Origin of the sequence: Paraburkholderia unamae (assembly GCF_003096875.1) — a bacterium.
Classification (GTDB): domain Bacteria; phylum Pseudomonadota; class Gammaproteobacteria; order Burkholderiales; family Burkholderiaceae; genus Paraburkholderia; species Paraburkholderia unamae.
In genome coordinates, this window is record NZ_QEOB01000017.1 from 1 (window position 1) to 112,518 (window position 112,518).

At 65.2% G+C, this 112,518-nt stretch carries 108 protein-coding genes (1 of these 108 only partly in view); 63 read left to right on the plus strand and 45 right to left on the minus strand.

Going from position 1 to position 112,518, the window contains the following annotated elements; genetic code table 11:
• The 9 genes from C7402_RS47155 to C7402_RS30655 form a co-directional block, all read left to right on the plus strand.
• On the plus strand, positions 1-602 hold a 602-nt coding region (locus C7402_RS47155; protein ID WP_208949029.1), incomplete at its 5' end, for a hypothetical protein.
• The gene (locus tag C7402_RS30620; RefSeq protein WP_116613308.1) at positions 599-859 is read left to right on the plus strand and encodes a hypothetical protein; all 261 of its coding nucleotides are present in this window, start codon (positions 599-601) and stop codon (positions 857-859) included. The genes C7402_RS47155 and C7402_RS30620, both read left to right, overlap by 4 nt.
• Positions 856-1,434 carry a hypothetical protein gene (locus C7402_RS30625; RefSeq protein ID WP_116613309.1) on the plus strand — a complete coding sequence of 193 codons (579 nt, stop codon included), beginning with the start codon at positions 856-858 and terminating at the stop codon, positions 1,432-1,434. Before C7402_RS30620 ends, C7402_RS30625 begins: the two co-directional genes overlap by 4 nt.
• 48 nt (positions 1,435-1,482) lie before the next feature.
• On the plus strand, positions 1,483-1,770 hold the full coding sequence (locus C7402_RS30630; RefSeq protein WP_116613310.1) for a hypothetical protein: 288 nt from the start codon (positions 1,483-1,485) through the stop codon (positions 1,768-1,770).
• Positions 1,767-2,177, plus strand: coding sequence for an ASCH domain-containing protein (locus C7402_RS30635; RefSeq protein WP_116613311.1), 411 nt, complete (start codon positions 1,767-1,769; stop codon positions 2,175-2,177). The genes C7402_RS30630 and C7402_RS30635 overlap by 4 nt, the downstream gene beginning before the upstream one ends.
• Positions 2,174-3,142 carry a phage Gp37/Gp68 family protein gene (locus tag C7402_RS30640; RefSeq protein WP_116613312.1) on the plus strand — a complete coding sequence of 323 codons (969 nt, stop codon included), beginning with the start codon at positions 2,174-2,176 and terminating at the stop codon, positions 3,140-3,142. Before C7402_RS30635 ends, C7402_RS30640 begins: the two co-directional genes overlap by 4 nt.
• Positions 3,139-3,732, plus strand: coding sequence for a hypothetical protein (locus tag C7402_RS30645; protein ID WP_116613313.1), 594 nt, complete (start codon positions 3,139-3,141; stop codon positions 3,730-3,732). The genes C7402_RS30640 and C7402_RS30645 overlap by 4 nt, the downstream gene beginning before the upstream one ends.
• Positions 3,729-3,968: a hypothetical protein gene (locus C7402_RS30650; RefSeq protein ID WP_116613314.1), complete on the plus strand. Its 240-nt coding sequence runs from the start codon at positions 3,729-3,731 to the stop codon at positions 3,966-3,968. Before C7402_RS30645 ends, C7402_RS30650 begins: the two co-directional genes overlap by 4 nt.
• A gap of 71 nt (positions 3,969-4,039) precedes the next feature.
• A complete protein-coding gene (locus C7402_RS30655; protein ID WP_116613315.1) occupies positions 4,040-4,243 on the plus strand; it encodes a helix-turn-helix transcriptional regulator in 204 nt (67 codons plus the stop codon).
• A gap of 125 nt (positions 4,244-4,368) precedes the next feature.
• On the opposite strand, the gene C7402_RS30660 is transcribed toward C7402_RS30655, so the two are convergent.
• The gene (locus tag C7402_RS30660) at positions 4,369-5,061 is read right to left on the minus strand and encodes a phosphatase PAP2 family protein (protein ID WP_112173664.1); all 693 of its coding nucleotides are present in this window, start codon (positions 5,059-5,061) and stop codon (positions 4,369-4,371) included.
• A gap of 329 nt (positions 5,062-5,390) precedes the next feature.
• On the opposite strand from C7402_RS30660, the gene C7402_RS30665 reads away from it, so the two are divergent.
• Together C7402_RS30665 and C7402_RS30670 are read left to right on the plus strand one after the other, a co-directional pair.
• Positions 5,391-5,726, plus strand: coding sequence for a BON domain-containing protein (locus C7402_RS30665; RefSeq protein WP_116613316.1), 336 nt, complete (start codon positions 5,391-5,393; stop codon positions 5,724-5,726).
• A gap of 85 nt (positions 5,727-5,811) precedes the next feature.
• Positions 5,812-7,776 (plus strand): enterotoxin, encoded by a 1,965-nt coding sequence (locus C7402_RS30670; RefSeq protein ID WP_116613317.1) that lies wholly within the window; start codon positions 5,812-5,814, stop codon positions 7,774-7,776.
• 18 nt (positions 7,777-7,794) lie between these two features.
• Here the strand turns inward: C7402_RS30670 and C7402_RS30675 are convergent, their stop codons facing one another.
• Positions 7,795-9,651 carry a beta-galactosidase gene (locus C7402_RS30675; RefSeq protein WP_165842028.1) on the minus strand — a complete coding sequence of 619 codons (1,857 nt, stop codon included), beginning with the start codon at positions 9,649-9,651 and terminating at the stop codon, positions 7,795-7,797.
• A gap of 222 nt (positions 9,652-9,873) precedes the next feature.
• Between C7402_RS30675 and C7402_RS30680 the strand changes: the two genes are divergently transcribed.
• Both C7402_RS30680 and C7402_RS30685 read left to right on the plus strand, forming a co-directional pair.
• Positions 9,874-10,392 carry a DUF308 domain-containing protein gene (locus tag C7402_RS30680; protein WP_116613318.1) on the plus strand — a complete coding sequence of 173 codons (519 nt, stop codon included), beginning with the start codon at positions 9,874-9,876 and terminating at the stop codon, positions 10,390-10,392.
• Between the two features lie 209 nt (positions 10,393-10,601).
• Complete coding sequence (locus tag C7402_RS30685) at positions 10,602-10,922, plus strand: PLD nuclease N-terminal domain-containing protein (protein WP_224041478.1); 321 nt, start codon at positions 10,602-10,604, stop codon at positions 10,920-10,922.
• 81 nt (positions 10,923-11,003) lie between these two features.
• Here the strand turns inward: C7402_RS30685 and C7402_RS30690 are convergent, their stop codons facing one another.
• Positions 11,004-11,330, minus strand: coding sequence for an RcnB family protein (locus tag C7402_RS30690; protein WP_112173669.1), 327 nt, complete (start codon positions 11,328-11,330; stop codon positions 11,004-11,006).
• 426 nt (positions 11,331-11,756) lie between these two features.
• Complete coding sequence (locus C7402_RS30695; RefSeq protein WP_116613319.1) at positions 11,757-13,286, minus strand: sensor domain-containing diguanylate cyclase; 1,530 nt, start codon at positions 13,284-13,286, stop codon at positions 11,757-11,759.
• A 321-nt stretch (positions 13,287-13,607) separates the two neighbouring features.
• Here C7402_RS30695 and C7402_RS30700 point away from each other — a divergent pair, with 321 nt between their 5' ends.
• A complete protein-coding gene (locus tag C7402_RS30700; protein WP_116613320.1) occupies positions 13,608-15,329 on the plus strand; it encodes a dihydroxyacetone kinase family protein in 1,722 nt (573 codons plus the stop codon).
• A 24-nt stretch (positions 15,330-15,353) separates the two neighbouring features.
• Here C7402_RS30700 and C7402_RS30705 read toward each other — a convergent pair whose 3' ends face one another.
• Positions 15,354-16,088, minus strand: a complete 735-nt coding sequence (locus C7402_RS30705) for a metallophosphoesterase family protein (RefSeq protein WP_116613321.1) — start codon at positions 16,086-16,088, stop codon at positions 15,354-15,356.
• A gap of 154 nt (positions 16,089-16,242) precedes the next feature.
• Here C7402_RS30705 and C7402_RS30710 point away from each other — a divergent pair, with 154 nt between their 5' ends.
• Both C7402_RS30710 and C7402_RS30715 read left to right on the plus strand, forming a co-directional pair.
• Complete coding sequence (locus C7402_RS30710; RefSeq protein ID WP_116613322.1) at positions 16,243-16,827, plus strand: TetR/AcrR family transcriptional regulator; 585 nt, start codon at positions 16,243-16,245, stop codon at positions 16,825-16,827.
• Positions 16,828-16,923: 96 nt separating this feature from the next.
• On the plus strand, positions 16,924-17,664 hold the full coding sequence (locus C7402_RS30715) for an SDR family oxidoreductase (RefSeq protein WP_116613323.1): 741 nt from the start codon (positions 16,924-16,926) through the stop codon (positions 17,662-17,664).
• Positions 17,665-17,684: 20 nt separating this feature from the next.
• On the opposite strand, the gene C7402_RS30720 is transcribed toward C7402_RS30715, so the two are convergent.
• The 3 genes from C7402_RS30720 to C7402_RS30730 all read right to left on the minus strand — a co-directional run bounded on the left by C7402_RS30720 (position 17,685) and on the right by C7402_RS30730 (position 21,096).
• Positions 17,685-17,999 carry a high-potential iron-sulfur protein gene (locus C7402_RS30720; RefSeq protein WP_112173675.1) on the minus strand — a complete coding sequence of 105 codons (315 nt, stop codon included), beginning with the start codon at positions 17,997-17,999 and terminating at the stop codon, positions 17,685-17,687.
• Positions 18,000-18,032: 33 nt separating this feature from the next.
• The gene (locus C7402_RS30725; RefSeq protein WP_116613324.1) at positions 18,033-19,292 is read right to left on the minus strand and encodes a c-type cytochrome; all 1,260 of its coding nucleotides are present in this window, start codon (positions 19,290-19,292) and stop codon (positions 18,033-18,035) included.
• A gap of 76 nt (positions 19,293-19,368) precedes the next feature.
• Positions 19,369-21,096 carry a methanol/ethanol family PQQ-dependent dehydrogenase gene (locus C7402_RS30730; protein WP_116613325.1) on the minus strand — a complete coding sequence of 576 codons (1,728 nt, stop codon included), beginning with the start codon at positions 21,094-21,096 and terminating at the stop codon, positions 19,369-19,371.
• 653 nt (positions 21,097-21,749) lie between these two features.
• Here C7402_RS30730 and C7402_RS30735 point away from each other — a divergent pair.
• From C7402_RS30735 to pqqD, 3 genes are all read left to right on the plus strand, one after another.
• Positions 21,750-23,771 carry a sigma-54-dependent Fis family transcriptional regulator gene (locus C7402_RS30735; protein ID WP_116613326.1) on the plus strand — a complete coding sequence of 674 codons (2,022 nt, stop codon included), beginning with the start codon at positions 21,750-21,752 and terminating at the stop codon, positions 23,769-23,771.
• Positions 23,772-24,073: 302 nt separating this feature from the next.
• Positions 24,074-24,148 carry a pyrroloquinoline quinone precursor peptide PqqA gene (pqqA, locus tag C7402_RS30740; protein WP_116613455.1) on the plus strand — a complete coding sequence of 25 codons (75 nt, stop codon included), beginning with the start codon at positions 24,074-24,076 and terminating at the stop codon, positions 24,146-24,148.
• 155 nt (positions 24,149-24,303) lie between these two features.
• Complete coding sequence (pqqD, locus tag C7402_RS30745; RefSeq protein ID WP_116613327.1) at positions 24,304-24,591, plus strand: pyrroloquinoline quinone biosynthesis peptide chaperone PqqD; 288 nt, start codon at positions 24,304-24,306, stop codon at positions 24,589-24,591.
• Between the two features lie 19 nt (positions 24,592-24,610).
• On the opposite strand, the gene C7402_RS30750 is transcribed toward pqqD, so the two are convergent.
• Together C7402_RS30750 and C7402_RS30755 are read right to left on the minus strand one after the other, a co-directional pair.
• Positions 24,611-25,138 (minus strand): cytochrome b, encoded by a 528-nt coding sequence (locus C7402_RS30750; protein ID WP_116613328.1) that lies wholly within the window; start codon positions 25,136-25,138, stop codon positions 24,611-24,613.
• A 100-nt stretch (positions 25,139-25,238) separates the two neighbouring features.
• Positions 25,239-26,456, minus strand: a complete 1,218-nt coding sequence (locus C7402_RS30755; protein ID WP_112173681.1) for an FAD-dependent monooxygenase — start codon at positions 26,454-26,456, stop codon at positions 25,239-25,241.
• 114 nt (positions 26,457-26,570) lie between these two features.
• On the opposite strand from C7402_RS30755, the gene C7402_RS30760 reads away from it, so the two are divergent.
• Positions 26,571-27,506 (plus strand): LysR family transcriptional regulator, encoded by a 936-nt coding sequence (locus C7402_RS30760; protein ID WP_116613329.1) that lies wholly within the window; start codon positions 26,571-26,573, stop codon positions 27,504-27,506.
• Positions 27,507-27,541: 35 nt separating this feature from the next.
• Here the strand turns inward: C7402_RS30760 and C7402_RS30765 are convergent, their stop codons facing one another.
• Complete coding sequence (locus C7402_RS30765) at positions 27,542-28,591, minus strand: GGDEF domain-containing protein (RefSeq protein WP_165842029.1); 1,050 nt, start codon at positions 28,589-28,591, stop codon at positions 27,542-27,544.
• 328 nt (positions 28,592-28,919) lie between these two features.
• On the opposite strand from C7402_RS30765, the gene C7402_RS30770 reads away from it, so the two are divergent.
• Both C7402_RS30770 and C7402_RS30775 read left to right on the plus strand, forming a co-directional pair.
• Complete coding sequence (locus C7402_RS30770; RefSeq protein WP_116613331.1) at positions 28,920-30,755, plus strand: chloride channel protein; 1,836 nt, start codon at positions 28,920-28,922, stop codon at positions 30,753-30,755.
• Between the two features lie 34 nt (positions 30,756-30,789).
• Complete coding sequence (locus C7402_RS30775) at positions 30,790-31,737, plus strand: SAM-dependent methyltransferase (protein WP_112173685.1); 948 nt, start codon at positions 30,790-30,792, stop codon at positions 31,735-31,737.
• Positions 31,738-31,780: 43 nt separating this feature from the next.
• Here C7402_RS30775 and C7402_RS30780 read toward each other — a convergent pair whose 3' ends face one another.
• Both C7402_RS30780 and zwf read right to left on the minus strand, forming a co-directional pair.
• A complete protein-coding gene (locus tag C7402_RS30780; protein ID WP_116613332.1) occupies positions 31,781-32,638 on the minus strand; it encodes an ROK family protein in 858 nt (285 codons plus the stop codon).
• Positions 32,639-32,660: 22 nt separating this feature from the next.
• On the minus strand, positions 32,661-34,310 hold the full coding sequence (zwf, locus tag C7402_RS30785) for a glucose-6-phosphate dehydrogenase (RefSeq protein ID WP_116613333.1): 1,650 nt from the start codon (positions 34,308-34,310) through the stop codon (positions 32,661-32,663).
• Between the two features lie 177 nt (positions 34,311-34,487).
• Here zwf and C7402_RS30790 point away from each other — a divergent pair, with 177 nt between their 5' ends.
• Complete coding sequence (locus C7402_RS30790; protein ID WP_116613334.1) at positions 34,488-36,200, plus strand: dihydroxy-acid dehydratase; 1,713 nt, start codon at positions 34,488-34,490, stop codon at positions 36,198-36,200.
• Positions 36,201-36,246: 46 nt separating this feature from the next.
• Here C7402_RS30790 and C7402_RS30795 read toward each other — a convergent pair whose 3' ends face one another.
• Positions 36,247-37,140, minus strand: a complete 894-nt coding sequence (locus C7402_RS30795) for an SDR family oxidoreductase (protein WP_116613335.1) — start codon at positions 37,138-37,140, stop codon at positions 36,247-36,249.
• An 83-nt stretch (positions 37,141-37,223) separates the two neighbouring features.
• Here C7402_RS30795 and C7402_RS30800 point away from each other — a divergent pair, with 83 nt between their 5' ends.
• Positions 37,224-38,084, plus strand: coding sequence for a helix-turn-helix transcriptional regulator (locus C7402_RS30800; RefSeq protein ID WP_112173690.1), 861 nt, complete (start codon positions 37,224-37,226; stop codon positions 38,082-38,084).
• Between the two features lie 48 nt (positions 38,085-38,132).
• On the opposite strand, the gene C7402_RS30805 is transcribed toward C7402_RS30800, so the two are convergent.
• On the minus strand, positions 38,133-38,441 hold the full coding sequence (locus C7402_RS30805) for a hypothetical protein (protein WP_116613336.1): 309 nt from the start codon (positions 38,439-38,441) through the stop codon (positions 38,133-38,135).
• 131 nt (positions 38,442-38,572) lie between these two features.
• On the opposite strand from C7402_RS30805, the gene C7402_RS30810 reads away from it, so the two are divergent.
• On the plus strand, positions 38,573-40,330 hold the full coding sequence (locus tag C7402_RS30810; protein WP_116613456.1) for a SulP family inorganic anion transporter: 1,758 nt from the start codon (positions 38,573-38,575) through the stop codon (positions 40,328-40,330).
• 94 nt (positions 40,331-40,424) lie between these two features.
• Positions 40,425-41,114: a VIT1/CCC1 transporter family protein gene (locus C7402_RS30815; protein ID WP_116613337.1), complete on the plus strand. Its 690-nt coding sequence runs from the start codon at positions 40,425-40,427 to the stop codon at positions 41,112-41,114.
• A gap of 18 nt (positions 41,115-41,132) precedes the next feature.
• Here the strand turns inward: C7402_RS30815 and C7402_RS30820 are convergent, their stop codons facing one another.
• Positions 41,133-41,894, minus strand: coding sequence for a YoaK family protein (locus C7402_RS30820; protein WP_112173694.1), 762 nt, complete (start codon positions 41,892-41,894; stop codon positions 41,133-41,135).
• A 353-nt stretch (positions 41,895-42,247) separates the two neighbouring features.
• Here C7402_RS30820 and C7402_RS30825 point away from each other — a divergent pair, with 353 nt between their 5' ends.
• The 5 genes from C7402_RS30825 to C7402_RS30845 all read left to right on the plus strand — a co-directional run bounded on the left by C7402_RS30825 (position 42,248) and on the right by C7402_RS30845 (position 49,192).
• On the plus strand, positions 42,248-43,408 hold the full coding sequence (locus C7402_RS30825) for a GGDEF domain-containing protein (protein WP_116613338.1): 1,161 nt from the start codon (positions 42,248-42,250) through the stop codon (positions 43,406-43,408).
• A gap of 107 nt (positions 43,409-43,515) precedes the next feature.
• Entirely contained in the window at positions 43,516-46,653 is a 3,138-nt protein-coding gene (locus C7402_RS47475; RefSeq protein ID WP_208949030.1) for an eCIS core domain-containing protein, read from the plus strand.
• A 10-nt stretch (positions 46,654-46,663) separates the two neighbouring features.
• Positions 46,664-47,584 carry a hypothetical protein gene (locus tag C7402_RS30835; RefSeq protein WP_133254591.1) on the plus strand — a complete coding sequence of 307 codons (921 nt, stop codon included), beginning with the start codon at positions 46,664-46,666 and terminating at the stop codon, positions 47,582-47,584.
• Between the two features lie 49 nt (positions 47,585-47,633).
• Positions 47,634-48,380, plus strand: a complete 747-nt coding sequence (locus C7402_RS30840) for an SDR family oxidoreductase (protein ID WP_116613340.1) — start codon at positions 47,634-47,636, stop codon at positions 48,378-48,380.
• 185 nt (positions 48,381-48,565) lie between these two features.
• Complete coding sequence (locus C7402_RS30845) at positions 48,566-49,192, plus strand: hypothetical protein (RefSeq protein WP_116613457.1); 627 nt, start codon at positions 48,566-48,568, stop codon at positions 49,190-49,192.
• 52 nt (positions 49,193-49,244) lie between these two features.
• On the opposite strand, the gene C7402_RS30850 is transcribed toward C7402_RS30845, so the two are convergent.
• Together C7402_RS30850 and C7402_RS30855 are read right to left on the minus strand one after the other, a co-directional pair.
• Positions 49,245-49,826, minus strand: coding sequence for a hemerythrin domain-containing protein (locus C7402_RS30850; RefSeq protein WP_116613341.1), 582 nt, complete (start codon positions 49,824-49,826; stop codon positions 49,245-49,247).
• A gap of 169 nt (positions 49,827-49,995) precedes the next feature.
• The gene (locus C7402_RS30855) at positions 49,996-50,652 is read right to left on the minus strand and encodes a TetR/AcrR family transcriptional regulator (RefSeq protein ID WP_112173699.1); all 657 of its coding nucleotides are present in this window, start codon (positions 50,650-50,652) and stop codon (positions 49,996-49,998) included.
• A 461-nt stretch (positions 50,653-51,113) separates the two neighbouring features.
• Between C7402_RS30855 and C7402_RS46495 the strand changes: the two genes are divergently transcribed.
• The 3 genes from C7402_RS46495 to C7402_RS30865 all read left to right on the plus strand — a co-directional run bounded on the left by C7402_RS46495 (position 51,114) and on the right by C7402_RS30865 (position 52,374).
• Positions 51,114-51,296: a hypothetical protein gene (locus C7402_RS46495; protein WP_133254592.1), complete on the plus strand. Its 183-nt coding sequence runs from the start codon at positions 51,114-51,116 to the stop codon at positions 51,294-51,296.
• Between the two features lie 117 nt (positions 51,297-51,413).
• On the plus strand, positions 51,414-51,659 hold the full coding sequence (locus tag C7402_RS30860) for a hypothetical protein (RefSeq protein WP_112173700.1): 246 nt from the start codon (positions 51,414-51,416) through the stop codon (positions 51,657-51,659).
• A gap of 118 nt (positions 51,660-51,777) precedes the next feature.
• Positions 51,778-52,374 (plus strand): nuclear transport factor 2 family protein, encoded by a 597-nt coding sequence (locus C7402_RS30865; protein WP_165842030.1) that lies wholly within the window; start codon positions 51,778-51,780, stop codon positions 52,372-52,374.
• A 73-nt stretch (positions 52,375-52,447) separates the two neighbouring features.
• Here the strand turns inward: C7402_RS30865 and C7402_RS30870 are convergent, their stop codons facing one another.
• Positions 52,448-52,732 (minus strand): hypothetical protein, encoded by a 285-nt coding sequence (locus tag C7402_RS30870; RefSeq protein WP_112173702.1) that lies wholly within the window; start codon positions 52,730-52,732, stop codon positions 52,448-52,450.
• 352 nt (positions 52,733-53,084) lie between these two features.
• On the opposite strand from C7402_RS30870, the gene C7402_RS30875 reads away from it, so the two are divergent.
• The 6 genes from C7402_RS30875 to C7402_RS30900 all read left to right on the plus strand — a co-directional run bounded on the left by C7402_RS30875 (position 53,085) and on the right by C7402_RS30900 (position 58,898).
• A complete protein-coding gene (locus tag C7402_RS30875; RefSeq protein WP_133254593.1) occupies positions 53,085-53,660 on the plus strand; it encodes a hypothetical protein in 576 nt (191 codons plus the stop codon).
• Positions 53,661-53,958: 298 nt separating this feature from the next.
• On the plus strand, positions 53,959-54,435 hold the full coding sequence (locus C7402_RS30880) for a MaoC family dehydratase (protein WP_341869261.1): 477 nt from the start codon (positions 53,959-53,961) through the stop codon (positions 54,433-54,435).
• A gap of 34 nt (positions 54,436-54,469) precedes the next feature.
• Positions 54,470-55,561 (plus strand): acyl-CoA dehydrogenase family protein, encoded by a 1,092-nt coding sequence (locus C7402_RS30885; RefSeq protein ID WP_116613343.1) that lies wholly within the window; start codon positions 54,470-54,472, stop codon positions 55,559-55,561.
• Complete coding sequence (locus C7402_RS30890) at positions 55,549-56,751, plus strand: acyl-CoA dehydrogenase family protein (RefSeq protein WP_116613344.1); 1,203 nt, start codon at positions 55,549-55,551, stop codon at positions 56,749-56,751. Before C7402_RS30885 ends, C7402_RS30890 begins: the two co-directional genes overlap by 13 nt.
• Before the next feature lie 29 nt (positions 56,752-56,780).
• Complete coding sequence (locus C7402_RS30895; RefSeq protein ID WP_116613345.1) at positions 56,781-57,947, plus strand: acyl-CoA dehydrogenase family protein; 1,167 nt, start codon at positions 56,781-56,783, stop codon at positions 57,945-57,947.
• Between the two features lie 15 nt (positions 57,948-57,962).
• A complete protein-coding gene (locus C7402_RS30900; RefSeq protein ID WP_244314979.1) occupies positions 57,963-58,898 on the plus strand; it encodes an HpcH/HpaI aldolase/citrate lyase family protein in 936 nt (311 codons plus the stop codon).
• Between the two features lie 146 nt (positions 58,899-59,044).
• On the opposite strand, the gene C7402_RS30905 is transcribed toward C7402_RS30900, so the two are convergent.
• The 6 genes from C7402_RS30905 to C7402_RS30930 form a co-directional block, all read right to left on the minus strand.
• Positions 59,045-59,944, minus strand: a complete 900-nt coding sequence (locus C7402_RS30905; RefSeq protein ID WP_116613346.1) for an SDR family NAD(P)-dependent oxidoreductase — start codon at positions 59,942-59,944, stop codon at positions 59,045-59,047.
• A 43-nt stretch (positions 59,945-59,987) separates the two neighbouring features.
• Positions 59,988-61,004: an NADP-dependent oxidoreductase gene (locus tag C7402_RS30910; RefSeq protein WP_208949031.1), complete on the minus strand. Its 1,017-nt coding sequence runs from the start codon at positions 61,002-61,004 to the stop codon at positions 59,988-59,990.
• 68 nt (positions 61,005-61,072) lie between these two features.
• Entirely contained in the window at positions 61,073-62,275 is a 1,203-nt protein-coding gene (locus C7402_RS30915) for an acetyl-CoA acetyltransferase (protein ID WP_112173709.1), read from the minus strand.
• Positions 62,276-62,288: 13 nt separating this feature from the next.
• Entirely contained in the window at positions 62,289-63,740 is a 1,452-nt protein-coding gene (locus C7402_RS30920; protein WP_116613347.1) for a hydroxymethylglutaryl-CoA synthase family protein, read from the minus strand.
• A 331-nt stretch (positions 63,741-64,071) separates the two neighbouring features.
• Positions 64,072-64,647, minus strand: coding sequence for a MarR family winged helix-turn-helix transcriptional regulator (locus C7402_RS30925; RefSeq protein ID WP_112173711.1), 576 nt, complete (start codon positions 64,645-64,647; stop codon positions 64,072-64,074).
• Positions 64,648-64,762: 115 nt separating this feature from the next.
• Positions 64,763-66,382, minus strand: a complete 1,620-nt coding sequence (locus tag C7402_RS30930) for a long-chain-fatty-acid--CoA ligase (RefSeq protein WP_116613348.1) — start codon at positions 66,380-66,382, stop codon at positions 64,763-64,765.
• Positions 66,383-66,738: 356 nt separating this feature from the next.
• Between C7402_RS30930 and C7402_RS30935 the strand changes: the two genes are divergently transcribed.
• From C7402_RS30935 to C7402_RS30945, 3 genes are read left to right on the plus strand one after another with little or no spacing between them, the layout of a single operon-like run.
• Positions 66,739-67,221 carry a bacteriohemerythrin gene (locus C7402_RS30935; RefSeq protein WP_116613459.1) on the plus strand — a complete coding sequence of 161 codons (483 nt, stop codon included), beginning with the start codon at positions 66,739-66,741 and terminating at the stop codon, positions 67,219-67,221.
• A gap of 34 nt (positions 67,222-67,255) precedes the next feature.
• The gene (locus tag C7402_RS30940; protein WP_116613349.1) at positions 67,256-68,752 is read left to right on the plus strand and encodes a phosphotransferase; all 1,497 of its coding nucleotides are present in this window, start codon (positions 67,256-67,258) and stop codon (positions 68,750-68,752) included.
• Positions 68,752-69,321, plus strand: a complete 570-nt coding sequence (locus tag C7402_RS30945) for a nuclear transport factor 2 family protein (RefSeq protein WP_165842032.1) — start codon at positions 68,752-68,754, stop codon at positions 69,319-69,321. The genes C7402_RS30940 and C7402_RS30945 overlap by 1 nt, the downstream gene beginning before the upstream one ends.
• A 53-nt stretch (positions 69,322-69,374) precedes the next feature.
• Here the strand turns inward: C7402_RS30945 and cysQ are convergent, their stop codons facing one another.
• Positions 69,375-70,142 (minus strand): 3'(2'),5'-bisphosphate nucleotidase CysQ, encoded by a 768-nt coding sequence (gene cysQ / locus C7402_RS30950; protein WP_116613351.1) that lies wholly within the window; start codon positions 70,140-70,142, stop codon positions 69,375-69,377.
• Between the two features lie 1,044 nt (positions 70,143-71,186).
• Here cysQ and cysD point away from each other — a divergent pair.
• The 4 genes from cysD to C7402_RS30970 are packed head-to-tail and all read left to right on the plus strand — an operon-like array spanning position 71,187 to position 76,622.
• Complete coding sequence (gene cysD, locus C7402_RS47480; RefSeq protein ID WP_425273816.1) at positions 71,187-72,113, plus strand: sulfate adenylyltransferase subunit CysD; 927 nt, start codon at positions 71,187-71,189, stop codon at positions 72,111-72,113.
• Positions 72,113-74,026 (plus strand): sulfate adenylyltransferase subunit CysN, encoded by a 1,914-nt coding sequence (cysN, locus tag C7402_RS30960; RefSeq protein WP_116613353.1) that lies wholly within the window; start codon positions 72,113-72,115, stop codon positions 74,024-74,026. The genes cysD and cysN overlap by 1 nt, the downstream gene beginning before the upstream one ends.
• Before the next feature lie 51 nt (positions 74,027-74,077).
• Positions 74,078-75,307 carry a DUF1214 domain-containing protein gene (locus C7402_RS30965; RefSeq protein ID WP_116613354.1) on the plus strand — a complete coding sequence of 410 codons (1,230 nt, stop codon included), beginning with the start codon at positions 74,078-74,080 and terminating at the stop codon, positions 75,305-75,307.
• Positions 75,308-75,350: 43 nt separating this feature from the next.
• Positions 75,351-76,622 (plus strand): sulfotransferase family protein, encoded by a 1,272-nt coding sequence (locus C7402_RS30970; RefSeq protein ID WP_116613355.1) that lies wholly within the window; start codon positions 75,351-75,353, stop codon positions 76,620-76,622.
• A gap of 61 nt (positions 76,623-76,683) precedes the next feature.
• On the opposite strand, the gene C7402_RS30975 is transcribed toward C7402_RS30970, so the two are convergent.
• From C7402_RS30975 to C7402_RS31015, 9 genes are all read right to left on the minus strand, one after another.
• Entirely contained in the window at positions 76,684-77,625 is a 942-nt protein-coding gene (locus tag C7402_RS30975; RefSeq protein WP_165842033.1) for an NAD-dependent epimerase/dehydratase family protein, read from the minus strand.
• A gap of 77 nt (positions 77,626-77,702) precedes the next feature.
• The gene (locus C7402_RS30980; protein ID WP_116613356.1) at positions 77,703-78,539 is read right to left on the minus strand and encodes an SDR family NAD(P)-dependent oxidoreductase; all 837 of its coding nucleotides are present in this window, start codon (positions 78,537-78,539) and stop codon (positions 77,703-77,705) included.
• A 39-nt stretch (positions 78,540-78,578) separates the two neighbouring features.
• Positions 78,579-79,316: a glucose 1-dehydrogenase gene (locus C7402_RS30985; protein ID WP_116613460.1), complete on the minus strand. Its 738-nt coding sequence runs from the start codon at positions 79,314-79,316 to the stop codon at positions 78,579-78,581.
• Positions 79,317-79,361: 45 nt separating this feature from the next.
• Positions 79,362-80,135 carry a glucose 1-dehydrogenase gene (locus tag C7402_RS30990; RefSeq protein ID WP_208949032.1) on the minus strand — a complete coding sequence of 258 codons (774 nt, stop codon included), beginning with the start codon at positions 80,133-80,135 and terminating at the stop codon, positions 79,362-79,364.
• 82 nt (positions 80,136-80,217) lie between these two features.
• The gene (locus tag C7402_RS30995) at positions 80,218-81,279 is read right to left on the minus strand and encodes a DUF7064 domain-containing protein (RefSeq protein WP_116613357.1); all 1,062 of its coding nucleotides are present in this window, start codon (positions 81,277-81,279) and stop codon (positions 80,218-80,220) included.
• A 17-nt stretch (positions 81,280-81,296) separates the two neighbouring features.
• Entirely contained in the window at positions 81,297-81,932 is a 636-nt protein-coding gene (locus C7402_RS31000) for a flavodoxin family protein (RefSeq protein WP_116613358.1), read from the minus strand.
• Positions 81,933-81,993: 61 nt separating this feature from the next.
• The gene (locus tag C7402_RS31005; RefSeq protein WP_116613359.1) at positions 81,994-82,830 is read right to left on the minus strand and encodes an SDR family NAD(P)-dependent oxidoreductase; all 837 of its coding nucleotides are present in this window, start codon (positions 82,828-82,830) and stop codon (positions 81,994-81,996) included.
• Positions 82,831-82,901: 71 nt separating this feature from the next.
• Complete coding sequence (locus C7402_RS31010; RefSeq protein ID WP_116613360.1) at positions 82,902-84,005, minus strand: Gfo/Idh/MocA family protein; 1,104 nt, start codon at positions 84,003-84,005, stop codon at positions 82,902-82,904.
• Between the two features lie 299 nt (positions 84,006-84,304).
• The gene (locus tag C7402_RS31015; protein WP_116613361.1) at positions 84,305-85,300 is read right to left on the minus strand and encodes a DUF7064 domain-containing protein; all 996 of its coding nucleotides are present in this window, start codon (positions 85,298-85,300) and stop codon (positions 84,305-84,307) included.
• 516 nt (positions 85,301-85,816) lie between these two features.
• On the opposite strand from C7402_RS31015, the gene C7402_RS31020 reads away from it, so the two are divergent.
• The 8 genes from C7402_RS31020 to C7402_RS31055 all read left to right on the plus strand — a co-directional run bounded on the left by C7402_RS31020 (position 85,817) and on the right by C7402_RS31055 (position 95,694).
• Positions 85,817-87,526: a DUF1302 domain-containing protein gene (locus C7402_RS31020; RefSeq protein ID WP_116613362.1), complete on the plus strand. Its 1,710-nt coding sequence runs from the start codon at positions 85,817-85,819 to the stop codon at positions 87,524-87,526.
• Positions 87,527-87,546: 20 nt separating this feature from the next.
• Entirely contained in the window at positions 87,547-88,923 is a 1,377-nt protein-coding gene (locus C7402_RS31025; RefSeq protein WP_112173728.1) for a DUF1329 domain-containing protein, read from the plus strand.
• A gap of 198 nt (positions 88,924-89,121) precedes the next feature.
• Positions 89,122-90,207: a WD40/YVTN/BNR-like repeat-containing protein gene (locus tag C7402_RS31030; protein ID WP_116613363.1), complete on the plus strand. Its 1,086-nt coding sequence runs from the start codon at positions 89,122-89,124 to the stop codon at positions 90,205-90,207.
• Between the two features lie 30 nt (positions 90,208-90,237).
• The gene (locus tag C7402_RS31035) at positions 90,238-92,691 is read left to right on the plus strand and encodes an efflux RND transporter permease subunit (protein WP_244314980.1); all 2,454 of its coding nucleotides are present in this window, start codon (positions 90,238-90,240) and stop codon (positions 92,689-92,691) included.
• Positions 92,692-92,744: 53 nt separating this feature from the next.
• Positions 92,745-93,677, plus strand: coding sequence for a thiamine pyrophosphate-dependent dehydrogenase E1 component subunit alpha (locus C7402_RS31040; RefSeq protein ID WP_208949033.1), 933 nt, complete (start codon positions 92,745-92,747; stop codon positions 93,675-93,677).
• On the plus strand, positions 93,674-94,666 hold the full coding sequence (locus C7402_RS31045) for an alpha-ketoacid dehydrogenase subunit beta (RefSeq protein WP_116613364.1): 993 nt from the start codon (positions 93,674-93,676) through the stop codon (positions 94,664-94,666). The genes C7402_RS31040 and C7402_RS31045 overlap by 4 nt, the downstream gene beginning before the upstream one ends.
• A gap of 26 nt (positions 94,667-94,692) precedes the next feature.
• Positions 94,693-94,923, plus strand: a complete 231-nt coding sequence (locus tag C7402_RS31050) for a biotin/lipoyl-containing protein (protein ID WP_112173731.1) — start codon at positions 94,693-94,695, stop codon at positions 94,921-94,923.
• 21 nt (positions 94,924-94,944) lie between these two features.
• Positions 94,945-95,694, plus strand: a complete 750-nt coding sequence (locus C7402_RS31055) for a 2-oxo acid dehydrogenase subunit E2 (RefSeq protein WP_112173732.1) — start codon at positions 94,945-94,947, stop codon at positions 95,692-95,694.
• Positions 95,695-95,953: 259 nt separating this feature from the next.
• Here the strand turns inward: C7402_RS31055 and C7402_RS31060 are convergent, their stop codons facing one another.
• The 3 genes from C7402_RS31060 to C7402_RS31070 are packed head-to-tail and all read right to left on the minus strand — an operon-like array spanning position 95,954 to position 98,447.
• Positions 95,954-96,745: an enoyl-CoA hydratase/isomerase family protein gene (locus C7402_RS31060; protein ID WP_112173733.1), complete on the minus strand. Its 792-nt coding sequence runs from the start codon at positions 96,743-96,745 to the stop codon at positions 95,954-95,956.
• A 30-nt stretch (positions 96,746-96,775) separates the two neighbouring features.
• A complete protein-coding gene (locus C7402_RS31065; protein ID WP_112173734.1) occupies positions 96,776-97,585 on the minus strand; it encodes an enoyl-CoA hydratase/isomerase family protein in 810 nt (269 codons plus the stop codon).
• A gap of 10 nt (positions 97,586-97,595) precedes the next feature.
• Positions 97,596-98,447 carry a MaoC/PaaZ C-terminal domain-containing protein gene (locus tag C7402_RS31070; RefSeq protein ID WP_112173735.1) on the minus strand — a complete coding sequence of 284 codons (852 nt, stop codon included), beginning with the start codon at positions 98,445-98,447 and terminating at the stop codon, positions 97,596-97,598.
• Between the two features lie 318 nt (positions 98,448-98,765).
• Between C7402_RS31070 and C7402_RS31075 the strand changes: the two genes are divergently transcribed.
• From C7402_RS31075 to C7402_RS31090, 4 genes are all read left to right on the plus strand, one after another.
• Positions 98,766-99,548, plus strand: coding sequence for a tyrosine-protein phosphatase (locus C7402_RS31075; protein ID WP_116613365.1), 783 nt, complete (start codon positions 98,766-98,768; stop codon positions 99,546-99,548).
• A gap of 108 nt (positions 99,549-99,656) precedes the next feature.
• On the plus strand, positions 99,657-101,066 hold the full coding sequence (locus C7402_RS31080) for an aromatic ring-hydroxylating oxygenase subunit alpha (RefSeq protein ID WP_116613366.1): 1,410 nt from the start codon (positions 99,657-99,659) through the stop codon (positions 101,064-101,066).
• Positions 101,067-101,092: 26 nt separating this feature from the next.
• The gene (locus tag C7402_RS31085; RefSeq protein ID WP_116613367.1) at positions 101,093-101,470 is read left to right on the plus strand and encodes a Rieske (2Fe-2S) protein; all 378 of its coding nucleotides are present in this window, start codon (positions 101,093-101,095) and stop codon (positions 101,468-101,470) included.
• Between the two features lie 7 nt (positions 101,471-101,477).
• Positions 101,478-101,810, plus strand: a complete 333-nt coding sequence (locus tag C7402_RS31090) for a DUF1488 family protein (RefSeq protein WP_244314981.1) — start codon at positions 101,478-101,480, stop codon at positions 101,808-101,810.
• Positions 101,811-101,862: 52 nt separating this feature from the next.
• Here the strand turns inward: C7402_RS31090 and C7402_RS31095 are convergent, their stop codons facing one another.
• The 3 genes from C7402_RS31095 to kce all read right to left on the minus strand — a co-directional run bounded on the left by C7402_RS31095 (position 101,863) and on the right by kce (position 105,285).
• Positions 101,863-102,732, minus strand: a complete 870-nt coding sequence (locus C7402_RS31095; protein WP_116613368.1) for an oxidoreductase — start codon at positions 102,730-102,732, stop codon at positions 101,863-101,865.
• Positions 102,733-102,747: 15 nt separating this feature from the next.
• Positions 102,748-104,283 carry an AMP-binding protein gene (locus tag C7402_RS31100; protein WP_116613369.1) on the minus strand — a complete coding sequence of 512 codons (1,536 nt, stop codon included), beginning with the start codon at positions 104,281-104,283 and terminating at the stop codon, positions 102,748-102,750.
• A gap of 66 nt (positions 104,284-104,349) precedes the next feature.
• On the minus strand, positions 104,350-105,285 hold the full coding sequence (gene kce, locus C7402_RS31105; protein WP_112173741.1) for a 3,5-dioxohexanoate:acetyl-CoA acetone transferase: 936 nt from the start codon (positions 105,283-105,285) through the stop codon (positions 104,350-104,352).
• Between the two features lie 279 nt (positions 105,286-105,564).
• Here kce and C7402_RS31110 point away from each other — a divergent pair, with 279 nt between their 5' ends.
• On the plus strand, positions 105,565-106,731 hold the full coding sequence (locus C7402_RS31110; RefSeq protein ID WP_116613370.1) for an acyl-CoA dehydrogenase family protein: 1,167 nt from the start codon (positions 105,565-105,567) through the stop codon (positions 106,729-106,731).
• Positions 106,732-106,812: 81 nt separating this feature from the next.
• On the opposite strand, the gene C7402_RS31115 is transcribed toward C7402_RS31110, so the two are convergent.
• The 3 genes from C7402_RS31115 to C7402_RS31125 form a co-directional block, all read right to left on the minus strand.
• Entirely contained in the window at positions 106,813-107,616 is an 804-nt protein-coding gene (locus tag C7402_RS31115) for an enoyl-CoA hydratase-related protein (RefSeq protein ID WP_112173743.1), read from the minus strand.
• Between the two features lie 125 nt (positions 107,617-107,741).
• Entirely contained in the window at positions 107,742-109,328 is a 1,587-nt protein-coding gene (locus tag C7402_RS31120; RefSeq protein ID WP_165842034.1) for a phytoene desaturase family protein, read from the minus strand.
• 51 nt (positions 109,329-109,379) lie between these two features.
• Positions 109,380-110,774: an aromatic ring-hydroxylating oxygenase subunit alpha gene (locus C7402_RS31125; RefSeq protein WP_116613372.1), complete on the minus strand. Its 1,395-nt coding sequence runs from the start codon at positions 110,772-110,774 to the stop codon at positions 109,380-109,382.
• 324 nt (positions 110,775-111,098) lie between these two features.
• Here C7402_RS31125 and C7402_RS31130 point away from each other — a divergent pair, with 324 nt between their 5' ends.
• The 3 genes from C7402_RS31130 to C7402_RS31140 are packed head-to-tail and all read left to right on the plus strand — an operon-like array spanning position 111,099 to position 112,230.
• Positions 111,099-111,530 (plus strand): PaaI family thioesterase, encoded by a 432-nt coding sequence (locus tag C7402_RS31130; RefSeq protein ID WP_112173746.1) that lies wholly within the window; start codon positions 111,099-111,101, stop codon positions 111,528-111,530.
• 42 nt (positions 111,531-111,572) lie between these two features.
• Positions 111,573-111,776: a hypothetical protein gene (locus C7402_RS31135; RefSeq protein ID WP_112173747.1), complete on the plus strand. Its 204-nt coding sequence runs from the start codon at positions 111,573-111,575 to the stop codon at positions 111,774-111,776.
• Between the two features lie 55 nt (positions 111,777-111,831).
• The gene (locus C7402_RS31140; RefSeq protein ID WP_112173748.1) at positions 111,832-112,230 is read left to right on the plus strand and encodes a putative quinol monooxygenase; all 399 of its coding nucleotides are present in this window, start codon (positions 111,832-111,834) and stop codon (positions 112,228-112,230) included.
• Between the two features lie 82 nt (positions 112,231-112,312).
• Here C7402_RS31140 and C7402_RS31145 read toward each other — a convergent pair whose 3' ends face one another.
• Positions 112,313-112,518 carry the final stretch of a hypothetical protein gene (locus C7402_RS31145; protein WP_116613373.1) on the minus strand. It continues 322 nt past the right edge of the window, so the window shows 206 of its 528 coding nt (coding positions 323-528); its start codon lies off the right edge, out of view; its stop codon occupies positions 112,313-112,315.

Below are 112,518 nucleotides of genomic sequence, written 5' to 3' on the forward strand. Positions count from 1 at the left end.
CTTGGGAGGAAACCAAGACCAACGCGGTAATTATTGGCGCCCCCGTTACGCTCGCCGCCCCTACGCCTACCGTCGCCGCAAATGCGGCAGCGCCGGAACAGGTGGGTAAGAACGCGCTCGTGCTGACTGGCGCGCAATTGCTCGAAGCACTCGATTTCATTGCGCCCGACCGCGCCACCGACCCTGAACAAATGGAAGCCACGGTCGCGATTGAGTTCGGCCACGGCCACGGCGGCGAGGCGACGTACATCTGGTGCGCGGAATACCCGGAGGAAGGCTCGTTCGTGCTCGACGGTACGTCAACCACTGTAGAACCTGCGGCAGCGCAGCTCGACGAGCGCGCGGCGCTGACGTATCCCGAGGAACTCAGCGACGACCTGCGCGAAGTCCTTGGCTGGCCGAACTTCCGGTGTGGGCCAGTGGCGCATGTTATGCGTGATTCTGGCGACGAGATCAAACGCAAAGCCGAGGACGAACAGGCGCATGTCCTGCACTGGCTCGTCAAGCTCGTACTTAAACATGGTGCCGATTGGCAGCCGCACGCCGCCGAGGCGCTCAAGGAGATCCGCTCCCGCGCTGCCTCGCAGGGCGCCAAGCAATGAGCAACGTCGAACAGTTGCCCGTCAATGCCACGAGCGACCGCCCTGCGCCGAAGCGCATCATGCGTCCGTGCGAATACGGCATGTGGAACGCCGTCAAAGACATGGAAACGCAGATGGGCACCGTCGAGGCATACAACCGCCTCTGCGATTGGGCGCAGTCGTTGAAGGCGAAGATCGATCGCGGCGACGCGCAAGTGCAAAACCGTCTGTTCGCAACTGATCCGAAGTGGATCTATCCGGCTGGAGACTCGCAATGAGCAATGAAACGATGAAGGGCGGCGAGCGCGCGGCAAGCGCGACAGGGGGCATGACTTTGGGCGAGCGTATCGCACATGTCGGCGGCCGGGAGAACGCGAACGGCTATATCGAATTCGGGAGCGTGATGGCCATCAACGCACTGATCCAGCACGCGCTGCGCGACGCCCGCGCCGCTTCTAAAGCCACGGTGAAGGGCGATGCCCCATTCGAGAACTGCTCGTTCCGTCATTGCGATCTTCCCGGTCAATGCAAGAGCGAGGGTGCATGCCATCATCCGGCGCGCGCGGCAGCACCGCAAGCATGGTCGCTCCAAGACTCGACACATAAATTCAAGAACTTCCACCGCTTGCTCTGTGAGCGCTTCGGCTACGTGCACGACGAGAAGGACTGGTGGCGCGATCAACTCTCGTTGATTGAGTGGATTGCAGCGGCACAACAGCCAACCATCCAATCCGTCATGGACGCCCTAGCCCCCATCGCAGCCCGGCAGACCAACTTGCTGGCGAGCGTGGCGGTCAACGACTGTCGCGCTGCAGTGGAGAAGTTGGCGCGTGCGCACGATGATGCGCAATGAGCTATGCCATTAACGAGATGCGCACAATTATGCTCAGAGGAGACGGCAATGCAAGTTGACATGTTCGGCGCCGGGCCCGAGTTGGCACCAGAGCCGGTCGATGAGCGCACTCCCATTGCCGCGAAGCACGCGGCCGCGATCGAAACTCTGCCGGAGGTGCTACGGCCCACGCCGATGCAACGTGGCGCCGAACTCGACGACTGGACGCGCACGTCTCAACGCGCATTCCTGCTTTGGATGATCGGCGCGATCGCGCGAGGCCTGTACACGGTTTCGAGCATGGCCGCGCTGCCTGGTGTGCTTCAGAAACTCAATGGGTTAGGAGGCGAGTGGTGAAAGCACTATCTATTCGTCAGCCATATGCATGGCTGATCGTCAACGGCATCAAGGACATCGAGAACCGGGATTGGCCGACGAGGTTTCGCGGCCGAGTGCTGATCCATGCCGGCGTGAACTACCCTAAGCGAGACTATGCGGACGATGCCGTTGCGTATACGCGCCATTACGGCATCCAGTACCCGCAACGCGACGACATGATCGGCGGCATTGTTGGCGTAGCGACGATCATCGATTGCGTCAGCGAAAGCGAATCGAAGTGGTTTCATGGGGCATATGGGTTTGTGCTTGCTGATGCCAGGCCGCTACCGTTTGTCCCGTGCAAGGGGAAACTCAGTTTCTTTGATGTGCCGCCCGATGTCGCTGCGAAGCTGAGGCAGTTGCATGATTCTGGAGCAATCGCATGAGCGAGAACAGCAAAATCGAGTGGACGGACCACACGTTCAATCCTTGGGAGGGTTGCCAGAAGGTCGGGCCCGGCTGTGATCACTGCTACGCTGAGACGCGCAACGCGCGCTTCGGGGGCGGTGTCGCGGTCAACTGGGGGCCCGGTGCGCCGCGGCGCCGTACGTCGGCCGCAAACTGGCGTAAGCCGCTTCAGTGGAATCGCGACGGCACTTTCTACGCGATCCACGGCCGCCGGCAGCGCGTATTCTGCGCGTCGCTCGCGGACGTGTTCGACAACGAAGTCGATCTGTTGTGGCGCCGCGACCTCTTTCAGCTGATCGCCGCAACGCCGAATCTCGACTGGCTGCTGCTTACGAAGCGGATCGGGAACGTACCGACGATGCTCCGCCATATCGGCATCGAGCAATTGCCGGAGAACGTCTGGCTCGGCGCAACGGTCGTCAACCAAGCCGAGGCGGACCGCGACATCCCGAAGCTGCTCGCGGTGCCCGCGCGGGTGCGCTTCCTGTCGATGGAGCCGCTGCTCGGGCCCGTGGATCTGGAGCGTCCGGCGCCGGGCCCAGATATCGACCAGGGCGCCGGCGAGCAGATCTGCCAGCCGTGGATGATACAGAGCGGCATTGACTGGGTGATAGTCGGCGGCGAGAGCGGCCCCGGCGCGCGGCCGATGAGCATTCAATGGGCTCGCGAACTGCGCGACCAGTGCGCCGCCGCTAGCGTGCCGTTTCTTTTCAAGCAGTGGGGTGAATGGGGCCCTGCATGGCCAAGGCCATCTGGCGAACCCGGGCGCTTTGCCTTCGGCGACTATGACTTCGATCGAACCCGCCATCACGAGGTGGACAGCTATCCCCGCCAGTTTGCGATGTTCGGCGCGCGCAGCGTGCTGGAACGCGTTGGTAAGAAGGCAGCCGGGCGCCAACTCGACGGCCGCACGCATGACGAATTCCCGGGGAGCGTGCGATGAGAGAGCGTCCGATTTTGTTTAGTGGCCCGATGGTCCGCGCGATCCTCGACGGTCGCAAGACGCAGACGCGGCGAGTCGTGAAAGGTATCGCGCTCGACTGGCTTAATGAAGTCAGGTTCACGCCAGAGTACGTAGCGCTGCCAGAGAGCTATCTCAGCCCTTACGGTTTCGCTGGCGATCGCCTGTGGGTGCGCGAGACCTGGGCGCAGCCGACGACGCTCGACCCCGGCCCGACGTTCTATCGCGCCGACTATCCGGCCAACGTCTTGGGTAAGTACGAGAACCTACCGGCCGCCGAGGCGATCACGTGGAAGCCATCGATCCATATGCCGCGCGACTGCTCGCGCATCACGCTCGAAATCACCGGCGTGCGCGTCGAGCGCCTGAAGCAGATCAGCTCCGATGACTGCTTCGCCGAAGGCATCGACGTGGAAGGCGCCGACTACAACGAGGGCGAGAGCTACGCGAATGCAGGCTCGCCGGTTCCGCCGGAGCGCTGGGCATTTTCCGGGCTGTGGAACTCGACGGGCGGCGATTGGGAAGCCAATCCGTGGGTGTGGGTAGTCGAATTCAGGAGGGCCGACGCGTGAGCATCCGTACCATCATCGAAATCAACCACGACCAGCTGCATTCCCTCAAGAAGGATCCGGAGTGGTGGATTAACCTGCTCGCGAACCTCGGCACCGCGCACTATGGCGCGGCGCTCAACGAAGCGAATGCCGACGGTTGCCCGATCCACCTAGGCCATGGCGTCCGTCTCGTGCTGCAACGGCACCATTCCGACGTGACAACCGTGAAGGCAGGATCCGTCGAAGTGAAGCTGTAGACCGAACCGAATGAAGCCGCCGCGCCTGTCGCATCCACGCAACACATGAAAGAAATCGAGGACCCAGCACAATGAGCACCGTTCTCCCGAAACTCCACACGATCAACGCCACGGCCGACGCACTGAAAGTGTCCCGAGCCACCATCTACCGGCTTGCCCGAGAGGGAAAGCTGGTTCGGATCCAGCTCGGGGAAAACTCCTCGCGGATCACCGATGACAGCATCCGTGCGTTTTTGGTAGCCAGCATGGTAGCTACGGCCAGTTCTGGACACTAAGACCGGGCTGAAAGCCTTATCCCATAAGCCCTTCCTAGGCGATTTGTCTTAGGGTTCTCATAAGCTAAATCGCCTAGGCCGCGAAAACCGCCGCGACGCGCAATCCATATTGCCGCCTTCACCCGTCACACTACCTTCAGCACCGAATGCGCGAGCCGCAGGAGATCGTCGAATTGCGTGATCAACTCGAAGCACACGAGAAACGCGATCATCGACGCGGGGCCGGGAAAGCGTAGCGTCCAGTCGAGAACCGGCGCTGCGGTTCGCTTGCGCACGGCGTCGCGCGTCATGATCCAGGTAATCGCCACGCCAATGGCGGCGCCGGCCAGCAAATCGGTCGGGTAGTGAAAGCCGAGATACGCGCGCGGCAAACAAATGAATAGCGCCGTGTAAAGCAGCGCGAGCGTGCCTATGCCGCGCCAGACCAGAAAGATCCCCGTCGCAATGGCCATCCACAGCATGGCGTGATCGCTGGGAAAGGAACTCCAGTTGCTTAGCGCGGCTTCGCGCAGCGCTTCCGAAGCGAAATGCAGATGCAGGTCCGGATTGAAAATCGGCCGCTCGCGAAATGGCAGAAAGTGCGCAAGCAGACGCCCTGCTGCAAGCGCGATCAGACCGCTCGCCACGGTGGCAATCACCATTTCGCGCTGCCAGTCGCGCCGCTTGTTCGGCTGGAACCAGATCCACAGCAATAGCGGGATCAGCAGGAAGCCCTTGAACGTATAAAGGCCCGCAATTACGCGAATCGCGTGATTGAGCAGAGGGCTGAGATGGATTTGTGTGAGGAATCCCAGAATGACTGTATCGAAGCGGGTCATTGATTGTGAGCCATTGCGCTGATTGAATTCGTGAGAAAAACGGCCGGGAACGGCAAGCCAGGCCGCCTTCGTGCGGGTTGCGCAGGGCGCTCCGCATCCTAGTTTTCAAATCACCGCGCATAGGTAAGGAATCGAAAGCAAGTGTAAATTTCACTCTGTCGCGCCGCCCTCCGGCGGGGAGCGCCAGGAAGCCGCCGTTGCGTGCAGGGCCCCGCGCGGCTGTAACTGATCGACACATATCGTTTCGTTTTCAGACGTTTCGAGGTGTCCGCATTGATTGGGGTCCGAGCACATTGGCATACGCGCGTATTTGGTCGAGGAAGGGAACAATGAAAATGACTCGTGCAGCACGGTGGATAGGGGGCGCGCTGATCGCGCTCATGGCGTTTGGCGCGCAGGCGCAACCCGGCAGCGGCGTGCTGGCGACGCCGGGCGGGGCGCGGGACATGAACCGGCAACTGGAGTACGCGGTGTCGCGCTCGCTGAGCCGCACGAGCGGTCTCGACGCGACCGGCATTGCGGTGCGCGCGCACGATGGCCGTGTGACGCTTCAAGGCCGGGTGCCGGATCAGTCGCAAGCGGCGCTGGCGCTGCGCACGGCGCAACGCGTGCAAGGGGTGAGGTCCGTGCAGAGCCAGCTGGTGGTGCGGGCGAGCGGTCGCTGAGTGCTTGCCGGCGCGCCTCGCTTGAATACGCCGGGCTGTTGCGGCTACCCTAGGCAAGCGGCACTCGCCCGAGACAGGTCCTCTCATGGAAGCCAACGATGCTTCGCCAACGCAAGCCGGCATGCCCGTGTTTCACCAGCGCGGCGATATCTGTTCGTTCGGCAACGACGCCATTGCGTTGCGCTGGACGCTGAAGGACGAACGCCTTGCCGACTTTTCGCTGATCGATGGCATACGGACGCACACGCTGCCCATCGTCGCGCCGTTCGCGTTATCGCGCGCGGACGCGAGCGTCGTGGGCGTCGACGAACTGAGGCTCCTCGCGCCGCTGAGCGAATCCACGCTCGAACCTGATTACCAGGCGTTGCGCCTGGTCGACCGTATCGCCGGCCGGCGCGTGAGCGCCACGCTCGGCGATAAGGAAGGATGCCTAAAGGTGTTGTGGAGCGTGGAACAGCGGGAGGGATCACGATACCTGCGCATGCAGCTTGCAGTGACCGCGCTGCTTCAGGACGAAGCCATTACCGTGGTGTCCTTGCTGGAAGCGCGCGGCGCCAATCCGCAAGTGAGCCTCGAAACAACAGGAACGCCAGTCGTCGCGGATAACTTCTATCTGGGCTTCGAACTGCCGCTGGCGGCCAGTCACGTGAAAGGCGAGCGCATCAGCATGACGCTGCGGCGCACATTGCCGCTGGAACGCAGCCGAACGTTGACGTATAGCGCAGTGGCGGGCGTGGCGCGCGACGGGCAATTGCGGCGCGACTTCGCCACTTATCTGGAGCGGGAGCGCGCCCGGCCGTATCGGGCATGCCTGCACTACAACAGTTGGGGCGACATCGGCTACCTCACGCCCTACACGGAGCAGCAGGCGCTTGAACGCATCGGGACGATCGGCCGCGAGTTGCACGCAGCACGCGGGGTGCGCATCGATTCATTCCTGTTCGACGACGGCTGGGACGATCTTGGCGGCGGCTGGCAGTTCAGCAAGGCATTCCCGCACGGCTTCGCCGCGCTGCGCGAGGCCGCGGCACGCTATGGCGCAGCACCGGGCGTATGGCTTTCCCCTTGGGGCGGCTACGGTGCGCCGAAACAGGAGCGCGTAGCGCACGGTCGTGCGGCCGGGTATGAGGTCATCGATAACGGCTTCGCGCTTTCGGGACCACGCTATTACCGGCGCTTTCATGAAGTCGTCATGGCGCTGCTCGAGCGCGATGGTGTGAACCAGTTCAAGTTCGACGGCACCGGCAATGCCGACAGCGTGTTTCCCGGCAGCCTCTTCGATAGCGATTGGGACGCGGCCATTCAGCTCATCGGGGACATCCGCGCGGCCAAACCGGACACCTTCGTCAATCTCTCGACAGGCACGCATCCCTCGCCGTTCTGGCTGCGCCATGTCGATTCGATCTGGCGCGGCGGCAGCGACGACGGCCAGGCGGGCAGCGGCGCGAACCGCGAGCGCTGGATCACTTACCGCGACGCGCAGACCTGGCGCAACGTCGTCGCGCGCAGTCCGCTGTTTCCGCTCAATTCGCTGATGCTGCACGGCATTTACTATGCGCAGTGCAATGCGCGCCTCAATACCTCGGCGGGCGATGCGTTCGCCAACGAAGTGTGGTCCTACTTCGGCAGCGGCACGCAATTGCAGGAGCTATACATCACCCCGGCGCTGCTGGGCGCAAGCGACTGGGACGCGCTCGCGCAAGCCGCCCGCTGGGCGCGCGAAAACGGCGATGTGCTGCGTGACAGCCACTGGATTGGCGGTGCGCCGGACGCACAGGCGATATACGGCTGGGCGGCGTGGTCGCCTCGCAAGGCGATCGTCACGCTGCGCAATCCGGCGAATCGTGCGCAGCGCTTCGCGCTGGAGTTGCGGCATGAGCTTGAGTTGCCGGCCGCCGGGGCGCAGCGATTTCATGCGCGCGTCGTCCGGTGTGCAGGGCGCACCGCGATTCCGGTATTGCTCGATGCCGACAAGCGGCAAGAGGTCCTGCTCGGACCGTTCGAGGTGCTTACGCTGGAACTGACTCCGGCCATTGAGGCGCGACGATAGGGGGCGCGAGGCGCATGCCTATGACAAGCTATCGGCTAACCGAACCGGCTTCGATTCGACCTGGTGCAGGTCGAAAACGAGCACCTCGTTCACGCCTTGCGTGAGCCACGGGGCGGGGCAATAGAGGCGTTGTTGCGGGCCGATATGCCAGTAGCGCCCGAGGTTGTGGCCGTTGACCCACACCACGCCCTTGGTCCAGTGGCTCATGTCGAGCCACGTGTCGCCCACGGTATCGAGAACGAGACTCGCCTTGAAAAAGAGTCCGGGCTTGAGCGGATTCGCGCAACCTTCCTGCAAGTTGGCGATGAACGTTTCATCCATCGGCAGCAGGAAGACTTCCCAGTCCGTGAGCCAGGCCAGCGACCCGTCGGCATTCTTCAGCCTAACCGGTTCGAACAGTCCTTTGCGGTCGACGATCTCGGGCCCGAAATTGACGCGTCCCATGCCTTCGACAAGGATATCTAACGAAAATTCTTCGTCCGGCTTCGCCTCATGGTTCGGTGTTGTCGAAGGAAGCGCGAGCGGTGCGCGATGCATCACGTTGAGCGGTTGGGCGCGGGCGAGCGGCATGCGCATTCTCGACACGGCGCCCACATAGCGGTCATCGACGAAGACGGTTGCATAGTCGTGCACGCCGCTAATGTCCAGCGCGCCCACCGCGTGGGCAGGCAGCGCCTTGCGGTAGAGCGCGAAGCCAAACGCCTGACCATAGTGTTCGAAGGAGTGCGGTTTGCCGCCTGGCTCGCGCGGCAGCGCGGCGGGCAGGTTATCCCAGATCGACGCGTAGCGCGTTGGCAGCAACGCCCCGGACCCGGCGCATTCCAGCGTGGCGATGGCCTCGGGTACGTCGGGCAACGGCTCGGGCAGATAGCCCGCGATGATCTCGCGGTACTTCCTGTACTTGGGCGTTGCCGCGCCTTGCTCGTTGATCGGCGCGCAGTAGTCGTAGCTCGTGATGTCGGGCTGATAATTGCCGGCATCGTCCACGTTTGCGCCGGCATAAAAGCCAAAGCTCGTTCCGCCGTGAATGACGTACAGGTTGAACGACAGTTGCCGCCGCATCAATTCGGCGAGCACGCCGGAGAGATCGTAGTCCTTCCCGGCGAAACCGGCTTCGCCCCAATGCGTGAGCCAGCCGGGGTACACCTCGCCAGCCATGACTGGCACCGTGGGAAATGCGTGGCGCGCTGCTGCGATCCTTGCCGCGTCGCCGTTGCTCAGCGCAATCGCGCCGCCTGCTACCGTGGTGCGATTGCGTTCGAGTTGCGGGAGTCCGTCTTCGGTATAGAAGGGCCCGTCAATGCCGGCGGCAAGCCAGCGTTGCCGGAGTTCTTCGAGGTAAGCCGGATTGCTTGCGTAAGAGCCGAATTCGTTCTCGATCTGGATCATCAGGATGGGTCCGCCGTGCTCGATCATCAACGGTAGAACGCGGGGAGCCAGTGCGCCGATATAACGGGCCACGGCCGCCATGTAGCGCGGGTCGGTGGCCGAGTCGGTGCGCAAGCGAATATCGGGTTCGCTCAAGAGGTACGAAGGAAGGCCGCCCAGGTCCCATTCGGCGCACACATACGGACCGGGACGCAGCAGCACCCACATTCCCTCTGACTGGCACAGGCGGATAAAGGCCGCGATATCGCGGTCGGCGCTCTCGAAATCGAATACGCCCTTATGGGTCTCGTGATAATTCCACATGACGTACAGCGCAACGCAGTTCATCCCCATGGCTCTCGTCATGCGAATCCGGTGTTGCCAGTATTCATGCGGGATGCGGGCGGGGTGCAATTCGCCGCTGCGAATCTGCATGGGCTCGCCGTCGAGCAGGAAGTGCTCGCCATGGGTGCTGAAAGTGAAACGGTGGCGGCTTTCGAGGTTCACGATGCACTCGCACTTCGGCGCCGCGAGGCGCGGTTCAACACGGCGTGGCACGGAGCGCGCTTGTATTTGCGGACTCAGGCACTATACTTTCCATTCACGATTGCTAGTAGAACGCTTAATTTCGTAAAGGCCAGCGATTCAACCATTCGACAACCCGACACGCATACGCGCAAGCCAGTGGCGGCCGGCTATGTAACCGTATAGACCCAGTTACATTCGAATATGAAAAAGCGTGCATTCTTCCCTGTCGCGAGTTCCACGCTCCTCGTGGCCGGAGGCATCCTCTGCATCGTCTTGTCGCTGACCAACCGGTCGCTGATCGGCACGCTTTTCATCGCAAGAATGCTGCTGTTCTGCGGCTTCGTGCATGCGTTGAACCTGTTCATGGCGAGAGGCTGGAAGCTCACGCTCAGGCGCATTCCACCGGTCGTCGTGCCGCTGCTCATCGGTATCCTGATCCTCGTGAATGACAGCGCGCGGGCGCGCGGCCTCACCGTCATGCTGATGATCTTCTTCGTGCTCGACGGCTTCTTCAAGATCATTGCGTCGATCGAGCAGGACGTGAAGATCAACAACATCGGCATTGTCAGCGCCACACTGTCGTTTCTCCTTGCCATCTTCCTTGCCGCCAATTTCCCGAGCGTGCCCGTGCCGCTGCTCGGGCTATTTCTCGGCCTCGATCTCATCGCGATGGGCCTCGCGCCGATTGGCCGCAGCGAGCGCACGCGCGGTCTGGCCTGACGACAGAAACGGCGGTCCGTCCGGGCCCCTTGCATGCCAGCCGGCCGTGAGCAGTCAGGCAGTCAAAGTGTACGGCGTCGTCTCGCATCCATGATGCCCGCGTTCGCGCGCCGTTGCGGGCTTCGTCACGCTACCCACGGAGAGCATCCATGATCTTTGCAAATGGATTTACGTTTTCGAACTTTATTATCGATACCTTTTCGATATTCATGTTCATCTTGTGGTTCTGGTTGTTCATCACGATAACGAGCGATCTGTTCCGCAGAAGCGATATATCGGGATTTCTGAAGATTGTCTGGGTGATCTTTCTCATCGTGCTGCCGTATATCGGCATATTCGCCTATATCCTCACGCAGGGCCGGGACATGGCGACGCGCAACCAGGAACGCGCGCAGAAGGCGCGCGACGAACTGCGGCAGGTCGTCGGCTACAGCATTGCCGATGAAATCGAAAAGCTCGACCGTCTGAAATCGACAGGGTCGCTCACGGAGGACGAGTACAAACGCCTCCGCTCACGACTGGTCGACTGATGTGTGCACAGGCATGGCGTTCGTCCATGCCTGGATTCGAGGTCTATCTTCGCGGGGCTACCTTCGCGTAGCCCCCCCGCGTCATTCCGTACCCGAAACGATCTTCGAAATCTTCCAGTTGCTCCGGGTGACCAGCACGTAGTCGCCGTTCACGCCGAGCCATTGCTGACCCCGCTTCGGCGCGTCGAGACTATGTGACTTCCAGTCGTTCATGACGTAGTTGTAATGCCGGTACTTCGACGGAACCTGCTGCCCCTCGTGCCAGTCGCGATGCGGCATGGTCGGCATGACCTGCTGGCGGCCGGTGCCCTGGCTTTGGTCGCCGCCCGATGCCCCTTGTGCGAACACGGAAGGGCTAACGCCGATGAGGAGCGCTGCGATGGCGGAAACGACGAGTTGGCTTTTCATGGTTCGATCTCCAGAGGCAGGAAGAGGAGTGACGCCGCGCATGACCGCGCGTCTGAGCGCGTGTCTGACCGCGCGTTTGACCGGACAGGAAGCCGGTGTCGAGACCGGTTATGAAACGTCCGGAAAGCCTTGCTTTGCGATTGGGCGAACGGACCCTTAAAAATCTGGGTGAATCGCTCGAAATAGCGGATTTAAGTGTTTGAATTATCTATTCATAGTAGTAGAGAGAATTCCGACTTCAAGAAATTTACATTCGATCGATTTTGTGGCGGTTTCGAGTATTTGTGATGAATAAGCGCACGTGTTATCCGTTTGATAACACCTGGAGATTGGGGAGACCCATTACGGATGTTGGCTGATTGATTCGGACTGGAGATCAATCCGGAAACCGCGCTAACCGCGCGCCCCACAAATAGCGGGCGCGCGTTACGCCGCGCAGGTCGCAACCCGGTTCCTGCCGCGCGCCTTGGCGTCGTACAACGCCTGATCGGCCGCCTTGATGACCTGGGTGACGTCGATGTCCTGCTCCGGCGTCCAGCTCGCCGAGCCGATGCTCGCGGTGACGCGGCCATACTCGCTTTCCGAATGCTCGATGGCGAGCTCGCTGATGGCAAGGCGGATTTTCTCGGCAATCGCGTATGCGCCTTCGCGCAGCGTATCGGGCAGCACGACGATGAATTCCTCGCCGCCGTAGCGCGCGGCCGTGTCGGCGGGCCGCCGGATGTTTTCGCCGATGCAGCGCGCCACGGCCGCAAGCGCGTCGTCGCCGGCCTGGTGGCCGTATTTGTCGTTATAGGCCTTGAAGCGGTCGATATCGACGAACAGCAGGGAGAACACGCCGCGCGCGCGCCTCGCGCGGCGCCACTCCAGGTCGAGAATTTCGCCTAGCGTGCGGCGGTTGTGCAGGCCGGTGAGGCTGTCGGTTCGGGCGAGCAGCTCCAACTCGGACTCGGCCCGCATTCTGCGCCGCAACTGCGTGCCCAACATGAACGAGAGCGCAACGAAGCCCAGCGCGAAAGCGCCCATGAGCGAGCCGATCGTGAGCGCTCGCCGCCGCCATGCGGCGTAGATATCGGGTTGCGCTTCCGCGACCATGATGATGAGCGGCAACTGCGGAAAATTACGGAAGAAATACAGTCTGCGCACGCCGTCGATCGACGACGTGTCGAGAAAGCTGCCTTCGGCCGCCGAGCGGAACTTGCGGAACGTGCTGGCCTTGCTGATGTTGCGCCCGACGACCGCCGAGTCGTAGGGCTGACGCATGATCATCACGCCGTTTTGCGCGATCACCGAAATCGCGCCGTGCGGGCCGAGCGAAAGCCCCGCGAAAAGGCGATGAAAATACTCCAGATTAATGGCGATCATGACGATCCCGGCGAAGCTGCCGTCGGCGTTCGAGAGCCTGCGGCTGAGCGCAATGCTCGGCGCGCCGTTGCGCAGGCGCGAGTGGAACGGCGCGCTGACGAAGAGACCGGCGTTGGGATTGTCGCGCTGGACCGTGAAGTAGTCGCGATCGGCGAAATTGGCCTTGCGCGGCGTGTCGCTTGCCGAGTCCATGACGACGTTGCCCGCCGCGTCGAGCACGAGCATCGAGCCCAGGTAGTCCGCCGTGGCGGCGCGATCGAACAGAAGCTGGCTGCGCAGATGCGGCGGCAGCGCCATCACCTCGGGCTTGCCCAGGCCTTCGACGACGGCTTGCAGCGAAAGCGCGTACAGCTCGAAGTTGCGTTCGATGTCGCGCTCGGCAATGAGCGCGACATTGCGCGAGTTTTCGCGCGCGCGTTCCATTGCGTCGTGGCGGCTTTGGTAGAGCACCGTCGCGCACAGCGACGCCATGACGAAGGCCACCACGAGGCTGCCATAGAAAATGGCGCGCGGCCCTGTGAGCCATTTGATGAGCCTGGCGCGACCAGGCACGGACGGGGGCGCGCTACGATCCTCTCGCGGTGGGTTCATGTCTTTCAGCTACGTTCATCGCCGCCCATTCCTCGCGTGCATTTCCCCGCTCACGGCGGGCAAAGTGGCCATGGCGCGCCCGCCATGCAGGCAGCGAAGGCGCAAACAAGTCCGCGTTTCGGACGCTACTGCCTCAATATCGGGTATTCGTCGTACGGGTTTGATTGGTATTTTTACCTACACGACGCCAGGTGATGCGCAGTGAGTGCGTAGTGAAGCGCGCGCCCATGCCGCGCGCATGTCCCGCTTGTGTATCTCGTGTTTCAATAGGCGGCGCGGCGCACCGCGCCACTGTTCCTGTCATTCTTTCCAGGCACCGTCATGAAGAAACTCGTCAACAGCCCGTCGCTCGTCGTGCGCGAGATGCTCGAAGGCATTGCCCGCACCGCGCCGCATGTCGGCGTTCTCGGCGACGAAAACGTTCTCGTGCGCAAGGGGCTTCCCGCCCCGCCGCAGCGTAGCGTCGCCGTGATTTCGGGCGGCGGCAGCGGTCACGAGCCCGCACACGGCGGCTATGTGGGGCAGGGCATGCTCAGCGCGGCCGTTTGCGGCGAGGTGTTCACCTCGCCGCCCACCGACGCCGTGCTTGCCGCGATTCGCGCGAGCGCGGGCCCGAACGGTGCGTTGCTCATCGTGAAGAACTACACCGGCGACCGGCTCAATTTCGGTCTCGCGGCCGAATTGGCGAGATCCGTGGGCATCCCCGTGGAAATCGTCATCGTGGCCGACGACGTGTCGCTGCGCGGCCGCACCGAGCGCCACCAGCGGCGCGGCATTGCGGGTACGGTGCTCGTGCACAAGATCGCGGGCGCCGCCGCGGCCAGGGGCGACGCGCTGGCGCAGGTGGCGGCTATCGCGCGCAGCGTGGCCGAGAACCTCGGCACGATGGGGGTGGCGCTCGACGGATGCACGCTGCCCGGTGCGGAACAGGCCGGCTTTCGCCTCGCGGAGAACGAGATCGAACTCGGCATGGGCATTCATGGCGAGAAAGGCGTGGAGCGCACGGTGCCGCTGCCGGCGCGCGAATTGGCGGAGACGCTGCTCGCCAACATCATCGACGAACTCGCATTGAAAAGCGGCGAGCGCGTCGCGTTGCTCGTGAACGGGCTGGGCGCGACGCCCGAAATGGAACTGGCGATCATCATGCGCGATGCATTCGAGAGCCTGAACCGGCGCGGCATCGCCGTCGAACGCGCGTGGACGGGCACCTTCCTTTCGGCGCTCGACATGCCGGGCTGCTCGATCTCCCTGCTGCGGCTCGACGATGCGCGCATCGCGCTGCTCGACGCCGATACCGAGGCACGTGCGTGGCCCGGCGTCGGCACGCTCAATCTCCAGATTCGCGTGGAGCCCGCGGATGGCGGGTCCAGCTTGCTCGCGGACGACGGTGCGCCGCAAGTGCCGGGAGGCAGCGAAGTGTGGGAGCCGCGCCTGAAGCCCGCGTTCGATGCCGTGGCGCACGCGCTGCTGCAAAACGAGGCGCTGTTCACCGATCTCGACACCCGCGCCGGTGACGGTGATCTCGGCGCGAGCATGAGTCGCGCCGCGCACGCCATCCTCGCCGTGCCGCAAGGTGCGCTCGTCACACCGCACGGCGCGCTGGCCGCGCTTGGCGCCGCGTTGCGCCGCGCGATTGCGGGCAGCTCGGGGCCGTTCTACGCTACGGCGCTGCTGCGTGCTTCGCGCACGCTCGCGGCGCATGCCGAGCCGGGCGCGCGCGACTGGGCGGCCGCGATGCGCAGTGCGGCCGCAGCGATCACCGAACTGGGCGGCGCGAAGCCGGGCGACCGCACGATGCTGGACGCATTGGCGCCCGCGGTCGACGCGTTCGAAAACGGGCTGAACGCGGGACAACCCGTTGGCGAAGCATGGGCCGCTGCGGTGCTCGCCGCCGGGCAGGGCGCCCACAACACGGCTCACATGACGCCTCGCGCGGGCAGGGCGAGCTATCTGGGCGAGCGCGCCAAGGGCTCGCCCGATGGCGGCGCGGTGGTGGTGGCGTGCTGGCTGAAGGCCTTGCAACCGTACATCGGCGCGGCTTGAGAGTCTGGCCGGGCGCGCAGCGCGTCAGCAGTAGCCGGTGCGCAGCGCCCGTTCCCAGTCGGGGCGGCCGTTCGACGCCGCGAGGTCCGCGGCGGCATGCCAGTCGTATTCGACGGCGCGAAACTCCACTTCCCAGCCGCGCGGGCTGCGGGTGACGCTCGCGTAACGCGCATGCGGTGAGCCCGCCTCCATGCGATGCGCGAAGGGCTGGCTGTCTTCGTAGGCGGGCAGGCCGACACTGCCGGGATTCACGATCAGGCGGCCGTCCGCTAGCTTCATCGTGCGCTGGAGATGGGTGTGGCCGCACAGGATCAGCGTGGCCTCGGCATCCGCCGCGCGGCGGCGGACCTCGTCGTGCGTGGCGGTCCGGCAGCCGCTCGCCATGACGGTTTCGAGGAAATAGGAGAGGTCGTCCTGCGGGGTGCCGTGCACGAGCAGCACGTCGTCGTCCAGCCGCAGCGTGGCGGGCAAGTCGCGCACCCAGGCCAGCTGCGCGGCGCTCAGCACGCCGCGCGCGAAGCGATCCGATGGCCCCATGCGCGCAGGGTCCGCGCCGAGCAACTGTCTTTCATGATTGCCCCGGATGGTGGGCAACCCAAGACGCATGAGGAGGTCGGCGGTTTGCGAGGGATAAAGCGGGCCAGAGAGAATGTCGCCGAGGTTGACGATCACGTCCGCCCCTTGCTGCTGAATATCGGCCAGCACGGCTTCCAGCGCCGCGAGATTGCCGTGAATATCGGAAAGCGCCGCGATTTTCATGGTGCGAACGGAACATGCCGGTGGGAGTTCACGATTCGCCGATTCTCGATGATCCGCCGCGCGATGTCCACGGTTCGATGGCGCGCGTTTGACTCACGGCTGTGCGTTTTCGACTGTTATTGACAGATCAGTCCATTAATTCTATGCTCACCCCATGGTTAGACCACGAGAGTTCGATCGGGACGAAGCGCTGGAGCGCGCACTGCGCGTTTTCTGGGCGAAAGGCTATGCGTCGACGTCCACAGAGGATCTGCTCGCCGCGATGAATATCGGGCGGCAGAGCCTGTATAACGCCTTCGGCGACAAGCGCAGGCTCTACCTCGAAGCGCTGGAACGCTATCAGCGCGAAAGCACGGCGGGGCACCTGGCGCGCCTGAATGGCGAGGCTTCGCCGCTGGACGGCATCGAGGCGCTCTTGCTGGGCCTCGTGGCCGACGACGACGGCGAGCGCGCGCTGGGCTGCATGGGCGTGGGCGCCGTGAGCGAATTCGGCGCGGACGATATGGAACTCGCGGAACTGCGCGGCAAGGTCGGGCCGAAATTGTCGCGGCGGCTGGTGGAGCGCATTCGCGAGGGCCAGGCGAGCGGAGAAATCGACTCCGGTTTCGACGCGCGCCAGGCCGCCGCCTTCGTGCTGATGACGATGCAGGGCATCCAGCTTGGCGCGCGTGCGGGAAGCGACGCGAAAAGCCTGCGCACGCTGGCCCGCTTTGCCGTCGACCGCTTCAGGGCGCGCTAGCGCAAGTCGATTCACGCAGGACTGCATAAAGCGCGAGCAATGCTCGCGCTTTTATTTACCTAATTATGGACTGAACTGTCAATAAAGGAGGGATCGATGGAAACCCAGACCAGTCTGGTCGGAAAAACCGCGCTCGTTTTTGGCGGCTCGCGAGGCATAGGCGCTGCCGCCGCGCGACGGCTCGCGCGAGAGGGCGCCGATGTCGCGCTGACCTATGTTTCGGCGCCGCAGCGCGCGGCCGAAACGGTTGTGGCAATCGAAGCCTCGGGGCGCGCCGGTCTCGCCATTCAGGCGGACAGCGCGGACCCGGCCGCGATCAAGGCGGCGGTCGCGAAGACCATGGAGCGCTTCGGCAAGCTCGACATCGCCGTGGTCAACGCGGGCATCCTGATGCTCGGCGACATCGCGACCGTGAGCGTGGAGGATCTCGACCGCATGCTCGATATCAATGTGCGCGGCGTGTTTCTTTCGATCCAGGCCGCCGCCTCGCGGCTTGGCGAAGGCGGGCGCATCATCACGATCGGCAGCAATACGGCGGTGCGCAGCGGCCACCCCGGCTCCAGCGTCTATGCCATGACGAAAGCGGCCGTTGCCGTCATGGTGAAGGGGGCCGCGGTCGATCTGGCGAGCCGCGGCATCACGGTGAACAATATCCAGCCAGGGCCCACGATCACGGACATGACCGCCGATCATATCGAGGCGATCAAACCGCTCATCCCGCTCAAGCGCGCAGCGGACCCGGACGAGATCGCCGGGCTCGTTGCGTGGCTCTCGCGCAAGGAGGCGGGCTACATGACAGGTTCGAGCCTCACCATGGACGGCGGCATGGCGCTGTGAGCCGCGCGTGACGGCGGCGATCAGGCGCGTTGCGCGTAGACGTTGCACCAGCCATCGGCCGCCACCGCCTTGCCGGGGAACATCGGGCACGGGCCGGCCGCCTCGCCGGCCGCGCCCGTGTAGAAGCGGCAATTCGCGCAGCGTTGGCCCGCCTGATACTTCGGGAACTTGCCCGCGTCCACGCTGCTCGCCTTGACGCGATAGCCGAGCGACTTCGCCGTGGCGTCGCTTTCGTCAACGGCAGCGGGTGCGGCGAATGCGCTGCCCGTCGTTGCGAGCGCCGCGCACAATCCGGCGGCTTGAAGGATGAAGGTTCTGCGATTGCGGGTAATCATGCGGTGTCCTGACTGATATTGAATGGCAAGAGGTTAGTGGCGCGGGCCGGCGTTCAGCGGCGTCGTCGACGTTTGCGCGACATCGGCCGTCAGCTTGGCATTGCCTGCGTCATACCCGTTGGTGTAGAGCAGGAAGGCCATCAGGTCGGTGTATTCCTGATCGCTCATCTTGCCGGGACGGTCGGCCGGCATGTTGGTCGACATGTACTGGTAGATGCCGCCTATCGTCAGATGCGAATTCGCCGCCGGGGCGAAGGCCGGTCCGCTCAGCGCGGGCGCGGTGATGCCTTCGAGTTTCTCGCCGTGGCATTTTGCACAGGAGTCCGCATAAAGATGCTCGCCGTGAACGACCTGGTCGTGATCGAACGCGGGAGCGGCGCCGCCCGCCGTTGCGGCGACCTTGATGATCGCGCCTGCCGTGCTCTCGCGCGGCGCGCGCGCCGAACGGATGGCGGAATGCGCGTGCGGCAGGTTCGCGCCGTCGAGGTAGGCGACGCTCGTGTGCGCATTGCTCGCGCTCGCCGCGCCTTGCGGCAGCGTCCAGCCGCGCGTGAGCGAGGCGAGGCGGCCATCGTCGCTCATTTGCGCGAGCGTGTCGTCAATGCGCTTTTGCAGTGCCTGCATGCCGGGGCCCGAAGCGAACACGAGGTTCCAGTCGGCATAGGGCGACGACGCGGCCGCAATGGCGAACTGATGTTCCGGGTGCTTGCGCTGATAAGCCACGACCGCCGGATACCAGACGATCGCGCGCTGCGCGCGACCCTTGGCGACGGCATCGACGGTGAGCGCCGACGTATTTTCCAGATCGAAGCGCGCGTTCTTCTCCTGCACGGCGATCAGTTGCGACGGGCTGGACCAGGTGGCGGCGATGGTTTCCTTGCCGTCGGGGGAGGTCGGCGCGGCGTGCCCGCTGTGTGCGTCGCGCAACGTGATGCTCACGTAGCCCGAGCGCAGATAGCCTTGCGAGAAGATCATCTGCGAGCCCGATGCGTCGGCGACAGTCGAGCGCGGGAAGCCCACGACGAGGTCGCAGTCGCGGCCGAGCGCGCCTGCGAGTTCGTGGGCCGAGATGCCGTCGTCGCCGCCGTCGTCGTCGATGCCGCGCGTGACGAATGTGGCGGGCACGCCCGCGCTCTTGAGCACGGCGCTCGCCACGCTCTTGTCGAGCGTAGCCGAGGGGCTGCCGGGCAGCGTGCATACGCGCACGGCGGTCGTCGCGGCGCGCACGGGCGCTTGCGCGACGCCTGCCGCGAGTGCGACGGCCACCGCGATATGGGTGAGTCGGATGTTCATGGTCATACGTTCCAGTAAAAGCGGGAGACGCCGCGCACGCGAAGCCGTCGCGCGCGGCGGATAACAGGTGCCGTGCTCAGCCCCGGTCGAGCGCGAACACGTAGAGCGTGCCGCCGCGCGGCACGTCCTTCGCCACGTCGGCCATCGGGCCGCCCCAGATCGGATTCGCGCCGCCGTAGCCTGCGAGCACGGCCACGTATTCCTTGCCGTCCACTTCGAACACCGACGGTTGCGCGATGATGCCGCTCGCCAGTTGCGGGCTCTCCCACAGGACCTTGCCCGTGGAGACGTCGAACGCGTAGAGATGGCCGTCGAGCGAGCCGCTGAACGCAAGACCGCTCGCCGTGGTCGCCACACCGCCGTTCCAGGGCATCTTGCTCCAGTGACCCCAGAGCTTCTTGCCTGTGTTCACGTCGATGGCCTGAAGTTCGCCGAAGCCTTCGCTGCCCGGTTCGGGCTGAATTTCAAAGCCTTCGCCGAGATAGGGCAGGCCTTCCATGTAGCTCACCGACTTGCCCGAAAGGCTCATGCACGCATGCAGCGAGGGCACCACGGCAATATGGCGCTCGGGATCGTAGGACACCGACCACCAGTTCTTGCCGCCCAGAAAGCTCGGGCAGGTGTTGATGGTCGTGCCGGCCTTCGGGTATTTCGACTCGTCCTGCACGGGCTTGCCGTCGGCGGTGTAGCCCGTGACCGAGGTGGCCTTCACGAACGGCTCGGCGTAGATCAGCTTGCCCGTCTGGCGGTCGATCGCGTGGAAGAAGCCGTTGCGGTCGGCGTGGATGATGGCGTCGTAGTCCTTGCCCTTGTACTGAATGTTCGCGAGGATCGGCGTGTTGACGCCGTCATAGTCCCAGGTGTCATTGCTCGTGTATTGATAGTGCCACTTGAGGTCGCCGTTCTTCGGGTCGAGCGCGAGCAATGAATCGGAGTACAGATTGTCGCCGGGGCGCAGCGCGGCCAGCCACGGGCCGGGATTGCCCACGCCCCAGTACAGCGTGCGGCTCGCGGCGTCGTAGGTGCCGGTGAGCCACGCGGCGCCGCCGCCGTGCGCCTGCATGCCGTCGGGCCAGGTTTCCGCGCCTTTTTCGCCCGAGCCCGGAATGGTGTAGCGCTTCCACTTGATCGCGCCGTCGTTGGGGTCTAGCGCCGCAATATAGCCGCGAATGCCGTACTCGCCGCCCGAGGTGCCCACCACGATCGAGCCGTCGAGCGCGAGCGGCGCGAGCGAGAACGCGTAACCCAGGCCCGGCTCGAACATCTGCTTCTTCCAGACCACGTTGCCGCTCTTTGCGTCGAGCGCGGCGATCTCGCCGCTCAGCATGGCGATATAAACGTTCTTGCCGTACAGCGCGACGCCACGGTTCACCACGTCGCAGCAGGCGGTCTTGAACGACTCCGCGCCGAGCTTGGGCTCGTATTTCCAGAGCTGCGTGCCTGTTTTCGCATCGAACGCGTAGACGTTGTCCTTCGGTGTGCTGACAAAGAGATAGTCGCCGTTGACGATCGGTGTCGCCTCGAAGCCCTGCTTCAGCTCGGCGGGGAACTGATAGCTCCATGCCTGTTTCAACTGGCCCACGTTCGAAGCGTCGATCTGCTTGAGCGGCGAATGCGACTGGCCGTTGTAGCTGCGGTAGTAGGTGAGCCAGCCGGGATCGCTCTGCGCGCGGGTCAGGCGGTCGTAGGTCACGGGCGGATAGTCCGAGGCGGCATTCACCGGACCGGTATTCAAGGTCGTCGCCGTAGCGATGACCATTGCGCAGGCCGTGAGCCGGCTTGCCGCAGCCGAGCGTCTCTTCATCTTCGTCTCCTGGGTATTTGTGGGTGCACGGCCGGCAAGCGGTCAGGGGCGATGCATGAAGAGTGGCGCCGATCCGGGTGCGTACCCCGTATCGCAAGTCGTGTGCCATTCGCGCCAACGCCCCGCGCGGCGGGCGATTGCGGGCGATGACGCGCGTGCGGGCCATGCGTTGCGCGGCGGCAGATGTGTTGCATCCCGGTACAGGCCATTGCGAAAAGTGTTGGCGAACGTGACAGTCGATCCTGCGCGAGGGCAATCGAAAAATAGTTGTGTACGCATCGATATGCGAATGACGGTTCAACACGCCTCGCGAGGACGCGCTCGGTGCGCTCCATTTCGATCGTACGAATCCCTTCGCAAATCGTGGGGCCGTATCCGCTGGATTCGCCGGATTCGCGCGTATCGGGGTGAGCCCGCATTTCGCGCAGCGAGCGATTTGCGGTATTACACAACCTGGCGAATCGACGCTGCGCAAGGTCATTACGTTCATTACGTATGCGCTTTTGCCTACGATTCGCTTACATGGCGTGTTGCGCGTCGCGCGCGCGTTTAGCGCAAACAGGTCGGCTTCCGCCGACAGACGCATGGCCCGGACCTTGCTACTAAAGACACTCAAATGTCCGGCAAGGCACCGGCCAATCGTGGAGGAGAGAATGCGCGACGATGTTCATCCGGCTACCGGGTTTGTGGCCGTTGTGTCCAATGGCTGGCCCACGCCGGCAATCCAGAAAGCGCACGAACGGTCGGAGACGTTCGGTCTGCATGCATCGGGCAGGCCCGATTACGATGTCCTTTCGGGCGTGGGACTCGAACTGAAACGCGAACAGAACCGCGTGCTGTGCGTGCATGCCACGCCGGTGATGGAGACGCTGCACGAGCAGATTGTCAACACGCAAAGCATGATCGTGCTGACCAACGCCGAAGGCTTGATCCTGCATTCGATCGGCGACGACGACTTTCTCCAGCGCGCCGAAAAAGTGGCCTTGCGGCCCGGCGCGAACTGGGCCGAAGACCGCCAGGGCACCAATGCGATCGGCACCGCGCTCGCGGAGCGCTGCGCGATGGTGGTTCATGGCGACCAGCATTACCTCGCGGCGAACCGCTTTCTCACCTGCTCCAGCGTGCCGATCTTCGACCCGTATGGCGACGTGGTGGGCGTGCTCGACGTGACGGGCGATCATCGCAGTTATCACCAGCACACCATGGCGCTCGCGCGCATGTCCGTGCAGATGATCGAGAATCATTTGTTCGCGACGACGTTTCAGGAAACGCTTCAGGTGTCGTTTCACGGCCGCCCGGAGTTTCTCGGCACGCTGATGGAAGGCATCGTCGCGTTCACGAGCGACGGGCGCTTTCTCTCGGCCAACCGCAGCGCGCAGTTCCAGCTCGGCATGCCGCTCGCGGCGCTGCGCGCGCATACGCTGTCGTCGCTGTTCCAGACCACGAGCGCGCAACTGATCGACCGCATGCGCGCGAGCCTCGAACCGCATCTGATGCTCAATCTCGCCAATGGCGCGGTCGTATGCGCGCGCGTGCAGTACCGGCGCGCGTCGCTGGCCGAAGGGAGCCGGCCGTTCACCGTGCATGGCGCTGCGCAACCGGCCGCGCGAGCGACGACGGTGCCCGCGCCGTCCGCGGGGCTTTCGCGCCTGAGCTATCTCGACACGGGCGACTCGCAGGTCGCGCTCGTGATCGCGAAGGTGCGCAAGGTGATCGGCAAGGACATTCCGCTGCTCATCACGGGCGAGACAGGCACGGGCAAGGAACTGCTCGCGCAGGCCATTCACAACGACTCGCCGCGCCGCGACCAGCCGTTCGTGGCTGTGAACTGCGCGTCGATTCCGGAATCGCTGATCGAATCGGAACTGTTCGGCTACGAAGAGGGCGCGTTTACCGGCGCACGGCGCAAGGGCGCGGCGGGCAAGCTGTTGCAGGCGAACGGCGGCACGCTGTTTCTCGACGAAATCGGCGACATGCCGTATCCGCTGCAAGTGCGGCTCCTGCGCGTGTTGCAGGAGCGCGTGGTCAATCCGCTCGGCTCGACGAAGTCGATTCCCGTGGATATCGCGATCATCTGCGCGACGCACCGCGACCTGCGCGAGATGATCGCGCAGAACCGCTTCCGCGAGGACCTGTATTACCGGCTCAACGGCCTGGTCGTGCGCCTGCCGCCGCTGCGCGAGCGCAGCGATCTCTCGGTCGTGATCCAGAAGCTGCTACAGCGCGAATCGCACGGGTGTGCGAGCAGGCCGCTCAGCGTCGCGCCCGACGTGATGGCGCTGTTCGAGCGCTGCGCCTGGCCCGGCAACTTCCGGCAGCTCGGCAACCTGCTGCGCACCGCCGCCGCGATGGTCGACGAGGATGGCGAGATCAGGCGCGAGCATTTGCCCGATGACTTCTTCGACGATCTGCGTTGCCGCACCGAAGCGCGGCGCCTGCCCGATGCCCCTGAGGCGTCTGCTGCGTCCGCTGCATCGGCGGCATCGTCCGGGACGGAGTCGTTCGCGATGGAGGATGCCCGGCTCGTGGACGTCACCGCGTCGATGATCGCGGCCACGCTCGCGCGGCACGGCGGCAACGTGTCGGCCGCGGCGCGCGCGCTGGGCGTGTCGCGCAATACCATCTACCGCAAAATGCCCGCCGCCGATTCCAGTCGCGGTTCCGGCGACGCCTGAAGCGTTCGGCGCAAGGCAGCCCGACCGGCTCCTTGCGCCGCCTCCTGTCACACGGGTGTTTCATCCTGTAGCACCCGTGTTCCGAAACGCAACACCACTGAGCACGCGAATGCTGCGGGCGTTGCGTGTTCGGCCCCCCTTACGTCTGCCGAAAGCACCGCGCTTTTGCGAATGCGCTATTCCCGCGTGGAGCGTTCGCTGCGCCGGTGCGGCTTGACGACATCGGCATAACCCTTGCTTTGCACAATGCGGCCGCACATCCAGGCGGCACATCAACCCAATCGCAAACAAGGAGACACGCCATGCAATGGACCACCCCTTCCTACACCGAGCTGCGTTTCGGCTTTGAAATCACGATGTATATCGCCAATCGCTGAGCGCGCAGTGGCGTGCCGCTCGCGAAGCCATTCAGGCCAGGCGGGCGGTGCGCGGTTTCCGGCAAGACGATGAATGCATGGACTGCTAACGAACAGGAAGCGGACCGGCCAGGTGCAGCCCGGTTCTCGAAGCGGTCGAAAAAGACATGGCCCGTATGAATTCCATAGAGCCCGATGCAGGCAGCGGCGTGCCGCTGCGTCCGCGCTTGCGCGGCATATACCGCTTGCAGTGGGAGGCGGCCCAGGACGCGTACGTGCTGCTTTATCCCGACGGGATGGTGAGGCTCAATTCGAGCGCCGGCGAAATACTCGCGCGCTGCGACGGCGCGCACGAACTCGACGAGATCATCGGCGAACTGGAGGGGCTCTACCGCACCTCCGAGCTTGCGCCCGACATCTATCGCTTTCTCGATCACGCGCGGCTGCGCGGCTGGCTCGACTGATCCGGCGCCTGGCGAGGCGCTAGATCATGCGCTGCAAGACGCGATCGTTGAGCACGAAACGATGATAGAGCGCGGCCGCCACATGCAGGCAGATGAGTCCGAACAGCACCCACGCCAGCACCCCGTGAACGTCGCCCATGGCGTGCCCGAACGACGAGCCGGAGGGCGAGAGCGCGGGCAGCGGAACGACGCCGAACAGCGTGAGCGCCCACGCGCGCGAGGAGGCATTGATCCACCCGAGCACGGGCACCGCAACGAGCAGCGCATACAAGCCGAAGTGCGTGAGGCCCGACACCGCGCGCAGCAGCGGCGGCTGCGCGTCGGCGGGCGGCCGATGCGTCGCGCGCCAGATCACGCGGCACGCCATCGCGGCAAGGAGCGCGACACCCACGCCCAGGTGCCACGCGATCTCGCCCGTGGGGCGCGTGTCGCGATGCACGTCGGGCATGGTCCAGCCGATCACGAACTGCGCCGCGACGAGGGCGACGACAAGCCAGTGAAGCAGACGCGCAACGACGTCATAGCGCGAATTGGCGGCACGTTGCATGGGCACTCCTTGCGGCGAGGATTCCGGTTGAAGTCGCCGATTTTAGAGCGCCCCCGCTTAACGGAGTATTAAGCTCACGTGACAGGTGCCACCCTCGCGCTCACAGCCACGTGCCGCCCTGGCGCTCGCTCGGTTCCTCGCCGAGCGCGTCGAAGTCGTGAATCCAGCCGAGATGGTGCATCACGCCCTCGCGCGTTCCGAGGCGTGCATTGCGCGCCTGCGCGGCCGGGCCGTCGGGCAGATGCAGCACGTCCGCCGTGGAGATCGACGCGTACTGCACCTTGCGCGTGCGGCCGCGGCGCAGGCGCTCGTACGCCTCCTGCGCCTCGCGCCAGTTGCCCGGTCCCGCCTTGGCCAGTTGCGCGGCGAGCACCACGGCGTCCTCGATCGACTGGTTCGCGCCCTGGCCGTGGTGCGGCACGAGCGCATGCGCGGCGTCGCCGATCAGGGTCACGCGGCCCTTGCTCCAGCGGCCGAGCGGCGGGCGATGAAAGAGGCCCCAGCGCTGGCTGACCGGCACCGCCGAAATCATCTGCACCACAGCCGGATGCCAGTCCTTGAAATGGCGCAACTGCTCGCCTTCGTTCGCCGGCATGACCCAGTCGCGCGACGGCCAGGGCGAGGGATGGCGTTCGACGAGCAGGAAATTCTGGTCGCCCTTGTCGCCAATCGGGTAGTGCAGCAAATGGCCGCCCGGCCCGACCCAGAACTGGATGGTCTCGGGGTCCGGCAGCAGGTCCATGCGTTCGGCCGGCACCACGCCGCGAAAGCCCGAGCAACCCGAATACAACACGTCGTCGTAGCCGAGCATCCAGCGCCGCGTGATCGAGCGCGCGCCGTCCGCGCCGATCACGAGATCGGCTTCCACGCGCTCGCCGTTTTCAAACGTGAGGCTCACGTGCTCCGGGTGCTGCGCGAGATCGACTAGACGATGGCTGAGCTTGATGCGATCGAGGCCGACGGCCCTGGAGAGCACCGTTTGCAGATCGGCGCGATGCACGCCCCAATACGAGCCGCCGAACTGCGAGCGGTAATCGGGCTCGCCGCGATGATGGCCGATGAGCGCGCCGCTGCGCCCGTCGCGATAGACGAGGCCGGGCACCTCGGCGCATACCTTTTCGAATTCGGGGCGCAGTCCCATGCGCTCATAGAAGCGCGTGGCGTTGGCGGAGAGCGCGACGGCCGCGCCCACCTCGCGCAGCTCGTCGGTCTGTTCGTAGAGCCGGGCATCGATGCCGTGCTCGCGCAGCGCAAGGGCAAGCGTGAGGCCGCCGATGCCCGCGCCGACGATAGCAATCTTCAGATCGATCTGTTTCATGGTGGTGTCTCCTATATCGGGTTTCCAGGCTTGAGCCTTTGACGGTATTGTCGGCACGCAACCTTCATCCCACAATAAAATGGGAGGAATCTGCTTCATCACTGGAATGAATGTATGGAACTGGGCGAGATCGACCTCAACCTGCTGCTGCTGTTTCAGCGGCTCATGCAGGAACGGCGCGTGGCGAGCGTGGCCGAACAGATGAACATGAGCCAGCCCGGCGTGAGCAACGCGCTCGCGAAACTGCGCCGCCTGCTTGGCGACCCGCTGTTCGTGCGCGGGCCGGGCGGCGTGGTGCCGACGCCCTTCGCGCTGCGGCTCGCGGAGCCGGTGGCGCAGGCGCTCGCCACGCTGCACGCGGCGCTCAACCCCGTAACCGGCTTCGATCCGTTGCGCGCCACGCGCACCATGACGATCGGCATGACCGATATTGGCGAAGTGGTGTTCCTGCCGGAGTTGCTGGAGCGGTTGTCGAGCGTGGCGCCGGGCGTGGCGCTCAACACGGTGCGCAACACGAGCGTCAATTTGAGCGACGAGATGGCCGAGGGCCGCGTCGATCTCGCCATCGGCTTGCTGCCGCAGTTAAAGGGCGGCTTCTACCAGCGGCGCCTGTTCGATCAGCGTTATGTCTGTCTCTTCAGGCGCGGCCATGCGCTCGAAAGCGCGCCGCTCACGCTCGCCGCGTGGCGCGAGGCCGAGCATCTCGTGGTCGTTTCGGCGGGCACGGGCCACGGCCAGGTGGACGACTGGCTCAAGCGGCGGGGCGTGCGCCGCCAGGTGCGGCTCACGGTGCCGCACTTCATGAGCGTGGGTTATATCCTGCAACGCACCGACCTCATCGCCACGGTGCCCGAGCGGCTCGCGCTGCAACTGGCCAGGCCGTTCGCGCTCGGCATGTGCGCGCTGCCCATGACGCTGCCCGCCGCGCCCATCCATCTGCTATGGCACGCGCGCGTTCAGCATGACGAAGGAAATCGCTGGCTACGCGATCTGGTGATCGAACTGTTTGCCGATACACCCGCGCCTGCGCGCAAGAGTCGATCGAAATAGTAAGGATCACTGATTAGAATGGCCGCGAACCCTTGCTACGGTTTGACGAGCACGCACCGGTTCTTGCCTTGCCGCTTCGCTTCATAAAGCCCGCGATCGGCGAGGCGGAACGTTTCAGGCACGCCGATCTGCCTCGCGATCCGCGCAATGCCGATGCTCACCGTCACGGTGTGCCCGGACCTGCACTCGCTTGCCACGGCGTCGCGAATCCGGTGAGCGAGCGTGTAAGCGCCTTGCCGGTCGCCTGAATAGATCACGCCGAATTCTTCACCGCCCAGGCGTCCGCAAACATGCGGGGTCGCGCAGTGCGCGATCGCCTGGGCTGCCGCAATCAGCACCTGGTCGCCCACGTCGTGCCCGGAGGTGTCGTTGATCTGCTTGAAGTCGTCGACGTCGATGAGCAGCAGCCAGTATTCGGCAGCCGATGGACGGCCACGACACTCGTCGATCGCCAGCATGAAACTGCGGCGATTGGGGATTTCGGTGAGCGCGTCGCGGTAGGCGAGCCGCGCCAGTTCTCGCTGCACGAGGAAGGTCTTTTTGCGCTCCTGTACGAACAGCACATTGAGCAGGAGCCCGAGCGCCAGGCCCGAGAGCGCGAACAGCGCGATCCAGTTGCGCTCCGGCGCGTTCAGCAGTTCGCTCACCGCGCCGCGAGAGATGATGAGCCAGACGACGAGCGCGCTTGCCACGTAGTTGCAGGAGCCCGAGAACACCGGGGCCATGCCCACTATGATGACAATGCCCATGGGGAGCACCCAGAACGCGGGGTGTTGCGTACCGGGCAGATTGGAGTGAAACGCGAGCGCCGTGAAGGCCGCACAGGCGAAGCGGCCGAACCCGTCCATGCGGCGGCCGCGCGATGCGTACGTGATGCCCATCGAAGCGAGCATGCCGCCGACCGCAATGAGCGTGTCCGGCGTGCTGAACCTCGCATTGGGATTGGCGAGGGCGCGCGACATGAGCCACGCCACGAGCCCGAACAGCTGCACCGCTACGGCGAGGTGGCGCGAGCTTTGCGCGGCGCTTTCCCAGAACAACTTTCGTTCTTCATCGTCCTCGAAGCGGCTATGCGTTCCGGGCAATCCGGTTCTCCGTGCGTGCGGCATGCCTGCGACCACCACTATTGAATAGCGTTGCGAATTTGCGCGGCGCATGGGTTGCCTCGCACGAGGCGACGGGCCTTGGCCGTTGAACCGGAGTGCCATGACGGGATATCGACACCCGTCCAGGCAGACTTTAGCGCAGTCCGCGCCCGACGCCGCGCGAGCCTGATCTGGCTCCCAATGGTTCTGCTCGCTGTCGTTCGATCGACACACCCGCTTGCCATTCCGGCGATTTCGTCATTTACATCACAATGTGATATAAATGACGGGGAGGGCGACACCACTGCTGCGCCCGGCAAGGGGAACCATGAGCGATTACAAGGGCGACCATAAAGGCGATCACCGGGGCGATTTCGCAACCGATGTCCGGCTCCTGCGCATCAGCGCCATCGCCGCCGCCGGCGGCGCCCTGAGCACCGTGGCGGCGGACTTCCTCCTGCATCTCATCCACTTCTTCACGAACCTGTTTTTCTTCCAGACGCTCTCCACCGCGAACCTCTCGCCCGCGCAGAACACGCTCGGCCTGCTCGTCGTCGTGGTTCCTGTCGTCGGCGGTCTGGTGGTGGGCTTGATCGCGCGCTACGGCTCGGAGCAGATTCGCGGCCACGGCATTCCCGAAGCCATCGAAGCCATTCTGTTCGGCAAGAGCAGGATGTCGCCGAAGGTGGCGGTGCTCAAGCCGCTCGCCTCGGCCATTGCCATCGGCAGCGGCGGGCCGTTCGGGGCCGAAGGCCCGATCATCATGACGGGCGGCGCGATCGGCTCGCTCATCGCGCAGTTCTTTCACCTTTCCGGCGCGGAGCGCAAGGCGCTTCTGGTCGCGGGCGCGGTGGCGGGCATGACCGCCGTGTTCGGCACGCCGGTTGCCGCCGTGCTGCTCGCCATCGAGCTTCTGCTCTTCGAACTGCGTCCGCGCAGCCTGTTGCCGGTCGCCATCGCCTGCGCCGTGGCGGGCTTCACGCGTCCGCTGCTGCTCGGCGACGGCCCGCTGTTTCCGCTGCACACGCTGCCGCTCGGTCCCATTGGCATCGTCTCTGCCGGCATTGCCGGGTTGATCGCGGGCGCGTTGTCCTGGGGTTTGTCCACGTGGCTCTACAAGGTCGAAGACCTCTTCGCCAGGCTGCCGATCCACTGGATGTGGTGGCCGGCGCTGGGCGCGGTCGCGGTCGGCATCGGCGGCTATTTTCAGCCGCGCACGCTGGGCGTGGGCTACGACGTGATCGGCGATCTCCTCCACAACCATCTCGCCATCCAGGTCGTGGTCGGCATCGTCGTCGTCAAGGCAATCATCTGGGTCATCGCATTGGCCTCCGGCACCTCGGGCGGCGTGCTCGCTCCGTTGCTCATGATGGGCGCGGGCGTCGGCGCGCTCGCCGCGCCGTACATGCCCGGCAACGAACCGGCGGTGTGGCCGCTCATCTTCATGGCGGCGGCGCTCGGCGGCATGATGCGCGCGCCCGTGATGGCCGCCGTGTTCGCGTTCGAGTTGACGGGCGACGCCAACGCGCTGCTGCCACTGCTCGCTTCGGCCGCCGTGGCATACGGCTTCACGGTGCTGCTGATGCGCCGCTCGATCCTGACCGAGAAAATCGCGCGCCGCGGCTATCACATCTATCGCGAATACAGTATCGACCCGCTGGAACGGCACTATGTGGAAGAGGTGATGACGAAAGGCGTCCAGACGATCGATGCGCGCTTGAGCGTGGCCGAGGTGCTGCGCGATTATTTCGGCGCGCAGCAAAAGTTCCGCGCGTTTCCCGTCGTGGCCGACGGCGTGCTCGTGGGCATGGCCGACCGCGCCTTGCTGGACCGCTCACCCGCCGGCATGAAGGAAGCGCCCATTGGCGGTCTGTTTTCCCAAGGCAGGCCCGAGATCGCGTTGCCCGGCGAGACATGCCGAAACGTGGCCGCGCGGCTCGCCATCACGGGCCTTGACCGCGTTCCCGTGGTTGAGGATGACAAGACTTTCCGCCTGCTCGGCATCGTATCCCGCCACGACCTGGTCAAGCCTTCCTTGTCGGTGTTCACGGAGGAGCGTGAACGGGAGCAGTTCCGGCGCGTGTGGGTGCCGCGCAGCGAGCGCTTCGCGCCCACCGGCAAACGGCCGGGCGCAACCGACGAGCACGCCGATGCGAATCGTTAGTGACCACTGGCAGCGTCCCACACCGGAGAAATAGATGCCTGATGAAGACAAAGCGGCGGGAAAAACAAAACGCGCAATCGGCTCCTTCCTGAAGTCGGTTGCGGCAAGCGTGATGTCCGAGCGCGACGCGCACCTGGGCGATGTGCCGAACGAATACTATGCGATGTGGCTCGACCCCAGAATGGTCTATTCGTGTGCATGGTTCGAAAACGGCGACGAAGACCTCACTACCGCGCAACTCAAGAAAATCGACCACGTGCTCACGAAAATCGGTTTGCGGCCTGACCACCGCCTGCTCGATGTCGATTGCGGCTGGGGGGCGCTCGTGATCCGCGCCGCCGAAAAGTTCGGCGCACGCTGCACGGGCATCACGCAGTCGAGGAACCAGTTCGAATGGGCCACCGAGTGCGTCAAGGCGGCGGGCCTTGCCGACCGGGTCGACATCCGTCTGCAATCGTACGCCGATGTGAGAGGCCGATTCGACCGTATTACGAGCCTGGGCGTGTTCGAGTGCGAGGGCCGCAGCGATCTTCAGGATTACGTGACAGTCTTGCAGGAGCGTCTCGCGGCCGACGGCGTGCTCGTGAGTCACGGCATCACGACAACGGGGCCGGGCAGCATCGACTCGCGCTTCGGGCTCGACAACGGCGCGTATCTCGCGCGCCATCTTTACCCCGACGACGAACTGCCCGACCTGGGCTATGCGTTGACGGCGATGCGCGAAAGCGGCATCGAAGTGTCGAACATCCAGAACCTGCGGCGCCATTGCGTGAGGACGCTGCACTTGTGGGAGGCGAACTTCCGCGCGAAGGAACTGGCGTTGCGCCAGCTCGTGAACGACCGCAAGTATCAGACTTGGTGCACGTATCTGCGCGACTGGGCCACGGCGTTCGAGCGCGACGACGTGTCGATCTACGAGATCGTGGGCCGCAAGGTGGGCACGCGCGCGAGCGCATTGCCCTGGCCGGGCGCGGCGGGCTGAACGGCCGCGCCCGTATTCGCAACGAGCGCGTCCCGCAGGCGCCCTAGCGCGTTTCGCGCACCGAACGCGGATGCCACAGGCGCGCGCCGCCCTCGATGCCCCGGTCGTTCGACACGGTGGCCACGTTCGGCGGCAGCTCGAACGTGAGGCGCGATGCGTTGCCGCCGCCTATCCACAGCTTGTCGTAGTGCACGAGCGAGTCGAGAACGCCGATGATCTTCTCGACGCGCTTGTTCCAGCGTTTTTTGCCCGCCTTGCGTCGCGCGGCGTCGCCGATGTACTCGTCGTACGCGTGGTTCTTGCTGACCGGGTGATGCGCGAGTTCGAGGTGGGGCATGAGCTCGCCGTCGCGGAACATCGCCGTGCCCACGCCCGTGCCGAGCGTCATGACGAACTCCAGACCGCGCCCTTCGATGGCGGCGAGGCCCTGCATTTCCGCGTCGTTGATCATGCGCACGGAAGGGATGCCGAGGCGCTCGCCGAGCATCTGGGCGAGCGGCACGTCGTTCCAGCCATCGGGCCCGAGATGCGGGGCGGTGAGCACGCGATTGTTGCGCACGAAACCAGGGAAGCCGATCGAAACATGCGTGGGCGGATACGCCTCGACCAACGGCGCGACGAGCGTGCAAAGCGTTTCGACGAGCAGCGCGGGCGGGCAGGGGTGGGGCGTCGCCACGCGCGCACGCGGGGTGCGCATGTTGCCGTCCGCATCGATGATCGCGGCCTTCAGGCCGGTGCCGCCGATGTCGATGGCGAGAATGTTTTCGATGCCGCTCGATGCGCGCGATTGGCGTGCGGGCGCTTTTGCGGTCTTCTTTGCAGCGGCTTTCACCGGTTTCTTCGCGGGGGCTTTCGCCGCTTTTTTCGCCGGGGCTTTCACCGCGGCTTTCACATTGGCCATGCATCCTCCATTGCTGTCGGGTTCACTGCTTTTCGGGTGCTTGCGGCTTGTGCGGCTCGTGCGGCTCATCCGGCGCCAACGAGCGCCAGGCGTGGCCGTCGCGCGCGAGCAGCGCATCGGCTTGCGCCGGGCCGGCGCTGCCCGCCGCATAGTCGTGCACCGTAACCGACGCGCCGTGCGGTGGATGCAGTACGCCATCCACGGCCGCCCAGGCGGCTTCCACGCCGTCGGCGCGCTGAAAGAGCGTCGGGTCTCCGAGCATGCAATCGTACAGCAGTGTCTCGTAGCCGACATTGGCGTGTTCCGCGAAGAAGTCGTCGTAGTCGAAGGTGGAGTGCACCGCGCCGATCTGCACGACCGGCCCCGGCGTCTTGACGTTGAAGTCGAAGCTCGTGCCGTGCGTGGGGTCGATGCGCAGCGTCAGCACGTTGGGCGTGAGCGCGTCCACGGGCGTGTCGCGGAAAAGGCGAAACGGCACGCGCTTGAGCTGCACCGAGATTTCCGTGCGCCGCGAGGCGAGCCGCTTGCCGGTGCGCAGATAGAACGGCACGCCCGCCCAGCGCCAGTTGTCGATCTGCACGCGCGCGGCGGCGTAGGTTTCGGTGCGGCTGTCCTTCGCGACATCGGGTTCGTCGCGGTAGGCCACGCCCGCCGCGCCCTGGCCGTACTGCCCGAACACCACGTCGTCGGGCGTGAGCGGCTTGAGCGCGTCGAATATTTCCGCTTTGCGGTTGCGCACCGCTTCGGCGTCGAAGGAATTGGGCGGCTCCATCGCGACCATGCCGAGCAACTGGAACAGATGGTTCGGCACCATGTCGCGAAACGCGCCGGTCGGCTCGTAGAAGCGGCCGCGCCCCTCCACGCCGATCACCTCGGAAGCCGTGATCTGCACGCAGTCGATGTATTCGCGCCGCCACACCGGCTCGAACAGCGCGTTGGCGAAGCGCACGGCGAGAATGCTCTGCACGGTGTCCTTGCCGAGGAAATGGTCGATGCGATAGACCTGCGATTCGTTCATGAAGCTCAGCAGGTGAGCGTTCAGGTCGCGGGCAGAGGCGAGGTCGGCGCCAAACGGCTTTTCGATCACGACGCGGCGAAACGCGCCGTTGCCCGCCTGGCTTTCGTCGAGCAAACCGGCCTTGCCGAGCCGTTCGATGATCGGCTTGAAGAAGCGCGCGCCCACGGCGAGGTAGAACACGACGTTGCCGGCGCCCTGGCCGGCCGTCTTGCCGCCCAGTTGCTGCGCGAGACGCGCATACGTCGCGTCGTCCTCGAATTCGCCCGCCATGTATTGCAGGCGGTCGCCAACCCAGTTCCAGGCCTCTTCGTCGAGCTTGCCGGCGTGGAAGGTGCTCGCCTTGTCGGCGGCGAAGGTTTGCAGCGCGCCGTGCAGGTCGTCGCGCCAGGCCTGCGTTGCGCGCTCGCCATGATTGACGCCGATGATCTTCGTGGCGTCGTCGAGCAGGCGGTCGACGGCGAGGTTGTACAGCGCGGGCATCAGCAGGCGCTGGGTGAGGTCGCCGCCCGCGCCGAAGATGACGAGCGTGCAGGGCGGCGCCGGGTGCCTGCCGGCCGGCGAGGCGGGCGCGCCATGGGGATGGGAGGCCACTTTGGCGCTCGGCGTGGCAGGCGTGGATCTGGCGTGATGGCGGGTGGGCGGATTCGTCGGCATGATCGGGCTTCAGTGGATTGGGAGGTCGGAACCTTCACGGGTAGCAAATGCGATGCCTCGAATCGCCGCGCGCCTGTAGGTGTTCTGTAATGCGCCCGGAGATTCGACGGCGGCGCAAGCGGCCGGGGCGGTGTAAAGTCGGCGTTCGTCCGCAACGCATCCTGGCAAGGAGAAACGATGAGCGAGCCGCACGACGGGAAACCAGCAGGCTTTGCCAAAGGGCTCACGAACTATGGCGACCGTGAGTTCAGCGTCTATCTGCGCCGCACGTTCGCAAGCTCGATGGGCTACAGCCGCGAGATGCTCGATCGTCCCATTGTAGGCATTGCGCATTCGGCCAGCGGCTTCAACAACTGCCATCGCCACTTTCCCGAGATGATCGAAGCGGTCAAGCGCGGCGTGCTGGCCGCGGGCGGCCTGCCGATCGAGTTTCCGACCATCTCGCTCGGCGAGACGTTTCTCACGCCCACGAGCCTTAAATTCCGCAACCTGATGTCGATGGACGTCGAGGAAATGACGCGCGCGCAGCCCATGGACGCGGTCGTGCTGCTGGGCGGCTGCGACAAGACCGTGCCCGCGCAGCTCATGGGCGCGGCTTCGGCGAACCTGCCCGCCGTGCAGCTCGTGGCGGGGCCGATGTCCACGAGCCGGCATCGCGGCGAGCGGCTTGGCGCCTGCACCGATTGCCGCCGCTTCTGGGCGAAGTTCCGCGCCGGGGATATCGACGCCGACGAGATCGACACGGTGGAGCGGCGTCTCGCCTCGACGGCGGGCACCTGCGCGGTGATGGGCACGGCCAGCACGATGGCGATCATCGCCGAAACGCTCGGCATGATGCCCGCGAACAGCGCCGCCTGCCCGGCCGTGGATGCCGACCGCCTGCGCATTGCCGAGGAAACCGGCCGCGTGGCGTTCAACCTGATCGCGAACCCCATCCGGCCGAGTGAGATCATCACGCCGCGCTCGGTGGAGAACGCGCTGCGCGTGCTGCTCGCGATCGGCGGCTCGACCAATGCGGTGATCCACCTCACGGCGATCGCGGGGCGCCTTGGCATCCAGGTCGATCTCCAGCACCTGAACGCGCTGAGCGAAACGACGCCGGTGCTGGTCGACCTGAAACCGACCGGTCAGCACTACATGGAGGACCTGTACGCGGCGGGCGGCGTGCCCGCGATCCTGCGCGAACTCAAGCCGCTGCTGCATCTGGATTGCCGCATGGTGACGGGCGAGACGCTCGGCGAGCGGCTCGACGCGGTGAGCTGGGTGGATCGCGAGGTGGTGCGGCCCGCCGCGCAGCCGGTGCGCGAAACCGGCGGGCTCGTCGCGCTGTTCGGCAATCTCGCGCCGCGCGGGGCGATCCTCAAGCGCTCGGCCGCCGACCCGGCGCTGTTCGAGAAGGAAGGGCGCGCCGTGGTGTTCAGTTCGCTGGAGGACCTGGCAAACCGCATCGACAGCGACGCGCTCGACGTCACGCCCGACGACTTTCTGGTGCTGCAAAACGCCGGGCCCACGAGCGAGGCGGCGATGCCCGAGGCGGGCTATCTGCCGATTCCGCGCAAGCTCGCGCGCGCGGGCGTGAAGGACATGGTGCGCCTGTCCGATGCGCGCATGAGCGGCACCGCCTACGGCACGATCGTGCTGCACATCACGCCCGATGCGGCCTCGGGCGGCCCGCTCGGCCTCGTGCGCAGCGGCGACCGCATCCGTCTGAGCGTGTCGAAGCGCTCGCTCGAACTGCTTGTGCCCGACGACGAACTCGCGCGGCGGCGCGAGGCGCAACCGCCGCGCGCGCTGCCGCGGCATACGCGCGGCTATGCGAGTCTTTACGAGCGCGAGATTCTCCAGGCCGACGAGGGCTGCGATTTCCGCTTCCTCAAGTCGTCAGGATGACTGATCAAGCAGCAGTGACAGGCATCGGGTTGGCGGCGCTTGCCGGTCACGCTTGCGCGAAACGCGCCTGATCGAGATCGGCGATGAGCGTCGGCCCCGTGGCGCGCCAGCCAAGGCGCGCCTGGGTGAGCGCGCTCGAAGCGGGCATGTCCATGCCGACGAACATGCCCATCCAGCCGAAATGCGCGGCGGTTTCTTCGGGCGCGATCGACACGGCGGGCAGGTTCAGTCCGCGGCCCAGCGCTTCGGCAATGACGCGGCTTGCTACGCCTTCCTCGCCCACCGCGTGATAGCGTGCCCCCGCCGCGCCCTTTTCGACGGCGAGACGGTACAGCCGCACGACGTCCGAGAGATGCCCGGCCGGCCAGCGGTTCTGGCCGTCGCCCACATAGGCGCACACGCCCTTCTCGCGCGCGATGGCGACGAGTGGCGTGATGAGCCCCTGCCGGAACGGGTTGTGCACTTGCGGCAGGCGCATCACGCCTACGTTGAGCCCTTGCTCCAGCAGCGCTTGCGCGGCGAGTTCGGAGGCGAGACGCGGATTGCGATGGCCCGGATTGAAGACGTCCTCGCTGGCGGGCTCGCCGTGCTCGCCCAGGCCCGCGCCCGTGCCGGAGGTGACGATCAGCGCGCGGCTCGAACCCGCGAGCGCCGCGCCGAGCGCCGCGATGGCGCGCCGGTCCTTCTCGCAGTTTTCGAGGAAGCGCGAGAAGTCGTGATCGAAGGCCGCGTGGATCACGGCGTCCGCGCGCGCCGCGCCGCTGCGCAGGCTTTCCGGGTCCTCCAGCGTGCCGTGGTGGACTTCGGCGCCCGCTTTGGCCAGCGCTTGCGCGCCCGCCTCGGAACGGGTCATGCCGATCACCTCGTGGCCGGCGCCGATGAGTTCGGGCACGAGCGCCGAGCCGATGAAACCGGTCGCTCCGGTCAGAAAAATACGCATGGTCAACTCCCTGGTGGTGACGTGACGTGCGTACTATCCTTGGAATTCTTATACCGTTAAAGTAGTGAGATCATCATAGTAAGATGACTAACAGGCTTTCCATTCCCATCCATTCGGCCAGTTCCCTCGGCGACTTTCTCAGGCGTTGCCGCACGCGCCTGGACCCCGCCAGCTTTGGCTTTAGCGGGCGCAGGCGCACGCCGGGGCTGCGCCGCGAAGAAGTCGCGCAGCGCGCCAACATCAGCCCGACCTGGTACACGTGGCTGGAGCAGGGGCGCGGCGGCGCACCCTCGGCGGAGGTGCTCGAGCGCATTTGCAGCGCGTTGATGCTCACCGACCCCGAACGCGAACACCTCTTCATGCTGGGCCTCGGGCGGCCGCCCGAAGTGCGCTACCGGCCGGTTGACGGGGTCAATCCACGGCTGCAACGCCTGCTCGATTCGCTCAGCTTCAGTCCCGCCATCGTCAAGACCGCCACGTGGGATGTCGTGGCGTGGAATCGCGCGGCCGCCGTCGTGTTGACCGACTACGGCAAGCTGCCCGCCGGCCAGCGCAATATCCTGCGTTTCCTGTTCTGCAACCCCGACGTGCGCGCGAAACAGCACGACTGGGACAGCGTGGCGCGTTTCGTGGTGGGGGCGTTTCGCGCCGATGTCGCGCGCGCGGGGGGCGTGTCGGCAGTGGGCGAGCTGGTGGATGAACTGTGCAGCGTGAGCCCCGAGTTCGACGCCCTGTGGCGCGACAACGAAGTCCATACGCATGGCGAAGCCGCCGCGGTCAAACGCCTGCACCATCCGACGCTCGGGCTGGTGGAGCTGGAGCAGTCGGCGTTTTCCGTCGATGGCCGCCCGGACCTGCACATGATCGTCTACAACCCGACCGATGCGGGCCAGGCCGCGCACATCCGCGCGTTGATCGAGGAGGCGGCCGGGGCGGTGGCTTGAGCGGTGGCTTGAGCAGTGACCTGAGGCATCCGGCCTGACCCGGCCCGGCTAGACGCGCGGCAGATCGTCCATCGATTTTTCGACGCTGCCGTCGGGCACTTCCATGTCGATGCCGTCGATGCCATTGGGATGCGGAACCGGCTTGATCTTCGGCCCGAGGTAGCGCCTGCCGCCCAGCGTGAAAACGGAATACACCACGGCGCCCGAGCGGATGTCCTGCGTGACGGCCGCGATCTCGGAGATTTTCGGCTGCGAGAGCCAGTCGTGCGTCTGGGGGTCGATTGCCGCCCAGCGCACATGCGTCACGCGGTCCGTGGAAGCGCTGATGCGCACGCCGTCGATACCATATGTAGCCATTGCCGTCCCCTCCGAGCGCACATAGTTATGGTAGTCCGTTGCTACTCCGATAGCCAGTGACCGGCAAGCGGCGGAAAATGCCTTAATCTGGCCTGACCCCAATGGACCGGCCGATCGGCAAGGAGGACGCGATGGACGAAGGGCACGCAGCCGCTGTGAGCCAGGCAGGCGCGCCGCCGCCGCGAGGCTGGCGCGCGATATTCACGGTGGCGCAATGGCTGCCGGGCTACCGGCTGCCCTGGCTCGGCGCGGATCTCGTGGCGGGCGTCACGCTGGCCGCGTATGCCATTCCCGTGTCGCTCGCCTATGCGACGCTCGCGGGGTTGCCGCCGCAATTCGGCATTTACTGCTACCTGGTCAGCGGTATCTGCTATGCGTTGTTCGGCTCGTCGCGCCAGTTGGCCATTGGGCCCACGTCGGCGATCTCGATGCTGGTGGGCGTGACGGTCGTCGATCTCGCGGGCGGCGATGCGGCGCGTTTCGCATCGATTGCCGCGTTGACGGCGCTGCTCGTCGCGCTCATGTGCCTGATCGGGTGGCTGCTGCGGTTAAGCTCGCTCGTCAACTTCATCAGCGAAACCATTCTGCTCGGCTTCAAGGCCGGTGCCGCGCTGACCATCGCGCTCACGCAGTTGCCCAAGCTCTTTGGCGTGAAGGGCGGCGGAGAGGCGTTCTTCGAACGTATCGCGGTTCTGGCGGGCCAGCTACCGCAGACTCATTTCGTCGTGCTTGCGTTTGGCATCGGCACGTTGGCGCTGTTGCTGCTCGGCGAAAAATATCTGCCGGGGCGGCCGGTCGCCTTGATCGTGGTGGCGCTCTCCATCGTTGTGCTAACGGTTACGCCACTGGGGGCGATGGGCTTCTCCGTTGTGGGCGCGCTGCCGCGCGGCTTGCCCGATTTGCGGCTGCCTGGCGTGCGCGTCAGCGACGTGGACGGCATCGTGCCGCTCGCGTTCGCATGTCTGTTGCTCTCGTATGTGGAGAGCGTCTCGGCGGCGCGCGCGATCGCGCAAAAGAACGGCTACGAGATCGATCCGCGCCAGGAACTGCTCGGACTCGGCGCGGCGAATCTCGCCGTGGGGCTCTTTCATGGCTATCCGGTGGCGGGCGGCCTGTCGCAATCGTCCGTCAACGACAAGGCCGGTGCGAAGACGCCGCTCGCGCTCGTGCTCGCCTCGGCTGCCATCGGCCTGTGCCTCATGTTCCTCACCGGCCTGCTGACCAATCTGCCCAATGTCGTGCTCGCGGCGATCGTGCTGGTGGCCGTCAAAGGCCTGATCGACGTGCGCGAGCTGCGCCACCTGTGGCGCGTGAGCCGCTATGAGTTCGCGGTCTCGATGGTCGCGTTCGTCGCCGTCTTGCTGCTGGGCATTCTCAATGGCGTGATCGTCGCGGTGCTCGCTTCGATGCTGCTGCTCATCGGGCGCGCCGCGCATCCTCACGTGGCGATTCTCGGGCGCATTCCCGGCACGCACCGCTATTCGGATGTCGAGCGTCATCCCGACAACGAGGCGATACCCGGCGTGCTGATGTTCCGCGTGGAGGCGTCGCTGCTGTACTTCAACAGCGACGCCGTGCGCGCCGCCGTATGGGAAGCGGTTCGCCGCGCGCCGTGGGCCGTCAAACTGGTGATCGTCGATTTGTCCAATTCCCCGGCCGTGGATATCGCGGGCGCGCGCATGCTCGCGACCTTGCACGCGGGGCTTGCCGAGGCGGGCGCGATCCTCAGGATCGTCGCCGCGCATGGCAGCGCGCGCGACATGCTGCGCGCGGAAGGGCTGGAGCAGCAGGTGGGCCATATCGGCCGCAGCGCCTCGGTGGACGATGTGATCGCCGCGTATCTGCACGAGTTCGATCCCGGCGCCCCGGCGTCGCCCGGCCGCCCCTGATGGTGCCTGATGGTCCCTGATCGCCCTTGATGGTTCGGTTGACTTATCATCGTTCGGGCAGTCCGTCGCGTCCGCCACCTTTCGACGAGGTCTCATGAGCAACGCCAGCAACGCCAGTCACGCCCGGCAAGACGAATCCGAAAAGCGCGAGCCGGTTCTCAACACCGTGGACCGCGTGACCGAACTGTGTTTCGGCCTCTTCATGGCCTTGACCTTCGTGGGCGCGGTCAAGGCGGTTTCGACGGGCGAAGACCTCGGGCGCAAGATGTTCTTTTCCGCGCTCGGATGCAACCTGGCGTGGGGTCTCGCCGACGCGGTGATGTTCCTCGTGCGCACGCTTGCCGATCGCGGGCAACGCCTCACGCTCGCGCTGACCGTGAAGCGCGAGCGCGACCCGGCCGCCGCCGTCCGCTCATTGCGCGACGCCTTGCCGAGGGCGCTGGAGCCGCTCGTCGACGACGCCGAACTCGAACTCATTCGCGTGCGCCTCGCGGCCGTGCCCACGCTGCCGCCGCGCGCGCATCTGGTGCGCAACGACCTGCTCGGCGCGCTCGGCATTTTTTTGCTTGTCGTCGTCTCGACCTTCCCGGTGGCGCTGCCGTTTCTCGTCGTCAGGGATCATGTCACGGCGCTCGTCATCTCGCGCGTGCTCACGCTGGCGATGCTGTTCGGCGCGGGCTATGCGCTCGGCCGCTACACGGGCGCGGGTGCGCTGCGGGCGGGCCTTGCCATGACGGTGCTCGGCGTCGTGCTGACCGCGGCGATCATTGCGCTGGGCGGCTAGCCGAAGGGCGTGCGCGGCTCAAACACGCTCGCGCAGCGGCAGGCGCCGCAGGTCGTCGGTCAACGGAACGCTCGCGAGTATCACGAGCACCACCGACAAGGGCACGCCCGCCGCGAAGCCGAAATGGCGGAAGGCCAGCGCGCCCAGCGTGCCGCCCACGAGGAACATGGCGAGCAGGGAGCCGAGCACGCGCACGCGCTGCATGTCGGCCGCCACGTGATGCCCGGCGGCCACGGGCACGCCCCAGTTCCAGTACAGCGCCTTGCCCAGTTCGATGCCCAGGTCCGTCACGATGCCGGTGACGTGCGTGGTGCGGATTTCGGCGTGCGAGATTTTCGTGATCATGGCGTTTTGCACGCCCATGACATAGCAGAGCAGCGCGACCGTGACCGGCACGAACAGCACGCGGTGCACTTCCAGATTCGCGCCGAGGGCGGCAAAGCACAGCAGCAGGGCGGCTTCGAGCAGCAGCGGCAAGGCGTAGACGCTGTGCGCGCCGCGGCGGCGTCCCCAGTTGATCAGGATGGCCGAGGTCGCCGCGCCGCTGGCAAAGGCGATCACGGAGCTGATCGCGGCCAGCGCGATGCCGAAATCGCCGAGCGCGACGTTGTCCGCGAGCGACGAAACGATGCCCGACATGTGCGAGGTGTACTGCCCGACCGCGAGAAACCCGCCCGCGTTGATCGCGCCGGCCACCCAGGCGAGCGCGCGGCCGAGCCGCAGGTTGGCCCGCTCGGTGCGGTCGACTGAGGTGAAGCTGCGCAGGTAATGGATAGGCACGGCGGCTTTCCGGGCGGCGGGCGTGAAGTGAGATAGTGTACGACGCTCGCCTTGGGCGCGGCCTGGCCCCACGCCTTGCCGGATATGCGGCGAGTTGTCGCACGGTCGGTCGGGAAACGCCGCCGGATCGCCGTTTTCCGGATTGACCCCCAGGCGCTTTAAATGCCGTTCGACCGTATTGAGCCGTTACCCGTTTGCGATACGATACGGTTCTTTATCGCCTGGACCGATCGGGCTTTTCGCGGCTTTAACATATTTCGTTTCGCTTTCATTTGCGGTGAATTCGCGCTGTTTTAAATCGGCGCGCCCCGTGTTCGCGCCCGACTACGACTGACCCCGCCCGATCCCTTTTCATGCCCAGCACCCTCGCGCTATTCGGCATCCTGATCGCCTCGTGCCTGATGAGCGTCGCCATACTGGGTTCGCTGCGGCGTGCCGCCGTGCCCGGCATCGACCGCTGGTGCGCGGCTTATGCTCTGCTCGCGGTGGTCTCGTCGCTCGTGCTGTTCATCGACGAGCGGCCCGCGCCCGCCGCGATCATGGTCGTCGGGTTTATCACCTTCGTGGCGGTCGCGCTGCTCGTGCAGGGCACGCGCCAGTTCTTCGGCATACGTCCCGCGCGGCGCGACGAGACGGCGGCGTTCATCGTCGCCTATGGCGCGCTGGTGTATGTCACCTGCGTGGCGCCGGACGTCGAAATGCGGGTTGCGCTCGTCTCGGCCGTGCTGGCTTACGGGCGGGTCGCCGTGGGCACGCTCGTGCTGCGGCACGCGCCGCGCGACGGCGCGCGCTACGGCTACTGGTTCGTCACCGTGGCCGCGTATCTCGGCGCGCTGGTGCATGGCGCGCGCGCCGTGGGCGTCGCCATCGGCGCGATGGCGCCAGTCACCTATCTGCAACCGACTGCCTGGAGCGTGTTGTTCGTCGGGCTCGCGATCATCACGCTGCCGTGCATGTCGATCGGCATGGCGATGGTGGCGCACGATCAGCTCGTGCGCAGAATGGAGAAGCTCGCGACGATCGACGAACTGACCGGCGCGCTCATGCGGCGCGCGTTCATGGCGAAGGCGAACGCCTTGCATGCGCGCGCGCTGGCGGCGGGCGAGCCGCTTGCCGTCGCGATCCTCGACATCGACAACTTCAAGGCCATCAACGACGGCTTTGGCCACGCGGCAGGCGATCGCACCTTGACGCATTTCGGCGCGGTCGTGGCGAGGGAGTTGCGAGCGTGCGACCTGTTCGGGCGCCTGGGCGGCGAGGAGTTCGGCGTGGTGTTCGCCGGCACGCACAAGCCCGAGGCCCTCCGGTTCACGAACGCGCTGCGGCTGGCGCTCGAGCGGGCGGCGCACGACGGCGTGCGCTGCACGTTCAGCGCGGGCGTGGCCTGCATTGCTCCGGGCGACGCGCTGGAGGCGGTGATGGCGCGGGCAGACGCGGCGCTTTACGCGGCCAAGGCCATGGGGCGCAACCGCGTCGTGACGGCCCCGGACGCCGACGCGCTGTCGACGGTCTAGCCGCACGCCGCCTGGCAAAAGGCGCTTCGCACTGATCCGATCATTCCTATAATCGTTAGGCATGTGCGCTGGCCACGTTGCCGCCACGATCCGGGAGGCGCCCCGCCGTGTTTGCTCCCAAGGCCGCCAGGCCCAAAACGGTGCCAGCCGGGAGATCCGCGCGCCGGCCGCCGAAACCGCTCGCGAACCCGCTGTCGAACGCAGCTTCGCCCGTCCTGGGCGAGCGGCCCGGCCGCGAAACCGGCGAGATTCCCCGCTTTGCGCCCGAGCGCGCCGAACCGGCGCCGCCTGCGCGCGCGCCCGTTGCACCACCCACAGCGCTACCCATTGCGCCACCCGCGCTCGCGGCCATCCAGGCGAAGACCGTGCTGGGCCGCAGCGACGACCCGCTGGAGCACGAGGCCGACCACATCGCCGACCAGGTGATGCGCATGCCGGCCCCCGATTCCGCGCCGACCGTGCACGCGCCGCCACAGCTCATGCGCAAGCGCGCGGCGCATGACGAGACGCCGACAGCCGCTACCACTACCGCCGCCGCCGAAGCCCCCGCCATCGTCGAGCAAACGATCCGCTCGCCGGGGCGCCCGCTCGACGCCGCCGCGCGCGCGTTCTTCGAGCCGCGATTCGCGCGCGACTTTTCGGCGGTGCGCATCCACGAAGGCGGCGTGGCGGACACGGCGGCGCGCGCCGTGTCCGCCCGCGCCTTCACCTTGGGGCGCGATATCGTCTTCGGCGGCGGCCACTACGCGCCGCATACGGCGCGCGGGCGTCATCTGCTCGCGCACGAACTGGCGCATGTCGTGCAGCAGGAAGCGGCCCCCGCGCGCGGCGTGCTGCGCCGCGATTCGACGCCGCCCGCGCTCGCGCTCAAGGCCAATGACGAGATCGCGGTGGCCGTGTACGGGCTGGCGAGCAACCCCGAGCCGGATCGCACCTACTCGCGGCGCTATCGCATCGACGCCCAGGGCGCGATCCTGATCGACGACGGGACCAACAAGGTCTCGATCGCGCTCGCCGGCCTCGCCGCCGCAGCAGCGGCCCGCAAGATCGCCGACAGCCTGGTCGATGCCGAGCTCTTTCGCGGCCCTCACGTGTGCGTCACGGGACCGGGGCAGGGCGCGCCGGTCTGCGCCGATGCGAAGACGGCGATGTCACCGGCCGTCGCTCGGGCCTACGGCAACTTCATGGCGTATATCAAAACGACGCACGAACCGGCCGAAGCCGTCGCGCGCTATTACCAGTGGGTTCACGACCACGCCGACAGCCCGGAATTCCTCACGATCACGCCGCCCGAACTGTGGGCGCAGAGCCTGCGCCAGCCCGAGCGGCCGAAGGACCCGGAGGCGGAGCGCACCCAGGAGTGGCTGCGCTTCATGAAGGCGCGCCTGGCCGAGAACGCCAAACTTCCCGCCGAGGAGCAGGCGCGCGCGGTCGAGGCGCTGCGCCGCTTCCAGGACTGGTACGAGCAGCACCGCAACGACAAGGACTTCGCGAAGGCCGATCCGGCCAAGGTCTACGCCGAGATTTCAGTCGGCCTGCTCAAGCGCGATGTCGAGGCGTCGGCGCGCAAGAAGATCGAGGCCGACAAGGAGGCCGCCGCGCAGTCGCCGGAGGTGCTCAAGGCGAAGTCGGCCAAGTTCGACGAATTCCTCGCCAAGGCGATGAAGCTCTGGGGGTATTCGTCGCGCCGGTTCCCGTATTCGATTCCGCTCGATTCCGAGGGCAAGGACATCCTCGTCACCGGCGACCCGGCGTTGCAGCGCGTGCTCGACGCGCTCGCCAACGACCTCGTGCAGTGGGCCAGCATCCATATGCAGGATGCGAACTATGCGACGGTTTCCGTCAATCAGGTGCTGCTCAATCTGCTCCAGGGCGGTTATTCGGAGCGCATTGGCGAGGCGCAGCAAAAGCCGCTCGAACACGAAACGATCGACCGCAACGAGTTGCTGCCGAAGAGCGTGCTGGCCTCGTTCGGCGAGACCGTGGCGACGGGGCTGTTCGCCGTGGCCGTGGTGGGGCTTTTCGTGGGGGCCGAGGTCATCACGGGCGGCCAGGCGACGTGGCTGCTGGTCGGCATGGCGGGCTACAGCGGCCTGCAATCGTACCGTGCGCGCCGCGACGAGATTGAGCGCGGCAACTACGACGTGCCCGTGCCGCTCACCCTGCTGCATTCGGCGGGCGACATCATCGGCGTGAGCCAGCTCCTCGAAGGCATCACGGGCCAGCGCCTCGGCACGGAGCAGTCGCTCGGCAGCGAGGCGCGCTCGTCCCAGACGGGCACGGGCGGCGGCAGCCTGCTCACGCTCTTCCTCGGCAGCCGCGCGTATCGGGCCGGGCAGCGCGTGGGGCAGACGGTGCGGCTGTCGATGCCAGGCACCGTGCCCGCAGGCCCCAACGCGCACGTGCCGCTGCCGCCCGCGCCGCCCCGCCCGGTCGCGCCGCAGGTGAACCCGGCCATCGGCGCCGTGGAGAATGCCGCGCGCGCCGCGCTGCCCGAGAATCTGCGGCCGGGGCTCGACATCTGGTCGGCGGAGATTCGCCAGAACGGCGGCAATCCGGAAACCGTGTTCCGCAGGATTCCTGCCGAGCGCATCCGCGCGCAGGCGCAGACGTTTCTGGACCGCTACCAGGCCGCCGTCACGGCCGCCGACCGCGCCGCTTATCAGGCCGCGCACGCCACCGACGACCCGTTGCGTCCCCAGTTGCGCAACAACCAGCCGGTGCCCGATTCGAGAGTCACGCTGCACTTCGAAAACGAGCCGCCCGGTGCGCACGAAATCGCCCAGGCCACCGAACTCTCGCGGCGCACCGGCGAGGAGATTCATCTCTTCGGCGACACGACGAGCGGCATTCAGTATCCCGGCATCGACGGCACCATCGGGCAACCGCCGCGCGCGCTCTCGCTCAAGCGCGCCGTGGCGCAGGCGCATCCCAATCTCGCGCGCCAGATGGCGTCCGACGCGCTCGTTTCCGCGCAGCGCGCCGGTTACTCCCATGTCGAAGTGCGCATCGACATGCCGGGCAGCCGGGTGGCCGACATCCAGGCGGCGTGGGACGGGCCGCCGCCGCGCGCCACCGACCCGATCCCCGGCCCGGCGTTTCAGGGTGATACGATTGCCCGCATCATCGTTCGCGGCTCGGATGGCGAATGGACGCTGAGCCCGCCGCTCGCGGGACCGGCTCGCACCGGCGTAACGCCGGTTCCGCCGCGGCCCGACGTGCCCGACAAACGCAAGAAGCCCTGACCGGATGCCTGTGAGACGCACATTCCTGCCCGCAGTGGGCGCCGCCGAAGGGGCGGCCGCGCTCGCGCGCGTGCTCGCGCAGCGCGGTTGCGAGGTGCGCGCGCCCGGCGACGGCGCAAACGCGCCCGCTTCGGGCATGCGAGTGTTCCGGGACGCCGGGGTCGTGCAGTCCGGCGTCGATGTCGCGTGGGTGCTCGAAGAAAGCGCGGCCGAAGCGGGCGGCTGGGACGCCGCGCTGGCGCAGGCGCTGTCGGCGAAAACCGGCGGATTTGCCGTGAGCGTCGAGACTTCGCGCACGCCGGGGCGCGCCGGGTACGCGGTGTTCTTCGCAGGCAGAAGCATCGAATTCATTTCGGAGAACCAGGCACAGGCGGCCTTCGCTGAAGGGCTGGCTTCAGAAGGCGTCTATGCGGCGTTCGCGCAGGCTTATCCGCTGCTGACCGGCTGGCCCTTTCCCGAGCCGCAAATATGGGCGGACCTCAAACCGGTGGCGGCGGCGCAATGCCCGGCCGAGCCCGCAGGGCGCCCGATGCCGGACGAACCAGGCGAGGCGGACGTGGCAGGCAAGCTGGCGCTGGCGGTGTTCCCGCTCGTCGCCGGCGATGAGTTTTCGGCTGCCTGGCGTGGCGTCGTGCCGACCGCGATGACGAACTGGACGTGGCAAGCCGCCGAGACCGCGACCGCCCACATTCCCTACGTGATGCTGACGCGCGCAGGCGATCTCGACGTCGCGCTGTGTGAATCGCTCGCGGCGCAGCTCGACGTGCCCGCCGCGGCGGTCGGCCTGAACGGGCCGGGCGCGCCGTTCGACTGGTGGCGCGCGCAATCCTCGCAACGCGGTGCGGGCGTGGGAGCCGAGAGTTTCGCGGGCGCCCTGATGCCGGCCTTGTCTGCGCTCGGCGAGCGCCCCGGCATCATCCGTCTGCGTTGACCGCGCGCGTGTCTAGCCTGCCACGCGCCGAACATCCGAGGAGGTCCGCATGCCCACTTCCACGCTTGATCTGAGCCAGCGCGTGGCGCTCGTCACCGGCGCCTCGCGAGGCATCGGCCGCGCCATTGCGCTCTCGCTGGCGGCGGCCGGTGCGGCGGTGGCCGTCAACTACCGGCAGCGCGAGTCTGAAGCCGACGAGGTGCTCGCGCGGATCGCAAGCGCCGGGGGGCGCGCGATAGCGGTGCGTGCCGATGTCTCGGTGGCGCACGAGGTCGAGGCGATGATCGACGCGGTGCAGAGCGGGCTAGGCGCAATCGACGTGCTCGTGAACAACGCGGGGACGGGGTTGATCCGCGACATCGACGAGCTCACCGAAGCGGAATTCGACCGCACGCTCGCCGTGAATCTGAAGTCGGCGTTCTTGTGCACCCAGGCCGTGTTGCCGGGCATGCGCGCGCGCCGCTGGGGCCGCATTGTCAACCTTTCGTCGGCTGCCGCGCGTGGCGGCGGGCTGGTCGGCGTGCACTACAACGCGTCGAAAGCCGGACTCGAAGGCTTGACGCGCGGCTACGCGGCGCGCCTGGGCCGCGAAGGGATTACCGTGAACGCCGTGGCGCCCGCCCTCATCGACACTGAAATGGTCGCGCCGCTGAAAGCGGCGAACGTGGTCGAGCGGATGCCCGTGGGGCGGCTTGGCGAACCCGACGAAGTCGCGCAGGCCGTGCTGACGGTGGTCGGCAACGCGTTCATTACGGGGCAGACGATTGCCGTCAATGGCGGCGTGACTTTTATCTGAAACGCCGGTTGACCGGCCTTCCGCACGACCGGGAAAATTCTTGCCGGGCGGCCTAAACTGGTTGCTATGGCGAACGTGTGCATGCCGGTTCGAGCCCGTGGCGGTTTCGAAGCGGGCGCGCACAGCGTGCCGGGCCAGACGATGCGCGAGCGACGCAAGCGCATGGCGAGCGTGAGGTGAGCATCATGACAGGGCGTGATCGATGCCGGCTGCTGTTCGTGGCGGTGGCGCTATGCATCAGCGCAACGGCGATTGCGGGCAGGGGCGGCGGCTGGGTTCATGGCGGCGGCGGGGGCTACGGCGGTGGCTATGGCGGCGGCGGTTACGGCGGCGGCTATGCCAGCATGAATCACGGCGGCAGCTGGAGCGGCGGCGCGCATGGCGCGTATTACGGCGGCGCGTACCACGGCGGCGGCTATTATCACGGTGGTTACTGGCACGGCGGCTACTACGGCTGGCACGGCGGCTACTATCATGGCGGCTGGTACGGCTGCTGCGGGTCGGTGAGCGTCGGCTTCTACTTCGGTCCGGGCTTCATCTACGGCTATCCGTTCTATCCGTATTACTACCCGCCTTACATCGCCAGCGTCTACTACCCCTATGTGTCCGGCGACTTTTCGCAACCCACGCAGTACATCGAGCAGGGCCAGGCCCAGTTCCAGGGGGGCGGCGCCGACATGAACGACCAGGGCGCCGCTGCGCCGGAACTCGCCTACTGGTACTACTGCGATGCGCCCCAAGGCTACTACCCCTACGTGAGGGCGTGCCCAGGCGGCTGGCAGAAGGTGCCGGCACGGCCGCCCGACAGTTGACGCCGCGAAGTTGCGGGGCGCGCTCGCGCTCCCCGCAGCGCACGTTCCGCGCTCAGGACTGCGGCTCGGGCATCGTCTGGACGATCAGCGTGTAGAGGTCGTCGAGATCGTCCTCGGTTTCGAGAGTCTCGAACGGATCGCGATTCGCGCCGAACGCCTCGTCGATCTCCACCCAGTCGGCGGTGGTGAGGCAGCGCTGTGCGGCGGGCAGAATCACCGTCTCCTCCAGGTTCCGATGATTGGCGTAGAAGCCGGCGTAGCCGTTCACTTCGTCGCGCAACGCGGCCAGCATGGCGGGGCCGCCCAGTTCGTAGCGCGTGAGCGCACGCTCCAGCGCGCGAACCCGGCGCGCGCCGTCTTCGTGCTGGCGGCCGAGTTCATCGAGGACGGCATCGCATTCGCCGGTGCGCTCGCGCAGGCGCGCGAAGAGGTATTGCTCCTCCTTCGGGTGATGAATCCGCTCGGGGAATTCCTGAATGTAGTAGAGCATCGCGCGCAAGAGCATCGCCGCCGGCGCACCGGCACTGCGTGCCATGCAATCGGCCATGCGCGTCATGCCGGCCACGACGCTCGCAAGACGCCTGTGTTCGCTCAACATCACCTGAATGGCGCTGTGCCGCGTGACGAGTTCCATGTCGCTCTCCCTGCTGGAAGCGGCCGACCGGAAGGGGGCGTGCCGTGGCCGCGGGTCTCGTTCACTATGCGCGCCGTGCGTCACGGCGCATTGATATTTGTCAAATTACGGCGGGCTGCGTGTGGGGGGAGAGGGGGCTTGCCGCAGGGCCTCGCGGCAAGCGGCGCGCCTATTGAGGCGCTTTGCTGAGCGCCTTCCACACGACCTTGGTGACCTGCCTGAAGGCATCCGAATCGGCGCTGCCCTTGCCGGCGCGCCGGATGTACACGACGAGCCCGTACAGGTGCGAAACGAGCTGTGCGCCGCGCAGTACGCATTCGTTGGCGCTGAGCGCGGGATTGAGCTCGGCAATCAGGTCGGCAAACATTTCCTGAAACTCGCCCGTGATCTTTGCCATCAGGTCGCGCGCGAATTCCTCGTGCTCCGCGAGGCTCCAGCATTCGAAAGAGAAGGCGCTCACGCTGGTGCCGGGGCCGGTCAGTGCGGCAAACGTTGCGTCGACGATGGCGTCGAGCCGCGCCTCGGGCGACTGGCGGCTGTCGCGCGCCATCGCGACGAAGTTATCGAAATAGCGCCTGACCATCTCCTCCATCGTGGTGCGCAGCAATTCTTCGCGTGTAGCGAAATAGTGTTGCAGCGTGCGCAGCCGGATGCCGGCTTCGCTGGCGATGCGCCGCTGGGTGAAACCGGCATTGCCTTGCGTGGCGAAGACGTTGATGGCGACTTCGATGATTGCCGGTACCCGGGTCGACCGGTTGCCGCGGCGCGCGGGCGCGCCCGCCGTCGTGCCGAGCACCTCTGCCGAAGTGATGATCATCTCTTTCATAGGTAGCAATTCTCCCATGCCGCAGCCTTCGAAAGGTCCGGCACGCGCGCCGCGTGTGCTGCGTCGCTAATGCGCGCCTGCATGGACGATGAGCCGCTGGCCTGCAAGCTCCCGCTTGCCTTTGACCGCCTGGATGAGAAGGATAGTCGCATGACTAACTAGATTGGGTCAATTGACTAATATCTAACATCTCGTCCGTGCGCCTCCCAATCCCGTTCCTATCGTTGCGGAGTCTCGCCTGTGCTGTCAACTCGCGAAACACCGGTCAGTGTTTTCCCCAAACTCCTTTCGCTTGAAAATGGGTCAAGCGACTACTAATATTTAGTCAAACGACACATTGTGCATCGCGTGATCGTCATGTCGGACCGACGTCTGAAAACCGGCCTTGCGACTCGATCGCACGCGTGCGCCGCGGCATTTGCCGGCACGTGCCCAGGGCCCTTCTGGTGGAGCGAAGCGTGATGAAACGACGAATGGAGATAGCCGGGTGGGTGACGCTGGGCGCGGCGCTCGCCAGTGCCTTCGCGTGGCGCGCGATGCAGGCACCGAGCGCGCCGCCAGTCAGTGCGCCGTGCTTCTACTACGCGGGAACCTGCGCGCCGCCGATCGCCATGCCGGTAGGCCGCATTCAGTTGATTCCCTGAACGCGTCCCGCGATTCCATCCAATCCAATCGCATCAAGACGACAACGACATTGCCTGATGCCGGCGCACGAGTCGCATGAAAGCGCGGGCTTAAACGTAGGGAAACGGAGGAGTGAAGTGGACATCGTAAAAATCGCCGTGGATTCGGGCTTGCAGGTGAAACTCGAGGGTTGCATCGATCGTGACGAGAACCGCAGTGTGGTCGGCTCATTGCAGGCCTTGCAGCGATTTGCGGAGGCGCTGCGCTCGTCGGTCGCGCTCGAAACGCAGGACGCGCTTGAGCCGCTTTACTGGCGCGACCCGCTCGTCGATTGCCGCGCCATCTCCAAGCTCATCGAGGCTGACCCGCTGATGTTGATTTGAACGCGCCCGCGCAGGCGGTGAGACAGGGCGGCATCGCGACTCGTCTGTCTTGTCTTGAATGGGACGCCTCGCGAGCAACAGCATTGACCAACGATCCGAACGATCACGCGAGCCGGGAATGGAACTGGACGAACCCACATTACGCACGTTGACTGAATGCGCCGACCGCGCCGCCATAGAGAAGGTGCTCGGCCTGTACTGCCGGGCGATCGACCGGCTCGACGTCGAGCTGCTGCGCAGCATCTACCACGCCGATGCCACCGACGATCACGGTGCGATGCATCTCCCGGCGCATGAATTCGCGCCCCGCATAGTCGAGATGCTGTCGCGGGTGTGCACGTACTCGATGCATACGGTCACGCACGCTGTGGTCGATCTGCATGGCAAGCAGGCGACTTCGGAAGCCTATTATTTAGGTTTCCATACGATAGACGGAAATGAAACGGCAGTCGGCGAATTCTTCGGCGCCGCCTATCTGGAAGCCCAGCGCGCCGCAGGGCTGGCGAACCAGCCACATGAATATGTGTGTGGCGGCCGCTATCTCGATCTGTTTGAAAAGCGTGACGGCGAGTGGCGCATCCTGCGCCGGAAGATCACCAACGAATTCAGCGTTTGCCGGCCGCAAAGCGCGGTCCAGGAGGGAATGCCCGCGAGCTTTTATACGCCTGGCACGCGTGACAGGAATGATCCCGTGTATGGATTGATGACCCGGTGAGCGGTTTGGGCCGAACGCCTGCGCGTTCGGCCGGCGCTCGTCCGGCCATCCGGCTGGCAAATTAGCTGGAGATTTAGCTGGCGAATATGAACGCCGCGCCGAGCAGCGCGCCGTAGAAGCCGAACATCAGGGCGCGTTGCTCGTCGAACGCGCGCCGCCAGAGCAACCCGGCAATGAAACAGGCGCCGGCCAGGCCGAGAACCATCAACAGCGTGCCCAGTTGCAATCCGCACATGTCTCCAACCGTGCCGGGCATGAGTTCGAAGTGCGAAGCAGTCAGTTGCAGGCCGATGCCGACAATGCCGATCAACACCAGACCGAGTGCCGGCAAGCCGTGATGGTTCGATAGTTCTTTCATGTCTCCTCCTGCGCGCACGCGGTTCAATCACCTGGCGGTACGCGATCTTCACGCAGTATAGTATCCGTTAAGATGGTATGCATAGATTCAAATACTAGGGGATACACTGAGCAGGAAGGAGTTGGTCGTCAACCGGTCATTGATGTAATGAAAATTCGGTTTACGATAAGAAGCCGCTAAATGAGCGCAAATTTGTAGTGCATCTCCTCGATGATCGCAAGGTGATACGGCGGGTGACGCAGTTTGTTGAAATATGTACATATACATACGAATATTGTATATTCGACAGCCAGTTCATTCGAGATGTCATGGCTCGCCTCGTGACATCACACAGCGAAAAACAGGGGGAAGCATGCAAAGCACAGCCGCCAACCGTTCCATCCGGGCCGCAAAATGCGTTCTTGCCGTCGCCATGATGGTGATGGCGTTCCACTTCTGGCAAGCCATTGCCAATGAGGGAGTGGGGCACGGTGCCGGGATGGACGTGTTCCTCGCGGGCTACCGCGCCAGCGCGTGGCAGGCTGTCATCAACGCCGACCTGATCGTGGGCTTGTTGATCGCGGTTAGCTGGATCTACTGGCGCGAGCGTGGCGCGGCGAGTGCGCTCTCCTGGATCGGCGTCATTCTCTGGTGGGGCAATATCGCCGTGGCGGCCTACGCTTATCGCCAGCTCAACCGCAGCAGCGGCAACTGGCGGGCATTCTTCCTCGGCGCGCGAGCGAAAACTGCATCCACGCACGGCGGCGCGCCGCACGAGAGACAGGGGACGTATTGCGTGCTGCTCTATCTGGCGGCGCTGCTGGTCATCGGCTTCATCGTGTTCAAGTGCTGGTCCGTGCGCTTTGCGTTGGTCCCGACGATTGGCTACGTGTGGGGCCTGGGCTGTTTCGTACCGCCCCTGCTGCTGGGCGCGCGCTCGCGCGGCTGAACCCGCGCCGGCGCGCGAAAGCGCCGGGCATACCGCATCACTGGCGCCTGCCTCGCATTCGTGTGGGCAGGCGCTTTCTTTTTGGCCCTGCGGACTATCTCACGGGCGTACGCCCGGTCTCTTCTCCGATCTTCTTCCTTGCGCGCGTGCCGCCACTGCCGCGCCGTATCCACATCGCCTCGACAATGCGTTGCCGGAAAGGATTGCTACAACGGATCGATACATATAATATGCATGCATCCGATATAATGGGAGACGAGTGCCGGGGCGAACGCCGCTCCGAGACGCTCGAAACAACATCAGGGAGAAAACGGCAATGGCAGGACTGTATTTCGAACAATTCGAAGTCGGCCAGCAGTTCAATCACGACGTGCGCCGCACGGTCACCGAGACCGACAACGTGCTGTTCAGCACGATGACGCTCAATCCCGCGGCGATCCATCTCGACCGCGAGTACGCGAACGGCACGGAGTTCGGCAGGCCGCTCATGAACAGCGCGTTCACGCTGGGTCTGATGGTCGGCATCTCGGTGGGCGACACCACGCTCGGCACGACGGTCGGCAATCTCGGCTGGGACGAGGTGCGCTTTCCAAAGCCGCTATTCGAAGGCGACACGATACGCGTCGAGACGACGGTGCTGGAGAAGCGCGCGAGCAAGTCGCGTCCCGATAACGGCATCGTGGTGTTTCTGCACACGGCGATCAATCAGCGTGGCGAGGTTGTGGCGTCATGCAAGCGATCCGCGCTGATGTATTGCCTCAGTGCCAAGAAATAACGGCGCGTCACCTTACCGACAGGTTCCCATCGTGATGCAAACGTCGCTGGACCCGGAATCCAAAAGCCTCATCGAGCAAACGCTGCGCCGTTTTCTCGCCGATTGCTACGACCCGGCCGCCAGGCTCGAACGGCTGGCCGCCGACGCGGTCGATTACCGCGAGCATTGGGCCACGCTCGCACACCTCGGCGTGCTCGCGCTCGCCTTCGACGAGGATCACGGCGGCCCAGGCGCATCGCCCAGGGATCTCGCCGACGCGGTGCGCGTGCTCGCGCCGGGTCTGATCCTGGAGCCGTTTGTGCAAACGGCCATCGTTGCCGGCCGCGTGCTCGCCGCAGGCGCCGACGCCGCCACGCGCGCGGCGTGTGTCGAGCGTCTTGTCGAAGGCAGCCGCGTGACCGTGCTCGCAGGCGGGCGCGACGCCCGGTGCGACCGTTTGCGCTGCGAAAGAACGGCCGACGGCTTGCGCCTGATCGGCTCGCTGCGCGTGGTGCCCTATGCGGCGCAAGCGGACGAGTGGCTGATCGTCGCCGACGACGCGCAGGGCAAGCCCGTGATCGTGCGCGTCGATGCCGCCCGAAGCCACGCAAAGTTGAGCGGATACCGGCTCATGGATGGCCGCCCGGCGGCCGACCTCGTGTTCGACGACGAACACGTCGAGCGGGGCGGCCTCTGGCTCGAAGGCGAAGCCGCGCAACGCGCCGTGGACGGCGCGCGCCTTGACGCCGTCAATGTGCTTTGCGCGGAGGCCGTGGGCGTGATGGAGTCCTTGATCGCCGTGACTGGGGAATATCTGCGCACCCGCGTGCAGTTCGGTGCACCGCTCGCGACGTATCAGGCGTTGCAGCACCGCTACGTCGACATGTACATGGCGTACATCGAGTCCAGCGCGATCTCGCGCGAATACGCCGACGCGCTTGGCGCGGAAGATCGCGAAGCGCGGGCGAGGCTGGCGTTTTCCGCGGCGCTCGTGGTCGCGAGGGCCGCGCGCCTGGTGGGCCACGAGGCCATTCAGATGCACGGCGGCATCGGCGTGACGGACGAATTGATGGTGAGCCACGGCAACGCCCGGCTCGCCGTGATCACGAGCATGTTGCGCGACTGGAGGCCGGAGTGGAAAAGTTGATTGACGACGCGTTCGATGAAGAGGCGTTCCGCGAAGACGTGGCGCAGTTCGTTGGCGAGCATCTTTCGGCGCGCACGCGCCACAACGTGGCGAATGGCCTGTATCTGCACAAATCCGACTACGTGGACTGGCAAAAGGCGCTGCATCGCAAGGGCTGGTTCGGCGCGGCGTGGCCGCGCGAATACGGCGGCCAGGGCTGGTCGGTCAAGCGCGAGCACGCGTTCGTGCAGATGTGCGCGCTGCACGCGGCGCCGCCCATCATTCCCTATGGCGTGAACATGGTGGGGCCGGTCATCTACACCTTCGGCTCCGAAGCGCAAAAGCAGCGCTACCTGCCCGGCATCCTGTCGAGCGATACCTGGTGGTGCCAGGGATATTCGGAACCCAACGCGGGCTCCGATCTCGCTTCGCTGAAAACCGGCGCGGTGCGCGACGGCGATCACTATGTCGTGAACGGCACGAAGATGTGGACCACCGAAGCGCACTGGGCGGACATGATGCATTGCCTCGTGCGCACGGGCAAGGGCGAGCGCAAACAGCAGGGCATCACGTTTCTTCTGATCGACATGAAGACGCCCGGCATCACGGTCGAGCCCATCGTCACGCTCGATGGCGTGCACCACACGAATCAGGTGTTTTTCGACAACGTGCGCGTGCCGGTGGAGAACGTGGTCGGCGCGGAGGGCGAAGGCTGGAAGCTCGCCAAGTTTCTGCTCTCGCGCGAGCGCGCATTCATTGCCGATACCGGCAACAAGCTGCGCATGCTGCGGCAGATGCGGGAAACCGCACAGCAATACACGGGCTCCCTGTCGCCAGGCGAACGCGAGAGCGTGATGGCGCGCATGGCGGAGTTCGACGCGTCGCTGACCGCGCTCGTGGCGCTGGAGCGCCACTACGTCGACGAATGGACAGCAGGCCGCGACGACGGCATTGGCGCGTCGATCCTCAAGGTGCGCGGCTCCGAACTGCTTCAGTCGATGACGACGTTCTGGCGCGAACTGCTCGGGCCGTATGGCGCGTGCTATCACGCGCGGGATCGCGAGGCCGGAGCGGGCCTGGGTTCGCCGCAGCCGTGGATGCAGGCGGCCTCGATCAACTACGCGTATTTGTATGGGCGCTGCTGGAGCATTTTCGGCGGCGCCAATGAGATTCAACGCAACATTATCGCGGCGTCGCTGCTGCGAGCCTGAGTGAAACTCGACACGGGGTGCACAGCCAAATGATTGAACGAACGCTATTTCTCGAAGAGCACGCTATCTTTCGAGCCGCAGTCCGAAAATTCATCGAGAACGAGATCACGCCGTTTCATCTTCAGTGGGAGCGTGAAGGCATCGTGCCGCGCGCCATCTGGGAGAAAGCCGGCGCGGCGGGTTTGCTCGGTTGCTCGATTCCCGAAGAATACGGCGGCACGGGCGCCGATCATCTGTTCGACTTCGTGCTGGTCGAAGAACTCGCGCGCGCGGGCATCACCGGGCCGGGCTTCGCCGTGCACAACGAAATGGTGATGCCTTATATCCTCGCGTTCGGCACAGAGGAGCAGAAGCGCCACTGGTTGCCGAAGATGGTCAAGGGCGAGGTGATCGGCGCGCTAGGGCTCACGGAGCCGCACGCAGGCAGCGACCTCAAGAACATTCATACGCGCGCGGTGCGTGACGGCGATGAGTACGTGATCTCCGGCCAGAAGGTGTTTATTTCCAACGGTCAGTTGTGTGATGTCGTTGTGCTCGCAACCAAGACGAATCCCGAGGCGTCCAGCAACGGGGTCTCGCTCTTTATCGTCGAGGCTTGGCGCGAAGGCTTCAAGCGCGGCCGCCGGCTGGAGAAGATCGGCCTGAAGGCGCAGGACACCTCGGAGCTTTTTTTCGAGGACGTACGCGTTCCCGCTTCGAACCTGCTCGGGCCGGAGCACGGCGGCTTCAAGCTGCTGATGAAGAATCTCGCGCAGGAGCGCCTGACCCAGGCGGTGCGCTCGGCGGCTGTGGTGGAAACGGTGCTCGATTACACCATCGACTACGTGGCCAGCCGCGAGATGTTCGGCCACACGCTCGGGGACTTCCAGAATACGCAGTTCAAGCTGGCCGACCTCAAGACCGAAGTCACGATCGGGCGCGTTTTCGTTGACCGCTGCATCGAGCTATTCATGGCAGGCAAGCTCGAAGGCAACGACGCCGCCATGGCGAAGCTCTGGCTTTCGAACCTGCACGGGCGCGTGGTCGACGAATGCCTGCAATTCTTCGGCGGCTGGGGCTACATGACCGAATATCCGATCTCGCGCGCGTTCGTCGACGCGCGTATCACGCGCATTGCCGGCGGCTCGATCGAAGTGATGAAGCACATCATCGGCCGCAGCCTGTTCGAAAAGCGCGGCAACGCAAACCACCGATAAGAGGGGAGTCCACTCATGGAACCAGCGAAAGCCGTTCCGCTGCGCTCGATGCTTTTCGTTCCGGGCGACAGCGAACGCAAGCTCGCAAAGGCGGTGACGTCGCCGGCCGATGCGCTCATTCTCGATCTCGAAGACGCCGTCGCGCCCTCGCGCACGCATATCGCGCGCGAGATGGTGCTGGAGTATCTGCAATCGCGCCCGCGCAGCGGACGGGCTTCGCAGCAGCTCTGGGTGCGCGTCAATCCGCTCTCGACGCCCGCCGCGCTGCGTGACCTTTGCGTGGTTGCCGGCGCGCCGGACGGCATCGTGCTGCCGAAGGTCGACTCGGCCGCAGACGTCGTCCGGCTGGCGCGCTATCTCGACGCGCTGGAAGTGAGAGAGGGCGTCGAGGAAGGGACGATTCGCATCGTGCCGGTCGCGACGGAAACGCCGCTGTCGCTCTTCGCGCTCGGCGGCTACGGCGAATGCAGCCCGCGCCTCGCGGGCATGACGTGGGGCGCCGAGGATATCGCGGCGGCGCTTGGCGCGAGCACCAACCGGCGCGCCGATGGCGAATACGACACGGTCTACCAGCTTGCGCGCGCCCTGTGCCTGGCCGGAGCGGCGGCGGCGGGCGTTCAGCCGATCGACACGATGTTCGCGGACTATGCCGACGCGGCCGGCCTGCAAGCGGACGCGCGCGCGGCGCGGCAGGCGGGCTTTAGCGGCAAGATCGCCATTCACCCCGACCAGGTCGAGATCATCAATCGCGCGTTTTCGCCCAGTGAGGAGGAGGTGAGCTGGTCGCAGCGGGTGGTCGACGTGTTCGGCAGCAACCCCGGCCTCGGCACGGTGGGCCTGGACGGCAGGATGCTGGACATGCCGCATCTGAAGCAGGCGCAGCATATCCTGCATCTCGTGGCGAGCTTCAAGGCGCGCGCCGCGGCGGCAAACGAGGTGACGTCGGCCTGAAGCGTGAGTGGTGTTGGCGTGACGGGCACGGCCCGTCACCCGTAAAAACCAACGGGATGCCCGGTCAGTGCAAGACCGGCATCCCGTTGGTTTTTTGCTGCGCCCCTCGAAGGCCGTTGCAAGCGCTTTCGAGGGGCGCGGCATACTTACGGTTCGAGCCAGCTGTCGCGGTCGATACCGGCGTTCTTGCGCGAGAACTTGATGATGTCGGCAATCGCCTGGTCCAGTTCCTCGGGATTCTTCGTCGCGGGCGTAATCGGGCCATGCTGCCAGCTTTCCGCCACGGAATAGCCATAACCCCACGCTTCGAAAATCCGGCCGCTCACGCCGCGCGAAGCGGGACTCGCCAGCCACGTGACGAGCGCGGCGATCCACTCGGGATTGCGCCGCTCCAGCTGCTCGGGCGTCCATTCCTTGAGGCCGTGCGTCATGCGGGTTTCGGCGCGCGGTGCGAGCGCGTTCACGGTGACGCCATAGCGCGCGAGTTCGCGGGCCGCCACGATCGTCATGGTGGCCACGCCGGCCTTGGCGGCCGCATAGTTGGTCTGGCCGATGTTCGCGTAGAGCGCCGAATGCGAGGTCGTATTGATCACGCGCGCATCGACGGGCTTGCCGGCCTTCGACTGCTCGCGCCAGTAGGCGGCCGCGTGGTGCATCGGCGCGAAGGTGCCCTTGAGGTTCACGCGAATGACGGCGTCCCAGTCGGCCTCGGTCGTATTGACGAGCATGCTGTCGCGCAGGATGCCCGCGTTGTTGATGAGGATGTCAAGGCGTCCGAACGTTTCGACGGCATTCTGAACCATGCCCGATGCCGCGCTCCAGTCAGCCACGTCCGACGTGTCGACGATGGCCTCGCCGCAGAGCGCGCGAATTTCGTTGACCACGTCCTGGGCCGGCGCGACGTCGTTGCCGAGACCGTTGGCGGCGGACCCCAGATCGTTCACGACGATTTTGGCGCCTTGCCTTGCGAGCATCAACGCGTGGGCGCGGCCGAGTCCGCGGCCTCCGCCCGTCACGATAGCGACACGACCTTCACAGATTTTCATGGGTTTGCTCCGACTGTTGATGGGTGACTTCAATGAGGGATGGCTAGCGGTGAGTCAGCTGGATCAGCCGCTTGCCATGGTTTTCGCCGCGATACAGCGATGCGATGGAACCGGGTGCCTGCTCGATGCCTTCGACGATCTCTTCGCGATAGCGCAGCCTGCCATCGCGCACCCAGCCGGCGAGCCGGGTGACGGCCTCTTCGTAACGGTGCTCGTAATCCCACACGAGAAAGCCCTGCATGCGCGCGGCCTTGTTGAGCAGATGCCGCTCGACGCGCGGGCCGTGCGGCCAGGGCTCCCAGTTCGCGACCGACGCCGTGCCGCAGACCACGATGCGCGCGCCCTTGTTGATGTGCTGCAACACGGCGTCGCTGATCGCGCCCGCCGTGTTGTCGTAGTAGACGTCCGCGCCGCCGGGCAGCGCCGCGGCGAGGTCTCGCTCGAACGTGGCGCTCTTGTAGTCGAGTGCGATGTCGTAGCCGAACGCTTCGACGCAGAGTTGCGCCTTGGCGGGCCCGCCGGCGATGCCGACCGTACGGCACCCCGCGATCTTCGCGATCTGCCCCACGGCCGAACCCACCGCGCCGGCCGCGGTCGACACGACGACCGTGTCGCCCGGCCGCGGCTCGCCGACTTCGCTCAGGGCGAACCACGCGGTAATGCCGTTGATGCCGAGCACGCCGAGCGAAAGCGAGAGCGGCAAGTCTCGCTCCTTGACCTTGCGGCGAATGGCCTTGCCGTCCGTGAGCGCATACTCCTGCCAGCCGAGCATGCCCATCACGAGGTCGCCCTCTTCGAAACCCGGATGACGCGAGGCGACGACTTCGCCGGCCGAGAAACCGCGCATCACTTCGCCCAGGCCGACGGGCGTGCTGTAGTTGGCGGCGCTGTTCACCCAGCCGCGCATGGCGGGTTCGACCGAGAGATACGCGTTGCGAACCAGCAATTCGCCTTGCGCGAGTTCGGGCAAGGGGCGGCTGACAATCTCGAAGTGTTCGGCCTGGGGAATGCCCGCCGGCCGGGTTTTCAGTAGAACTTGACGGTTTTCACGTGGCAGCATGGTGAGGGATGCGAAGGGTTTGAGCGCAGCACGGCGAGCCGCGCCACCGGAGGGCGGCGCGGCGGGACTCAGCTATGCAGGCCGAGCACCGAGATCGCCGCGATGCCGAGGTAGGGAACCCCGCCGAGGTTGTGCGTGAGCCCGATGCTCGGATTCGCGAGCTGTCTTTCCCCGGCCCGCCCGAGCAACTGGTTGTAGACCTCGTAGGCCATGCGCAAACCCGAGGCGCCGATAGGGTGTCCAAAGCATTTGAGCCCGCCGTCCACCTGGCAGGGCACGCCGCCGCCGGTGCGGTCGTAGAAGCCGTCGAGCACGTCGTGAACCGCGCGGCCTTCGGGCGAGACGAACAGGTCTTCCATCGTCACCAGTTCGGTGATCGAGAAGCAGTCGTGCACTTCCATGAGGCTTAGCTGCTTGCGCGGGTCGGTGATGCCCGCTTCGGCATAGGCGCGCTTCGCGGCTTCGCGCGTGGTGCGCACATAGCTGCCGTCCCATTGCGTGGTGGCCGTTTCGACGCCCGAGCCGATGGCGAGCTGAATCGCCTTGACGGTCACCATGTCGCGGCGGCCCATCGCGCGCGCGATTTCCGGTGTCGTGACGATGGCGGCGGCCGCGCCGTCGCTCACGCCGCAGCAGTCGAACAGGCCGAGCGGGTCCGCGATCATCGGCGCGGCGAGGATCTGCTCGATGCTCACGCGCTTGCGGATATGCGCCTTGGGGCTCAGCACGCCGTTTTCGTGGCTTTTCCACGAGACGTGGGCGATGGCGCGCTTGAGATCCTCCTTCGATATGCCGTGCCGCGAGCGATAGCCCGCCGCAAGCTGCGCGAAGCCGGCCGGCGCCGAGCCGAGCGGCATCCACATGTCGTTGAACGTGCCCTTGAACGGCGGCGGCAGGCCGCCGTAGCCCGTGTCCTTGAGTTTTTCCGCGCCCACCGCAAGGGCGATGTCGGCCGCGCCCGACGCCACGGCGTACACCGCGCCGCGCAGCGCCTCGGTGCCCGTCGCGCACATGTTTTCGACGCGGCTCACGGGAATGCCGTCCAGTCGCAGCGCCATCGAAGCCGGAATCGCGGAGTTGCCGATATTGACCGCGTCCATGCACGAGCCGAACCAGGCGGCGTCGATCTGGCTGCGCTCGATGCCGGCGTCGGTGAGCGCTTCCTCGAAAGCCTCCGCGAGCAGCGCGGGCGTGCCCGCGTCCCAGCGCTCGCCAAAGCGCGAGCAACCCATGCCCAGTATTGCGACCTTGTCCTTGATGCCAGTTGCCATGGTATTTCCTCGATTACGCCTGAATCGGCGTGGCTTTCCAGAAGTAGCGCGGGTAGCCGCGCACCTTGTCCATTTCCTTGATGCGAAACACCATGCGCAGCGGCGTGCCGACATCGAGCCCGGCCTGGCCCACGTCGACCACTTCCATGAGCAGGCGCGCGCCGTTCTCGAATTGCACGAAGCCGACGTAGAGCGGCGGAGCAGGGTGATAGGAGAGCCAGTCGGCGGTATGCGTGAGCATGGAGGCGCTCGCGTCGGCGAGCGAAACCGGTTCGAGCTTGCCGCGCGGCGCATTGCAGCCCGGCGTCACGCAGTAGGGCAGTTGCGGGAACTGCACCGTGTTGCAGCAACGGCATTGGCCTGCCACGAAGCTCGCGAGCTGATCGCTCGAACGGTATTGTTCGGTGAGCGCCGTCTTGGCGTTCTTTTCGGCGCGCATGCCCCATTCCGCGTCGAGACCGCCTTCGTAGGAGAGCAAACGAAGATAGGCGTCGTGCGATTGCGCATCGGCAAGCGCGCCGCTCACGCCGCGGCGCGGCGCGAACTCGCGGATCGCATCGGTCGCGCGCAACACGAGCGCGTCGCATCCCTGGCCAAAGCCGACCAGCAGGATCACCTCGCCGGGCGCGGCCTTTTCGAGGACGTGCGCAAGCATCAGCAACGCATGCGTGCTGCCCGTGTAGCCGCAGTTTGCGTCGAGGTTGTCGGCTTCCGCGCTGGCCGGAATTTCCAGCTTTTTGGCCAGTGCGCTTGCGATGCCCTTGAACGGCGCGGGCATCACGAAATGGCTGACCTCGGAAGGATCGACGCGCGCTTGCGACAACGCCGCGCGCGCCGCGTCGGGCACGAGCTTCATATAACCTTCGTCGCGAATCCAGCGCTCTTCCCAGACGTAGTCGTAGTCCGCGCCGGCGGGGCGGAAGTGATCGACGAACAGCTTCGTCACGCTCGCCGCGCCGAGCAGATTCGCGATGACCCCTTCGCTGCCGAGCGTGAGCGCCGCCGCACCGGCGCCGCTCGCGATTTCCTGCGTGCTGGCGGCCTTGCCGCGTGGACGATCGCTCGCTACGAGCAGCAGGTTGCCCTGCGCGGCGCGCAAGGCCGACAGCAGCGCCGAGGTGGCGGCGCGCTGCGAGTGGGCGCAGTCGAGGGTTTGAACGTGGGCCGGCAGATTCAGTGCGCCCGCAACGATCGCGCTGTTCTGCAAATCGGCGAACGGCATCGTGCAGGAGCTCAGCCAGAGCGCCGAGAGGTCGGTGCGCGCGCGCTCGCCGAGCGCGTCGCGCGCGGCTTCGACCGCCATCGTCACGCTGTCCTCGTCCCAGCTGCCGAAGGCACGCTGGCCCTTGCCCAGCGACCGCAGCGACGGCGCCATCCAGCCATGCGCGGCGGCAATCGCCGCGCGCTGCATCCTGAGCCTCGGAATGTAGCCGCCGAAGCCGGTAATCCCATAGGTCGAAGTCATCACATTGTGCCCTTCAAGGTTATCCGATTAGATGGTATGCATGAATACGATACTTGACCATACCGAATCGAGTCAAGGCATTCGTGGGACACCGGTTCGGATAGCCGGCAAATGGAGCGGCGGCAATGAGGGCGCGTTAACGCGGCGCGGCCACGCGCGCGGCGGCGTCAAGGTGCGAGGAAGATGGAGCGGGGATTGCGGGGAGTCGCCACGGACGTGGCGCCCGCGATGCGGGAGAGGGGAGAAGGCGCCTCGAACCGAAGCCGTTCAGGCTCGCCATTCAGGGCATGCGCCGCGGGGCGCGGCGCACGGATTGCGAGGCGCCGTGGTATCAGTGGTCGAGTTCGAAGCTCGTCAGCTCCTCGGTGTCGTCGACGTCGCTTTCATGCTTGAGCGACAGCAGATTCTTGCGCACGAGCTGGAGCATGGCGGCGAGTTGCACCCGCTGCTCACGGTCGAGGCCCGCGAGAATCAGCTCGTTCATTTCGTGGTTCTTCAGGCGCATCTGGCGCACGAGCTGGTTGCCGGCCGTGGTCAGATACACGCGCTTGACGCGCCGGTCGGTGTCGTCCGGGCGGCGCTCGGTGAAGCCCGAGACTTCGAGGCGGTCGATCAGGCCGCCCAGGGCGGCCTTGCCGAGCTCCAGCACGTTGGCGAGATCGCTCTGGATCATGCCGTCGTGGCGCGACAGGTAGGCGATCACCCACCACTGCGAGCGCGTGATGCCGAGCGGTTTCATGAATTCGTCGAAGACGATGCGCCGCAGGCGCGATACATCGTGCATCACAAAACCGAGGCGTTGATCCCAGTTCTCTTCGTCAGGCACCCGCGCGGACGCCCTCGCGGATTGACGACCGGCAGCCGCGGCACTCGTGGGCGCGTCTTTCTTTGCTGCGGTGTTTTTCATACGGTTTTCCTCGGTCACTGGGTTCAAAAGCAGCGCGCCGGCAGCGCCCGGCGCACTTTATTTCGGGTAAATACCGTAGACTAGAATACCATTTGGTTCGAGTCAAGACACGCAATCAAGGGTTGCCGCCGGCGTTTGCGCCCGCGGGCTCGCTGGCGCCGGCCCGCTTCGCCCGGATCTGCTTGCGCACCTCGATCCGCTGAATCTTGCCGGTCGCGGTGCGCGGCAGCGCGGCCATGTCCTCCAGCGCCTTGGGCAGCTTGTAGCCTGCAATGCGCTGGGCCGCGAACGCGCGCAACTCCGCAAGGCTCGTCTGCTGCCCGGTATGCCATTCGACTACCGCGACGACGATTTCACCCCAGGTCGCATCGGGCGCGCCCACCACGGCCACATCGCGCACCGCCGGATGCTGGCGCAGCACCTGTTCGACTTCGGCGGGATAGACGTTCTCGCCGCCGGAAATAATCATGTCCTTGATGCGGTCGGTGAGAAAGAGATACCCCTGGTCGTCCAGGTAGCCGCCGTCGCCGGTGCGGTACCAGCCGTCGATCAGTGCTTCGGCTGTCGCGTCCGGACGATGCCAGTAGCCCGACATCAGCGTGGGCGACTGAATCCAGATCTCGCCGGGGGCGCCAGCGGGCTGCGACTGGCCGTGCGAGTCGCGGATATCGACAAGCATGCCCGGCAGCGGCTTGCCCACCGAGCGCAGCAGATGCGGCCGGTTGACGTCGTGATCGCACGGCGGCAGGAACGTGACCGTGCCGCAGTTCTCCGTCATGCCGAAATACTGGCCGAACGCGCAGCCGAACGTTTCGATGCACCGCGCGAGCAGCGTCGCGTCCATGGTCGAGGCGCCGTAGTACACCGTCTTGAGCCGGGGCGCGGGCGCTTGCGGACCGATTTGTTCGAGCAGCATGCGCACGACGGTCGGCACCATGAACGTGCGCGTCACGCCATGCGCGCGCGCGAGCCGCAACAGGTTGGCGGGCGAGGCGTCCGCGGTGAGGATGCAGGTCAGCGAGCGCATCAGCCCGATCAGCATCCACGAGAGTCCGCCCACGTGGAAGTTGGGCATGGGCGAGAGAATAATGTCGTCGTCGTTCCAGTCGGTCCAGTGCGGCGAGCCCACTTCGACATGGCGCGAGAGGGACAGCGCCCGGTGCGAGAGCATGACGCCTTTGGAGCTCCCGGTCGTGCCGCTCGTGTACATCAGCATGGCGCAGGCGTCGGGCGCGCCGCGGTGCGCGGTCTCGTTCACAGCCGTGGTCGAGCGCAGCACGTTTTGCAGCGACTCGGCATCGCTTGCGCGCGTGGGCAAGAGCGCCGGTTGCTGCGGGATCTGCGTGAGAGCCGCGTCGATCGTGCCCCGAAACTCTTCGTCGTGGATGAGCAACCGGCTTTGCGAATCGTCGAGAATGAAAGCGATCTCGCCCGGCGCGCAGCGCCAGTTGATCGGCACGAGGGTCACGCCGGTGCGCAGGCAGGCGAAGAAAACGGGAAAGAACAACTCACTGTTCTTGCCGAGGTAGGCCACGCGCGCACCGGCGCCGATGCCGCGTTCTTTGAGCCAGGCGCCGAACCGGTCGCTCGCGCGATCGAGTTGCGCATAAGTCAGCGTGCCCTGGTCGGCGACGATGGCCAGCCGGTCGGGAAACCGCATCGCACCGCGTGACGGATAGTCGGCCATCCAGAGCATGGCGTCGAGATCGCCGATAGGTTGTGCTGCTTGTCTCATAGGCTTTTGGCTTCGCGATGAAGCGGCTGGTTTCGAAAAGACCCTTGGCATACGTGCGGTTCGCGCCGGGCGAGGGCGAACCCGGATATGATTGTATATATATCGTCATCTAGCATACGAACTATGATGCGAAGTATGTGAGTGAGACGATTGACTGTCAAGACGTGATCAGCCATGGATAGATACGGGTAAACCGCGAATTCCGTGCCACTGCTTTCCGCGCTTCGTTGTCGTGAGACCTCTCGTTCGACTATTTCCGTATGCACGAATAATATATTTAAAGGATCGATTTACGAGGCGGCAATGTCCCCCGAAGTCTTTCCTCCGATCGAACACTAACGCTGGGGATGAATCGCATGAGTGACGATTCCGGATTCGGCTGGACCGATGCTTACCTCCTCGGGTATCAGCCGATGGACGCGACCCACCACGAATTCGTAGAGTGTGTGGACGCCCTGCTGAGCGCAAACGATGCGCTCGCGCCTGCGGCGCTCGATGCATTGATCGACCACGCGCGCCGCCACTTCGGAGAGGAGCGCGACTGGATGGAGGCGAGCCGGTTTCCGGCGCGCGAGTGCCACATCGAGGAACACGACAAGGTGATGGCCTCCGTGCTGGAGGTGCGTGCGCTCGTGGCCCAGGGCGATTGCACCTATGTCCGCCCGCTCGCGCGGGAGCTTGCGCGCTGGTTTCCTGGACACGCCGACCAGATGGACTCCGCGCTCGCGCAGTGGATGGTGCGCAAGCGCCTTGGGGGCGCGCCGGTGGTGCTCAGGCGCGACGTGCTTGCGAACGCGGCGCTGGCCGCCGGGTCGCCCCATGATCATCCACCATCATGATAATATGCTAGCGAACTAATAAGTGGGGGAGACAATGCTGATTCCGGCCAATCGTATCTGGACCGCGTTGAACGAGGAGTTCGCGAAACTCCAGGCGTATATCGCTGACAGCAGCGTGGATGGTTCCGCTGCCATGTCCATCGCGAACGCGCTGCAATTGCTGTTCAATCGCGAGACGGGGGGCGTGGCGGCGCTGCATGCGCGCGCCGCGCAACTCGACGCCGTGCTCGCACGCATGCAGGACACACTGAGCGCCGCGGCGCCGCAAGCCGTGGAGGATCTGGCGGTGATTCGCGCGAGCCTGCACGCAATGAAGGACGGGGGGCACGCGCTGCCGGCTTGCGAGAACGCATGGCGCGACGCACTGGTTCGATTGCAGGCCGTCGTGGCGAGCGTCAATGCGCAGGCCGCGCTGCCGGCGAGCGTCAAGGCCGCGCTCGCTCGCGAGCTGGCCGCGTGGGAGTCGGCCTATTTGCTCGCGCATACCGGGCAGGGCGATGAGGCGGCGAGCACCGGCCAGAGCACGGAAATCACGCGAGAAAACCTGAGCGCCTATTTGCAGGACCGCTTCGATGAACCGGGGCTTCGGGTCAGCGCGTTTCAGCCGCTCGCGGGCGGTTATGGCAAGCAAACGGTGCTGTTCGATGTCGAAGGCAAGGCATTGTCGGGATCGTTCGTCATGCGAAGGGATATCGGTTCCAAACCGTCGGTTGCAAACGACTGCCATTTGATCCGTGATGAATTCCCGGTGATCAAGGCCGCGCACGCACGCGGATTCCCGGCGCCCGACGCGGTGTGGCTCGATACGGCGCACCGGCTGCTGCCGGGCGGAGACTTCATCGTGATGCGCCGCTCGCCGGGCAAGCTGCCCGGCAACTTCTTCGGCGCGCGCAGCCAGGTGCCCGCGAGCCTCGCTTCGTCGCTTGCCGACGTGATGGCGCAGTTGCACACCATGCAGCCGCTGACCGAGCTGGGCGATCTCACCGAATCGATCTGCACGCAACGCTGGAACCTGTCGCGCGGCGAGTGCACCGCGCTTTACATTCGTAGCTGGTACGAGCTTTACCTGAAGACGGAGCACACGCCTTCGCCCGCGCTCACCGCCATTTACGGCTGGCTGCTCGACAACGTGCCGATGCGCGCCGGCCGGCCTTCGCTGTTGCATGGCGACATTGGCTTTCACAACTTCCTGTTCGATGACGACCGGCTTTCGGCCGTGCTCGACTGGGAGTTCGCGCACGTGGGCGATCCGGCCGAGGAACTCGGCTATGTGAGCGTGACGGTGGGCGGCTCACTCGACTGGGCGCAACTCATGCAGCGCTATATCGAAGGCGGCGGCGAACCCGTTGATGACGCAACGATGCGCTTCTTCAAGGTGTGGGCCTATGCGCGCAACGCCACGGGCGCGAATCTGCTGTCCACGCTGTTCTCCACCGGCCACGCGGCCGACCTCAAGCTCGCCATTCTGCCGGTGGCGCATATTCCCCATTTCATTCGCGGCGCGCAGGCGCTGATCGACGAGCGCGCATGATGAGCACGACGACCCCGACAGCCCAGGCTCAAGGCGAGCACGCCGCTGCGCCGCGCGACGCGCAACTCCAGGCGCTGCTCGACAAGGACGCGCTTTACGAACTCGCCGTGCGCTACGCGCGCGCCATTGACCGGCGCGATCGCGCGCTGCTTCTGAGCGTCTATCACGAGGACGCCGTTGACGACCACGGTGTGATGTTCAAGGGCTCCGCCGCCGCATTCGCCGACTGGCAGCCCGAAGTCATGGCGCGGTTCGAGGTCACGGCGCACTACATCATGAACACGTCGTACCGGCTGGACGGGGATCACGCGCAAGGCGAGTTGTATTTCGTGGCGTATCACCGCACGAAGGCGCCCGATGCGAAGGAGGTGGTGATCGGCGGGCGCTATCTGGACCGCTATGAACGTCGCGCGAACGTATGGAAGATCGCGCATCGCACGCTGGTGTGGGACTTCTCGCGCGAGCATCCGCTCGATCCCGCGCAGCGCGACTTCCTTGCGTCGCTTGGCGAATCGGGCTGCGGTAGTGACGACGCTTCATTCGGCTTGTTGCCGCTTTTCAAGCGCTAACCGGCGTTGACAAAGGGGAGGGCGCCGATCGGCCCCACCCCCGCCTTCCCGCTTCAATCCAGACCGCTCGCGACAAAATGCGGATTGTCGAGCCCCGGCTTGGCGTAGCGCAGTTCGCTGCCTTCGAGCGTGCGCACATGGCCGCCCGCCGCGCGCACCACGGCATGACCGGCGGCGATGTCCCATTCCATGGTGCGCCCGAAGCGCGGATAAATATCGGCCTCGCAGGCGGCGATCAAGCACAGTTTGAGCGATGAGCCGGCAAATACCGAGCGCGCTACGCGGCGGCCCGCCAGGAAGTCGGCGAGCGGCGCCTCGCTGCCGTGCGAGCGGCTCGACACCACCGTGCAGCCTTCGAGCGGCGCGCGCCGGCACGTAATGGCGCTACGCACGCCCTTTTCCTCGACATAGGCGCCCGCGCCCACCACACCCGCGAACAGCCGGTCGAGCGCCGGCGCGAAAACGACGCCCAGCACAGGCTCGCCATGCTCCACCAGCGCGATGTTGACCGTGAACTCGCCGTTGCGGCCGATGAACTCCTTGGTGCCGTCGAGCGGATCGACGAGCCAGAAGCGATCGGTCACGTCGGGAATCCGCCCCGCTGACGCCGCTTCTTCCGAAATGGCGGGAATGTCCGGCGCGATGCGCGCGAGCCCGGCCAGGATCACGGCTTCCGCGCGCTCGTCGGCGAGCGTGACGGGCGACGCGTCGGCCTTGTTGTCCACGGCGAAGTCCGTGGCGTAGACGTCGAGAATGACTTTGCCCGCTTCGCGGGCGAGGGCGGCGATCTCTTCACACAATTGTTGCGGGTCGGGGCACATGGGCTGCGGTTTCCTTCGTCTTGTGAGTATGCCTTGTATGCTAGCCGTCCCGTGGGCCGCAATACCGGGAAAATTGATATTTACAATAAGATATGCATGCGATACAAATCGCGCATGGATACGCCCGAACGCTCAGCCCTGACGCTCGATGAGCTCAATCACAAACGCACGGAGGCGGTCCGGCTGCGCCTGGCGGGCGCGACGCTACGCGAGGTACGTGTAGCCACGGGCCTGAGCACGCCGACCATCGTGGCGGCGCATCGCGCATTCCTCACGGGCGGCTGGCCGGCGGTCAAGGTCAGGCCGCGCGGTCGTATGCCGGGAGACGGTCGATGCATCGACGCGACGGCGGAAGCGCAATTCGTGCGCTTGATGCTCACGCATACGCCCGAACAGGCGGGCGTTGGCGCCGCGCTATGGGACGCCACTGTTGCGCGCCACGTATTGCGCGAGCGCTTCGCGCTGGAACTGGGCGCGCGCAGCATGACCAATTATCTCGCCCGCTGGGGGCTCGCGGTAGAGAAGCCGCACGAGCGGCGCGAGCGCGCAAGCGAGCCCTTGCGGCGCTGGCATGCAACGATCTATCCGGGCATCGCCGCGCGCGCCCATGCGGAAGGCGCGGACATACTGTGGGTCGATGAACTCGCGCTGCGCTTGCCGGGCGGTGCGCAAGGGGCTGCCGTGCGGGCCGTGAGCAATCGCGGCAAGCAGATGTGGCTCGCCTACGAAGGCGTATTGCGCGCGCCGATCCTGATCGAATTCCTCGACCGCCTGATTCGCACGACGCAGCACAAGGCGTTCGTGCTGTTCGACGGCATGCAGTGGCACCGCGCCGCCGCGCTCACGCACTGGCTCGCGGACCGGGCCGAACGCATTCTGGCCTTTCACCTGCCGCAAAGCTTGGCCGACAGCGTACTCGCGGCGCCGGCGCGCCCTGTGGCACCGGCGCCGTTGCAGTTTCGCTGCGCGGACCCTTTCGCCGCGCAAGTCAAATATCTAATTGCTCAGTCGGCGTTGTCGGATGCAAGCATACGATATCCAACCATAACCAGTGGGAGGAAATCGACGACTATGACACTGACTCATCTTCAACGGCTCGAAGCCGAGAGCATTCACATCATGCGCGAGGTGGTCGCGGAGGCCGAGAACCCCGTGATGCTCTATTCGATCGGCAAGGACAGCGCCGTCATGCTGCACCTTGCCATGAAAGCGTTCTATCCGGCCGTGCCGCCATTTCCGCTGCTGCACGTGGATACGACGTGGAAGTTCCGCGCCATGTACGAGCACCGCGATCGCATGTCGCGCGATCTGGGCATGAACCTCATCGTGCATACGAACCCCGAGGGTCTTGCGCAAGGCATCAATCCGTTCACGCACGGCTCGGCGATTCATACGCAGATCATGAAGACGGAGGCGCTCAAGCAGGCGCTAGAAAAATACGGCTTCGACGCGGCGCTTGGCGGCGCGCGGCGCGACGAGGAGAAGTCGCGCGCGAAAGAGCGGATCTTCTCGTTTCGCTCCGCAAGCCACCGCTGGGACCCGAAGGCGCAACGCCCCGAACTCTGGAGAGTGTTCAACGCACGCAAGCACAAGGGCGAGAGCATGCGCGTGTTCCCGTTGTCGAACTGGACCGAACTGGACATCTGGCAATACATCTACTTGCAGAACATTCCGATCCCGCCGCTCTACCTGGCGCAGGCGCGACCGGTGGTGGAGCGCGACGGCATGCTCATCATGGTCGACGACGAGCGCATGCCGCTGCGTGAAGGCGAAGTGCCCATGCTGCGCAAGGTGCGCTTTCGCACGCTCGGCTGCTATCCGCTCACGGCGGCGATCGAATCGGAGGCCGACACGCTCGAGGCCGTGATTCAGGAAATGTTGCTCACGAAAACCTCGGAGCGTCAGGGTCGGCTGATCGATCACGATTCGGCGGGGTCGATGGAGAAAAAGAAGCAGGAGGGGTATTTCTGATGTCACACGTATCCGAACTCATTGCGTCCGATATCGGCGCCTATCTGAAGTCCCATGAGCACAAGAGCCTGTTGCGCTTCATCACCTGCGGCAGCGTGGACGACGGCAAGAGCACGCTGATCGGGCGGCTGCTCTACGAATCGAAGATGCTGTTCGAGGACCAGCTTGCGGCGCTCGAAGCGGACTCGCGCAAGATGGGCACCCAGGGCGAGCAGCTCGACTTCGCGCTGCTCGTGGACGGCCTCGCGGCGGAGCGCGAGCAGGGCATCACCATCGACGTGGCGTACCGCTTCTTCTCGACGGACCGGCGCAAGTTCATCGTCGCGGACACGCCGGGCCACGAGCAATACACGCGCAACATGGTGACAGGCGCCTCCACGGCCGACGTGGCGGTGCTGATGGTGGACGCGCGCAAGGGCATCCTCACGCAAACCCGCCGCCATAGCTATCTCGTCTCGCTGATCGGCATTCGCAAGGTCGTCGTCGCGATCAACAAGATGGACCTCGTCGATTACTCGGAGAAGGTATTTCGTTCGCTCTGCGAAGAGTATGCGGCCTTCGCGAGTCATCTCGGCTTCGACGCCATCACCTACATTCCGATGTCGGCTTTCAAGGGCGACAACATCACCGGGCCCAGCGAGAACACGCCGTGGTATCGCGGCACCACGCTGATGGGCTACCTCGAAACCGTGCCCGTGGACGAGGAGCATTTGCAGAAAGCGCCGTTCCGTCTGCCGGTGCAGTGGGTCAACCGCCCGAATCTCGACTTCCGCGGCTTCGCGGGCACGATTTCGAGCGGCATCGTCAAGGCGGGCGACGCGGTGCGCGTGTTGCCCTCGGGGCGCACCAGCACCATCGCCCGCATCGTGACCGCCGACGGCGACATGGAGCGCGCCGTGGCCGGCCAGTCCGTCACGGTCACACTGGCCGACGAAGTGGACTGCTCGCGCGGCGACGTGATCGCCTGCTCGGACGCCCCGCCCGAATGCGCGGATCAGTTCGAGACGACGATCGTCTGGATGCACGACGAGCCCATGCTGCCGGGGCGCACCTATCTGATGAAGCGTGGCAATCGCACGGTCAACGTCCAGGTCACGGACATCAAGTACCAGGTCGACGTCAATTCGATGGAACACCTGGCCTCGCGCGAGCTCACGCTCAATACCATCGGCGTATGCAACATCAGCGTGGACCAGCAGATTCCGTTCGACGCCTATCGCGAGAATCGCGACACGGGCGGCTATATCCTCGTCGATCGCCTGAGCAATCACACGGTGGGTGCGGGCATGTTGCACTTCGCGCTGCGCCGCTCGAAGAACATCCATTTGCAGCCCATGGAAGTGGAGAAGGCGTCGCGCAGCGCGATCAAGGGGCAAAAGTCCTGCGTGCTGTGGTTCACGGGACTTTCTGGCGCGGGCAAATCGTCCATCGCCAACGCGCTGGAAAAGCGCCTGCTCACCATGGGCCGCCATACTTATTTGCTCGACGGCGACAATATCCGGCACGGCATCAACAAGGACCTGGGATTCACGACGGCCGACCGTGTCGAGAATATCCGGCGCGTGGGCGAGATCGGCCGCCTGATGGTCGATGCGGGCCTGATCGTGCTCACCGCGTTCATCTCGCCATTCAGGGCGGAGCGCGAGATGGCGCGCAGTCTGCTCGCGGCCGGGGAATTCATCGAAATCTTCGTCGATACGCCCATTGAAGTGGCGGAGCGGCGCGATCCCAAGGGACTCTACAAGAAGGCGCGCCGCGGCGAGCTGACGAACTTCACGGGCATTTCCTCGCCGTATGAAGCGCCGGAAACCCCGGAAATCCGCATCGACACCACGGCGCTTACCGTCGAGCAGGCCAGCGAGGCGATCATCGCGCACCTGAAGCAGTTCGGCATTCTCGTCAACGACAAGTGAGCGCATGCGCCTGACGCGCGCCACGACATCATATCAACCGGAGGAAACGACATGACAGCTTCACAGATTACGGCAAGCCCGCAGTTGAACGAGGCGTGGTTCGCTTACCACGCAGCGCTCGATGAAATGCGCCAGCAGATGGAGGCAACCCCGCGCTTTCAGCAAACGCCGCAGCATCGCGCCAAGGCTTATCACACGCTGATGGAAATGCAGGCAATGGCGTACAACTTCGCGATTGCGCCGCGCATGCTGCATCCGCGCATCTTCGTGAATTGCGGCTGGTCCACCGACATGTACACGCTCGGCCAGAACGGGCAGGACTTTCTGTACGGCGTGGCGTTCGTCGACGGTGCGCAGACTTACCGGTTGAAAGGGCGCATGGGAGACATCTCGCTCTTTCTGCTGCAAACGCTCAACGGCCTGTTCGGCGAGCCGGACGTCAAGGTGGACGGCAATTACGACTGGGCCGACTTCAAGGTGGACGACGACGGGCGCTTCGAAGTGATCCTGAGCCCGCAGCGGCATGAGGGCAACTGGATTCGCCTCAATCCCGAGATCGGGTTCCAGTTCATGTTGATCCGCCGGGCGCTGCCGCGCTGGGACGGTGATCCGGGCGAACTCAGCCTCGAACGGATCAGCGAGTTGCCGCACGACCACTACGACGGCGACGAGTTCGACGAAGCCGCCATGGCCGCGCGCATCCGGCGCGCCACCTTGTTCGTGCGTTACCTCACGCACGACTTCAACGTGAACCTGTACGACATGTATTTCGCGCAGGCGGGCGGCAAGAAGAACGTCATGGGCCTGCTGCCGGGCACCGTGACGAGCCAGGTGGGCAGCCCCACTTCGAACTATGCGATGGGCGTTTTCGAATTGAAGGACGACGAGGCACTCGTGATCGAAATGGACCAGGTGCCAAACGGCGTGTACTGGTCGTTCCAGCTCGGCGATGTGTGGTCGCGCTCGCTGAATTTCAGTTCGCGCCAAAGCAGCCTCAACAACTGGGAATCGGCCGTGGATGGCGACGGCAAGCTGCGCATCGTGGTGTCGCTGCGCGACCCCGGCGTGAATAACTGGCTCGATCCGTGCGGTCGCGTGGAAGGCACGGTGGTGTTCCGCAACTATCGCGCGACCAGCAGCCCGGTGCCGACGTCGCGGCTCGTGAAGTTCGCGGAGCTGGAGCGCCTGTTGCCCGCCGGCACGAAGCGCGTGAGCGCCCAGGAGCGCGAGGCCGCCATGGAGCGGCGTCGTCAGGCCATGCTGAAGCTGTACGGCGAATAATTTATTATTGCGCCCCCGCAAGGGGGCGAAGGAGGAGATAACTGTGAGTGACAACAACTATCGCGTGAAATCGTGGACGCCGCCGCCGAGGCCCGAATGGGTGCAGCGCATCAACGAGGAGGGGCGGCATCTGGACCTGCGCGGCATTATTCCGCTGGATGCCGATTCATTGATCAGTCATGCGAAGCGAAATACCGGGCTTGACGACTTTGGCGGCGACGACTGGCTCGAACCGTTTCAGATCTACGTGCGCTCGCTTGACGAGGAGGCGGATCTGAACCTGATGGGCCGCATCCTCTCGCGCAGCGACCTCTTGATGTATCTGGAGTTGCGCTTGCGTGTCGAGGCACTGTACCAGCAACACTCCGAGATCGACGACGTCGTGCTCGCGCCGCCGGTGCTGGTCACAGGCTCCGGGCGCAGCGGCACCTCGGCGCTACAGAACCTCATGGCGCTCGACCCCGACAACGGCACGCCAACCCACTGGGAAGCGCTCTTTCCGTGCCCGGCGCCGGAGGCGGCCAGCTACCGTAGCGACCCGCGCATCGATCTGGCGCACGCGCGAATGACGCAATGGAACCGCGTGACGCCGGAACTGACGTCGATTCACGAGTTCGGTGGCGCCATGCCGACCGAGTTGATCCAGCTTGAAGCGGCGAGTTTCCAGAGCCCCGCGTGGATGATCTTTTGCGGCTTCACGCCGAGCTACGACCAGTACATCTATGCGCGGCCAAGCCACAAGCCCGCTTTCGACTATGCCAGGCGCGTGCTCAAGGTGCTGCAATGGAAGAATCCGCGCAAGCGCTGGCTGCTGAAAAGCCCCGATGCGCTGCGGGTGCTGCCCGACTTCTTCGCGGCGTTCCCGAATGCGCAACTGCTCTGGATACACCGCGACCCCGTGAAAACGATGTCGTCGGTCACGAGCCTGATCGGCACGATCATCTGGACGCGCAGCGACCGTCCGATGCCCGAGCAGGCGGTGGCGCAACTTACCAATCCGCGCGGTTTGGCGGGGCTGTTCGACAAGGTCATCGACGAAATTGAAAGCGGGGCGATTCCGCGCGAGCGCGTGCACCATATGCAGTACGGCGATTTCATTGCCGATCCGGTTGGCCAGGTCGAGCGCGCTTACGGTCAAATGGGCATCGACCTGAGCGATACGGCGCGAAACGCCATGCATGCGTATCTGGAAGCGAACCCGCGCGAAAGCCGGCCCGCGCACAAATACAACGTGGACGCGCAAGGCCATCTCAGCGAGGAACGCGAACTCTTCAAGCGCTATCACACGTACTTCGACGTCAAGACCGAAGCGTGACGCACGCGCCGGACCTACCATGAACCCGCCGCGCCTTTAAAGGCGCGGCTTTTTTCTTGCGTCAAGCCGGTGCGCGAACCCAGGCCGGCAGGGCGCGTTCGCCCATGGCGTCGCGATAGGCGGGGGCCACGCAGTCCTCGAAAATGTCGAGACGGGTGTCTTGCGGCGTCCAGCCGAGTTCGGCGCGCGCGCGCGGCGAGCGCGTGCGGCTGCACGACGAGAACACGATCGGCCCCATGAACTTGTCCCAGATCTCGGCGGCTTCGCTCACGGTGACGCTGCGTGTCGCCACGTTCAGATGCCGCGCGATCTGCTGCGCAAGCGAACGGTAGCTCGCTTCGCCCGAAACGGCATGGTAAAGGGCACCCGCCACGCCTTTTTCGAGGGCGAGCCGGTACACCTCTGCCAGGTCATCGACGTGAACGTTCGAATAGACGTTGAGCCCGCGCCCCACGTAGCACACGGCGCCGGTTTTCGAGGCGGAATGGTACAGATCGGCGATCACCTTGCTGCCGCCATGTCCCCACACCAGCGGCGGCCGGATGCAGATGGCGCGCACGCCGCGCTGCGCATGCGCGCGCACCATGTTCTCGATATCGAGGCGCGGCGCGATCTGGCGGCGCGGCGGAAAAGCCTCGTCCTCGGCATAGTTGTTTTCGCTCCAGTCGCCATTGGTGCGCTCGGAAAGCAGGCTCGTGCCGCCCGTGAAGAGGAACGGCTTGTCCGTGCCCTCGAAATTGGCGAGCAGCGTGGAGACGACATGGCGCTCGTCTTCGAGCATCAACTGGGCGGCCCAGACGATGGCGTCGTGCTCGCGCCCGAGCGTGGCGAGCAGGGCGTCGTCGCTCAGGTCGCCCTGTAGCGTGACGAGGCCGGCCGCTTCGAGCGCGGCGGCGCTAGAGGCGTTGCGGATAAAGCCGGTGACGCTGTGGCCCGTCGCCAGCAGGCGCGCGGCGACATGCTTGCCGATATAGCCCGTGGCCCCAAACAATAGGACATTCATAATCTGCATTCCTGTTTAATTTGCTGATCGATTTCCGCGCGACAAGGCACGCTAAAACTCCGCAGTGCGCGACGCGCTCACGCCTTGCCGGTTGCGAAGCCTCGGCCGTGTTCGCGGTCGTAAAGCGCGCCTGCGCCTTCATAGGCGCTTTCCGAGCCCGGCAGCTCCTCCAGGTAGGGAAAGCGCGTGAGCTGGTTGCCGCCGCTCACGTCCAGAACGGTTCCGGTCACGTAGGTCGCGCCCGCGAGCCAGCGCACCGCGTCGGCCATGTCGTCGGGCTCGCCGAGCCTGCCGAGCGGCACCTCGCGCACGAAGCGCTCGCCCACGCCAGGCGTGTTGTAGAGGTCGCGCGCCATCTCGGACATGACCGTGGCGATGCGAATGCCGTTCACGCGCACGCGCTTCGGGCCATATTCGATCGCCGCGTAGCGCACGAGGCATTCGGTGCCGGCCTTCGCGCATGCATAGGAGAAATGCGGGGCGATGGGGTGGGTCGCGCTCATCGAGGAGATCAGCACGATCGAGCCGCCGTCGGTCATCGCTTCGGCCATGTCGCGCACGAAGTAGGTCATGCCGAACAGGTTCACCTGCACGGCCTGCTGCATGATGGCGGGCGTGGCGTTGGCGATCATGCTCATGGTGGGCGTGGCCGCCGAGTTGACCGCGATATCGATCCTGCCGTAGCGCTTGAGCGCTTCGTCGCGCAGCGCCGTGATCTGCGCTTCGTCGCCGCCGTCGCACGCAATGGCGGTGCCGCCGATCTTCTCGGCGAGCCGCTTGAGCGGCGCGAGGCTGCGCGCGGCGACCACGACCTTGGCGCCCGCCGCCGCGAGTCCTTCCGCGATGCCCCAGCCGGTGCCGCCCTCGGCCGACGCGCCGAGCACGACCGCCACCTTGCCTGATAGATTGTCCATGTGAGTCCCCATTGGATTGGTTTGAGAGAAACGCGCGCGTTAGCGGCAAGTCAGTCCGCCATCGACGACATACTCCGCGCCCGTGGCGAAGCGCATGTCGTCGGAGGCGAGCAAAAGCATCATGTGCGAAAGTTCGTCGGGTTCGCCTACCCTGCCGGCGGGTACCACCGAAAGAATCTGCTGAAGCGAATCGGAGTCGCCCGCGGTCATGTGGGTGCGAAACGGGCCGGGGTGCAGCGAATTCACGCGTATGCCGTACTGCGCCAGTTCGAGCGCGGCGACCTTGGTCATCCCGCATACGGCGAATTTGGAAGCGGTGTAGGCGAGCGTGCAAGGCACGCCGCGCAATCCGCTCGTCGACGACACGTTGATGATCGAGCCGCCGCCCGCGCGGCGCATGGAGGGCAGCACGGCTTGCATGCCGAGGAAGGTGCCGATCTGGTTCACGGAGATGACGTTGCGCACGTCCTCTTCGCTGAGCTGCTCGATGGGGGCGACCACACCGAGCACGCCCGCGTTGTTCACGAGCACGTTGACCGGCCCGAACTGCGCTTCGGCGAGCGCCACGCTGTGCGCCCATGCTTGCGCTCGCGTGACGTCGTGGTGAACGAAGCGTGCGCGCTCGCCGAGTTCGTGAGCGAGCGCCTCACCGGCCTCGTCCAGCACGTCGCATAGCACGACGCTCGCGCCCTCCGCGATCAACCTGCGCGCGAAGGCGGCGCCCAGCCCGCGCGCCGCACCCGTGACCAGTGCGGTCTTTCCGCTGACTCGTCCCATGATGGTCATGTCCTTTCCGGTTCAGTGAATTCGATGAATGTGCGTCTATTCGGCGAGGCTGCCGCCGTCGACGACGAGCGCATGGCCGTTCACGAAGCTCGCCTTGTCCGAACAGAGCCAGATAGCCGCTTCGGCCATTTCGTCCGGCGTGGCGAGGCGTCCCATGGGCGAGTGGTTTTCGAGCATCTCGCGCACCTGGGGCGACGTTTGCATGATTCCTTCGATCATCGCCGTGCGCGTGACGCCGGGGCACAGCGCGTTGACGCGAAGGTTCTGCCGCGCATACTGGAGCGCGGCCGACTTCGTCGCGCCGATGACGGCATGCTTGCTCGCGGTATAAGCGGGTTGAAACGAGGTTCGCGAGGCAATGAAGCCCGCGAGCGACGCGGTATTGACGATCGCGCCGCCGCCGTTGGTGAGCATCGCGGGAATTTCGTGGCGCAGGCAGGCCATCACGCCGAAGAGATTCACTTCGAAGGTTTTGCGCGTGGTTTCCTCGCACCATTCGCCGTCGCCGGAAAGCGCGACGCCCGCGTTATTGAACGCGCAATCGAGGCGGCCGAAGCGCGCGAGCGTGCCGCGCACGAAGTCGGCCACGACCTGGTCGTGCGTGACGTCGCCATCCAGCGCAATCGCGGGTTTGCCCAGTTCGGCGATCAGGGCGGCCGTTTCGTCGGCGCGTTCGCGGCGCACGTCGGTGACGACGACGCTCGCGCCGCGCCGCGCGAAAAGCAGGGCGGCCGCGCGCCCGATGCCGTCACCCGCGCCTGTCACCAGGGCGACCTTGCCGGTGAACCACTGTTCGATGCTATCGGTCATTGCATTCCTCGTCGGTGGTCGCAACGGCGGCGCGCATCTGGCGCGCACAGACCGTTTGCGTGAGGCGGAGCGCGCGGCGGCCTCAGCGCGCCTGCACCTCGCGAATATGGAAATTGGACCAGGTGTCCATGAGATCGCCCTCACCGCGCCGCCCGTCGTAGCGCAAGCGCATGCAATGCATATGGACGAGCAGGTTCTGCCAGTACATCTTGGGAATCATCGAGACCGTTTCGCCCACTACGTGGCGGATGTCGCCGCATGCGTCTTCGATATCGATTTCGATGGCCTTGACGACCAGGCTCTCGTTGTCGATCTGCGTGCGCACGTCGATGCGCACGACGGGCCGAGGTTCGCCGTTCACGGCGAACCAGCCGCTACGCAGGTTCAGGCTGGGTGTGGGACCGCCGGACTCCCACTTGTTGATACCTTTGCCGTCGGGGCCTTCTACGCTCTGGTGCCAGCCCGGCCCGAATGCCTCGCTCTCCAGCAAGCCGGTATCGAGCCACGCGAGCACGAAAGCGCAGTCGGCGCCGAACCAGCCCGTGATCCAGCGGTAGGGCGGCGTGCGTTCCGGTTGCTCGGGGCGCGCATAACCCCACGAACGGTCGCGCACATAGAAGCCGTCGATCACATGGCGCTTCGCGTCGAGCGTGAGTTCGCCGCGCGTTTTCATGAGCTGCGTGAAGTGCCTGCCGCCTGGCCGCCCCACCGGTGGCAACGCGGCTTCATAGTTCAGGCGCAGGGCGAATGCGCGTGCCGGATCGTCGACTTCGATCGAGATACGGTCGAGCGGCTTGTCGATTCGCAGCCGCATTTCGCAGGAGCCCATTTGCAGGCGATAGTCGCGGATATCGGCCACGGCGGGCAGATATTGATGCTCGACGAAATAGTCGGCGGCGAGTTGATGGCGCAGAATGCGCGCACCCTGATAAACGAATATATGCGCCGACATCGTGTTGAGCACGGGATGCCAGAGCAGATAGATATTGCACTGAATATCCTCGTGCGGAATGTTGAATCCGTAGAGATTCGTTTCAATGCTGGTGAAGGGCGCATCGGGCGCCACGGGATGAAGGAAATCGTCCTCGGGCGTGATCTCGCTGAAGGCGAGTGCGCAGCCCGCGTGAGCGCTTTGTTTCCACATCGAAGGGTTCTCCGGGTTCACACGCGGGCAACGATGAGGCGCGTGAAGCGCGCCACGCGCTGCCGCGCGACTTCGGACAGACCATAGGGCGGCAAGGGCAGGCGCAGGCCGACAAAGCGCGCGATCCTCTCGCCGGAGGACATCAGGTAGGTGATGGTGCGAATCAGGCTTCCCACATTGCTGCCGTGGTGCTCGAAACGCTCGCCGCCGACGAAACGCCCGCCGTGCTGCTCGGCCTCCTCGCGAATGAGCGCGAGATTCTTTTTCGACGAACGCCGGCACACCACGTAGACCGCGAACGCCGTGGCCTGTAGCGTGGCGCGCATGTCGGCGCGCGCGAGCAGCGACCAGATCGGCACGCACGGATGGTGCTGCCACGTGTTGGAGACGAGGCAGATCAGGTCATAGCGCGCGCCAAGCGCCTGCTCCGGCTCCACGACGACGGGAAGGCGCGCTCCCGCTGCCGCCGCTCGCGTCCAGCGCTTGACGTCGGCAGGCGAAAGCGGTCGTTGCAGGCGCAACGATGAGTCGGCGAAATCGACCCGCGCCGTGGCGACTTCGTAGCCGGCAAGGGCGAGTTCGCCCGAAGCCAGCTCCACCACGCGCTGCGCCTCGCCCGTGAACGTGTAATAGATGAGCAGCGCCTTTTTCATGACCGTGCCTTTCGTGCATGGGAGGGAGATAGCCGGGCGCGCGGCATGCGCACCCTGCACGTCACGCCTCGCCGCCCATGAAGCTCGCCACGATAGCTTCGATTTCCGGGTCGGTCTTGCGTGCGACTTCGCAAAGGAAGCGCGAGTCGTCGCCCACGGGGTAGCGAATCCGCGGCGAATCCGCTTGCAGCGCGGCCAGCACGGTGTCGGCGATCACGGAAGGGTCGAGCATCGTGTCCCACGACTTGTTCGCCACGGCGAGAAACCCGTCGTAGAACGCGCCAAAGCGTGCCGCGTGTTCGGGCGAGAGCGCCGCACGATCGCGCGCCACGCTCTCGAGTTGCCCCGTGACCATGGCTGTTTTCACGCCGCCCGGCTCGATCAGGACGACTTCCACGCCATCGGCCTTGGCTTCGCGGCGCATCACGTCGGCCATGCCTTCCAGCGCGTGCTTCGACGCGACGTAGTGGCCGAGGAACGGCAGGCCGACCTTGCCGGCAAACGAGCTGATGAGCACGAGGCGGCCCTTGGCGGCGCGCAACGCGGGCATGCAGGCCTGGTAGATCGCGGCGGCCGCCACGGTGTTGATTTCTAGCGTGCGGCGCAGGCCCGCGAGCGAAGCGATTTCGAGTGGCCCGGTCGGGCCGACCGCCGCGCAGACCACGACCGCGTCGAGCGACGGCAGGGCAAGCGCCTTGAGGTCGTCGAGCACGCGATCGGCGTCGGCCAGATCGAGCTTGAGCGTGCGGCTCACGCCCGGCGCGCTTGCGCGCAGGTGCGCGGCCTCGTTGTCGTTCAAAACTGTCGCGGTGACGGCGTAACCCTGCTGCACCAGTTGCTTCACCACTTCGGTGCCCATGCCGCCGGCCGCGCCGACTACCAATGCTGTGCGACTCATTCAGTTCTCCTTGTTGTCCTTGTTACCGTGGGGCGCTGATCGCCCCGCCATGTCTTGAGTGCTTGCGTCGTTCAATTCACCCGCTGCCGCTCGCCGGTGCGCGCGGCGGTTTCGATGGCGTGCAGCAGCTTGTGACGGACCACGGCGTCGTCGAAGGTGGGACAAAGCCGCGTGCTGTCGCGCAGGTCTTGCGCGAGCCGGACATAGGCCTGCGCGACATTGAAGGAGAATCCCGGCGCGGGTTGCGGCGGCGCCCAGCGGTAGCGCCCGGGGACAGGCAGCGCTTGCAATGCCGTTTCTCCGCCGCGCGCGCCGAGTACCGAAAGCTCGAACATTTGCGCGTGGCCGCCGTTCGAGACGATCTGGATATCGCCTTCGCTGCCGTTGATTTCCCACAGCAGATTGGTGCCGCGCGAGACGCCGCCGCGATAGTGAATGGCGAGCGCCGCGCCGTTGCCGAGAAGGCCCGTCACGCAAAGCTGGTCATGGGCGGTCATCGGCAGCACCTCGCCGGTTTCGGCCACGGTGAAGCGCGTGTTGCGGTTCGCCGCGGTTGCCGTGACTTCGGTGATTTCGCCCAGCACGTGGCAGAGCGCATCCACGGTATGGCCAAGCGGAATCGTCAGCATGGTCGCGCCGTTGCGGATATCGCCGGTGTAGGCGTTGGGCTGCTCCATGACCGGCCCCCAGTTCATGCCGGAGCCGATCAGGGTGGTGGACAGCACCTCGCCTACGTAGCCTTGCTGGATCAGGTCGCGCACATAATTGATGGCGGGCGCGCTGCGCGCCTGCAAACCGACCACGGCATGCAGGCCTTTGCGACGCGCCAGTTCGGCCAGTTCCGCGGTTTCGGCGAGACCATTGCCAAGCGGCCATTCGCAATAGACGGCCTTGCCCGCTTCGAGCGCGGCGCTCACGAGTTCGTAATGGTGCGGCACCTTCACGGCGACCACGACGAGATCGACGTCGGGGCAGGTCACGAGATCGTGATGATTGTCGAACGCGTGCGCAACGCCGAACTGGCGCGCGGATTCGGCGGCCGTGCTCGCGCGGGTCGTCGAAACCGCGGTGAGGGCGAAGTCGGGGATCGACTTGAGCGCGGGGATGTGCGCAACCGCGGCCCAGCCGCGGTCCGGACTTGCCCCGATGATGCCGACGGAGATTGTGCGGGTCATGTAACGGTTCCCAGGGTGTCGCGCACCGCTGGCGGCGGCGAATAAATATGAATAGATATGGTATGCAACAATACAATAATTGCGCGGTAAGCGCGACCTGGCTTGTGCTCTCGTATACCCGTATGGGGAGAATGTGGCGGGATTGCGCCGTTGGCGGCGACCATGCGGCCGCCGTCGCATGCCGGACTACGCGAGCGCGCGCGAGCGGTGGAGGGTGAGTTGCGCGAGGCGCGCGAGAGATCAAGCGCGCGAGGCCCGTGTGCTGTTGCACGGCACTTCGCGCGCGGCGTGGCGCCGGTTCAACCCGGCTGGTTCATCTTCCACACGTAGTCGTTCCACTGAACTTCCTGGGTTTCGCCCCAACCCGTCTGGCCGTTCCAGTCCCATTCGACGAGCCCGACGTGACAGTTCATGTTCGACCAGCCCGACCAGTTGCTTTGCGCGGTGACCTTGCCGGTGAGCCGGTAGACCTCGCCGGTGCTGTCCTCGAACTCGTACTCGTGGCTGAGCGGCCGGCACAGCGGAAACTCCCGGTGCGTGATTTTCGATGCCCGCACGATGCGGCGCTGCTCGCCGCGCACGACCACCCAGCCGTCCTTGAAGATACCGGCAGGAGGCTCGAACTTGCCGATCCAGTCGGGGTTTCTCGCGGGGTCGTCGTGCGAGCCGACGCAGAACGCGAAGTCGGCGCCGAACGCACCGGTCACCCACGTATAAGGCGGCACCGGTGCATGCGCCTCCGGTCGCTGCTCGCCCCACGAGCGGTCGCGCACCGGGTAGCAGTCGACTGCATGGCGTTCGCCGCGCAGCACGAGCGTGCCGGTTGCGTGCATGACCTGCTCGAAGTGTTTGCCGTTGGCGCGCATGACGGGCCGGTCGGTTGCCTTCAGTTCGACGTCGAACGACGTCTCGCGTACCGGGTCGTCGAACGTGAGCCGCACGTGCTCCGTGGGCACGATCACCTGAGCGCGAAAGCCGTTGGGCAACTGGATATCGTGCCCGTCGCCGATCACGGCCGAGGCCATGTAGTCGCGGAACTCGAACAGCTCGCATTCGAGGTGCTGCTGCTTGTGGCCCTTGAAAATCATCAGGCCGGCGGTGACGACCTTGAGGTTGGGGTGCACCCAGCAATACGCGAAGCAGTTGATCGCGGCCTGGGGCACATGGAAGTTCCAGTACCACGTTTCGGTCAACGTGTCGCCGGGCTCCCCCGTGCCGTGGAAGAACTCGTCGGCCGGCGTATGCACGCCAAAGCCGCCGCCCAGGTTGCTGTTCCAGTCTGTGTCTTCAGCCACGATTTTCTCCTGATTCGGTAGTGAGCAGAATGCCAGCCTGCGCCAGCCGCGGACAAGCCGTGCATGCGCGCGGCAAACCACGGGCGCGGCGGCCGGCACTGCGGGTGTTCACGTTAATAATGCTTGTATAACGTATTCATCAATACTAGATGATCGTGGCCGACATTACCTGTCCTCCGCGACATCGTCAATCCCCACCACTACCACGGTGTCTGCGCGACGGCACAACCGCACAGCGCTTATTCCAGCATTGATTCCAGCGTATCTCCGGGCCTCCTGTCGTAAGCGCCGCGCAACACGTCAACGGCGATGAGGATCTCTGCCGCACGCTCAACCCGCCGGGAAACAGTCATCCAAAAAGCGTGTTTGAAAAATTATTGACTGCATGAGAACGGTATGCCAGCATACGAACACGGTGGCGAAAAAGGGTACCGGTTGTGAAAGAGAAAGGTCCAGGCGGCGCAAGACAGGTCAGCTTCGGGCCACACATAACATACACATGGAGACGATACGCAAATGGCGGAGGAGACTAGGAGCGAGTTCCACAGATTCTGGCGTGCGGTGCTGGCGCTCAGTGTCGTTACGATTTGCGCGCTGCCGGGCGTGGCGCGCGCGTGGCAGTTCGACACCGGCATTCCGGACCTCACGGTCCAGTGGGACAACACGGTGCGATACAACCTGGGCATTCGCGCCGAGGATTGCGATCCCAACATTTGCGGCAACGGCAAGGGTGCCGGTGACGTGACCGCGCACCAGTCCGACTCGAAGTTCGCCAAGGCGGGCGATATCGTTCAGAACCGTATCGACCTCGTGTCGGAACTCAACGTCATCTACAAGAACGACACCGGCGTTCGGGTGAGCGGCACGGGCTGGTACGACTTCGCGTATGCGGGCGGCCCCTCGGGCGATCCCTTCTTCCTCTCGCAAGGGATCAACGCGTTTCCGAACAACAAGTACACGAGCTATATCGACCGCTGGAACAACGGGCCTTCCGGGCAACTGCTCGACGCCTTCGCGTTCACGAAGTTCAATATCGGCAGCGTGCCGATCAGCGTGAAGCTCGGTCAGCACGAAATCTACTGGGGCGAGTCGCTCTTCTGCTTCGTGTGCGGCGTGGCGTACAACCAGGGACCGGTCGATATCCGCAAGGCCATGACCGACCCCGGCGCGCAGGCCCAGGAACTGTTCCTCCCGCGCCCGCAGATCTCGTTCTCCGCCGCGCTTCCTTATAACCTCACGCTGGCGGGCCAATACTTCTTCGACTGGCAGGCGTCGCATCTGCCCGACGGCGGCACCTATTTCGGTCCGGCGGACTTCTTCACGCTGGGCGGCGGGACGGTGGTGCCGATTCTCGGTGTGCCGACCAACTTCGTGGGCAAGCAGAACCCCGACCATCAGACAGGCGACTTCGGCATCGCGCTCAAGTGGCACCCGGAGTGGCTCGACGGCACCGCCGGTTTCTACTATCGCGAGTACACGACCACCTTCCCGCAGATGGTGATCGACGGCGTGTCGAACGGCGTGCTCAACGTGGGCCTGAACTACAACGCGCCGCGTGAACGGATGTTCGCCTTCAGCTTGTCCAAGCAGATTGCCGGCATCTCGTTCGGCTCGGACCTGACTTACCGCACCAACGCCGAGCTTTCCGCTTATCCGTTCGCCAACGTGATCCAGCAGAACCTCTCGGGAGCTGACTGGATTCCGCGCGGCGACGTGTTCACGGCGGTGGCGAACATGGTGGCGTTCGTCGGCAAGACACCGATTTTCGACTCGGCGACGTTCACGGCCGAAGTGAATTACGCAGGATTGCAGAAGGTGACGCATGACCCGTACAGCCTCTATTACGGTCTTGCGCAGAACTGCGGTTCGGACGGCGTGGCGACGCACCACGGCTGCCCGACCCGGAACGCAGTGGGCATCGCGGTTCAGTTCATGCCGATCTGGTACGGCGTCGGGCCGGGCATGAACCTCAGCATGCCGCTGTTCGTTGGCGTCGGACTGAGCGGCAATTCGCCGGTCATGTTCGGCGACAACCAGGGCCAAGGCTCGTACAGCATTGGCTTGAGCCTCGATATCCAGCAGCAGTACACGGTGTCGCTGAAGTACAACGGCTTCCTTGCCTTGCATAGCAACGACAGCCTCGGCGCCGCCTCGTTCAGCAATTCGAGCCTCGGGAAGTATTGGGACCGCAACTGGGTGTCGTTGACACTCGAGGGCAAATTCTAGGCATCATCAGGAGACGCAACATGATTCGCACCATTCGATTCGTGCCCACCGTACTTGCACTGGCGTTCGCGGGGCAAGCCTTCGCCGCGGTGAGCGCGGACGACGCAAAGCAGCTGGGCGGCGCCACGCTCACCAGTTTCGGCGCGGAAAAAGCGGCCAGCAAGGACGGCTCGATTCCGGAGTACGACGGCAAGGGCATCGCGCCGCCGGCCGACTGGGATCCGAAGCAACCGGGCCGCCGTCCGGACCCGTTCCACGAGAAGCCGCTTTTCTCGATCAACGCGCAGAACTGGCAGACCTATGCGGACAAGCTGACCGAGCTGCAAAAGGAGATGTTCAAGAAGTACCCGGACTATCGCATGGACGTGTACCCGTCGCACCGCACGATGGTGTTCCCGAAGTACGTGATCGACAACACGTTGAAGAACGCGACGTCGTGCAAGGCGGTGGACAACGAACTGCGTCTCGACGGTTGCTATGCGGGTATTCCGTTTCCGCTGCCCAAGACGGGCAAGGAGGTGATGTGGAACCACCTGCTGTTCTACGGCACCCCGACCAACGCCGAAAACCAGCGCACGTGGCACGTTCCGCCCAATGGCAGCGCGTACCTCGCGAGCGCATCCCATGGCTTCGAGGCGTTTCCGATCTACGATCCGAAGCGCACCACGCCGCTTGACGGCAAGGACGTCTACTGGCGCGTGCGCCTCGACGACTACGCGCCGGCGCGCGCGAACGGCCAGAAGCTGATCCTCGTGAACGCGGTCGACCAGGTCAACATCGGCCAGCGCGCCTACCAGTATCTGCCGGGCCAGCGGCGTGTGAAGCTCGCGCCGGACCTCGCGTACGACACGCCGTCGCCGACCAACGGCGGCGTCGGCACGGTGGACGACGCGAAGCTGTTCCTCGGCGCGATGGACCGTTTCGACTTCAAGCTCATCGGCAAGTCGGAGAAGTTCCTCGCCTACAACACCTATGGCGCGACCGACTACAAGACCTGCCCGGAGGACAAGCTGGTTTCGACCAAGCACTTCCCGAACCCCGACTGCATCCGTTGGGAACTGCACCGCGTGTGGGTGGTGGACTCGACGCTCAAGCCGCAATTCCGCCATATCTACCATCGACGCACGTTCTATTTCGATGAGGACGGTTACGGCGCGGGCATCCAGGAAGCCTATGACGCCTCCGGCAAGCTGTATCGCGGCGCGTTCAACACCTTCTATACGTACTGGGAAAAGGACGGCGGCAACGACGGCTCGGTCGTCAATCTCGACCTGATCACCGGCGAGTACGTGATGCAGGGTACGGCGGGCGCACCGGGCGCCGGGTTCTGGCCGGTCGAACCGAAGCCCGATGTGTTCTACAGCCCCGAGGCGCTGGCCGGGGAAGGGATCAACTAGCTTCCGGCTGTACGAGTGGGCTCTCGCGAAGTCAGCACACGAATGAGCGTCCGCTCTCTTGCCGCGACGGATGGGGCAGCGCCGCGCCGTCGCGAGCGACGTACATGAACGAGCGCAATGTTTTGGGCTATGAGGTGCACAGTGCTATTACTTGAGAGTCTTCGCAGCGTTTGCAGGGCGGCGCGCGGCCGTCGCACGATGTGGGGCAGCGCCGTCGGGGCGTGTGTTGCGGCGCTGCTGGCGGCCGCGCCCGCGCACGCATTCGAGAATCCGGAGCGCACGCCCGCGATGTCGAGCACGCTGGCGGCGCGCTCGCCGCTGATCGGCACGGCGCGTGCGGGCAAGCGCATTGTCGCGGTGGGCTTGCGCGGGCATATCGTTTATTCGGATGACGAAGGAAAAAGCTGGCGGCAGGCGAGCGTGCCGGTCAGCACGGATCTGGTGGCGGTGTCGTTTCCCACGGCGCAGCAGGGCTGGGCCGTGGGGCACGGCGGGATCGTGATTCACAGCGTGGACGGCGGCGCCACGTGGACCAAGCAGATGGACGGCGAACGCTTCTCCGCGCTGGCGGTGAGCTACTACGGCAAGCTTCAGCAGACCAATGCGTCGCCCGAGACGAAGCGCGCGCTGAACCAGGCGCAGACACTCGCGACGGACGGCAGCACGCGCGCCTTGCTCGACGTGTATTTCGACAGCGAAACGAGCGGCTTTGTCGTCGGCACCTTCAACCGCATCTATCGCACGGAGGACGGTGGCAACACCTGGACGCCGTGGATGGAGCGCTCGGGCAATCCGCGGGAACTGCACTTCTATTCAATTCGGGGCGAGAACGGCCGCGTGCTGTTGACGGGCGAACAGGGGATGGTCTGGCAACTCGACGTGACGCGCACGCATTTCGAACCGATCCAGACGCCCTATAAGGGCACGCTGTTCGGCTCGGTGCTTTCCGGCGCGGACATCTTCGTGTTCGGCATGCGCGGCAGCCTGTTTCATAGCGCGGACAGCGGCCGGACCTGGGAAAAGGTCAAGGTGCCGAGCGAGGCGGGCATCACGGGCGGCATGGCGCTCGGGCCGGGCCGCATGCTGCTCGTCAACCAGGCGGGCACGGTGCTCTATACCGGCGACGACGGCAAAAGCTTTGAGACCGTCAAGCTGCCCCACCCGATGGCCTATTACGGCGTTGGAGACGCACCGGACGGCAACATCGCGCTCGCGGGTTCGCGCGGCGTGCGGGTGGAGGCATTGCCCGAAGCGGACCGCGCGGCGACACGCGGTGCGAATTGATCGAATCCCGCTAAAGAAGGCATAGACATCATGGTGACAACAGGCAGCGACGAGTCGATGGCGGTCGTTTCGGACCCCAAAGATTTCGACCAGAAGTCAGGGAATTTGCTGGAGCGGCTCATTTTCAACCACAGAATCTGGGTGGTGGCCGGCTGCATCTTCCTCACTCTGTTTTTCGGATTCCAGTTGCGTGGGCTGGTCGTGGGCGCGAGCTACGACAAGATGCTGCCGCACGCCCACCCGTACATCAAGAATTTCCTGGAGAACCGTGGGGAGTTGCGCGGCCTCGGCGACACGTTTCGCGTGGCCGTGGAGAATCCTCGGGGCGATATCTTCGACCCGGCGTATCTCGACGCGCTCGCGAAGATCAATGACGAAATCTTCCTGCTGCCGGGCGTGAACCGTGCGTGGATGAAGTCCATCTTCACGCCGGTCGTGCGCTGGACCGAGGTCACGGAAGACGGCTTCGTCGGCGGGCCGGTGTTGCCCGACACGTTCAACGGGTCGCCCCAGTCGATCGAGCAGTTGCGCATCAACATCGCGCGCGCGGGCGTGGTGGGCAGCCTCGTTTCGAACGATTACCGTTCGAGCATGATCATCGTGCCGCTGCTCGGTGACGGCGCCGAAGGCAAGCGCGTGGACTATCACGCGCTGTCGGTCGCGCTCGACGAGATCCGCGCGAAATACAGCAAGCTCGGGCCCGACGGCAAGCCGCTCGTGCGCGTGCATGTCATCGGGTTCGCGAAGCTCGTGGGCGATCTGATTCAGGGCCTGGGCGAGGTGATGTACTTCTTCGTCGCCGCAGCCGCGGTCGCGACGATCATCATCTTTCTGTTCACGCGCTGCGTGCGCAGCACCGTGCTGGTCGTCGCGTGCTCGTTGATCGCCGTGGTCTGGCAACTCGGCATGGTATCGATGCTCGGGCGCGAACTCGATCCGTTCTCGATCCTCGTGCCGTTCCTCGTGTTCGCGATCGGCGTGTCGCATGGCGCGCAGAAGATGAACGGCATCATGCACGACGTCGGCCGCGGCACGCACAAGTGGGTGGCGGCGCGCTACACCTATCGGCGTCTGTTCTTCGCGGGCATGACGGCGCTGCTCGCCGACGCCGTGGGCTTCGCGGTGCTGACCGTGATCGACATTCCCGTGATTCGCGAACTGGCACTGACCGCGAGCCTCGGCGTGGGCGTGCTGATCTTCACGAACCTCATCCTGCTGCCGGTGCTGCTTTCGTATGTGGGCGTGAGCAAGAAGGCGGCGCTGCGCGCGCTCGCGCAGGATCAGGACGAGGCGCGCGGCAAGGGCATGGGCCGCATCTGGACCGTGCTCGAGCGCTTCACGGAAAAGCGCTGGGCGATCGGCGCGGTCGTGCTGGCCGTGATACTGGGCGGCGTGGGCTACGTGGGCGGCATGAAGCTGAAAGTGGGCGACCTCGATGCCGGCGCGCCCGAATTGCGGCCCAACTCGCGCTACAACCTCGACAACGCGTTCATCACGAGCCACTACGGCATTTCGAGCGACGAACTCGCCGTGATGGTCAAGACGCCCGCCGGTAAATGCGGCACCTTCGAGAACCTCACGGAAGCCGACCGCCTGGCGTGGACGCTCGCGCAGGTGCCGGGTGTGCAACGCACTACGTCGCTGGCTGACACGATTCGCTCGTACACCATGGGCTCGTTCGACGGCAACCCGAAGTGGATGACGATCAGCGAGAGTCAGAGCCTGATCGACCCGCAGGTCAATAACGCGGTGGCGTGGAACTCCGAGTACCTGAACGGCGATTGCACGCTGCTGCCCGTCATCGCCTATCTGTCCGACCACAAGGCCGAGACGCTCGACCGCGTGATCCAGGCGGCGAGCGACTTCGCGGCGCGCCACGACACGAGCGAGCGCAAGTTCCTGCTCGCTGCGGGCAACGCGGGCGTGGACGCCGCGACGAACATCGTCGTGAACGAGGCGAATCACACGATGCTGCTGTACGTGTACGGCGCGGTGATCCTGCTGTGCGCGATCACGTTCCGCAACTGGCGCGCGGTGGTGGTGGCGGTGCTGCCGCTCGCGCTCACGTCGCTGCTGGCCGAAGCCGTGATGGCGGCGCTCGGCATCGGCGTGAAGGTGGCGACGCTGCCGGTGGTGGCGCTGGGCGTGGGCATCGGCGTTGACTATGCGCTGTATCTGCTGAGCGTGCAGCTCGCGCAGCAGCGCCTGGGCCTGAGTCTTTCGCAGGCCTACAAGAAAGCGCTGGGATTCACCGGCAAGGTGGTGGGGCTCGTGGGCGTGACGCTCGCGGCGGGCGTGGTGACGTGGGCCTGGTCGCCGATCAAGTTTCAGGCCGACATGGGGATCATGCTCACGTTCATGTTCCTCTGGAACATGGTGGGCGCCCTCGTGCTGATTCCGGCGCTCTCGTGGTTCCTGCTGCGCGGCGTTCGGCAAAGACAGACGACGGCGGTCGTTCAACTGGATGGACTGGGAGGACAATGATGAATCGACAAGCGGGACCGGATAGAAAGACGCTGGTGGAGATGTACCGGAAGATGACCTTGATAAAGCAGAACGACGAACGGTTCCGCTCGGTCATCAAATCCGGCAAGCTCGTCTTGCCGTATTACTCGCCGCGCGGCCAGGAGGTGATCCCCTCGGCGGTTTCCGTGCATCTCACCAACGAAGACTACGTGTGCACGATCTATCGCGGCATGCACGACATGCTGGCCAAGGGCGTGCCGACGAAGCTGCTGTGGGCGGAATTCGCGGGCAAGGCCACCGGCACCTGCAAAGGCAAGGGCGGGCCGATGCACATCACGCACCCGGAAAGCGGCGTGATGGTGACCACCGGCATTGTGGGCAGCAGCATGCCCATCGCCAACGGCCTGGCGCTCGCCGCGCAGGTGCGCGGCGAGTCGCGCGTGAGCGTGGCCTACTTCGGCGACGGCGCGAGCAATATCGGCGCGTTTCACGAGGCGCTCAATCTGGCCGCGGTGTGGAAGCTGCCCGTGATCTTCGTGTGCCAGAACAATCAGTATGCCGAACATACGAAGTACGAAGTGGGCACGGCGGCCGCGCGCATCGCCGATCGCGCCGTGGCGTATTCGATGCCGGGCGTGCGCGTGGACGGCAACGATCCCGTCGCCATGTGGAGCGCGGCGCGCGACGCCGTGGCGCGTGCGCGTGCGGGCGAGGGACCGACGCTCATCGAAGCGATGACTTTCCGCTTTCACGGCCACGTATTCGGCGACGCGGACGGCTATATGGAGCCGACGGAGAAGGCCGCAGCCATGGAGCGCGATCCGGTGCCGGCGTTTCGCACGTGGCTCATCGAGCGCGAACATGCCACGGAGCCGGAACTGGCTGCCATCGAAGCGCAGGTCGAGAGCGAGATCAACGAGGCGCTCGAGTTCGCGATGTCGAGTCCGTATCCCGACGTGGCCGAGCTGAAACGGGACGTCTACGCACAGGAGCTCACAGCATGAGCGAGGCAACGAAGAACGTGAATACGATCCAGGCGATCAATCTGGCGCTGGATCACGCGCTGGCCGAGGACCCGCGCGTGCTGGTGTTCGGCGAGGATGTGGCCGATCGCGAGGAAGGCGGCGTGGTGGGGGTGACCAAGGGACTCTCCACGAAGCACGGCGCGAGCCGCGTGCGCTCGACGCCGATCTCGGAGCAGGCGATCGTGGGCGCGGCCATCGGCGCGTCGATCGCGGGCATGCGTCCGGTGGCGGAGATCATGCTGATGAACTTCACCGCAGTGGCGATGGACATGATCACCAATCACGCCGCCAAGCTGCGTTTCATGTCGGGCGGACAGACCAGCGTGCCGCTCACGATCCGCACCATGACGGGCGCGGGCTTCAGCACGGGCGGCCAGCACTCGGACTTTCTGGAGGCGTGGTTCGCGCACACGGCGGGGCTCAAGGTCGTCGTGCCCTCTACGCCCGCGGACGCCTATGGCCTGCTGCTCTCCTGCATCGACGATGAGGACCCCTGCATTTTCGTCGAGAACATGGTGAGCTACTGGACGCCCGGCGAGCCGCCCGTGCCGGGCCGGCGCATTGCGCTCGGCAAGGCCAACATCGTGCGCGAGGGCGGCGACGTGACCGTGATCGGCTACAGCCGCCAGGTGGCTGACATCAGCGCCGTTGCCGAAAAGTTCGCGAAGGAAGGCGTCAGCGTGGAAGTGATCGATCTGCGCACGATCTCGCCGCTCGATACCGAAACCATCCTCAATTCGGTGGCGAAGACGCGCCGCGCCGTGATCGTCCACGAGGCGGTCAAGAACTTCGGCGTGGGCGCCGAGGTGGCCGCGTGCATTCAGGAAGCACTCTTTGGCCAGCTCAAGGCGCCGGTGCGCCGGGTCGCTTCGGCGTTTTGCCCCGTGCCGTTCGCCAAGCCGCTGGAGGCCGCGTTCGTTCCTGGGCAGGACCAGATCGAAGCCGCCATTCGTTCGACGCTGGATTGAATCACTTTATCGACGCAGGGGTTAGTGTGACTACACAAGTTCTTTTTCCGAAGATCGGCTTCTCGATGGAAGAGGGCACGCTCGCCGAGTGGCTCGCGGCCGACGGCGCGGACGTGGCCGAGGGGCAGCCGCTCTACGCGCTGGAAAGCGACAAGTCGGTGCAGGAGATTCCCGCGCCCGCAAGCGGCAAGCTCAAGATACATGGCGCGATCGGCGAGCTTTACAAGGTCGGCGATCTGCTGGCCGAAATCGGTTGAGCCTCGGAACGGGAGTTCGCAATGAGCCACACACTTGAACTCGCCTTGCCGCCGTGGCCCGATGTCGATTACGCCGCGTTCGGTGAAATCGAAACGGTCCCGCTGTCGCGCATCCAGAAGCTCGGCGCGGGTTATCTCGCGCGCAACTGGGTGACGATACCGCATGTCACCCACCAGGACGAGGCCGATATCACGGCGCTCGAACCCGTGCGCAAGCGCCTGAGCGAGGAGTCGGGCGTCAAGGTCACGCTGCTGCCGTTCCTCATCAAGGCGGTGGCGGCGGGACTGGCGCGCTTTCCGGCGTTCAATGCCTCGCTCGACGCGGACGGGCAAACCCTCGTGCTCAAGAAGTACTTCCACGTCGGCTTCGCCGTGGATACGCCGAAGGGCTTGATCGTGCCCGTGGTGCGCGACTGCGAGCGCAAGAGCGTGGTCGAGCTTGCGTCCGGGATCGCCGCGCTCGGTGCGCGGGCGCGCGACAAGGGCCTGCCGATGGCGGACATGGTGGGCGGCTGCATGACCGTCAGCTCGCTCGGCCATATCGGCGGGACGGGCTTCACGCCTATCGTGAACGCGCCCGAGGTGGCGATACTCGGCGTGATGCGCGCGCAGTGGAAGCCGCAGCGCGAAGGCGACGGCATGAGCTGGCGGCTCATGCTGCCGTTGTCGCTGAGCTACGACCACCGCGTGCTGAATGGCGCCGACGTGGCGCGCTTCGCGGCGCATCTCGCCGACATGCTGGCGAAGCCGGAGAGCTTCCCGCTTCTCTGAGTGTCGCCCCGGCGCTGTAGCGGCCCGCGCCGACGGCGCCTGCCTTTACCTTGCGTATATTCCCATGCACATCGGAGTGCCCGCGGCCACGCGGGCGAACGAAACCCGCGTTGCAGCGACGCCGGAGAGATGGTGTTCGGCGATGCGAAGCAGGTTATCGAGGAGATGGTGAAGGCGGCGAGCCGGGCGGTTGGTGTGTGGCCGGTGTGCGGCGCGAGCGTCGTCAAATGAAAACGCTCGCGCCGCGCCGCTCAGGCGCTCAGTCGAACTTCGCGCCGCTGCGCGAGAGCATGGCGGTGACGCCGTTGCCGAAGTCGGTGCTTTGCGCGCAACGCGCCACCGCATCGGCCTCCATGGCGAGCAGGCGCGAAAAGTCAGGATAGGCCGCGCTGTTCAAAAGCCGCTTGGTGCCCGCCATTGCCACCGACGGTCCGGCGGCAAGACGCGCGGTCAGTTCGCTCACCTTGTCGTCCAGTTCCTCGTCGGCAACGACGCGCGTGACGACGCCAAGTTCGAGCGCCTCGTGCGCGTCGATGCGCTCGCCGAGCAGGGCAAGGCGCTTGGCCGCTTTCACGCCCATCGCCCCCACGAGCAGCCCGCTCAACCCGCAGTCCAGGCTCAGACCAATCAGCACATGTGCGGCGAGAAAATAGCTGCTGCTGCCGCAAATCACGAAATCCGCGGCGAGGCACAGGGCCACGCCCGCACCGGCCACGGAGCCGCGCGTGGCCACGACAATCGGCTTGCTGCAATCGAGCAGCACTTGGGGCAGCCGGTTGCCCACCATCAGGCGGCGCTCGAACACGTCGTAGCGTTCGTCGGGCGGCAGCGTCAGGGGCTCGTGGAAGCTCTTGACGTCGCCGCCGCCGCAGAAGTGCGCGCCCTCGCCGCGCAGCAGGATGCATTTGACGTCGCGCTCGCTATCGGCCAGGCGCACGAGTCGAATCAGTTCGCCCGTGAGTTCGGGGCTCAGCGCATTGCGCGCGTCGGGACGATTGAGCGTGATGGTGGCGACGCGGCCGGCCACGTCATAGGTGATCTGGGTAGTCATGGTGACGATCCGTAGAGAGTGGGGCGGAGATCACGGCGCGGGAAAGCGCGGCTTGCGGCCCTCGCGAAAGGCGGCAATGCCCTCCTTGAGTTCGCCGTTCTGGAGCAGCGTCAATCCTTCGCAGGCAAGCGAGTTGTCGAGCACCGAAGCGATCATCTGGCGCAGCGGCAAGTTGGTGCACATCTTGGTGTAACGGATGGCCGACTGCGCGCCGTTGGCGATCTGCCGGGCGAAGCGCTGCACGGTGGCGTCGAGATCCGCCTCGGCCACGCTGTAGTTGATGAGGCCGATGCGCGCCGCCTCGCCGGCGTCGAGACTATTGCCCGTCAACAGGAACTCCTTGGCCCGCGCATAGCCCACGAGTTGCGGCCAGATAAGCGCGCCGCCGTCCCCGGCGACGAGACCGATGCGCACGTGCGGGTCGGCAATGCGCGCGCTGTCCACGGCCACGATGATGTCGCACAGCAAGGCCAGCGTCGCGCCAAAGCCGATGGCGTCGCCGTTGATGCGGCAGATCACCGGCTTGGGGCATTCGAGCACGCCCGCGACGATCTTGCGGCCTTCGCGCAGCGAGTGCAGAAACGGCTGGCGATGCTCGATCTGCCGCGTGAGCCAGTTTAGATCGCCGCCCGCGCAGAAGGCGCGCCCCGCGCCGGTCAGGACGACGACCGAAACCTCCGCGTCGTCGGCGAGGTCGTCGAAGATCGTCGCCAGTTCGCGGTGCAGCGTGGCGTCGATGGCGTTCAGCGTGTCGGGCCGGTTGAGCACGACGGTGGCCACACCGGCCTCTTTCGTGATCGCAAGGCTCTCGTAGCGTGCGTAGTCGATGGTGGGTTCCATATCGGCGGCCTCAGGCAATGTCGGCGCGGCCGTTGTTCAGCACGACCACGTCGCGTTCGGCCACGCGCGCGACGAAGCTGATCGTCGAACCGTCGCGCCAGAACTCGGTGACGATGGTCTCGCCCGGATAGACGGGCGAGGAAAAGCGCAAGCGCAGCGAGCGCAGGCGCGCCGGGTCGTTGTCGCACCATGTTTGCAGCACCGCTCGCGTGGCGACGCCCAGCGTGCAGAGCCCATGAAGAATCGGCTGCTCGAAACCGGCCTTGCGCGCGAGCGCCGGGTCGGCGTGAATCGGGTTGTAGTCGCCCGAGAGCCGGTAGAGCAGGGCGGCGCGCCCGAGCGTCGGAATGCTGCAACGCGCGTCGGCGGGGCGCTCGGGAATGGGATGCGGCGCGGGTGCCTCGTTTGTCGTGCCGCCGCTGCCGCCGTCGCCGCGCAGCACGTAGGTCGAGGTCACGGTGCTCACGAGGCGCTGCGTGTCCTGCTCGTGCAACTGTTTTTCCTGGTAGAGCATCACGCCCTTGCCGGGTCCTTTGTCGACCACGCGCGTGACGCGAAAGCTGCCCACATACGTCTTGCCGACTTCGAGCGGCTGGTGCATCTCGAAGGCCTGTTCGCCGTGCAGCAACCTGACCCAGTCGATTTCCAGCGCCGGGTCCTTGACCCAGCCGCCCGGGTGGGAGATCACGTTGACCATGGAGGGGAAGACCTTGAGGCCGTCCTCATAGGCGAACTGGAGCTGGGCCGGGTCGTGCGGCGCCTCGCCGATGCCGATGCCGAGCGCGTACAGCATGCAGTCGCGCGCGACGAGCGGATGCTCGATGGCCTCGAATTTTCTGGAAAGTACCTTCTCGAGATTCATGGTGGGTCTGCTCTTGTGAGTGGGTTGCGCAGGCGCGACCGGAGGGCGCGGAGCACGGCCGATCGTTAAAATTAATATACGGAAGCATACGAAATGTGTCCACGATTTTGTGGGTGAAAACGGGCAATAGCACGTGATTCAAAGAATGGTTGTGATCGGTTTGGCGAAAATTATCGTTCGCAACATTACGATATTTGAATGGGATGTTATGCTTCGGAACGAATATCGACCGGCGGCTTTCGCCCGACGTGATTCCACGCCGTGGTTTCGCGTGGTGTTTCCAGGTAGTGACGACCAGTGACGACGAAAGAGATCACCATGACCGACGCTTACATCCGCCTGCGCGGCGCGCCGAATTTCCGGGACTTCGGCGGCTATCACACCCGCGACGGGCGCTACGTGCCGCAGCGCAAGCTGTTTCGCTCCGACGTGCTTGCCGGCTTGACGCCCGAGGACTTCGGGCAAGTGGCCGGGCTCGGCATCCGGCTCGTGTGCGATTTGCGCGGGGCGCTGGAGCGGGAGCGCGAGCCGACGCCCTGGCCCGCGGGGCAGTCGCCCGAGGTCCTGCACATGGACGTGAATGCCGATCTGCGCTCCGGCGAGTCCTGCATCCTCGACATGCTGCGCGAGAGCACCACCCAGGCCGCCGCCGAAGCAGCGATGCTTCAGACCTATCGCGAGATCGCGCATGCGTTGCAGCCGCATCTCGCGGCCTTGTTCAAGCGGCTGGCCGAGGGCGACGGCGCGCCGCTCATCATTCATTGCACCGCGGGCAAGGACCGCACTGGCGTGCTGGCGGCCGTGATCCAGATGGCGCTCGGCGCACCGCGCGAGCACGTACTTGCCGATTACCTGCTGACGGCGCGCTATCGCGACCCGGCCCGGCTCGAACTCACCATCGCCGACCTGTTGCTCGTGCTGCTGGGCCGCGAGCCGTCGCGTGCCGTTGTCAGCGCGCTGGCGGCCGTGCGCGAGTCGTATCTGGAGACGGCGCTGGAGGTCATCGAACTGGAAAACGGCTCGCTGGAGGGCTATCTCGCGGCAGGCGGCGTCGATGCCGCCACGCTGCGCGAGGTCCGCGAGCGGCTGCTCGCCGGATAAGGCGCACGACAGCCGCGCCACCGCAGTCCCACCGTGCTCTACCCGAGCCATCCATTTCGTCCGGCGCCCACGCGTGCCGGCCAACATTGACAATACGAGAGGTTTGAAATGACCGGCACTACTTCTGGGGAGCGCAAGCGCGGCCACGCGTCGGCTGTGAGTCCGCTCGTTTGCGAGCTTCATGCGAACGACAGCCGTCCGCTTCCGCTTGCGCTGCGCGCGGCGGGCACTGTCGATCCGCTGGCCCGTCCGGTTGCCTTCGCGAAGTATTGGGACGCGGCGTTTGCGCAGCGCGAAACGGAGCATGTCTGGAAGAAGACGTGGCAATTCGCCTGCCGCGAAGAGGATATTCCCGCCGTTGGCGATCGCGTCAATTACGACGTCGGCAACCTGTCGTTCATGATCGTGCGCAGCGCACCCGATGAAATCCGCGCGTTCTACAACGCATGCCTGCATCGCGGCACGCGTCTTTGCGGCGGCCTTGGCTCCGGCGAGCGCGTGCGCTGTCCGTTCCACGGCTGGGAATGGAATCTCGACGGCAGCTTGCACAACATTCCGAGCCAGTGGGACTTCCCGCAGACCGAGGGCAGCGACTACAGCCTGCCCGAAGTGAAGGTGGGCCGCTGGGGCGGTTTCGTGTTCGTGAACGCCGATCCCGAGGCGGCGCCGCTGGTCGAGGCGCTCGGCGTGCTGCCCGAGCATTTCGCCAGCTGGAAGCCGGAAGAACGCTTCACCTTCGTGCATGTGCGCAAGCTCGTGCGCGCGAACTGGAAGGTCACGCTCGAAGCGTTTCTCGAGGCCTATCACGTGATCGAGACACATACGGACGCGTTGCCGTTCACCGGCGACGCCTCCACGCAGTACGACATCTGGGACGACGGCAAGAGCCATGTGAGCCGGCTCATCACGCCGCTTGGCATTCCGAGCCCGCATCTGGGCGATGACGCTTCGGCCCAGGCGGCCGTCGACGCCGTCACCCAGGTCTTCGCGATGGCCATGGGCCCCGACGCCGTGGTGCCGCGTTTCGACGCCGCAGCGGGACGCGGGCGCGCCGAAGTCGCCGAGTGGCGCAGACAGTTGATGAGCAAGGCCCTGGGGCGCGACTTCTCCGCGCTCACCGACGCGGAACTCGTGGACACCGTGCAGTACTTCATGTTCCCGAACTTCTGCCCGTGGTACGGCGAAGGGCTGCCGCTGAGCTATCAGTTCCTGCCTTACAAGGACAATCCCGAGGAGTCGGTGATGGTGATCCGCCTGCTGCTGCCGCTGCCGGGCAACGGCGTGCCGCGTCCGCCGTCGGCGCCCGTGATCGAACTGGGTTTCGACGAGACGTTCGAGGGTGTGCCGCAACTCGGCCTCATCAGCCACATCTTCGAGCAGGACATGAGCAATCTGCCGAACATTCAACTCGGCTTGCGGGCCGCGAGCGACGCGCGCGCGTTTGCGACGCTCGGGCAGTACCAGGAGTGCCGCATCAGTCATTTTCACGAGACGCTCGATCGCTATGTCGACCAGTGAGCCGGGCCTGACCCTGAGTTGAACTTATGGAAACGGAAAAGGTAGCCGCCGGGGCGCAATTCGTCGACGCCATGGCGTCGGCGGAGCTGGCCTCGGGCGCGCAGCGCGCGGTGAACGTGAATGGCCGAAGCATTCTGCTTTGCCGCGTGGGCGGCGAGGTGCATGCGCTCGCCAATCTATGCCCGCATGCGCACCAACCTCTGGAAGGCGGGGCGATCGAGGGGGGCGCGATACGCTGTCCGCGTCACGGCGCGTGTTTCGACCTTGCCAGCGGGGCGTCGCTGAACGGCGTGACGCGTACGGCGGTGCGCACGTTCGCGGTGCGCGAGCGCGCGGGGCGTATCGAAGTCGATGCGCCCCGCGCGAACGTCGGCTATTTTCCGGATTTCAGTCAGGATGCCTGAGGTTGTGATGATGCCTGTATCGATCGTCGTAGTGGGCAGCCGGCGCGCCGTGCGCTACGAAGAAGTGACGCTTTCGCGCGACGGCAGCCTGGTGCTTTTCACGGGCCGCTTCGGCGAGCGGGAAGTGCGTTGCGCCATTGCGCGCGAAACGCTGGAGCAGCATTTCTGGCTGCCCGAGGGCGCGAGCGAGTCGTATGTCATCAAGTCGTTTCTCGACGGGAGCCAGCGCATCACGGCGGCCGTCGAGCGGCGTTTGCTCAGGGAGCGCCGCGAGCCCGTGATGCTCGGCTCGCGCGACTTTCGCGATCAGGCGAAGGTTGCGCTGCATGTAGCGGCTTAGTCATCTGATAGCGGCTGGGAGCGCCAGCAAGCTCCCGCCAGTGCTCACGAATTCAGACGTTGCGTTTCTGCGCGAGTGCTTCCTCGCGTTCATCCCTGTCCGTCGAGACGGACAAGGCTCGCCATGCCTCAATATTGGCCCGGAAGCTGTCGATCTTCGCCAGTGCGAACTCGACCGCGTCGGAGCCGGCAGCGTACCGCAGCGGCGGGCTGGCGGACTCGGCAAGGCCAAGCAGCGCGCCCGCGAGCTTCGCGGGGTCGCCAATCTGCCGATGGTTCATCGAGCGATGCCGTTCCACGAGTTGCGCCGTGAACGGCGCGTAATCGTCGATATCGAACTGGCCGTAGCCGATCGAGCTGGCGTCGAGAAAATTCGTGCGAAAGAAGCCGGGCTCGACCAGCGTCGCGTGGATGCCGAACGGCTTGAGTTCGTGCGAGAGTCCTTCCATCCAGCCTTCCAGTGCGAACTTCGAGGCGCTGTAGATGGAGGAGCCCGAGAACGAGACGAATCCCGCAATGGAAGACACTGTGAAGATGTGCCCGCCGCGCTGCTTGCGCATGGCGGGCAGCACGCCGCGCGTGAGGTTCATCGCGCCAAACACGTTGGTCTCGAACTGCGCGCGCACTTGCGCGTCCGACGTGTTCTCGAAGCAGCCTACCTGTCCGTAGCCGGCGTTGTTCACGAGCACGTCGATGCGCCCGAAGCGCCGGTACGCGGCGTCGAGCGCCGCGTGCACGTCGTCGCTGCGCGTCACGTCCAGCGGCACGGCGAGCAGCCGCTGCGCGTGCTGCGGCGGCGCTTCGATTGCGCCGGGATGGCGCGCCGCCGCGACCACCCGATGTCCCGCTTCCAGGGCGGCGGCAACGACCGCCGCGCCGATGCCGCGCGACGCGCCCGTGACCATCCAGACCTTGCCCGTCATTCGTGTTCTCCTCGTCTAGTTGTGCGCCGTGCGGTGGCGCGCCTTGAGCACCCTGCGCAGGAGCTTGCCGGTTTCGGTTCTCGGCAGTGCGTCGACAAACTCGATCGTGCGCGGGCATTTGATTTTCGAAAGCCTCGCGGCGCAATGCGCGAGGAGGTCCGCGCGCACAGCGTCGCCGCAGGCGCTCGCGGGCTTGAGCTGCACGACGGCCTTGACTTGCTCGCCGTAGACGGCGTCGGGCACGCCGATCACCGCCGCATCGAACACGGCCGGGTGCGTCAGCAAGACGTTTTCGATCTCCTGCGGGTAGACGTTCACGCCTCCCGTCACCACGAGATCGGCGCGCCGGTCGCTGATGTAGAGATAGCCCTGGGCGTCGAGATGCCCGATGTCGCCGTATGTCGCCCAGCCGCGAGCGTCGACGGCCGAGGCCGTTTTCGCGGCGTCGTTGTGATAGGCGAAGCCCACGCCGCCGCTGAACCAGATCGAACCGGTTGCACCCGCAACGAGTTCCGCGCCGTCGTCACCGAGGATATGCGCGGCGCCGCATATCGGCCGCCCGACCGAGCCGCGATGCCGCAGCCAGTCGTGCGAGTCGATATAGGTGACGCCCGCGTTTTCGGTGCCGCCGTAGTATTCGTCGAGAATCGGACCCCACCATTGGATCATCGCGTCCTTGAGCTCCGGCGGGCAAGGCGCGGCGGCGTGAATGGCACGGCGCATCGAAGCGAGGTCGTAGCGCGCTCGCGTTGCCTCGGGCAGCGCGAGCAGCTTCACGAACATGGTGGGAACCCAGTGCGAATGCGTGACCCGATGCCGCTCGATGGCGGCCAGCGCCGCCTCGCTGTCGAACTTGTCCATCACCACGGCCGTGCCGCCGCACTCGATCACGCGCACGTTGAAGCGCCCCGTGGAGTGATAGAGCGGCGACGGGCTCAGGTAGACGGTGCCGGCGGAAAGCTCGAAGATCGCGCGCAAGCGCTGTTCCAGTTCGGGCAGCGCGTAGCGGTCCTCGTAGCGCGCGAGCGGCCGCCGGATGCCGCGTGGCTTGCCGGTGGTGCCGGAGGAATAGAGGAATTCGCGTCCCACGGGCCGCGGCGGCAGTTCGCCTTCGTCGCTCGCGGTGAGCACGGCGGCTTCGTAGCACTGCGCATGGTTCTGGGTCTCGCCAATCACGAAGTGCCCGATCAACTCGTTTTGCAGGAGCGGTGGGAGATCGTCGGCGATAGCCGCGGTGCGGGTGGTGGTGATGAGCAGTTTCGCGCCGCAATCGTTGACGATGTCGGCGACCTCGAAGCGGGTGAGTTGCGTGCTCAGCGGCGTGTAGTAGATCCCCGCGCGGCGCGCGCCGAACCACAGCTCGAAGGTGCGCGGGTCGTTGTCCATCAACAGGGCGATGCCGTCGCCGGGCGCGAGGCCGAGCGAGATGAGCCAGCGCGCCACGCGCGAGGCGCGGCGGTCCAGTTCGCCGTAAGTGAGGGAGGCGCCGCCGGTGAACACGGCGGCGACCTTGCCGGGGTGCAGCATTGCGTTGTCGTGCAATCGGTCCATGCAGGCGCCTTTTGTCGGTTCGTTAGCCGGGGCGTGATTGAGTCGTGCGTCGCCGCGCCGCTCCGATCAGAACGCCACCTGGTCGCCGCCCTTGAGGTCGAGCATCTTGCGCGCTTCGTCGGGCGTCGCGACTTCGAGCGAGAGTTCTTCGAGAATGCGGCGGATCTTCGCGACCTGCTGCGCGTTCGATTGCGCGAAGCGGCCGCGCTCCAGATAGAGGCTGTCCTCCAGACCGACGCGCACATGCCCGCCGAAAAGCGCGCTTTGCGTGACGAAGCGCATCTGGTGACGGCCCGCCGCGAGTACGGAGAGGTAGTAGTCGTTGCCGAACAGACGATCGGCGACCGCCTTCATGTGCGCGAGATTCTCAAGGTCCGCGCCAATGCCGCCGAGAATGCCGAAAATGCACTGCACGAGGAACGGCGGCTTGAGCAGGCCGCGCCGCACGAAATGGTCGAGCGTATAGAGGTGGCCCACGTCATAGCATTCGAACTCGAATTTCACGCCGTGACGATGCCCGAGTTCGACGATGATCGTCTCGATGTCCTGGAAGGTGTTCTTCAGCACGAAGTCTTTCGTGCTCTCCAGGTAGGGGCGCTCCCAGTCGAACTTGAAGTCGTCGATCTTCTGCGCCGCCCCCGAGATATTGAAGTTGATCGACCCCATGTTGAGCGAGGCCACTTCGGGTCGCGCCGCGCGCGCGGCTTCCACGCGCTGGTCCATCGACATGCCGAGGCCCGCGCCGGTGCTGACGTTGAGCACGGCGTCGGTGCGGCGTTTGATGGCCGGCAGGAACTTCATGAACAGATCCGCGCTGGGCGAGGGGCGGCCGGTTTGCGGATCGCGCGCGTGCAGATGAATGATCGACGCACCGGCTTCGGCCGCACCCACCGCCGCTTCGGTGATCTGCTCGGGTGTGATGGGCAGGGCGTCCGACATGGTCGGCGTATGAATCGATCCGGTGACGGCACAGGTGATGATGACTTTGTCTGCCTGACGCATGAGCTCGCTCCTGGTGGCGGGATGGGCAAGGACGGCCGCATCCTCTATTGTGTTTTTGTGCATACGATACGGAAGAATACTATATTTCGACGCGGCGGGAAATCACCGGAGTTGGGATATGAGCGCGGAAACGGATGCGGGCTGCCACGTACCGATGATTGAGCGTCTCGCCGTCAGCGCTTGAATAAGCGTTGCATATCGTATGCAAGCGTACTAGAATTGCGCCAGAAGAGTGCCATTGAGGGTGCTCGCTTGTTCAACGTCTGCGATCGAGTCTCTATGAACTTCGCCTTGTCAGAACTGCACCAGGAAATCGATGCCAACGTCCGCAAGGTCTGCGCGGGTTTCAGCGACGAGTACTGGACCGAATGTGAGGAGCAAAGCCGCTTTCCGCAGGAGTTTTACGCGGCCATGGCGACCGCCGGATGGCTCGGCATCACGATGCCCGAGGAACTCGGCGGCTCGGGCCTGGGGGTGACCGAGGCGGCGGTGATGATGCATGCCGTGACCTCCAGCGGCGGCGCGTATTCGGCCGCCTCGACGCTCCATATCAATCTGTTCGGCCCGCATTCCATCGTGGTCCACGGCACGCCCGAGCAGAAACGCCGCTGGCTCGTGCCGCTCATCAAGGGCGAGCAGAAAGCCTGCTTTGGCGTGACCGAGCCCGACGCGGGGCTCGACACGACCAGCATCTCGACGCTGGCCACGCGCGTGCCCGGCGGCTATCGCGTGACCGGCCGCAAGCTGTGGACGTCGACGGGCCAGGTCGCTGACAAGATTTTGCTGCTCGCGCGCACCACGCCGAAAGTCGACTGCGCGAAGCCGACCGAAGGCATGTCGCTGTTCTACACCGACCTCGACCGCAGCAAGATCGAAGTGCGCCGCATCAAGAAGATGGGCCGCAACGCGGTCGATTCGAACGCGGTGTTCATCGACGATCTGTTCATTGAGGAGGCCGATCGAATTGGCGAAGAAGGCCGCGGCTTCCACTATCTGCTCGACAGCCTGAATCCCGAGCGCATTCTCGTGGGCATCGAGTCGGTCGGGCTCGCGCGCGACGCGATCCGGCGCGGCGCGAACTACGCGCGCGAGCGCATTGTGTTCGGCCGGCCGATCGGGCAGAACCAGGGCATTCAGCATCCGCTCGCCGAATGCTGGACGCAAACGGAGGCGGCCTACTGGATGTGCCTGCGCGCGGCGTGGCTCTACGATCAGGGGCTGCCCTGCGGGGCGGAAGCCAATGCGGCGAAGCTGCTCTCGGCGCGCGCGGCCTTCGATTCGAGCACCCGCGCCGTGCTCACGCACGGCGGCATGGGCTATGCGCGCGAGTACCAAGTGGAGCGGCTCTTTCGGGAGTCGATCCTGCCGCGCATCGCGCCGGTGACCGAGCAGATGATCCTCTCGTTCATTGCCGAACGCGTGCTTGATCTGCCGAAATCGTACTGATATGACCCGGCCGCGATCCGGCGGCCTCATACCGGCGCGGGCCGCATAGGCCCGCGCCGTTTGCGTCGATGCCTTGGTGCCTCAGCGATTCTTCCACACCGGCGCCCGCTTTTCGAGGAACGCGCGGCGTCCTTCCTGCGCGTCCTCGCTCGCGAGCACCGCGCGAAGCGACGGATACTGGGCGGGGTCGAGCGCGCTTTCGAGGTCGGGCAGATCGAGGCTTCGATAAGCCATCTCGCGCGTGGCCGCGAGCGAGAGCGGCGCGTTGCGCGAGAGCTTCACGGCGAGCGCGCGCGCCATTTCCATGACGTCGCCTTCGGCGACTGCGTTCACGAAGCCAAGGCGCAGCCCTTCGGCCGCGGTGATGATGTCGCCCGATAGCGCGAGGCCCAGTGCGCGCTTGGGCCCCAGCTCGCGCGTGAGGCGCACGACGCCGCCCGCGAGCGCGGCAAGTCCCACCTTCACCTCGGGCAGGCCGAAGCGTGCGCCCGCGCCAGCGACGATCAAGTCGCAGGCAAGCGCAAGCTCGAAGCCGAAGCCTAGCGCCACGCCATTCACGGCGGCGATGACCGGCTTGCGCCCGCGCGCGCGGCGCACGAGTTCCGAGCCGAACATCGGCGCCTCATACAGTTCCGGATGCGCGTTGGCGTATTGCAGATCGAAGCCCGCGCTGAACGCGCGCTCGCCCGCGCCGGTGATGAGCGCGACGCGCAGCGCCGGGTCGTGCTCGAACGCGTCGAGCGCCGCGCCGAGTTCCGCGCACGCGGGTGGATGAAAGGCGTTCAGCACGTCGGGCCGGTTGATCGTGAGCGTGACGACGCCATCGGTGGCGGAGGCCTCGATGTACCGGAAATTTTCGGCGAGGGAGGGTATCGGGCTGTTCATCGCGGGAAGAAGAAGTGGCAACGGCCGCCGGCAAGACGCGCGAACCAATGCGTCGTGCCGAGGCCGTTGTGTGGAGGCGGTAGATGAAGCGCCCAGAAGCACGGCAGGCGCTGCTCAAACAAGGCTCAAACGGCGGCGATCCCCGCCAGCTTGATGCCGAGATCCTGCATCACCTTGATGGCGGTTGCGCGGCCGCCGCCCGTCACGGCGCCGCCCGGATGCTGGAACGGACCCGAGAGGTACAGCCCGCCGATGCCCGGCACCGCGTACTGTGCGATTTCGGAGAACGGACGCCGGCCCGACCACTGATGAATGTACGAGCCCACGCCGAAGATGTCGCCGTTGCGGAAGTTCGGGTTCCAGTTCTGCATGTCGAGCGGCGTTTCAGCATAGCCGGCGATGATGTTGCTCTCGTCCATGTTCGTGCAGTACTTCGAATACTCGGTAATGACCCACTCCTTCACCTCGTCGCGTTTGCGCTCCCAGCCGGCCAGGCCCCCGTCGGCGAGCAGGAGCGGCGCGAACGTGTAGAGATAGAGCGTGTGCTTGCCCGCGGGCGCGCGCGACGGATCGTGATTGGTGTGCACCTGGATCACGGCGTTGAAGTCGTCCGGCATGCGCCCGTAGCGCATGTTGTCGAACGTCTTGCGAAAACGCGCCATGTCGGCCGGCACGACTTCCGTGCACACGGCCGTGTTGCAGCGCGCATCGGCCTTGTACTTCGGCGCTTCGTTGAGCGCCCAGTGCGTGTTGACCGCGCCGAACTGGCTCAACTGCACCTTTCTGCCCTGATCGATCAGATACGGATCGAGACCCGGCAGGAACTTGCCCAGGTCGTGCGGGTGGATGCCGCCGATCACCGCGCGGCTCGCGCTCAGCGTTTCGCCGTCCTCCAGCTTCACGCCGGTGCAGCGGCCGTTCGAGACGATGTATTCGGTGACGAGCGCGTTCGTGCGCACCTCGCCGCCGTAGTGTTCGATGCAGCGCTTGAACGAGTCGGCCAGCGACTGCGAGCCGCCGACCACGATGCCCGCCTTCTTGCGGTGCTGGATCGCGGCGAGGAAGTAGGGCGTGACGCCCGTGCCTTTTTCCTCGGGACCGATCATGAGCTCCGAGGCCCACTTGAGGAAGTGCAGGCGCACCTTCTCGTGCGTGTAGATTTCGCAGATGACGTCGTAGCTGCTCTTGAGCATGGCCGAAACGAGTTCACGCCCTTCGCGGCTTTGTTCGAGCAGCGAGATGAACTGGCCGAACGGCAGCGGCGGCTTGAACGTGCCGGAGAGGAACAGCTCCGACATGGGCATCATGCGTTGCACGAGCGAGCGGTGGGCTTCCGCGTCGACGGGCGACACCTCGGCGATCGCCTGGCAGGTCTTGTCGAGGTCCGTGTACGTGAAGAGCGCCGTGCCGTCGTCGAATGCGGTGGCGTGAAACGGGGCGTCGCCGGTGTCGGCGAACGAAAGGCCGAACTTCGAAAGCAGGCCCAGTTCATCGCTCGCGATCATCGGATTGGCCATGACGAGCACCATGGTGGTCGCATGGGTATCGTGCATGAAGCCCGGCGCCGTGACCGCTTTGGACACCACGCCGCCGCCAACCTGGCCGTTCTTTTCGAGCACCAGCACTTTCAGCCCGGCCTTCGACAGATAGGCCGCCGCGGTCAGCGCGTTCTGTCCCGCGCCCACGACAATCAGGTCATAAGACTTCGACATACTCTTTCCTCTTATAGGTGAGACACATTGCATGCGCTGCGCAGCCGGCCTTCATTGCGGCGGCGCGGCGCTCAGATAGCGGTCGATTTCGGCGTGCAGTTGCAGGATCCGCTGCTCCTGCTCCGAGTAGCGGTTGAACCGGAACGCGCGCGAGTGCAGGCCGCGCTGCACGCCTTCGACGTTCGAGATGTCCTGGTCGAGCACCTCGCCCAGTTCGTTGTCGAGCTTCGAGTTGTAGCGGCGCGCCGGACGCGTTTCGCCGCTGATGTCCACGTGCGGCTCGACGCCCATATAGGCGGGCGGCCGCACGTTCCCTTTGAGCTTCCGGCTGATGACCCAGACGTGGTAGTAGCTCTTTTCGGGGTCGGTCGGGTGCGGCAGGAAACGCATGACGAGCACGCCTTCCGGGTGCGTGTTGAACGTCATGTTCGGGAAGATCGAGTAATTCCAGTCGTCGGTGACCTGGCTGTCCGAAAAGCCGCTGTAGTCGATCCCGTAGGGGTTGTCCGGCACGCGCTTGGCGGCGAGCAGCGCGTCGCGCGCCTGCATGGCGCGGCCCTCGTACGCCGCCGGGTCGACACCCGCCTCGGCGAGCATATAGGCGAGGCCCGGCGCCACGGTGCTGCGGTCCTCGCAGCGCGGGCTCGGATAGCCGATGGCCGTGTGCAGCCGGCCGTGGCCGTTGCGAAAGAAGTCCAACTGGTAATGCACTTCGTCGACGAACGGCTTGGCCTGAGGATGCGTCTCCTGCAAGTGATAGGACTCCAGGAACGCTTCGAGCACGACCTTCCAGTTGGCGTCCAGTTCGATCACGACGTCCTTGACCACATGCATCTGCTCCATCTGGTAGCTCTGCATGAAATGCGGAATTTCAGCGAGAAAGTCGGCAAGCGGCGGGGCCTCGTCGTCCATGTTCACGAACACGAATCCTGCCCACGTCTCGCAGCGCACCGAGGGCAGATTCAGGCGGCCTTTGAGGACTTCGGGCTTGAAGGTGGACACATCGGTGATGAGGTTGGTCTGGCCGTTGATCTTCCATTGCCAGCCGTGAAACGAGCAGGTGAAGCGCTCGCTCTTGCCGAAGTCGCCGTGCACGAGCTGATTGCCGCGGTGCTGGCAGACGTTGTAGAACGCCTCGATGCGATCGGCCTCGGTGCGTACGACCAGGATCGATTCGCGCCCGAGGTCGTACTTGAACCAGTTGCCCGTTTCGGGAATATCGGACGCCCGGCCGGCGCAGGTCCAGGTGCGCGTCCAGAGCCCGTCCCACTCTCGCTGCGCGTGCGCACCGCTGAAATAGCGCTCCGGGCTCACGTGCAGGTAGTCGTCGCGATTGGGGTAGAGCTCGCGCATGGGCGGCGATTTCTCGTCGTGACTGCCCGGCGGCGCCTCGGGAGCGATGGTGTACTCGCCCGGAACGACTTCCTTCGGGTAATGAAACGGCATTGAAGTCTCCTTCTCAGTCTCTGAGTGGGTCAGCGCCCGCACCTCGCGCGCATGCGCCGGAATCCGTATTTCTGATTATCGTATGCAACAAGACGATACGCTATGTGAGAAAAACGCGTCAAGCTGAATTGCCAGCCGACCAGCAAAATATCCGGCAACATTCGTCAATCTTGTATGCTACGATACGATATGTCGAAAGACATGAGTGAGACAAAAGCGTGAGCGACGGAGCACGCGAGAAAAAACGGCGCGGAACAGGGAGGTGAGCGCGATGAGCGCTCGCCGCGCGCTCGAACAGGACACGGTGTTCACAAGAGGCATGCGATGCACCATTCGGAAGACACGATTGCCGAACGCTCCTTTCAGGAGCTGCTCGATTTGCGCCACGACGCCGGACCCGACGGCGAAGCGCGCACGGTGCTCGCCATCGAGGCGATGCACCTGAACGCGGGGCGCGTGCTGCACGGCGGCGTGGCGATGACCATGCTCGACGTGGCGATGGCCAACGCATGCCGCGCGCGCGACACGCTCGGGCGGCGCGCGGTGACCGTCGAAATGAAGACCAGCTTCTTGCGGCCGGGCGGGGTGGCGGGCGACCGCGTGGCGGCGAGCGGGCTGGTGCGGCACGTCACGCAGTCGATGGCGTTCTGCGACGGCGAGTTGCGCGACATGGCAGGCACCTTGCTGGCCACGGCCTCGGGAACGTTCCGATACGTGAGCCCGGGCTCGCCCATCGGCACGACAACGGCCGGCTGACGCGGCTGCACGCATTCACAAGAGGATTGAGGAGGAGATCGGATGAAACTTTATACTTCGGACAACTCGGAATTGATGGAAGTGACGGCCATCAATTCGAACGGAACGCGGTTGATCGTCACCGGCACGATCATGGGCGCGATGCCTGTGGAGGCCATCCTCACCGGCACCGAATTGCGCAAGATCTTCGCGCTGCTCGGCTTCAGGACCATCCTCGCCGCATTGAGGATCATGTTCACGAAATAGGCAGCATTCAAAGGCATTTCAGGATCACTGACACGGCTTAACGGAGGAGACACGCATGGCATCGGCAATCGTCACGAAGGACAATCTGTTCGTTTCGCGCTTCAAGGTCGACCCCGCGCGCAAGACGGAATTTCTTTCGATCTTTCATGCGCTCGGCAGCGGCGCACTCCCGGTTCTCGAAGCGCAGACCAATCTCGTTTTTTGGGGTTGGGGGCGCGACGGTACCGAGTTCGTCGCCATCGAATCGTGGAAGAACGAAGCGGTGGTGAACGAGGTGCGCGCGTCGCCCGACTTCAAGGCGGCCGTGGGGGCGATGCTCGCGTGCTGCACGGCGCCGATGACGATGGAGCTGTTCAGCGGCATGGATGGCGCGCGCGACGTGTTCGAACTGTATCCGAGCGGCCCTTCGCAGGTGCACCCGAGCAGCGGCGATATCAACGTCAAGTTCATCTGAGGCGTAGCGTCTGCGTATTGTCGGGAGCGCATGAAGCGGGCGTGCCGTAAGGTCCGCCCGCTTCGTCGTTTTGCGCTCGGGGTCAACGGCGCGGACCTTGGCCCTTGAACGCCGGCGCAATGAGCCGGGCCTCCTGTTGCAGTTCATACGCGATGTATTCGCGTATCAGGCCGCGCGCCTGCCGGTAGTGCGCGGTGTCCTTGATGCCGGCGTCAAGCATCTGGAGCGCCTGGAGCGACGCGAGCGTTTGATAGACCTGTTCGCGCAGGTTCAGGGCGCGAGCCCGCA

What these genes read in the sequence shown, in the direction of transcription:
- C7402_RS30775 (WP_112173685.1), top strand. Translation starts at nt 30,790, where the DNA reads ATGCCTGATGAAGACAAAGCGGCGGGAAAAACAAAACGCGCAATCGGC.
- C7402_RS30630 (WP_116613310.1), top strand. Translation starts at nt 1,483, where the DNA reads ATGCAAGTTGACATGTTCGGCGCCGGGCCCGAGTTGGCACCAGAGCCG.
- C7402_RS30660 (WP_112173664.1), bottom strand. Translation starts at nt 5,061, where the DNA reads ATGACCCGCTTCGATACAGTCATTCTGGGATTCCTCACACAAATCCAT.
- C7402_RS30655 (WP_116613315.1), top strand. Translation starts at nt 4,040, where the DNA reads ATGAGCACCGTTCTCCCGAAACTCCACACGATCAACGCCACGGCCGAC.
- C7402_RS31075 (WP_116613365.1), top strand. Translation starts at nt 98,766, where the DNA reads ATGACCGACGCTTACATCCGCCTGCGCGGCGCGCCGAATTTCCGGGAC.
- C7402_RS30995 (WP_116613357.1), bottom strand. Translation starts at nt 81,279, where the DNA reads ATGTGGAAACAAAGCGCTCACGCGGGCTGCGCACTCGCCTTCAGCGAG.
- C7402_RS31065 (WP_112173734.1), bottom strand. Translation starts at nt 97,585, where the DNA reads ATGGAACCCACCATCGACTACGCACGCTACGAGAGCCTTGCGATCACG.
- C7402_RS30645 (WP_116613313.1), top strand. Translation starts at nt 3,139, where the DNA reads ATGAGAGAGCGTCCGATTTTGTTTAGTGGCCCGATGGTCCGCGCGATC.
- C7402_RS31090 (WP_244314981.1), top strand. Translation starts at nt 101,478, where the DNA reads ATGATGCCTGTATCGATCGTCGTAGTGGGCAGCCGGCGCGCCGTGCGC.
- C7402_RS30915 (WP_112173709.1), bottom strand. Translation starts at nt 62,275, where the DNA reads ATGGCAACTGGCATCAAGGACAAGGTCGCAATACTGGGCATGGGTTGC.
- C7402_RS30705 (WP_116613321.1), bottom strand. Translation starts at nt 16,088, where the DNA reads ATGAAAATCGCGGCGCTTTCCGATATTCACGGCAATCTCGCGGCGCTG.
- C7402_RS30720 (WP_112173675.1), bottom strand. Translation starts at nt 17,999, where the DNA reads ATGATTACCCGCAATCGCAGAACCTTCATCCTTCAAGCCGCCGGATTG.
- C7402_RS30680 (WP_116613318.1), top strand. Translation starts at nt 9,874, where the DNA reads ATGAAAAAGCGTGCATTCTTCCCTGTCGCGAGTTCCACGCTCCTCGTG.
- cysN (WP_116613353.1), top strand. Translation starts at nt 72,113, where the DNA reads ATGTCACACGTATCCGAACTCATTGCGTCCGATATCGGCGCCTATCTG.
- C7402_RS30760 (WP_116613329.1), top strand. Translation starts at nt 26,571, where the DNA reads ATGGAACTGGGCGAGATCGACCTCAACCTGCTGCTGCTGTTTCAGCGG.
- C7402_RS30855 (WP_112173699.1), bottom strand. Translation starts at nt 50,652, where the DNA reads ATGAAAGAGATGATCATCACTTCGGCAGAGGTGCTCGGCACGACGGCG.
- C7402_RS30725 (WP_116613324.1), bottom strand. Translation starts at nt 19,292, where the DNA reads ATGAACATCCGACTCACCCATATCGCGGTGGCCGTCGCACTCGCGGCA.
- C7402_RS31130 (WP_112173746.1), top strand. Translation starts at nt 111,099, where the DNA reads ATGCACCATTCGGAAGACACGATTGCCGAACGCTCCTTTCAGGAGCTG.
- C7402_RS30710 (WP_116613322.1), top strand. Translation starts at nt 16,243, where the DNA reads ATGGTTAGACCACGAGAGTTCGATCGGGACGAAGCGCTGGAGCGCGCA.
- C7402_RS30870 (WP_112173702.1), bottom strand. Translation starts at nt 52,732, where the DNA reads ATGAAAGAACTATCGAACCATCACGGCTTGCCGGCACTCGGTCTGGTG.
- C7402_RS30800 (WP_112173690.1), top strand. Translation starts at nt 37,224, where the DNA reads ATGACTAACAGGCTTTCCATTCCCATCCATTCGGCCAGTTCCCTCGGC.
- C7402_RS30690 (WP_112173669.1), bottom strand. Translation starts at nt 11,330, where the DNA reads ATGAAAAGCCAACTCGTCGTTTCCGCCATCGCAGCGCTCCTCATCGGC.
- C7402_RS31085 (WP_116613367.1), top strand. Translation starts at nt 101,093, where the DNA reads ATGGAAACGGAAAAGGTAGCCGCCGGGGCGCAATTCGTCGACGCCATG.
- C7402_RS30790 (WP_116613334.1), top strand. Translation starts at nt 34,488, where the DNA reads ATGAGCGAGCCGCACGACGGGAAACCAGCAGGCTTTGCCAAAGGGCTC.
- C7402_RS46495 (WP_133254592.1), top strand. Translation starts at nt 51,114, where the DNA reads ATGAAACGACGAATGGAGATAGCCGGGTGGGTGACGCTGGGCGCGGCG.
- C7402_RS31055 (WP_112173732.1), top strand. Translation starts at nt 94,945, where the DNA reads ATGAGCCACACACTTGAACTCGCCTTGCCGCCGTGGCCCGATGTCGAT.
- C7402_RS30815 (WP_116613337.1), top strand. Translation starts at nt 40,425, where the DNA reads ATGAGCAACGCCAGCAACGCCAGTCACGCCCGGCAAGACGAATCCGAA.
- C7402_RS30885 (WP_116613343.1), top strand. Translation starts at nt 54,470, where the DNA reads ATGCAAACGTCGCTGGACCCGGAATCCAAAAGCCTCATCGAGCAAACG.
- C7402_RS30895 (WP_116613345.1), top strand. Translation starts at nt 56,781, where the DNA reads ATGATTGAACGAACGCTATTTCTCGAAGAGCACGCTATCTTTCGAGCC.
- C7402_RS30945 (WP_165842032.1), top strand. Translation starts at nt 68,752, where the DNA reads ATGAGCACGACGACCCCGACAGCCCAGGCTCAAGGCGAGCACGCCGCT.
- C7402_RS31045 (WP_116613364.1), top strand. Translation starts at nt 93,674, where the DNA reads ATGAGCGAGGCAACGAAGAACGTGAATACGATCCAGGCGATCAATCTG.
- C7402_RS30900 (WP_244314979.1), top strand. Translation starts at nt 57,963, where the DNA reads ATGGAACCAGCGAAAGCCGTTCCGCTGCGCTCGATGCTTTTCGTTCCG.
- C7402_RS30780 (WP_116613332.1), bottom strand. Translation starts at nt 32,638, where the DNA reads ATGGCCAATGTGAAAGCCGCGGTGAAAGCCCCGGCGAAAAAAGCGGCG.
- C7402_RS30730 (WP_116613325.1), bottom strand. Translation starts at nt 21,096, where the DNA reads ATGAAGAGACGCTCGGCTGCGGCAAGCCGGCTCACGGCCTGCGCAATG.
- C7402_RS30990 (WP_208949032.1), bottom strand. Translation starts at nt 80,135, where the DNA reads ATGACCGATAGCATCGAACAGTGGTTCACCGGCAAGGTCGCCCTGGTG.
- C7402_RS31030 (WP_116613363.1), top strand. Translation starts at nt 89,122, where the DNA reads ATGTGGGGCAGCGCCGTCGGGGCGTGTGTTGCGGCGCTGCTGGCGGCC.
- C7402_RS31040 (WP_208949033.1), top strand. Translation starts at nt 92,745, where the DNA reads ATGACCTTGATAAAGCAGAACGACGAACGGTTCCGCTCGGTCATCAAA.
- C7402_RS31115 (WP_112173743.1), bottom strand. Translation starts at nt 107,616, where the DNA reads ATGAACAGCCCGATACCCTCCCTCGCCGAAAATTTCCGGTACATCGAG.
- C7402_RS30700 (WP_116613320.1), top strand. Translation starts at nt 13,608, where the DNA reads ATGAAGAAACTCGTCAACAGCCCGTCGCTCGTCGTGCGCGAGATGCTC.
- C7402_RS30910 (WP_208949031.1), bottom strand. Translation starts at nt 61,004, where the DNA reads ATGCTGCCACGTGAAAACCGTCAAGTTCTACTGAAAACCCGGCCGGCG.
- C7402_RS30845 (WP_116613457.1), top strand. Translation starts at nt 48,566, where the DNA reads ATGACAGGGCGTGATCGATGCCGGCTGCTGTTCGTGGCGGTGGCGCTA.
- C7402_RS30670 (WP_116613317.1), top strand. Translation starts at nt 5,812, where the DNA reads ATGGAAGCCAACGATGCTTCGCCAACGCAAGCCGGCATGCCCGTGTTT.
- C7402_RS31125 (WP_116613372.1), bottom strand. Translation starts at nt 110,774, where the DNA reads ATGCCGTTTCATTACCCGAAGGAAGTCGTTCCGGGCGAGTACACCATC.
- C7402_RS30695 (WP_116613319.1), bottom strand. Translation starts at nt 13,286, where the DNA reads ATGAACCCACCGCGAGAGGATCGTAGCGCGCCCCCGTCCGTGCCTGGT.
- C7402_RS31110 (WP_116613370.1), top strand. Translation starts at nt 105,565, where the DNA reads ATGAACTTCGCCTTGTCAGAACTGCACCAGGAAATCGATGCCAACGTC.
- C7402_RS31120 (WP_165842034.1), bottom strand. Translation starts at nt 109,328, where the DNA reads ATGTCGAAGTCTTATGACCTGATTGTCGTGGGCGCGGGACAGAACGCG.
- C7402_RS31095 (WP_116613368.1), bottom strand. Translation starts at nt 102,732, where the DNA reads ATGACGGGCAAGGTCTGGATGGTCACGGGCGCGTCGCGCGGCATCGGC.
- kce (WP_112173741.1), bottom strand. Translation starts at nt 105,285, where the DNA reads ATGCGTCAGGCAGACAAAGTCATCATCACCTGTGCCGTCACCGGATCG.
- C7402_RS30875 (WP_133254593.1), top strand. Translation starts at nt 53,085, where the DNA reads ATGCAAAGCACAGCCGCCAACCGTTCCATCCGGGCCGCAAAATGCGTT.
- C7402_RS30850 (WP_116613341.1), bottom strand. Translation starts at nt 49,826, where the DNA reads ATGGAACTCGTCACGCGGCACAGCGCCATTCAGGTGATGTTGAGCGAA.
- C7402_RS31000 (WP_116613358.1), bottom strand. Translation starts at nt 81,932, where the DNA reads ATGAAAAAGGCGCTGCTCATCTATTACACGTTCACGGGCGAGGCGCAG.
- C7402_RS30905 (WP_116613346.1), bottom strand. Translation starts at nt 59,944, where the DNA reads ATGAAAATCTGTGAAGGTCGTGTCGCTATCGTGACGGGCGGAGGCCGC.
- C7402_RS31070 (WP_112173735.1), bottom strand. Translation starts at nt 98,447, where the DNA reads ATGAATCTCGAGAAGGTACTTTCCAGAAAATTCGAGGCCATCGAGCAT.
- C7402_RS31135 (WP_112173747.1), top strand. Translation starts at nt 111,573, where the DNA reads ATGAAACTTTATACTTCGGACAACTCGGAATTGATGGAAGTGACGGCC.
- C7402_RS30795 (WP_116613335.1), bottom strand. Translation starts at nt 37,140, where the DNA reads ATGCGTATTTTTCTGACCGGAGCGACCGGTTTCATCGGCTCGGCGCTC.
- C7402_RS30620 (WP_116613308.1), top strand. Translation starts at nt 599, where the DNA reads ATGAGCAACGTCGAACAGTTGCCCGTCAATGCCACGAGCGACCGCCCT.
- C7402_RS30625 (WP_116613309.1), top strand. Translation starts at nt 856, where the DNA reads ATGAGCAATGAAACGATGAAGGGCGGCGAGCGCGCGGCAAGCGCGACA.
- C7402_RS30840 (WP_116613340.1), top strand. Translation starts at nt 47,634, where the DNA reads ATGCCCACTTCCACGCTTGATCTGAGCCAGCGCGTGGCGCTCGTCACC.
- zwf (WP_116613333.1), bottom strand. Translation starts at nt 34,310, where the DNA reads ATGCCGACGAATCCGCCCACCCGCCATCACGCCAGATCCACGCCTGCC.
- C7402_RS30825 (WP_116613338.1), top strand. Translation starts at nt 42,248, where the DNA reads ATGCCCAGCACCCTCGCGCTATTCGGCATCCTGATCGCCTCGTGCCTG.
- C7402_RS31025 (WP_112173728.1), top strand. Translation starts at nt 87,547, where the DNA reads ATGATTCGCACCATTCGATTCGTGCCCACCGTACTTGCACTGGCGTTC.
- C7402_RS30865 (WP_165842030.1), top strand. Translation starts at nt 51,778, where the DNA reads ATGGAACTGGACGAACCCACATTACGCACGTTGACTGAATGCGCCGAC.
- pqqD (WP_116613327.1), top strand. Translation starts at nt 24,304, where the DNA reads ATGAATTCCATAGAGCCCGATGCAGGCAGCGGCGTGCCGCTGCGTCCG.
- C7402_RS30985 (WP_116613460.1), bottom strand. Translation starts at nt 79,316, where the DNA reads ATGGGACGAGTCAGCGGAAAGACCGCACTGGTCACGGGTGCGGCGCGC.
- C7402_RS31140 (WP_112173748.1), top strand. Translation starts at nt 111,832, where the DNA reads ATGGCATCGGCAATCGTCACGAAGGACAATCTGTTCGTTTCGCGCTTC.
- C7402_RS30980 (WP_116613356.1), bottom strand. Translation starts at nt 78,539, where the DNA reads ATGGACAATCTATCAGGCAAGGTGGCGGTCGTGCTCGGCGCGTCGGCC.
- cysQ (WP_116613351.1), bottom strand. Translation starts at nt 70,142, where the DNA reads ATGTGCCCCGACCCGCAACAATTGTGTGAAGAGATCGCCGCCCTCGCC.
- C7402_RS30665 (WP_116613316.1), top strand. Translation starts at nt 5,391, where the DNA reads ATGAAAATGACTCGTGCAGCACGGTGGATAGGGGGCGCGCTGATCGCG.
- C7402_RS30940 (WP_116613349.1), top strand. Translation starts at nt 67,256, where the DNA reads ATGCTGATTCCGGCCAATCGTATCTGGACCGCGTTGAACGAGGAGTTC.
- C7402_RS30965 (WP_116613354.1), top strand. Translation starts at nt 74,078, where the DNA reads ATGACAGCTTCACAGATTACGGCAAGCCCGCAGTTGAACGAGGCGTGG.
- C7402_RS31035 (WP_244314980.1), top strand. Translation starts at nt 90,238, where the DNA reads ATGGTGACAACAGGCAGCGACGAGTCGATGGCGGTCGTTTCGGACCCC.
- C7402_RS31100 (WP_116613369.1), bottom strand. Translation starts at nt 104,283, where the DNA reads ATGGACCGATTGCACGACAACGCAATGCTGCACCCCGGCAAGGTCGCC.
- C7402_RS31005 (WP_116613359.1), bottom strand. Translation starts at nt 82,830, where the DNA reads ATGAGTCGCACAGCATTGGTAGTCGGCGCGGCCGGCGGCATGGGCACC.
- C7402_RS30805 (WP_116613336.1), bottom strand. Translation starts at nt 38,441, where the DNA reads ATGGCTACATATGGTATCGACGGCGTGCGCATCAGCGCTTCCACGGAC.
- C7402_RS30685 (WP_224041478.1), top strand. Translation starts at nt 10,602, where the DNA reads ATGTTCATCTTGTGGTTCTGGTTGTTCATCACGATAACGAGCGATCTG.
- C7402_RS30975 (WP_165842033.1), bottom strand. Translation starts at nt 77,625, where the DNA reads ATGAATGTCCTATTGTTTGGGGCCACGGGCTATATCGGCAAGCATGTC.
- C7402_RS31080 (WP_116613366.1), top strand. Translation starts at nt 99,657, where the DNA reads ATGACCGGCACTACTTCTGGGGAGCGCAAGCGCGGCCACGCGTCGGCT.
- C7402_RS30750 (WP_116613328.1), bottom strand. Translation starts at nt 25,138, where the DNA reads ATGCAACGTGCCGCCAATTCGCGCTATGACGTCGTTGCGCGTCTGCTT.
- C7402_RS30920 (WP_116613347.1), bottom strand. Translation starts at nt 63,740, where the DNA reads ATGACTTCGACCTATGGGATTACCGGCTTCGGCGGCTACATTCCGAGG.
- C7402_RS31020 (WP_116613362.1), top strand. Translation starts at nt 85,817, where the DNA reads ATGGCGGAGGAGACTAGGAGCGAGTTCCACAGATTCTGGCGTGCGGTG.
- C7402_RS30640 (WP_116613312.1), top strand. Translation starts at nt 2,174, where the DNA reads ATGAGCGAGAACAGCAAAATCGAGTGGACGGACCACACGTTCAATCCT.
- C7402_RS30755 (WP_112173681.1), bottom strand. Translation starts at nt 26,456, where the DNA reads ATGAAACAGATCGATCTGAAGATTGCTATCGTCGGCGCGGGCATCGGC.
- C7402_RS30935 (WP_116613459.1), top strand. Translation starts at nt 66,739, where the DNA reads ATGAGTGACGATTCCGGATTCGGCTGGACCGATGCTTACCTCCTCGGG.
- C7402_RS30715 (WP_116613323.1), top strand. Translation starts at nt 16,924, where the DNA reads ATGGAAACCCAGACCAGTCTGGTCGGAAAAACCGCGCTCGTTTTTGGC.
- C7402_RS30810 (WP_116613456.1), top strand. Translation starts at nt 38,573, where the DNA reads ATGGACGAAGGGCACGCAGCCGCTGTGAGCCAGGCAGGCGCGCCGCCG.
- C7402_RS31010 (WP_116613360.1), bottom strand. Translation starts at nt 84,005, where the DNA reads ATGACCCGCACAATCTCCGTCGGCATCATCGGGGCAAGTCCGGACCGC.
- C7402_RS30770 (WP_116613331.1), top strand. Translation starts at nt 28,920, where the DNA reads ATGAGCGATTACAAGGGCGACCATAAAGGCGATCACCGGGGCGATTTC.
- C7402_RS30930 (WP_116613348.1), bottom strand. Translation starts at nt 66,382, where the DNA reads ATGAGACAAGCAGCACAACCTATCGGCGATCTCGACGCCATGCTCTGG.
- C7402_RS30925 (WP_112173711.1), bottom strand. Translation starts at nt 64,647, where the DNA reads ATGAAAAACACCGCAGCAAAGAAAGACGCGCCCACGAGTGCCGCGGCT.
- C7402_RS30735 (WP_116613326.1), top strand. Translation starts at nt 21,750, where the DNA reads ATGCGCGACGATGTTCATCCGGCTACCGGGTTTGTGGCCGTTGTGTCC.
- C7402_RS31060 (WP_112173733.1), bottom strand. Translation starts at nt 96,745, where the DNA reads ATGACTACCCAGATCACCTATGACGTGGCCGGCCGCGTCGCCACCATC.